General features: G+C 63.5%; 77 protein-coding genes and 1 riboswitch. Of the genes, 45 read left to right on the plus strand and 32 right to left on the minus strand.

Annotated features, from left to right (window positions below; all coding sequences use genetic code 11):
* Positions 1-523: 523 nt before the first annotated feature.
* Both PSV33_RS00585 and PSV33_RS00590 read right to left on the minus strand, forming a co-directional pair.
* On the minus strand, positions 524-1,198 hold the full coding sequence (locus PSV33_RS00585) for a response regulator transcription factor (protein ID WP_188706535.1): 675 nt from the start codon (positions 1,196-1,198) through the stop codon (positions 524-526).
* A 310-nt stretch (positions 1,199-1,508) separates the two neighbouring features.
* Complete coding sequence (locus PSV33_RS00590) at positions 1,509-1,997, minus strand: MarR family winged helix-turn-helix transcriptional regulator (RefSeq protein ID WP_300557516.1); 489 nt, start codon at positions 1,995-1,997, stop codon at positions 1,509-1,511.
* Between the two features lie 164 nt (positions 1,998-2,161).
* Here PSV33_RS00590 and recA point away from each other — a divergent pair, with 164 nt between their 5' ends.
* Together recA and recX are read left to right on the plus strand one after the other, a co-directional pair.
* Positions 2,162-3,277, plus strand: a complete 1,116-nt coding sequence (recA, locus tag PSV33_RS00595) for a recombinase RecA (protein WP_300511973.1) — start codon at positions 2,162-2,164, stop codon at positions 3,275-3,277.
* Positions 3,278-3,384: 107 nt separating this feature from the next.
* Positions 3,385-3,861, plus strand: a complete 477-nt coding sequence (recX, locus tag PSV33_RS00600; RefSeq protein WP_300557518.1) for a recombination regulator RecX — start codon at positions 3,385-3,387, stop codon at positions 3,859-3,861.
* A 60-nt stretch (positions 3,862-3,921) separates the two neighbouring features.
* Here recX and PSV33_RS00605 read toward each other — a convergent pair whose 3' ends face one another.
* From PSV33_RS00605 to argC, 3 genes are all read right to left on the minus strand, one after another.
* The gene (locus PSV33_RS00605; protein WP_300557648.1) at positions 3,922-4,932 is read right to left on the minus strand and encodes a c-type cytochrome; all 1,011 of its coding nucleotides are present in this window, start codon (positions 4,930-4,932) and stop codon (positions 3,922-3,924) included.
* A gap of 56 nt (positions 4,933-4,988) precedes the next feature.
* Entirely contained in the window at positions 4,989-5,765 is a 777-nt protein-coding gene (locus PSV33_RS00610; protein ID WP_300557520.1) for a c-type cytochrome, read from the minus strand.
* Between the two features lie 250 nt (positions 5,766-6,015).
* Positions 6,016-6,939: an N-acetyl-gamma-glutamyl-phosphate reductase gene (gene argC / locus PSV33_RS00615; RefSeq protein ID WP_300557522.1), complete on the minus strand. Its 924-nt coding sequence runs from the start codon at positions 6,937-6,939 to the stop codon at positions 6,016-6,018.
* 195 nt (positions 6,940-7,134) lie between these two features.
* On the opposite strand from argC, the gene sucC reads away from it, so the two are divergent.
* From sucC to PSV33_RS00675, 12 genes are all read left to right on the plus strand, one after another.
* Complete coding sequence (gene sucC, locus PSV33_RS00620) at positions 7,135-8,295, plus strand: ADP-forming succinate--CoA ligase subunit beta (protein WP_300557524.1); 1,161 nt, start codon at positions 7,135-7,137, stop codon at positions 8,293-8,295.
* A 15-nt stretch (positions 8,296-8,310) separates the two neighbouring features.
* A complete protein-coding gene (sucD, locus tag PSV33_RS00625; RefSeq protein ID WP_300557526.1) occupies positions 8,311-9,204 on the plus strand; it encodes a succinate--CoA ligase subunit alpha in 894 nt (297 codons plus the stop codon).
* Positions 9,205-9,347: 143 nt separating this feature from the next.
* Positions 9,348-10,040: a TerC family protein gene (locus PSV33_RS00630; RefSeq protein ID WP_300557650.1), complete on the plus strand. Its 693-nt coding sequence runs from the start codon at positions 9,348-9,350 to the stop codon at positions 10,038-10,040.
* A 248-nt stretch (positions 10,041-10,288) separates the two neighbouring features.
* The gene (locus tag PSV33_RS00635; RefSeq protein WP_300557528.1) at positions 10,289-12,991 is read left to right on the plus strand and encodes a CHASE2 domain-containing serine/threonine-protein kinase; all 2,703 of its coding nucleotides are present in this window, start codon (positions 10,289-10,291) and stop codon (positions 12,989-12,991) included.
* 10 nt (positions 12,992-13,001) lie between these two features.
* Positions 13,002-13,787: a Stp1/IreP family PP2C-type Ser/Thr phosphatase gene (locus PSV33_RS00640; RefSeq protein ID WP_300511979.1), complete on the plus strand. Its 786-nt coding sequence runs from the start codon at positions 13,002-13,004 to the stop codon at positions 13,785-13,787.
* A 40-nt stretch (positions 13,788-13,827) separates the two neighbouring features.
* Positions 13,828-14,487, plus strand: coding sequence for an FHA domain-containing protein (locus tag PSV33_RS00645; RefSeq protein ID WP_300557530.1), 660 nt, complete (start codon positions 13,828-13,830; stop codon positions 14,485-14,487).
* A 63-nt stretch (positions 14,488-14,550) separates the two neighbouring features.
* A complete protein-coding gene (locus tag PSV33_RS00650) occupies positions 14,551-16,800 on the plus strand; it encodes a CHASE2 domain-containing protein (RefSeq protein ID WP_300557532.1) in 2,250 nt (749 codons plus the stop codon).
* A gap of 34 nt (positions 16,801-16,834) precedes the next feature.
* Positions 16,835-17,626 carry a 3',5'-cyclic-nucleotide phosphodiesterase gene (locus PSV33_RS00655; RefSeq protein WP_300557534.1) on the plus strand — a complete coding sequence of 264 codons (792 nt, stop codon included), beginning with the start codon at positions 16,835-16,837 and terminating at the stop codon, positions 17,624-17,626.
* Positions 17,623-20,028, plus strand: coding sequence for an ATPase, T2SS/T4P/T4SS family (locus PSV33_RS00660; protein ID WP_300557536.1), 2,406 nt, complete (start codon positions 17,623-17,625; stop codon positions 20,026-20,028). The genes PSV33_RS00655 and PSV33_RS00660 overlap by 4 nt, the downstream gene beginning before the upstream one ends.
* A 146-nt stretch (positions 20,029-20,174) precedes the next feature.
* Positions 20,175-20,666 carry a pilin gene (locus PSV33_RS00665; RefSeq protein WP_300557538.1) on the plus strand — a complete coding sequence of 164 codons (492 nt, stop codon included), beginning with the start codon at positions 20,175-20,177 and terminating at the stop codon, positions 20,664-20,666.
* Between the two features lie 90 nt (positions 20,667-20,756).
* Entirely contained in the window at positions 20,757-22,472 is a 1,716-nt protein-coding gene (locus tag PSV33_RS00670; protein WP_300557540.1) for a Wzy polymerase domain-containing protein, read from the plus strand.
* Positions 22,469-24,016 carry a Wzy polymerase domain-containing protein gene (locus PSV33_RS00675; protein WP_300557542.1) on the plus strand — a complete coding sequence of 516 codons (1,548 nt, stop codon included), beginning with the start codon at positions 22,469-22,471 and terminating at the stop codon, positions 24,014-24,016. The genes PSV33_RS00670 and PSV33_RS00675 overlap by 4 nt, the downstream gene beginning before the upstream one ends.
* A 12-nt stretch (positions 24,017-24,028) precedes the next feature.
* On the opposite strand, the gene moaC is transcribed toward PSV33_RS00675, so the two are convergent.
* A complete protein-coding gene (gene moaC, locus PSV33_RS00680; RefSeq protein WP_300557543.1) occupies positions 24,029-24,517 on the minus strand; it encodes a cyclic pyranopterin monophosphate synthase MoaC in 489 nt (162 codons plus the stop codon).
* A gap of 41 nt (positions 24,518-24,558) precedes the next feature.
* Between moaC and tfpZ the strand changes: the two genes are divergently transcribed.
* On the plus strand, positions 24,559-25,338 hold the full coding sequence (gene tfpZ, locus PSV33_RS00685) for a TfpX/TfpZ family type IV pilin accessory protein (protein WP_300557545.1): 780 nt from the start codon (positions 24,559-24,561) through the stop codon (positions 25,336-25,338).
* 52 nt (positions 25,339-25,390) lie between these two features.
* A complete protein-coding gene (locus PSV33_RS00690; RefSeq protein WP_300557547.1) occupies positions 25,391-26,929 on the plus strand; it encodes a M48 family metalloprotease in 1,539 nt (512 codons plus the stop codon).
* Here PSV33_RS00690 and PSV33_RS00695 read toward each other — a convergent pair.
* From PSV33_RS00695 to PSV33_RS00710, 4 genes are all read right to left on the minus strand, one after another.
* Positions 26,888-27,238 carry a phage holin family protein gene (locus PSV33_RS00695; RefSeq protein WP_300557549.1) on the minus strand — a complete coding sequence of 117 codons (351 nt, stop codon included), beginning with the start codon at positions 27,236-27,238 and terminating at the stop codon, positions 26,888-26,890. The two genes, PSV33_RS00690 and PSV33_RS00695, sit on opposite strands and share 42 nt — an antisense overlap.
* Before the next feature lie 78 nt (positions 27,239-27,316).
* Positions 27,317-27,766, minus strand: a complete 450-nt coding sequence (locus tag PSV33_RS00700; RefSeq protein WP_300557551.1) for a hypothetical protein — start codon at positions 27,764-27,766, stop codon at positions 27,317-27,319.
* An 82-nt stretch (positions 27,767-27,848) separates the two neighbouring features.
* The gene (locus tag PSV33_RS00705; RefSeq protein ID WP_300557553.1) at positions 27,849-28,577 is read right to left on the minus strand and encodes a TerC family protein; all 729 of its coding nucleotides are present in this window, start codon (positions 28,575-28,577) and stop codon (positions 27,849-27,851) included.
* A gap of 136 nt (positions 28,578-28,713) precedes the next feature.
* The gene (locus PSV33_RS00710) at positions 28,714-29,022 is read right to left on the minus strand and encodes a hypothetical protein (RefSeq protein WP_300557555.1); all 309 of its coding nucleotides are present in this window, start codon (positions 29,020-29,022) and stop codon (positions 28,714-28,716) included.
* 36 nt (positions 29,023-29,058) lie between these two features.
* Between PSV33_RS00710 and PSV33_RS00715 the strand changes: the two genes are divergently transcribed.
* Entirely contained in the window at positions 29,059-29,490 is a 432-nt protein-coding gene (locus PSV33_RS00715) for a DUF3717 domain-containing protein (RefSeq protein ID WP_300557557.1), read from the plus strand.
* A gap of 83 nt (positions 29,491-29,573) precedes the next feature.
* A complete protein-coding gene (locus PSV33_RS00720) occupies positions 29,574-29,882 on the plus strand; it encodes a DUF2007 domain-containing protein (protein WP_300557559.1) in 309 nt (102 codons plus the stop codon).
* Positions 29,883-29,992: 110 nt separating this feature from the next.
* On the opposite strand, the gene purB is transcribed toward PSV33_RS00720, so the two are convergent.
* Positions 29,993-31,381 carry an adenylosuccinate lyase gene (purB, locus tag PSV33_RS00725; RefSeq protein WP_300557561.1) on the minus strand — a complete coding sequence of 463 codons (1,389 nt, stop codon included), beginning with the start codon at positions 31,379-31,381 and terminating at the stop codon, positions 29,993-29,995.
* A 174-nt stretch (positions 31,382-31,555) separates the two neighbouring features.
* Here purB and PSV33_RS00730 point away from each other — a divergent pair, with 174 nt between their 5' ends.
* Entirely contained in the window at positions 31,556-32,182 is a 627-nt protein-coding gene (locus PSV33_RS00730; RefSeq protein WP_300557563.1) for a glutathione S-transferase C-terminal domain-containing protein, read from the plus strand.
* Positions 32,183-32,377: 195 nt separating this feature from the next.
* On the opposite strand, the gene PSV33_RS00735 is transcribed toward PSV33_RS00730, so the two are convergent.
* The 9 genes from PSV33_RS00735 to PSV33_RS00775 form a co-directional block, all read right to left on the minus strand.
* Complete coding sequence (locus tag PSV33_RS00735) at positions 32,378-32,818, minus strand: nuclear transport factor 2 family protein (protein WP_300557565.1); 441 nt, start codon at positions 32,816-32,818, stop codon at positions 32,378-32,380.
* Between the two features lie 7 nt (positions 32,819-32,825).
* Positions 32,826-33,596 carry an SDR family NAD(P)-dependent oxidoreductase gene (locus PSV33_RS00740; protein ID WP_300557567.1) on the minus strand — a complete coding sequence of 257 codons (771 nt, stop codon included), beginning with the start codon at positions 33,594-33,596 and terminating at the stop codon, positions 32,826-32,828.
* Positions 33,597-33,683: 87 nt separating this feature from the next.
* Positions 33,684-34,244, minus strand: coding sequence for a DUF3833 domain-containing protein (locus PSV33_RS00745; RefSeq protein WP_300557569.1), 561 nt, complete (start codon positions 34,242-34,244; stop codon positions 33,684-33,686).
* Positions 34,241-35,536 (minus strand): MFS transporter, encoded by a 1,296-nt coding sequence (locus tag PSV33_RS00750; protein WP_300557571.1) that lies wholly within the window; start codon positions 35,534-35,536, stop codon positions 34,241-34,243. The genes PSV33_RS00745 and PSV33_RS00750 overlap by 4 nt, the downstream gene beginning before the upstream one ends.
* The gene (locus PSV33_RS00755) at positions 35,533-36,099 is read right to left on the minus strand and encodes a chalcone isomerase family protein (protein ID WP_300557573.1); all 567 of its coding nucleotides are present in this window, start codon (positions 36,097-36,099) and stop codon (positions 35,533-35,535) included. The genes PSV33_RS00750 and PSV33_RS00755 overlap by 4 nt, the downstream gene beginning before the upstream one ends.
* Positions 36,100-36,104: 5 nt before the next feature.
* Positions 36,105-37,355, minus strand: coding sequence for a cyclopropane-fatty-acyl-phospholipid synthase family protein (locus PSV33_RS00760; protein WP_300557575.1), 1,251 nt, complete (start codon positions 37,353-37,355; stop codon positions 36,105-36,107).
* Positions 37,352-38,185, minus strand: a complete 834-nt coding sequence (locus PSV33_RS00765) for a DUF1365 domain-containing protein (protein WP_300557577.1) — start codon at positions 38,183-38,185, stop codon at positions 37,352-37,354. Before PSV33_RS00765 ends, PSV33_RS00760 begins: the two co-directional genes overlap by 4 nt.
* Positions 38,182-39,507 (minus strand): FAD-dependent oxidoreductase, encoded by a 1,326-nt coding sequence (locus PSV33_RS00770; protein WP_300557578.1) that lies wholly within the window; start codon positions 39,505-39,507, stop codon positions 38,182-38,184. The genes PSV33_RS00765 and PSV33_RS00770 overlap by 4 nt, the downstream gene beginning before the upstream one ends.
* 348 nt (positions 39,508-39,855) lie before the next feature.
* Entirely contained in the window at positions 39,856-40,452 is a 597-nt protein-coding gene (locus tag PSV33_RS00775) for a glutathione peroxidase (RefSeq protein WP_300557580.1), read from the minus strand.
* A 124-nt stretch (positions 40,453-40,576) separates the two neighbouring features.
* Here PSV33_RS00775 and PSV33_RS00780 point away from each other — a divergent pair, with 124 nt between their 5' ends.
* From PSV33_RS00780 to rfaE2, 4 genes are all read left to right on the plus strand, one after another.
* The gene (locus PSV33_RS00780; protein WP_300557582.1) at positions 40,577-41,593 is read left to right on the plus strand and encodes a MerR family transcriptional regulator; all 1,017 of its coding nucleotides are present in this window, start codon (positions 40,577-40,579) and stop codon (positions 41,591-41,593) included.
* Between the two features lie 203 nt (positions 41,594-41,796).
* On the plus strand, positions 41,797-42,666 hold the full coding sequence (locus PSV33_RS00785; protein ID WP_300557584.1) for a ferritin-like domain-containing protein: 870 nt from the start codon (positions 41,797-41,799) through the stop codon (positions 42,664-42,666).
* Positions 42,666-43,016: a Rid family hydrolase gene (locus PSV33_RS00790; protein WP_300557586.1), complete on the plus strand. Its 351-nt coding sequence runs from the start codon at positions 42,666-42,668 to the stop codon at positions 43,014-43,016. The genes PSV33_RS00785 and PSV33_RS00790 overlap by 1 nt, the downstream gene beginning before the upstream one ends.
* A gap of 9 nt (positions 43,017-43,025) precedes the next feature.
* Positions 43,026-43,532, plus strand: a complete 507-nt coding sequence (gene rfaE2, locus PSV33_RS00795) for a D-glycero-beta-D-manno-heptose 1-phosphate adenylyltransferase (protein WP_300557588.1) — start codon at positions 43,026-43,028, stop codon at positions 43,530-43,532.
* 126 nt (positions 43,533-43,658) lie between these two features.
* Here the strand turns inward: rfaE2 and PSV33_RS00800 are convergent, their stop codons facing one another.
* The 5 genes from PSV33_RS00800 to glnE all read right to left on the minus strand — a co-directional run bounded on the left by PSV33_RS00800 (position 43,659) and on the right by glnE (position 53,328).
* Positions 43,659-46,805 carry an efflux RND transporter permease subunit gene (locus PSV33_RS00800; RefSeq protein WP_300557590.1) on the minus strand — a complete coding sequence of 1,049 codons (3,147 nt, stop codon included), beginning with the start codon at positions 46,803-46,805 and terminating at the stop codon, positions 43,659-43,661.
* A 23-nt stretch (positions 46,806-46,828) separates the two neighbouring features.
* Entirely contained in the window at positions 46,829-48,013 is a 1,185-nt protein-coding gene (locus tag PSV33_RS00805; protein ID WP_300557592.1) for an efflux RND transporter periplasmic adaptor subunit, read from the minus strand.
* Positions 48,014-48,075: 62 nt separating this feature from the next.
* Positions 48,076-49,572: an efflux transporter outer membrane subunit gene (locus PSV33_RS00810; RefSeq protein WP_300557594.1), complete on the minus strand. Its 1,497-nt coding sequence runs from the start codon at positions 49,570-49,572 to the stop codon at positions 48,076-48,078.
* Positions 49,569-50,282, minus strand: coding sequence for a CerR family C-terminal domain-containing protein (locus PSV33_RS00815; protein ID WP_300557596.1), 714 nt, complete (start codon positions 50,280-50,282; stop codon positions 49,569-49,571). The genes PSV33_RS00810 and PSV33_RS00815 overlap by 4 nt, the downstream gene beginning before the upstream one ends.
* 136 nt (positions 50,283-50,418) lie before the next feature.
* Positions 50,419-53,328: a bifunctional [glutamate--ammonia ligase]-adenylyl-L-tyrosine phosphorylase/[glutamate--ammonia-ligase] adenylyltransferase gene (gene glnE, locus PSV33_RS00820; RefSeq protein ID WP_300557598.1), complete on the minus strand. Its 2,910-nt coding sequence runs from the start codon at positions 53,326-53,328 to the stop codon at positions 50,419-50,421.
* A 57-nt stretch (positions 53,329-53,385) separates the two neighbouring features.
* Between glnE and PSV33_RS00825 the strand changes: the two genes are divergently transcribed.
* From PSV33_RS00825 to PSV33_RS00840, 4 genes are all read left to right on the plus strand, one after another.
* Positions 53,386-57,576: a YhdP family protein gene (locus PSV33_RS00825; protein ID WP_366945575.1), complete on the plus strand. Its 4,191-nt coding sequence runs from the start codon at positions 53,386-53,388 to the stop codon at positions 57,574-57,576.
* A 2-nt stretch (positions 57,577-57,578) separates the two neighbouring features.
* Positions 57,579-58,385, plus strand: a complete 807-nt coding sequence (locus tag PSV33_RS00830; RefSeq protein WP_300557600.1) for a carbon-nitrogen hydrolase family protein — start codon at positions 57,579-57,581, stop codon at positions 58,383-58,385.
* Between the two features lie 80 nt (positions 58,386-58,465).
* A complete protein-coding gene (locus PSV33_RS00835) occupies positions 58,466-60,460 on the plus strand; it encodes an ATP-binding protein (protein WP_300557654.1) in 1,995 nt (664 codons plus the stop codon).
* A gap of 26 nt (positions 60,461-60,486) precedes the next feature.
* On the plus strand, positions 60,487-61,113 hold the full coding sequence (locus tag PSV33_RS00840) for a response regulator (RefSeq protein WP_300557602.1): 627 nt from the start codon (positions 60,487-60,489) through the stop codon (positions 61,111-61,113).
* Here the strand turns inward: PSV33_RS00840 and PSV33_RS00845 are convergent.
* Entirely contained in the window at positions 61,108-61,257 is a 150-nt protein-coding gene (locus PSV33_RS00845; protein ID WP_300512021.1) for a hypothetical protein, read from the minus strand. The two genes, PSV33_RS00840 and PSV33_RS00845, sit on opposite strands and share 6 nt — an antisense overlap.
* Here PSV33_RS00845 and PSV33_RS00850 point away from each other — a divergent pair.
* Both PSV33_RS00850 and PSV33_RS00855 read left to right on the plus strand, forming a co-directional pair.
* Complete coding sequence (locus PSV33_RS00850) at positions 61,205-62,410, plus strand: MltA domain-containing protein (protein WP_300557604.1); 1,206 nt, start codon at positions 61,205-61,207, stop codon at positions 62,408-62,410. The two genes, PSV33_RS00845 and PSV33_RS00850, sit on opposite strands and share 53 nt — an antisense overlap.
* Entirely contained in the window at positions 62,407-62,769 is a 363-nt protein-coding gene (locus PSV33_RS00855) for a hypothetical protein (RefSeq protein WP_300557606.1), read from the plus strand. The genes PSV33_RS00850 and PSV33_RS00855 overlap by 4 nt, the downstream gene beginning before the upstream one ends.
* Here PSV33_RS00855 and PSV33_RS00860 read toward each other — a convergent pair.
* Positions 62,766-63,398 carry a hypothetical protein gene (locus tag PSV33_RS00860; RefSeq protein WP_300557608.1) on the minus strand — a complete coding sequence of 211 codons (633 nt, stop codon included), beginning with the start codon at positions 63,396-63,398 and terminating at the stop codon, positions 62,766-62,768. The genes PSV33_RS00855 and PSV33_RS00860 overlap by 4 nt on opposite strands.
* Before the next feature lie 62 nt (positions 63,399-63,460).
* Positions 63,461-63,946, minus strand: a complete 486-nt coding sequence (locus PSV33_RS00865; protein ID WP_300557610.1) for an Lrp/AsnC family transcriptional regulator — start codon at positions 63,944-63,946, stop codon at positions 63,461-63,463.
* Positions 63,947-64,124: 178 nt separating this feature from the next.
* Between PSV33_RS00865 and PSV33_RS00870 the strand changes: the two genes are divergently transcribed.
* The 5 genes from PSV33_RS00870 to PSV33_RS00890 all read left to right on the plus strand — a co-directional run bounded on the left by PSV33_RS00870 (position 64,125) and on the right by PSV33_RS00890 (position 73,681).
* On the plus strand, positions 64,125-67,706 hold the full coding sequence (locus PSV33_RS00870; RefSeq protein ID WP_300557612.1) for an indolepyruvate ferredoxin oxidoreductase family protein: 3,582 nt from the start codon (positions 64,125-64,127) through the stop codon (positions 67,704-67,706).
* A gap of 197 nt (positions 67,707-67,903) precedes the next feature.
* Positions 67,904-68,239, plus strand: coding sequence for a preprotein translocase subunit YajC (gene yajC, locus PSV33_RS00875; RefSeq protein ID WP_096666202.1), 336 nt, complete (start codon positions 67,904-67,906; stop codon positions 68,237-68,239).
* 66 nt (positions 68,240-68,305) lie between these two features.
* Positions 68,306-70,201, plus strand: a complete 1,896-nt coding sequence (gene secD / locus PSV33_RS00880) for a protein translocase subunit SecD (RefSeq protein WP_300557614.1) — start codon at positions 68,306-68,308, stop codon at positions 70,199-70,201.
* 27 nt (positions 70,202-70,228) lie between these two features.
* Entirely contained in the window at positions 70,229-71,182 is a 954-nt protein-coding gene (secF, locus tag PSV33_RS00885; protein WP_300557616.1) for a protein translocase subunit SecF, read from the plus strand.
* Positions 71,183-71,209: 27 nt separating this feature from the next.
* Positions 71,210-73,681: a DUF1631 family protein gene (locus tag PSV33_RS00890; protein WP_300557618.1), complete on the plus strand. Its 2,472-nt coding sequence runs from the start codon at positions 71,210-71,212 to the stop codon at positions 73,679-73,681.
* Positions 73,682-73,849: 168 nt separating this feature from the next.
* On the opposite strand, the gene PSV33_RS00895 is transcribed toward PSV33_RS00890, so the two are convergent.
* From PSV33_RS00895 to PSV33_RS00905, 3 genes are all read right to left on the minus strand, one after another.
* The gene (locus tag PSV33_RS00895) at positions 73,850-74,374 is read right to left on the minus strand and encodes a DUF494 domain-containing protein (protein ID WP_300557620.1); all 525 of its coding nucleotides are present in this window, start codon (positions 74,372-74,374) and stop codon (positions 73,850-73,852) included.
* A gap of 79 nt (positions 74,375-74,453) precedes the next feature.
* Positions 74,454-75,575, minus strand: a complete 1,122-nt coding sequence (gene dprA / locus PSV33_RS00900; protein WP_300557622.1) for a DNA-processing protein DprA — start codon at positions 75,573-75,575, stop codon at positions 74,454-74,456.
* 70 nt (positions 75,576-75,645) lie between these two features.
* Positions 75,646-76,863 (minus strand): LysM peptidoglycan-binding domain-containing protein, encoded by a 1,218-nt coding sequence (locus PSV33_RS00905; RefSeq protein WP_300557624.1) that lies wholly within the window; start codon positions 76,861-76,863, stop codon positions 75,646-75,648.
* 188 nt (positions 76,864-77,051) lie between these two features.
* On the opposite strand from PSV33_RS00905, the gene def reads away from it, so the two are divergent.
* From def to PSV33_RS00945, 8 genes are all read left to right on the plus strand, one after another.
* Positions 77,052-77,573: a peptide deformylase gene (gene def, locus PSV33_RS00910; protein ID WP_300557626.1), complete on the plus strand. Its 522-nt coding sequence runs from the start codon at positions 77,052-77,054 to the stop codon at positions 77,571-77,573.
* A 36-nt stretch (positions 77,574-77,609) separates the two neighbouring features.
* Positions 77,610-78,593, plus strand: coding sequence for a methionyl-tRNA formyltransferase (gene fmt / locus PSV33_RS00915; RefSeq protein WP_300557628.1), 984 nt, complete (start codon positions 77,610-77,612; stop codon positions 78,591-78,593).
* A 38-nt stretch (positions 78,594-78,631) separates the two neighbouring features.
* Positions 78,632-79,339, plus strand: coding sequence for an AzlC family ABC transporter permease (locus PSV33_RS00920; RefSeq protein WP_300557656.1), 708 nt, complete (start codon positions 78,632-78,634; stop codon positions 79,337-79,339).
* The gene (locus tag PSV33_RS00925; RefSeq protein ID WP_300557630.1) at positions 79,336-79,665 is read left to right on the plus strand and encodes an AzlD domain-containing protein; all 330 of its coding nucleotides are present in this window, start codon (positions 79,336-79,338) and stop codon (positions 79,663-79,665) included. Before PSV33_RS00920 ends, PSV33_RS00925 begins: the two co-directional genes overlap by 4 nt.
* 156 nt (positions 79,666-79,821) lie before the next feature.
* Positions 79,822-81,015: a phosphoglycerate kinase gene (locus tag PSV33_RS00930; RefSeq protein WP_300557632.1), complete on the plus strand. Its 1,194-nt coding sequence runs from the start codon at positions 79,822-79,824 to the stop codon at positions 81,013-81,015.
* Positions 81,016-81,131: 116 nt separating this feature from the next.
* Positions 81,132-82,013 (plus strand): dihydrodipicolinate synthase family protein, encoded by an 882-nt coding sequence (locus PSV33_RS00935; RefSeq protein WP_300557634.1) that lies wholly within the window; start codon positions 81,132-81,134, stop codon positions 82,011-82,013.
* A 76-nt stretch (positions 82,014-82,089) separates the two neighbouring features.
* Positions 82,090-83,523, plus strand: coding sequence for a pyruvate kinase (pyk, locus tag PSV33_RS00940; RefSeq protein WP_300557636.1), 1,434 nt, complete (start codon positions 82,090-82,092; stop codon positions 83,521-83,523).
* A gap of 88 nt (positions 83,524-83,611) precedes the next feature.
* The gene (locus tag PSV33_RS00945; protein ID WP_300557638.1) at positions 83,612-84,490 is read left to right on the plus strand and encodes an alpha/beta hydrolase; all 879 of its coding nucleotides are present in this window, start codon (positions 83,612-83,614) and stop codon (positions 84,488-84,490) included.
* On the opposite strand, the gene PSV33_RS00950 is transcribed toward PSV33_RS00945, so the two are convergent.
* Positions 84,423-85,154 (minus strand): phosphatase PAP2 family protein, encoded by a 732-nt coding sequence (locus PSV33_RS00950; RefSeq protein WP_300557640.1) that lies wholly within the window; start codon positions 85,152-85,154, stop codon positions 84,423-84,425. The two genes, PSV33_RS00945 and PSV33_RS00950, sit on opposite strands and share 68 nt — an antisense overlap.
* A gap of 257 nt (positions 85,155-85,411) precedes the next feature.
* Between PSV33_RS00950 and fba the strand changes: the two genes are divergently transcribed.
* From fba to PSV33_RS00965, 3 genes are all read left to right on the plus strand, one after another.
* Positions 85,412-86,476: a class II fructose-bisphosphate aldolase gene (gene fba, locus PSV33_RS00955; protein ID WP_300557642.1), complete on the plus strand. Its 1,065-nt coding sequence runs from the start codon at positions 85,412-85,414 to the stop codon at positions 86,474-86,476.
* A gap of 84 nt (positions 86,477-86,560) precedes the next feature.
* A complete protein-coding gene (locus PSV33_RS00960; RefSeq protein WP_300557644.1) occupies positions 86,561-87,469 on the plus strand; it encodes a phosphoribosylaminoimidazolesuccinocarboxamide synthase in 909 nt (302 codons plus the stop codon).
* Between the two features lie 24 nt (positions 87,470-87,493).
* Positions 87,494-87,594: riboswitch (S-adenosyl-L-homocysteine riboswitch) on the plus strand.
* A 16-nt stretch (positions 87,595-87,610) separates the two neighbouring features.
* The coding region (locus PSV33_RS00965; protein WP_300557646.1) for a dihydropteroate synthase at positions 87,611-88,100 on the plus strand (490 nt) is incomplete at its 3' end.

The raw sequence follows: 88,100 nt of genomic DNA on the forward strand, positions 1-88,100 counted from the left end.
AGGTCAGCGCCAGGCTGATCGGCCACAGCAGCAGCAGCGGCGTGAGCATCCAGTCCAGGATCTCCCCGAACAGGCTGCGTCGTTCCCGCTGGAAGAGTTTCAAGGGCATGGAGCTGTGTGCCCCCACGCTCCCCACTGCGAGTGGTTCGCTGCCCCCCGGGAGGGCGCGGCGCCTGCGGGCCGGCAAAGCCGGGCCCGCGGCCCCTGCTGGTAGAGGCGGGGACCAGCGACGAAGGTGCACGCAGAGAGCGAGCGTGGGGGCCCTGTTTTTCCGCCGGGCCGTCCCAAGGAAAAAGGCGCCCCCCCGGGGGGCAGGGAGCTGCACGCAGAGAGCGAGCGTGGGGGCCCTGTTTTTCCGCCGGGCCGTCCCAAGGAAAAAGGCGCCCCCTCGGGGGGCAGAGAGCTACACGCAGAGAGCGAGCGTGGGGGCCCTGTTTTTCCGCCGGGCCGTCCCAAGGAAAAAGGCGCCCCCTCGGGGGGCAGAGAGCTACACGCAGTGAGCGAGCGTGGGGGCCTCATCTCTCTAACCGGGAATCTTCTCGAGGCAGTAGCCGAGGCCGCGCACCGTGGCAATGCGCACCGGGCCCTTTTCGATCTTCTTGCGCAGCCGGTGGATGTAGACCTCGATCGCGTTGTTGCTGACTTCCTCGCCCCATTCGCACAGGCGCTCGACCAGCTGGTCCTTGCTGACCAAGCGGCCGGCGCGCTGCAGCAGTACCTCGAGCAGGCCGAGCTCGCGCGCCGACAACTCGACCATCTGGCCGTCGATGGTCGCCACGCGTCCGGCCTGGTCGTACACCAGCGGGCCGTGCTTGATGGTGCTGCTGGCGCCGCCCATGCCGCGCCGGATCAGCGCGCGCACCCGCGCTTCGAGTTCCTGCAGCGAGAAGGGCTTGGCCATGTAGTCGTCGGCGCCGTAGTCCAGGCCCTTGACACGTTCCTCGACGCTGTCGGCGGCGGTGAGGATCAGCACCGGCATGGCCGAGCCGCGTGCTCGCAGGCGCTTGAGCACTTCGAGCCCGTGCATGCGCGGCAGGCCCAGGTCCAGGATCAGGAGGTCGAATTCGGTGTTGGTCAGCAGCGCGGCATCGGCTTCGGTGCCGCTGGCCACATGGTCGGCCGCCGCGCCGGAAGCCCGCAAGGTGCGCAGCAAACCGTCAGCCAGGACCTGGTCATCTTCGGCAATCAAAATACGCATGTTTGTCTCCTGAAGGGGTCCCTGGCGCGGTCCGGCGGAACGTACAGGGCGAAACGGCTCTGGGGCTGTTTTCCAAATTCTAGGCGTTTATCCCCTGTGGTTTGCTGACTGAATGGCCTCCCGCGCTTTTCACTGCGCGCCATGCGCTATGTCAATGCCTTTCTTCTGTCTTTCCAAGGCAGCGGGAGAAGTTAAGGGCAGAGGTCTTGCCAAGCAGGGGCCGCGGGTCCGGCTTTGCCGGCCCGCAGGCGCAGCGGCCCCCTCGGGGGGCACGGAGTTACTCGCAGCGAACGACCGTGGGGGCCATTTCCTAGCCCGCATACGCCTCTAACCCAAGTGCAACAACCGTGGCAACATCGGTGCCTACCGCCTGCCTGAACTCGGCTTCAGCCTGGCTGACCGCCGTGCGGAAGGCCTGCAACCAGTGAAGGCCTGACGCGGTGAACATCACTACCCGGGCGCGCCTGTCGTGCGGGTCGGGTTCGCGCGTGACCAGGCCCCAGGCCTCGCACTGGTCCACCAGGTCGCCCATGGCCTGCTTGCTCATTCCGGCGCTGTGCGCCAGATCGGTCAGGCGCGAACCACCGACCGCCAGATGCCGCGTGATGTGGATGTGCGCCGCGCCGACCTGGGCGCGCGCAGCCAGATTCGACAGCGCCAGCGGCACGTCCACATTGCGCGCCATCAGCACCAGCACCCGCTCGTCAAAACGCCGCAGGGCGTGACCCAGCAGCCGGCCCAGGTGGGTGAGGCGCCAGTTTTCTTCGTCGGCGGGGGGGGCAAAAGGGGTGGAATCCATGTGGCCATCCTATCTGCAATTGATCAGGCAAACTGACTAAAAACAGGGTTTACTTATTTATATGGCGGCCATAAAGTACTGGTCATGCACCCAGTACTGTGATTAAAAGCAGAACTGGAAACCCCGCAAAATTTTCAAGCCCAACCGACCTCAAGGAGTTTTCCATGGACCTGCCGAACAAGACCAATCCCGCCCTGAACACCGAAAAGGCCAAGGCCCTGCAAGCTGCTCTGGCCCAGATCGAAAAACAGTTCGGCAAGGGCACCATCATGAAGCTGGGCGCCGGCGAGGTGATCGAGGACATTCAGGTGGTCTCCACCGGCTCGCTGGGCCTGGACATCGCCTTGGGCGTTGGCGGCCTGCCGCGCGGTCGGGTGGTGGAGATCTACGGCCCGGAATCGTCCGGCAAAACCACGCTGACCCTGCAGGTGATTGCCGAAATGCAAAAGCTCGGCGGCACCTGCGCTTTCGTGGATGCCGAACACGCGCTGGACATCCAGTACGCGCAGAAACTCGGCGTGAACCTGCAGGACCTCCTGATCAGCCAGCCTGACACCGGCGAGCAGGCCCTGGAAATTGTCGATTCGCTGACCCGCTCGGGTGCGGTGGACCTGATCGTCGTCGACTCGGTCGCGGCGCTCACGCCAAAGGCCGAACTCGAAGGCGAAATGGGCGACTCCCTGCCCGGCCTGCAGGCCCGGTTGATGAGCCAGGCGCTGCGCAAGCTGACCGCCCACATCAAGAAGGCCAACTGCATGGTCATCTTCATCAACCAGATCCGCATGAAGATCGGCGTGATGTTCGGCAGCCCCGAAACCACCACCGGCGGCAATGCGCTGAAGTTTTACGCCTCGGTACGCCTGGACATCCGCCGCATCGGCTCGATCAAGAAGGGTGAAGAAGTCGTTGGCAACGAAACCCGCGTCAAGGTGGTCAAGAACAAGGTGGCGTCACCGTTCAAGATGGCGGAGTTCGACATCCTCTACGGCGAAGGCATCAGCCGTCTGGGCGAGGTGCTGGACCTCGGCGTGGCCGGCCACATCGTCGAGAAAGCCGGCGCCTGGTACGCCTTCAACGGCGAGAAAATCGGCCAGGGCCGTGACAACTCGCGGGAATTCCTGAAAGAAAACCCGGAGCTGGCGATGGAAATCGAAAACAAGGTGCGCGAGTCTCTGGGTATTCCCTTGATCCAGGAGGCGGTCGGCAACAAGCCGGAAAAGGCGGAGAAGGCCGAAAAAGCAGACAAGGCCGATAAAGCACCGAAAGTCGCTGCCGTCTGAGAAGACGGGGCTGGTGTGCCGGATTTAATGCCAAATCAGGCCCCAGCCCTTGCCTGTAAAGCGCAAGCAGCTATCAAAACAGTAGTGATTGAGGGCGAAATGTGGGCATGACTCCGGACAAAACTCCTGCGGTTCCGGGCTTCGGCCTGTCCCTCAAGGGCCGGGCCTTGCGTTGTCTCGCACAGCGCGAGCATTCGCGCACCGAGCTGGAGCGCAAGCTGGCTGCCCATGCCGAGTCGCCCGAGCAGCTGGCCCGGGTGCTGGACGACCTGCAGGCCAAGGACTTCATCAGCGAGGCGCGGGTGGTGGAATCGGTCATCAACCGGCGGGCCGCGCGTTTTGGCGCCGCCCGCATACGTCATGAGTTGCAGGGCAAGGGTCTGGCGCCCGAGGCGGTGGCCGAAGCCGTGAGCAGCCTGAAAGCCAGCGAAGTCGAACGCGCCCGCGAGGTCTGGCGCAGGAAGTTCGGCGAGCCGGCGGCCGACGCCGCGGCGCGTGGCAAGCAGATGCGTTTTCTGGCGGCACGCGGCTTTGGCGCGGAGGCGATACGCCGTGTGGTGCGTGCTGAGGCCGACGAGCTGTAAGGGGCACGGGGCGGTGCGCCGCGCCGGTTATCGCGACGCCTGACCCGAGCACTTGCCGCCTCAGCGGCCAGTACCCAGCAATTTACCGTTGACGGTTTGTCCGTAGAGTGAGAACTCACTGTCGTGAAACTTTTTGCGCGTGTCACTGACATTGCCGTTAAAGCGCGGGTCTTGCGGGCGCTCATGGCTGTTCATGAAGGTGGCCACGTCCCAGGCCTCCTGGTCGCTCAGCGTGCCGCCCTGGCCTAGCGGCATATTGGCTTTAATGAAAGCGGTGGCATTGTCGACCTGGTGCATCCCGGCGCCCCAGTTGAACGACTGCGGACCCCACAGCGGTGGAAACACCTGCATCTCGCCAGAGCGCTGGCCTTGGCCATCAGCGCCGTGACACAGCGCGCACTTGGATTCATACACCGCTTGCCCACGCGAAAAATCCGGCACTTGGGGGGGCTTGACCAGTTTTTTGTAGCCGCTTCCCGGCAGCTTGGCACCCACCGGTGCCCCCGTAGCCATCCAGTAGGAATAAGCCTCCAGCGCCACCAGCACGTCGCTGCCCTCAGGCGGCGCCTTGCCGTTCATGCTGTAGATGAAGCAGCCGCGCAACCGCTCGGCAAAGCTGTCCACGTGCCTGGTCTTGGCCCGATAGGCCGGGTAGAGCGGATAAGCCCCCCACATGGGCGCCGAGCCAGCCAGTCGCCCTGCATCAAGGTGGCAATTGACGCAGTTCAGTGAATTGCCGACGAATGCCTTGGCGTTGAGGCCGGTCCGCAAAAAGATCTGCTCTCCGGCACGAATCACTGCGCCCATTTCGGTGTCTGGAATTTTGCGGGCATCGGGTGGTGCAAAGCGCGGTGGTGCAGCAACGACTGTGTCTGCTGCAGCGGACGGTGCGCTGGCCCCAGGAGCGGCAGCAACGGCCGGCTGAGTGGCTGCTGTGCTGGGCGGAGGGGCCGCCCTCGCCGCCAGTTTGGGCAAGTTTCGACCGGCGACGTTAACGCCTATCGCAATGACCACCAACGTGCCCAGCATGGATGCGACAAAGACGAACAGGCCAAGCATCGCAACCGACATGGGCGCCTTGGGCACTGGAATTGACCGGGTGGATGGTGCGGAGGTTTCCGGTTCCATCATTTGGCTCCTTTAGGAAGGGGCGGCTGCGTTGCGGCTGCCGCCGCAGGCTTGGCATGGAGTTGCGTGTAATACGCAGACAGTGCCTGCACGTCCTCCTTGCTGAGCTTGCTTGCGATGTCGCGCATCACCCCCAGTGGCCCGGGCGGACGGGTGCCGTCTTTCCAGGCCTGGATCTGCGCCTGAAGGTAGTCCGCCGGCAGGAGGGCAATCGGTGGAAACTGGTTGCCCACGCCTTCACCTGCGATGCCGTGGCACTGCGCACAGGCCGGCAGCTGATCGGCCCAGCGCCCGCGCTGGGCAAGCCAGCCCCCAGCGTCGCTCGTGGCTGGCGATGGCCCGGCGATCGGCTGCACACGCGCCGGCAAGCCGCTGAAATAGGCTGCCGTGCTGGCGCGCTCCTCGGTTGACAGCGCTTTTGCAATTGGCTCCATCACGGCATTTTTCCGGCGGCCATCGGCAAAGGCGTCGAGTTGTGCCATCAGGTACCCGTAACCGGTGCCGGCCAAGGGCGGGAAGGCGGCCATGCCCTCGCCCTGTGCGCCATGGCAACTGACGCAAGCAGTCACCGACGGTGGCTTGCCCACACGCGCAAGCTGCTCACCCGCCTTGGCGAGACCACGCGTCGCCGCTACAGGCACCGGACTTTTTGCGGTGGTGGTGGGTTGGATGGCGTTGGCGGCCGGGCAGCCGAGCGCCAGCAGCAGTGCCACAGGCACCCAGTGCCGCCCAAGCGCGGTGCGCAACATAGGCCGGAAAAACAAGAGGGGAGTCATGGCCTTGTGGGGAGAGACAATTCAAAGGATCTTGCCCGCTGTCGGTTCAGTTGATGGCGTCAAGCATAGGCTTGGCCTGGCGGCGTCCTTGTCGGACAAGCGCTCGTCTGCAAAGGAGGGTTGACACTGCCGGATTGCCCACCGTGGACGCAAACGATCAACTATTCAGGCTATCAAGACCCCCCGTGCCAATGGATAAGCGCGGGCAGCTGCTCAAGCATCCATGGTGGCCACCAGCGGGGCCACGACCTCAAAGCCCCAGCATCAACTCAAGGTTTTGCACCGCGGCACCCGACGCGCCCTTGCCGAGGTTGTCCAGCCTGGCGATCAGCACCGCGTGGCGGAACTCCTCGTTGCCGAACACCCGCAACTCCATCTTGTTGGTATCGTTCAGCGCGAGCGCGTCTATCGAGGTGCTGTCACCCACCGGCTCGACCGTGACCCATTGGCTGCCCGCGTAGTGGCGCGCCAGCGCGTCCTGGAGTTGCGCCGCCGTCGGCTGGCCCGGCAGCAGGTCCAGGTGCAGCGGCAGCTGCACCAGCATGCCCTGCTTGAAGTTGCCGACCGAAGGCGTGAACACTGGGCGGCGTGTCAAGCCGGTGTATTTCATGATTTCCGGCAGGTGTTTGTGTTTGAGGTTCAGGCCGTAGATCTGGTACGGCGGCGCCTTGCTGGCTTCGTAGTCTTCAATCATGGTGCGGCCACCGCCCGAATAGCCGCTGACTGCGGGCAGTGCCAATGGGTAGTCCCGGGGCAGCAGACCGGCATCGACCAGCGGGCGGATCAGGGCGATGGCGCCGGTCGAATAACAGCCGGGGTTGGCCACGCGATCGGCATTGGCGACGGCTTCGCGCTGGCCGGCGGCGAGTTCCGGAAAACCAAAGACCCAGCCCGGCGCAGTGCGGTGCGCCGTCGAGGCGTCGATGATCTTCGGGCCTTTTTTTCCGCTGCTGCGCGCCAGGTCATCGATCATGGCCACCGATTCACGTGCGGCGTCATCGTGCAGGCACAACACCACCAGGTCGACCGTGCCCATCAGCGCGCGCTTGGCGGCAGCGTCCTTGCGCAGCTCGGGCGCAATGCTGACCAGCTCGATGGCAGGCATGGCTTGCAGGCGTTCCCGGATCTGCAAGCCCGTGGTTCCTGCTTCGCCGTCGATAAATACCTTGGCCATGTGGCTTGTTCCTGTGGAAAGTGCTGATAGGGCGTGTAAGCGGCGCACAAGAATTGTGCATCGCAACATGATACAGTTCTGCGCTGCTGCGTGCAGTGACCGATGGCGTTACATTTTGGTGAATTCTGCGGAAATGTGGCAGATTGACATCACTTCGGTGAACGCCCCTTTTTACCGACTCCTGGAAGTAATTTCATGAAAATTCACGAGTACCAAGGCAAGGAAATCTTGCGCAACTTTGGTGTCCCCACTCCACGCGGTATTCCTGCGTTCACGGTGCAAGAGGCAGTCGAAGCCGCCCAAAAACTGGGCGGACCCGTCTGGGTGGTGAAAGCCCAGATCCACGCCGGCGGACGCGGCAAGGGCGGCGGCGTCAAGCTGGCGCGCAGCATCGAAGACGTGAAAAAGCTCGCCGGCGAGATTCTCGGCATGCAGCTGATCACGCACCAGACTGGCCCGGAAGGTCAGAAGGTCCGCCGCCTGTACATCGAAGACGGCGCCGACATCCAGAAGGAATACTACGTCTCCATCGTGACCGACCGTGCCACCCAGAAGGTGGCCTTCATCGCGTCGAGCGAAGGCGGCATGGACATCGAGGAAGTGGCGCATTCCACCCCGGAAAAGATCATCACCGAATTCATCGACCCGCTCACCGGGCTGAGCGACGCGCAGGCCACGAAGATCGCCAATGGCATCGGGCTGCCGGCAGAGTCCACCGCGCAGGCCGTGGACGTGTTCCAGAAGCTCTTCAAGTGCTACATGGACACCGACGCATCGCTGGTGGAAATCAATCCCCTGAACCGCGACAGCAAAAACAAGCTCATTGCCCTGGACGCCAAGTTCAACTTTGACCCGAACGCACTGTTTCGCCACCCCGAAATCGTGGCCCTGCGCGATCTGGACGAAGAAGACCCGGCCGAAGTCGAGGCGTCCAAGTTCGACCTCGCCTACATCTCCCTGGACGGCAACATCGGCTGCCTGGTCAACGGCGCCGGTCTGGCCATGGCGACCATGGACACCATCAAGCTGTTCGGCGGCGAGCCGGCCAACTTCCTGGACGTCGGCGGCGGCGCCACGGCCGAAAAAGTCACCGAAGCCTTCAAGATCATGCTGAAGAACCCCGATGTCAAAGGCATCCTGGTCAACATCTTCGGCGGCATCATGAAGTGCGACACGATTGCCGACGGTGTGATCACCGCCTGCAAGGTCGTGAACCTCTCGGTTCCGCTGGTGGTGCGCATGAAGGGCACCAACGAAGACCTGGGCAAGAAAATGCTGGCGGACTCCGGTCTGCCCATCATTGCCGCAGACACCATGGCTGAAGCTGCGACCAAAATCGTGGCCGCCGTCAAGTAAGCCAGGAGAACCAACATGTCGATCTACATCAACAAAAACACCAAAGTCATCACGCAGGGCATCACCGGCAAGACCGGTCAGTTTCACACGCGCATGTGCCGGGACTATGCCAATGGCAAAGAGTGCTTTGTCGCTGGCGTGAACCCGAAGAAAGCCGGCGAAGACTTTGAAGGCATCCCGATTTTTGCCAATGTGACCGAGGCCGCCAAGGCCACCGGCGCCACGGTGTCGGTGATTTATGTGCCGCCAGCCGGCGCTGCGGCAGCGATCTGGGAAGCGGTTGAAGCCAACCTGGATCTCGCGATCTGCATCACCGAAGGCATCCCGGTGCGCGACATGCTGGAAGTGCGCAACCGCATGAAGGCCAAGGAAGCGGCCGGCGGCAAGAAAACCCTGCTGCTGGGCCCCAACTGCCCCGGCCTGATCACGCCCGACGAAATCAAGATCGGCATCATGCCCGGCCACATTCACCGCAAGGGCCGCATTGGGGTGGTCAGCCGCTCCGGCACGCTGACGTATGAAGCCGTGGCGCAGCTGACCGAAATCGGCCTGGGCCAGTCCAGCGCCGTCGGCATTGGCGGCGACCCGATCAATGGCCTGAAACACATCGACGTGATGCGCGCCTTCAACGACGACCCGGACACCGATGCCGTCATCATGATCGGCGAAATCGGCGGGCCGGACGAGGCTGAAGCGGCCATCTGGTGCAAGGCCAACATGAAAAAACCCATCGTCGGCTTCATCGCCGGCGTGACCGCGCCTGCCGGCAAGCGCATGGGCCATGCCGGGGCCCTGATCTCGGGCGGCGCCGACACGGCGGATGCCAAACTGGCGATCATGGAAGAGTGCGGCTTCACTGTGACGCGTAACCCTTCAGAAATGGCCAAATTGCTCAAGGCTTTACTGTAAGACCCTGACGCCGGCCAATGTCGTAAGCATTATTACGAACGGGGCCAAGGCCCCCATTCGGGCTAAACTCTAAACAACAAAAAAGCGCTCTCATCGGCGCTTTTTTTAATACATAACAACAGGAGCTAGTCATGATTTTCGGAATGGACCTGACGTCCCCCATTTTCTGGAGTGCTTTCGGCTCCATCCTGCTGGCGAACATTGTCCTGTCCGGCGACAACGCCGTGGTGATTGCCATGGCAGCCAGAACGCTGCAGCCCGCGCAGCGGAACAAGGCCATTTTCTGGGGCAGCGCTGCCGCCATCGTGATGCGGATCATCCTGACCATCGTCGCGATCCAGCTCCTCACACTGCCGTACCTGAAGATCATTGGCGCAATCCTGCTGGTATATATCGGCGTGGACCTGCTCAACGGAGACGATGAGGGCGAGGGCGAGGGCAAGGAAATCAGTGGCATGGCCTCGGCCATTCGCACCATTCTGATCGCCGATCTGGTGATGAGTCTCGACAACGTGCTGGCCGTTGCAGCGGCGGCCAAAGGAAATTTGCCCTTGCTCGTCATGGGTCTGTTGGTGAGCATTCCATTGATCATTTTTGGTGCCACCTTGCTGACCAAGGTCATGGAGCGTTTTCCCATCATCATCACGATTGGTGCTGCCCTGCTGGGTTTTCTGGCAGGCGAAATGCTGCTGACGGACCCCGCCGTCGTCACCCGCTTCGGGGCTATCGGCGAGCAGATCGTGACCATCGGCGGAATTGTCGGAGCCGCGCTGGTGGTGGCTTTGGGTACGTATATGCAAAAGCGACGTGCACGGGACTCTGGAGCGCAGGCCTGAACCGTCCCCTTGCCCGTCTCCATCCCCTAGGTGCCAGCACCGCAGCTGCGTTCCAGCGGCACCAATTTGCAACACAAGCCTTTGGCGGTGTGCAAAAGTCCCTTGTCCGGGTTCTTGGCGTCTGTTAATGTCCGAAGGTGGCGAATTTGTAACCGGCTTGTAACGCTGGCCGGGTGACAGGTGCGCAGAAAAGAGGCCGGCGCGGCTGGCGCTCGGTCTGGCGAACCAGGACAAAAGGCGGGACGGACGTGGCCACATCATCAAACAAGCGCAGGCAATTCTGGCAAGCCGACTGGTTTGTGGGTGTGCTTGTGGTACTTGCCGTACTTGCTCTGCACAGTGCGACCGACTTTTTTGCCACGCTCGAGCGCCGGTATTACGACTTTGCCAGTACCAGCACGTCGCGCCAGCCCTCCGACCGCATTGCCATCATCGCGATCGACGACCAGAGCATCGCCAACATTGGCCGCTGGCCGTGGCCGCGCGATGTGCATGCCCAGTTGATTGACCAGCTGGCTGCGGCGAAAGTCAAAACCATTGCGCATACCGCCTTCTTTTTTGAGCCACAGACCGACCGCGGGCTGGTGTTCATCCGCAAGATGAAGGAAGCGCTGGGATCGGCTGCCCTTCCAGTCGATCCCGCTGCTCCCCAGGACAGCCTCAACGCGCAGCTGGGCAAGGTGATTGCCGAAGCGGAGGTTGCATTGGACACGGACGCCAAGCTGGCCGCGAGCATGGCCAAAGCCGGCAATGTGCTGGTGCCCTCGGTTTTTGTGCTGGGTGAGCCACAGGGCAAGCCCGACCCTCTGCCCGCCTATGCCCTCAAAAGTGCGGTGGCGGAGCCGGGCGGGTTCTCGCTGCCTGCCCTTCGGGGCCAGCAGCCCATAGAGATCATCGGCAGCAGTGCGGCGGGCATCGCGCATTTGAACCAGCTGCCTGACGTGGACGGCGCGGTCCGGCAGGAGCCGCTGCTGATCAACTATGACGGCCAGGCGATTCCGTCCATGGGATTGCTCGCCGCAGTCAAGAGCCTGAACCTCGCCGCGACCGATATCAAGCTTAATGCCGGGGAATCAGTACAGATCGGCAAGTTGCGCATAGGCACCGATGAGGCGGCCCTGATGTTGCCTCAGTTCTACAAGGGCCGCGACGGCCGGCCGGCTTTCGCCGTGGACTCTTTCTATGACGTGTTGTCCGGCAAGATTCCAGCGGGAAAATACACCGACAAGATTGTGATTATTGGTGCCACTGCCGCCGGCGTCGGCACCCAATTTCCTACACCGGCCGGGCCCGGACTGTCCCCGGCGGAGACTATTGCCCACATCACTTCCAGCATCCTCAGTGAACACTTTCTTGTCCAGCCAGCCTGGGGTGTCTGGGCCACGCTGGGTGTCCTGCTGGTTGTGGCCGCTTACCTGATTGCTGGTCTACCGCGGCTGTCTGCGGGCAAGGCCGCCGTCATTACGCTGCTGCTGTTTGTCATGCTGCTGGTGATCGAGTTCGGTCTGCTGTCGGCAGCCGCGACCTGGCTCAAGCTGGTATTTCCGGCCGCGCTGCTGGTGATCGGCCACCTGGCGTTGACCACCAAGCGTTTCCTGATGACCGAGGCCGGCAAGCTCAAGTCCGACGAAGAGTCAGCCGAAACCAACCGCATGATGGGCCTGGCCCTGCAGGGGCAGGGGCAACTCGACATGGCTTTCGACCGGTTTCGCCGCGTTCCTTTCACCGACGCGCTGATGGACAACATGAACAATCTGGCGCTTGATTTTGAGCGCAAGCGGCAATTCAACAAGGCCCAGGCGGTGTACGAATACATGGCCAGCTACAACAAGAATCACAAGGACCTGCAGTCCAGACTCAATCGCGCGAAGAACCTCTCGGAAACCGTCATTCTGGGTGGTGGTGGAGCGCACCCCGGCGGAACCATGCTTCTCGACGGCGGTGGTGTCGAAAAGCCCATGCTGGGCCGCTACCAGGTTGAAAAAGAACTGGGCAAAGGGGCCATGGGAGTGGTGTATCTGGGCAAGGACCCCAAGATCGGGCGTGTGGTGGCGATCAAGACCATGGCCCTGAGCCAGGAGTTTGAGGGTGACGAGTTGACGGATGCCCGAGAGCGCTTTTTCCGCGAGGCCGAAACAGCAGGCCGCCTGCAACATCAGAACATCGTGACCATTTTTGATGCCGGCGAAGAGCATGACCTGGCCTACATCGCGATGGAATTCCTCAAAGGCAAGGACTTGCTGGATGTCACCAAGGACGGGCAGTTGCTGCCAGTTTCCAAAGTGCTTTCAATTGTGGCGCGGGTTGCAGAGGCGTTGGCTTATGCGCACAAACAGAACGTGGTGCACCGCGACATCAAGCCGGCCAACATCATGTACGACCCCGACAGCGATACCGTCAAGGTGACCGACTTTGGCATTGCGCGCATCACCGACTCGAGCAAAACCAAGACCGGTCTGGTACTCGGTACCCCGAGTTTCATGTCGCCCGAGCAGATCGCGGGCAAGAAGGTTGATGGCCGTTCAGACCTCTATTCCCTGGGGGTGATGCTGTTCCAGATGCTGGCGGGCGTCTTGCCTTTCCGCGGAGACTCCATGGCCGAGTTGATGTACAAGATCGCCAATGAACCGGCACCGGACATTCGCGTGATCCGCCAGGAGTTGTCGGCACGCCTGGCGGATATTGTGGCGCTGTCGCTGAGCAAAAAGCCTGAAATGCGGTATCAGGACGGCGACCAGTTTGCTGCCGATCTGCGTGCCGCCATTGTCGAGCTGTCGACCGTACCCACAGGCCTTCCGGTTCCCGCCGGTGCCATCACCCCAAGTCCCGAGGGCGGTGAAAAGACAGCGGTGTTCGCGGCGGGCGACAATCCTGCTTTTGCCCGCACCATTGCGGCCCCCTCCTTGCCGGATCCTTCGGCCGGCGTTGATGCTACAGATTTGAAGCCATAACAAAAACACGATGATTTACGAGATTTGCACCCAGACAGACCCCGGTTTAACCCGGGACAACAACGAAGACTCCGTCACGTTTGATGCCCCGACCCGCCTTTGCATACTGGCTGACGGCATGGGTGGTTACAACGCCGGGGAAATCGCCAGCGGCATGGCGACGGCCTTTATCAGATCGGAATTGGGGCGTTGGCTGGCGCAGGCTGGTAAGCATGCCAACGGCAAGGAGGTGCGCCGGGCGATGGAGATCTGTGTAGAAAACGCCAATCATTCGATTTTTAACGCGGCCAACTCCAATCCGCAATACTCTGGCATGGGCACCACGCTGGTGGTCGGTGTGTTCCAGAACACCCGTCTGATGCTCGGCCATATAGGAGATTCGCGCTGTTACCGCTTGCGAGGTGGCCAGTTGGAACAGATCACCAAGGACCATTCCCTGCTGCAGGAGCAGATTGACGCGGGGCTGATTACGCCGGAGCAGGCGCTGACTTCGGTGAACAAGAATCTGGTGACGCGGGCTTTGGGTGTGGAAGACGCGGTGTTGCTGGAAGTCAACGAACATCGCGTGGAGCTGGGTGATATTTACCTCATGTGCTCTGATGGCCTGTCCGACATGATCAGTGATGAGGCGATTGCGGCTATTCTATCGGGATCGAAGTCGCTGGAGCAGGGGGCTAGGCAGCTTGTTGCTGCAGCCAACGACAGCGGCGGCCGGGATAATATTTCGGTATTGCTGGCACAAGCCAAAGAAGCTTCGGTCAAACGTGGCCTGTTGTCCAGAATGCTGGGGAAATAGTCCGCTTGAGTGACATACTAAAAATAGACAGGAGTCGGCCATGCCGAAAATGATCGTCTCTATTGACGGCGTTGTGATCAAAGAGGTTCAGTTGACCAAGGACCGTACGTCCCTCGGGCGCCGTCCTTACAACGATATCGTCATTGACAACCTCGCCGTCAGTGGGGAGCATGCCGTTTTGCAGATGTCCGGCAACGAGGTTTTTGTTGAAGACCTGAACAGCACCAATGGCACGTATCTCAACGGCAAGGCTGTCAAGAAGCAGCAGCTCAACAACGGTGACACCGTCGAAATCGGCAAATACAAGATCAAGTACGTCAACGAAGCCGCGAGTCCGGGTTTCGAGAAAACGATGATCATCAAGGCCGGCTCGGCCGGGCTGGTCGCACCTGCAGGGGCGGCCGCTGCCCCTGCGGCGGCGCCCGTCGACGGGGTGGGCGCCACTGCGGCGATCAAGGTCATGTCCGGGGCAGCCGCGGGCCGGGAAGTTGCCCTGGTCAAGGTGGTCACCACGATCGGCAAGCCCGGGGTGGCAGTTGCGGCCATTACCAAGCGACCGCAGGGCTTTGTCGTGGCCCATGTGGAGGGAGACAACAAACCAACGCTGAACGGAACGTACATTGGGGTTGAGCCTGTTCCTCTGAAAAACGGCGATGTACTCGAGTTGGCGGGCACGCAAATGCAATTCGTCCAGCGCTGACCAGGCCGTCTCCCCGCTTTCGGCAGGAAAACCAGTTCAGATCCCGGCTCTTCACGAAGCCTTATGCGACTTTTTTCCCGGCATTGGCCTCGCATTGCCGTTACGCTGATTCCGCTTGTTTTTGCATTGCTCCATGCCAGCGGTGCGCTGCGCCTCGATGTTCTGCAGCGGCTCGACGACATCCTTTATGACGCCCGGCTTCGGGCCACCATGCCCCGGACGCTGGACGAACGCATTGTCATCGTGGACATCGATGAAAAGAGCCTGGCGGAAGCCGGTCGCTGGCCGTGGGGGCGCAACAAGCTGGCCGCACTCGTAGACGAGTTGCTGGGCCGGCAGCAGGCTGCGCTGCTGGGATTCGACGTGGTTTTTGCGGAGGCCGACGACAGTTCCGGCCTGAAAAGGCTGCAGCAACTGGCCCGGGACGAATTGAAGGACCAGCCCGCCTTTGCCGACAAGCTTGGTCAGATCCAGGCCAGCCTTGATTACGATGCTCTGTTCGCAAAATCGTTGGCGAACAAACCAGTCGTGCTGGGGTATTACTTCACCAGCGACCGGGATGGTCGTATCAACGGTGTTTTGCCCGCTCCCGTCATGGGACGGGAGGCGCTCAAGGGGCGACCCATCCGGTTTACCAGCTGGAACGGTTTCGGCGCCAACATCGATACCATCGCCAAGGCGGCGCCGCTGGCAGGATTTTTCAACTCCATCACGGATGGAGACGGGGTCGTTCGATCGATTCCCCTGCTGGCTGAATACAAAGGCGAGTACTACGAGTCGCTGTCCCTGGCGATGTTTCGCATGCTGGTGGGTCAACCCGGTGTCGAGCCGGGATTTCCGCAGGAAAAATTCCTGACTCGCAATTACCAGGGACTGGAAAGCATTTTGCTCAAGCAGGGCAGTAAAACGCTGGCCATTCCGGTGGATGACCGGGTGGCCACGCTGGTGCCGTTTCGCGGGCCCGGTGGCGCCAGTGGCGGGTCCTACCGGTATGTCTCCGCGTCCGATGTGCTGGCCGGAAAAATGCCACCAGGACAGCTGAAAGACAAGATAGTCCTGCTCGGCACCACGGCGCCTGGCTTGTTGGACCTGAGGGTCACGCCAGTCGGGGAAACCTACCCCGGCGTCGAAACCCATGCCAATGTGATTTCGGGGTTTCTCGATGGTAAGGTGTTTGTCAAACCGGACTATGCCGTTGGTTTCGAGGTGGTGATGCTTGTCCTGTCGGGGCTGACGCTGGCATTGACCTTGCCGCTGCTGTCGGCGCCGCGGGCGGTGGCGACCAGTGCCGCGGTGACGGCTGCCCTGATTGGGGTGAATTTCTGGCTTTATTCGGCCTATGGCCTGGTGTTGCCTCTGGCTACTGCGCTTGTCATGGCACTCACGGCGTTCGCCCTGAACATGAGTTATGGCTATTTTGTGGAAAGTCGCTCCAAGCGGGAACTGGCCAACCTGTTTGGCACCTATGTTCCCCCCGAGCTGGTCGATGAAATGGTCAAGGACCCCGACAGCTACAGCATGAAAGCATCAGCCAAGGAGCTTACGGTGATGTTCTGCGACATGCGCGGTTTCACCCGAATGTCCGAAACCATGGAGCCGACACAGTTGCAAGCCCTTCTCAACGGCGTCTTCAGCCGGCTCACGGCCTTGATCCGCACCAACCGCGGCACCATCGACAAGTACATGGGTGACTGCGTGATGGCATTCTGGGGTGCGCCCGTCGAAACACCTGAGCACGCCGCTCTCGGGGTCAGGACCTCGCTGGAGATGGTGCAGGCCGTGCGCCAGCTCAACGAGGAGCATCGCAGCCTGGGTTTGCCGGAAATTGGCATAGGCATCGGGCTGAACACCGGCAGCATGTGTGTGGGCGACATGGGCTCGGATATCCGTCGCAGTTATACGGTCATTGGCGACGCGGTCAACTTGGGGTCCCGCCTGGAGGGGCTTTGCAAAATCTATGGCGTCGATACAGTGGTCAGTGCGTCCACCCGCGAACTGGCCCCTGGTTTCGCCTGGCAGGAACTCGACAAGGTCCGGGTCAAGGGCAAGGACCAGGCGGTGGCCATTTTCTGCCCGGTGGCGCTTCCCGGCCAGCTCGACAAGCAGTTGGGCAGCGAACTCCGGGAGTGGACGTTGGCGCTCAGGGCCTACCGGGATCAGGCCTGGGACGACTGCGATGTGCATCTGCTCAACTTACAGCGCATGAATGGGCAAAAGTACCTTTACCGCCTGTATGCAGAGCGTGTAGCCTCCATGAGGCTGTTGCCGTTTGATCCCGATTGGGATGGGGCAACCAACTTCGAAACCAAATGACAGAGCCTGCCGGAACCTCAAGGTAGAAAAGACCATGAAAGTACGCGTACTGGGCTGCTCGGGAGCCATTGCCAAAGGCTGCCGCACCACGTCGTTCCTGCTGGATCACGACGTTCTGGTCGACGCCGGGACGGGCGTTGGCGATCTCACGCTGGACGAGATGCGCGGCATTGACCACGTACTGCTGACACATTCCCACCTGGATCACGTAGCGGCCCTGCCGCTGATGGTGGACGCGATTGCGGCCAAACGCACAACCCCGATACAGATTCATGCACTGCAGGGCACGATTGACGCGCTGAAAGCCCATATTTTCAACAACACCATCTGGCCTGATTTCTCGCGAATTCCCACACCGGAAGCACCCTTTGTCAGCTTTCACCCTCTGGCCGTGGGCCAGACCCTGCTGCTGGCGGGAAAATATGTTGAAGTGCTGCCAGCTGTTCATACCGTGCCAGCAGTCGGTTATGCGGTGGCCACTGGCTCCGGGTGCTGGGTGTTCACCGGCGACACCGAGCGCAATCCCGCTTTGTGGGCCCGCGTCAACCAGCTTAACGTCGCGATGCTGGTGATCGAGACGGCTTTCAGCAACCGCGAACGCGACCTCGCACGGCGCAGTCTGCATCTGTCGCCCCATGCGCTGGCCAGCGAGCTGGACTGCATCGAAAAAGGCAGGAACTATCCGATTTACATTACCCATACCAAGCCGGCAGAGACCGACTTGATCATGGCCGAGATCCAGCGCTTTGACCAGACGGCGCCGTTTGGACCCAACGTTACCCACGACATACGCTGGTTGCGCGCAGGTCAGGAGTTCGAGTTATGAATGCAGTTGTACAGCGGGACCACGAGGGCGAGTTTTTTGACTCGCAGATGCTTCCACCGCAGGAGCGGGGCGTTACTTTTGAAGCACTTTATTTTCGCCAGCTCCAACTGGTCACCAACCGCATTCATGAAACCGAGAACATTGATCAGATCATGCTGGAGGCCAGCCAGGATATCTGCAAGCTCTTCAATGCCGATCGCCTGACGCTTTACGCCGTCAGTGAAGACCGCTCGTCCATCATTTCCAAGGTCAAGACGGGGCTTAACACCAGCCGCGATCTGAAGCTGCCCATCAGCGCGCAAAGCATAGCTGGCTACGTGGCGATGGCTAAGACCATGGTGAATATCGCCGATGTGTATGACGACGAGGCGCTCAAGAAAATTCACCCCAGCCTCAGCTTTCTTCAGGAAGTGGACAAACGTTCCGGCTACCGCACCAAGCAAATGCTGGTTGCGCCGGTCATGGATGGCAGCACGCTTTATGGCGTCCTGCAGGTGATCAACAATCGCAGCGACCAGCCTTTTGGAAAGCTGGAAGAGGACGGCGCGCAGCAGCTGTGCCAGACGCTGGGCATTGCGCTTCGCCAGCGCATGCAGAGGGCCGAAGATGGTCAAAGGCGCAGGGCGACCAAGTACGACGGCCTGGTCGCTGAAGGAGTTTTGAGCCAGGACGAGTTGCTCCACTGCATCCAGAAGGCGCGCGACGAGATTCAGTCGGTCGAACATCTGCTGATGGCTGATTACCGCATTCGTCCCGCTCAGATTGGCGCTTCGCTGAGCAAGTTCTTTGGGGTTCCCTACGAAGCCTATAACGCCGGCCGCATACGTTCGGAAATGCTGCACGGCCTGCTCAAGCGGCACTTTGTCGAGCAGCAGGGATGGATGCCGTTGGAGGAGACGCCGGACGGACTGGTCATCATGTGTGTTGATCCGGAGGCGGTGCGGGGGGCCCGGGTGGTCCCGCAAGTGTTTCCGAAAATTGGCAAGTTCGCCTATTGCGTGACCACCCAGACCGAGTTTGATGAAACTCTGAGCCAGCTTTTCGGTGCAGGTAACGAGGGTGGCTCGATTGACCAGCTTCTGGCCGACATGGACTCGCCGCTCGAAAACGATGCCAACGACGATTCGGCGCTGGAGTCTGCCGCTGCAGACAATGAGCTGGTCAAGTTTGTCAACAAGGTCATCATTGACGCCTACAAGCAGAAGGCTTCCGACATCCACATCGAGCCCATGCCGGGAAAGGCCAAGACCGGCATCCGTTTTCGCATCGACGGGAGCTTGCTGCCCTACATCGAGGTGCCGGCCCAGTTTCGCCAGGCCATGGTCACGCGGCTCAAGATCATGTGTGATCTGGATATTTCCGAAAAGCGCAAGCCGCAGGACGGGAAAATCAAGTTCAAGAAATATGGACCGCTCGACATCGAGCTGCGCGTGGCCACCATCCCGTCTGCGGGCGGGGTCGAAGATGTCGTCATGCGGATTCTGGCAGCCGGCGAGCCCATTCCGCTTGAAAAGCTGGGGCTGACGGATCACAACAGGGAGCGGCTTGAGAAAACGGTCTCCAAACCCTACGGCCTTTTTTATGTGTGTGGCCCGACTGGTTCCGGCAAAACGACCACGCTGCATTCCATCCTGAAATTCCTGAATACGCCAGACACCAAGATCTGGACGGCCGAAGACCCCGTCGAGATCACGCAGAAGGGCTTGCGCCAGGTCCAGATCAACAAGAAGGCAGGCATCGACTTTGCCCTGGTGATGCGTGCTTTCCTGCGGGCCGATCCGGACATCATCATGGTCGGCGAGTCGCGCGACAAGGAAACAGTCTCGATGGGTGTGGAGGCCTCACTGACGGGTCACATGGTGTTTTCGACGCTGCATACCAATTCGGCACCAGAATCCATCACACGGCTGCTGGACATGGGCATGGATCCTTTCAATTTTGCTGATGCCCTGCTCGGCATCCTGGCGCAGCGGCTTGCCAAAAAACTATGCGATTGCAAGCAGGCCTATCAGCCGGGCGCGCAGGAAATCAAGGACTTCATCAAAGAGTATTCCGAAGAACTTCGAAATACGGATGCCTGGAAGATGGATCCGGGCGGCGAGGCACAGGCCTTACTTGACGATTGGATGGAGCGCTATGGCAAGGAAGGCCAGCTCACGATGTATCGAGCGGTAGGGTGTGATAAATGTAACCAGACCGGATACAAGGGCCGCATTGGCTTGCATGAATTGATGATCGCCGATGATGCGGCTAAAAAACTGATTCAGGAACGCGCTCGCGTGGCAGAGCTGTTTTCAGCGGCCGTCAACAGCGGCATGCGCACACTCAAGATGGATGGGATGGAAAAAGTATTGATGGGATTGACCGACCTGAAACAGGTTCGGTCTGTCTGCATCAAGTGACAAATTTGTTGGAAGAACCCTGATGACTGACGAAAAGAGTAACTTCTGTTGTTGGAAGATGGGGCAAAGCGGCTGGTTTAGGCTCGTTTCGACTTGGCACGGTATCTGCTGAATGGTTCCGCTAGTTTCTCAACCAAGGAGTTTTTATGAAGCGTTCCATGCAAAAGGGTTTTACCCTGATCGAGTTGATGATCGTTGTCGCGATTATTGGTATTTTGGCTGCGGTGGCTTTGCCTGCATATCAGGACTATACGGTCCGTGCAAAGATGTCCGAGGTTATTTTGGCTGCATCGGCCTGCCGAACCAGTGTGACGGAGACGCGCCAGACAAACAATGCGGCGTCCATGCCAACCGCTGGTAACTGGGGCTGTGAATCTTCAACATCCACGAGCAAATATGTTAGTTCGGTTCAGACTGATAATTTTGGCGCGATTAACGTCCTAGTTAACACTGCCAATCTCTCGCAAGTTACGGGTTCTGTTTACCTAATTCCAACGCTGTCCGGCGGTACTACTGGTAACATTACTGGCTGGGAATGCGGACCAAGCGTTGTAGGGATTGGGAAGTACCTTCCTGGTTCATGCCGCAGTGCTATCGCAACTGCTTACACCGTTGCAGGTTCTTGGGATGCAAATTAATATTCCTTTCGTCAGCGTCGTCTAATGACTTGATGTTCGCTGACGTTCTGTGAATGTAAAAAATACGCCCTGAGGGGCGTATTTTTTTCTATGCAAAAAATCGCATTGCTTTTTCTTTTCCTAAGCTGGTTTGAGCCGCTGCATTTTCCCCCTTGGGTTAGTTGGCATAACGAGATATGGTCCATCTTCGCCGTTTTGTTGCTGGCTTGGGGCGGGTTGTTTAGGCTTGTCAAAAGGAACGATCTGGACGCGCTGCTTTTGCCAACCTCCATACTTCCTTTTATTGCCCTTGGGGCAATCGCTGCGATACAGGTTGCTTTTGATGTGATCACTTTTGCGGGGGATGCCTTGGTGATCGGGTTTTACATGGTCCTGTGTGTCATCTGCATGGGCATGGGTTTTGCGTCCAGCAGAAGTACGGCTACTATGCGGACGACGGGCTCTGGAATACCCATCAGTGGTCAGGATGAATCCGCGCTGACGCTGTTGGCGTTTACATTGTTGGTTGGTGCATTCGGCTCGGCGGCGCTGGCTTTTTTCCAGGTGTTCGAGTTGTGGGAAGGCGCCGGTTGGATATCCCGTATGCCGGAGTTGCGTCGACCCGGTGGAAATTTGGGGCAACCCAACCATTTGGCGACCTTGCTCATCATGGGCGTAGCGAGTTTGTTGTTTCTGCATGAATTGAGCAAACTAAGAGCCCTGCCTTCCGCCCTGATTCTGCTGACTTTATGTGTTGCCCTGGCTGCAACCGAGTCTCGTACCGGCGTCTTAAGCTTCCTGCTGTTGTCGCTCTGGTGGTTTGTCAAGCGCAAACCAGCTGGGTTCAGCTTGTCCCCTTGGCTAGTGATGCTTACCAGCCTTGGATTTATCGCACTCTTTTTGACTTGGCCGTCGATTTATGAGTTCATTCTGCAAATGTCGGGCGGTGGCGCAGAAGTCAATACCCGTTTGGGTGGGCGTTGGGTGGTATGGCCACAGTTGCTGGAAGCAGTGAAGCTGCGTCCATGGAGCGGGTGGGGCCTTGGGCAGGTTGCTGCCGCCCACAATGCGGTGGTCCATGCATATACGACGAGTGAACCCTTCTCCTACAGCCATAACATTTTGCTGGATTCGGCGTTGGGTGTCGGAGTACCGCTCACCGCGCTATTGACTTTGGCAATCGGCGTCTGGTTGTGGCGCCGCGCGCGGGCCATTGCGGGGCTGTTGCCTTGGTACTGTCTGGCGTTGACCCTCCCGGTTGCAATCCATTCGATGTTCGAATTCCCTTTTGCATACGCTTACTTTCTGGTGCCCGTCATGTTTGCAATTGGTGCCTTGGAAGGTTTGGTCGAGGCCAAACCTTTGATCCGAATCGGCGTTCGCACTGCGGCATTGCTTTTGCTGGGATTAAGTATTTTTGCAGCGTGGTCAGTTGCTGAATATATTGCGGTGGAAGAGGACTTCCGCGTTGCGAGATTTGAGGACTTGAGTATCGGCAAAACGCCAGCCGATTATGAGCGACCCAGCATAGTTCTTTTGACGCAGTTGAGCGCGTTGCTGGATGGGTCTCGCATTACACCCAGGCCAGAAATGACAGCCGATGAACTGGCGCTCGCTAGAAGCGTTGCGCTTCACTATCCGTGGACCGCAACGCAGAATAGGTACGCACTTTCGCTGGCGTTGAATGGCAGTCCCGAGGAGGCGGTCAGGCAACTCCGTGTCATGAAAGCTATGCATGGTGAAAAGCGATACGGGGCGATCAAAGCATATTGGAACGATCTGGCTCGGGACAAGTACCCTCAACTGCGTGAGCTGACACTACCATGACGCGATGGAGTGCGTTGCAGGGGACTGCTTTCGCGCTGATCGCTGGGTTGGTTTTGATCGTACCTTGGCTGAATCCATTTGCGCCCGGTCCTTCACCTGCTACTGTGCCCTGGGCGGTCGCGTTTGCTGCCACTGCGTGTTTGATTCTGTTGATGTTGTTGCGTGCCATCTTGCGCAAAGCAACCGGCAATGGCCCTTTTGCGCAGCGGTGGATCTACCCCGCCGCATGGGCTTGGGTACTCGCCGGTGCTTTTAACAGCACTATCGCCCTGCTGCAATATTTCGGTGCGGCGGCGGCACTTTCCCCTTGGGTCAATCAGGCCCCGCTGAGCGAGGCCTTCGCCAATTTGCGACAACGAAATCAGTTTGCCAGTTTGACCAATATCGCGCTGGTAGCGCTGGTATGGCTGGTGGTGAAGAACGGTTCTGCGGGTCGCCGACAGTGGGTGTTGTGGGTGGTGGCTGGTCTGCTGGCAGCGGGAAACGCCGCGTCTTCATCGCGGACAGGGCTGTTGCAACTGGTTTTGCTTTGCGTGCTGTGCTTGCTCTGGCCCGGCTGGCACCAACCTCCGGTGCGCCGCGTGTTGTTGACGGCGGTGCTGGCCTATGGGGCGGCCGCGCTGGCGCTGCCCTGGTTGGCCGGGTTGGATCTGCTGGGCCATGGCATGGTTGCTCGTCTGCGTGCGGGGGACGCCGTGTGTGCTGGGCGCCTCACGCTCTGGTCCAACGTATGGCATCTGATCGCACAAAAGCCATGGTTTGGATGGGGCTGGGGCGAACTGGATTATGCGCATTACATGACGCTTTATCCCGGAGCACGCTTTTGCGACATTTTGGACAATGCCCACAACCTGCCGCTGCACCTTGCGGTCGAGTTGGGCATTCCGTTGGCCTTGGCGGTTTGCGTCGGTGCGGGTTGGGTCGTCTGGCATACCAAGCCTTGGCGCGAAACGGACCCGACCCGGCAAATGGCTTGGGGTGTGCTGGCCGTGATCATGTTGCACAGCATGCTGGAATATCCGCTGTGGTATGGCCCCTTCCAGATGGCATTCGGGCTATGTGTGTGGATACTGTGGCCGGCGCCGCGAGAGCCGGCAGCGGGATCACGTCCTTACGCGCGCGCGGCAGCGGCAATTCGGCTTGTCGTAGCGACAGCGTTGTTGGCTGGGGTGGCTTATGCCGCATGGGATTACCACCGTGTCAGCCAGCTGTACCTGGCACCACAGGCACGCGACGCGGCTTACCGTGACGACACGCTGGACAAGGTTCGCGGATCCTGGCTCTTTTGGAACCAGGTGCAATTTGCGGAGCTGACGACCACCACCCTCAAGCACGACAACGCGCAATGGACTTTCGACACCGCTAGTGCCTTGCTGCATTACTCGCCAGAACCGCGGGTGATTGAAAAGGTGATTGAAAGCGCTGTCATGCTGGGGCGTGACGATGAAGCCTTGTTGCACCTGGTTCGTTACCGAGCAGCTTTTCCTGGGGACTACGCAAAATGGCGCCCTGCCAACGGCCCGAATGGCTGGCCTGCAAACTGACCCCGGGCGCAGCTAGGGCGTTGCGACAAAACTTCCCGACTTGCCTCCGTGTTTTTCCAGCAGCTTGATGTCCGTCATCGTCATTCCGCGATCCGCGGCTTTGCACATGTCATAAATTGTCAGCAAGGATATTTGCACCGCAGTCAGGGCCTCCATCTCCACGCCTGTCGGTCCGACCGTTTCCACCGTCGCCTGGCAAACAATGCTGGCGTTGCCTGTGTCGGGGCTGAAATCCATCGCCACGCGGGTCAGCGCCAGTGGATGGCACAGAGGAATCAGTTCGCTGGTTTTTTTTGCCGCCATGATGCCGGCAATCCGGGCGATGCCGAGCACATCGCCCTTTTTCGCCGTGCCTTCCAGGATGATGGCCAATGTGGCAGGATTCATGGTGATGCGGCCTTGCGCGACAGCCACCCGATGGGTGGCCGGCTTGGCGGCGACATCAACCATGTGCGCCTGTCCTGTTGCGTCGAAATGTGTCAGCGGTGAAGTCGTGGTCATACTGTTACGAAACCTTTACAAGCAACCCTCATCATAAGAGCATGCCCGCAGTGTCTCCTTCCCTGAAAAGCCGCTTGTCGGCAGCCGGCATTCACCTCACGCTGAGCCTGACGGTGGCGGCCCTGGCTGCCTGGCTGGTGTTTGCCCTGTGGTATCCCTATCCCTACCGGGAAATCTCAGGTGGGCGCCACCTGTTTCTGATCGTGATGGCGGTCGATGTCATCATGGGGCCGCTGCTGACCCTGGCGGTGTTTAACCGCAGCAAGCCGGCGGCCGAGTTGGGTCGAGATCTAACGGTGATTGGTATGTTGCAGGTGGCAGCGCTGGCCTATGGTTTGTGGACGGTGTCTGTTGCACGTCCGGTCCATCTGGTGTTTGAGATCGACCGGTTTCGGGTGGTGCATGCCATTGATATTCCCGATGAAGAAATGAACCTGGCGCCGCCGGAATTTCGGCGATTGCCCTGGACCGGCCCGACTTTGCTGTCGGTGCGTAACTTCAGGAGTCAGCAAGAGGGCTCGGACGCTACCCTGGCTGCCGTGCAGGGCTTTCCCTTGGGCTCCAGACCCTTCCTGTGGCAACGTTATGACGAGGCCAAGCCGCAGATTCTCAAAGTCGCCAGACCGCTGGAGGATTTGAAAAATCGTTTCCCTGACCAGGTGGGCACCATCAATGCCGCCTTGTGGTCCGGACCGGATCGCGGCACGGCCAGCGAGTCCGTGGCTTACGTTCCCCTGGCAGGACGCGACAAATTCTGGACCGTCCTGCTCGACCTTCGAACTAGCGAGGTGATTGCTTTTGTTCCCATTGACTCTTTCTGATTCGCTCCTGCAAAGGAAGATTCTTGTCCTGAGTCCTCTTGCCCTGGCGGCCATGATTTTCATTGCACCCGGCAGCCTGGCGCAGGCCCAGTCACCAGCCCGGCCCAGCGGCGCCCTGCCGGCGCTGGGCGACACCTCGGAGTTGTCCGCCAGTGCCGAACGGCGGCTCGGCGACCGCATTGCCGCCAGCATTTACCGCGACCCCGACTACCTGGACGACCCGGTGCTGGGCGACTACCTGCAGGGCATCTGGCAGCCCCTGATGAGGGCGGCGCGGGCCCGGGGCGAGCTGGGTCCGGAGCTGGACGAGCGGTTTGCCTGGGACGTCATGCAGATCCGCGACCGCAGCATCAACGCCTTCGCCTTGCCGGGGGGTTATCTGGGTGTGCATCTGGGGCTGATAGGCGCCGTGGCCACCCGAGACGAACTGGCCTCGGTTCTGGCGCACGAGTTGAGTCACGTGACGCAGCGGCATATTTCGCGCCTGATGAGCAAGCAGAGCCAGCAGATGCCCTGGCTGATTGCGGCCATGATCCTCGGCGCCCTGGCCGCCAACAAAAGCCCGGACGCCGCCAATGCGGCCATTGCAGGCGGGCAGGCCCTGGCCGTGCAGAACCAGCTCAATTTTTCGCGGGACATGGAGCGCGAGGCCGACCGGATTGGCTTTGGCGTGATGGCCGATGCCGGTTTCGAAAAGCAGGGCTTCGCCAGCATGTTCGACAAGCTGCAGCAGGCCTCGCGGCTCAATGACAATGGCGCGTTTCCCTACCTGCGCAGCCACCCGCTGACGACCGAGCGTATTGCCGAGATCAAGGGCCGGCTGCAGCTCGAGGGCGGGACGAGTCCAGCGCCCACGGGCGCCGGCGAAGAGTCGGGCGGTGCGCGCCTGCTGCACGCCGTGATGGCTGCCCGGGCACGTGTTCTGGGTGACCCGGGGGTGGATGGATTGCGACCCATGGTGGCCGATGCGCAGCGGGTGTCGCTTGGCGGTGCGGCGAATGTGGCTTTGACACCGCGCGATGCCGGAGCCCTGTATGGCGGCGCCCTGGCGGCGAGCCGGCTGCGCGATCATGCCCTGGCGCGCAGCCTGGCAGGCAAGCTCAAGTCGGCGGTGCCCGCAAAGACGCCTCTGGCCGATCCGGTCGAGTGGCTGGCACTGGAGGTCGAGCTGGCTGCCGGCAACACCGCGGCTTTGCCGAAACTGGGCGATACGCGCAGCCGGGCTGCCCTCTTGCTGCAGGCCCGGGCGGATCTCGCTGCAGGTCGGGCGCAGGATGTGTCAGGCGCCCTGCAAACCTGGGTCACCAACCATCCGAAAGATGCCATCGCCTGGCAACTGCTGGCGACAGCCTGGGGCCAGCAGGGGCAGACACTGCGCGCGATTCGGGCCGATGCCGAGAGCCGGGTGGCGCAGCTGGACTACCCTGGGGCCCGTGACCGCTTCAAGGCCGCGCAGGACCTGATCCGCAGCGGCCGCGACGGCGGTGCGGCGGCCAGCAACTATGTTGATGCGTCCATCATCGACACGCGGGCGCGCGAGATCGACCAGTTACTTAGGGAGCAGGCGCTCCAGGAGAAACTCGATCGCTAGCTGCAACACGGAGTAGATCAGCGAACCGATCAGGGCGGCGACAAATCCGGTGACATGCAGGCCGCTGAGCAGGCTGGCGGCCGCCCAGAACATCAGGGCGTTGATGACAAACAGGAACAGCCCCAGCGTCACCAGCGTCACCGGCAGGGTCAGCAATACCAGTATCGGGCGCACCACCGTGTTGAGCGCCCCCAGCACGGCGGCAGCAAGCAGCGCCGCGGGGAAGCTGGTTACGGTCACGCCGGAATACAGATAGGCCACCGCCAGCAAGGCGGCTGCGCTACACAGCCATTTGACGATAAGTTTCATGGAACCGAGAATACCACCGCAGGCCAGCCCGACCGCCGACCCAACGAGTTGCCGGAGCGCTACAAGGCGGACGCCGGGTCAGTCCGCAGCCAGCATCATGCCAGCACCGGCAACAACGGCGGCATAACCCCAGACTCCCTGCGGTTCCTGAGGTTGCTGGCTTGTGACGGGCGGCAGGTCCTGGCCGAATTTGGGTCGGCGCGCATCCAGCACACGTGCCGTGCCGTGCTGGGCCAGCAGAGATTCCGTCAGTTTGCACAGCGGTCCGCGTGCTATCTGGGTAATCACCTCGTCGCCAGGGGCCTTTAGCAGTGGGAGGACTTTTGCAAAAACCTGTTCGGCCCACTTGCCGCGCCAGCTGTCGCGGGCGCTGTTCGTGACCCATTTACTCACGCGATGGGTGATGCGTGGCGCGCAGCCCACCACAATCCATCGGGTCGGCGTACGCGCCGGAGCGGACTGCAGCATGGGCGTCAGCATCTTCAGCGCATAAGCGGCTTCATCGATATACACAATCATGGTGTCCATAAAGTTCTCCTTGGTTTTACGTGCTATGGGGACTTTCGGGCTGCGATGCACAGTCCGCAGGGCCTGTGCGGTGCTCTGGTGTTCATTCGGTGGCGAGTTTGTTGTCCCGTTCGGACTTGGACCTGCGGGTGACCCACCAGCCGGCACCGAGTACGCCCGTGACGGCCAGGGTGTAGGTGCCCCACTGGGCAGCGGTGTGCAGGATTTCGCTCGCTGGCGGGGACTCTGGACCCCCATAGACCATGTCCAGCAAGGGCTCACTGACGATCATCTTGGCTGCGGTGAAGGCCAGCACGGCTGCACCGATATTGATGATGACCGGGAAGCGCTCCACCAGCTTGAGCACCATGGTGCTGCCGAACACCACGATCGGGATGCTGATCAGCAGGCCGATGACGACCAGGTCAAATGCGCCATGAGCGGCACCCGCCACGCCCAGCACGTTGTCCACGCCCATCAGCGCATCAGCGACCACAATGGTTTTCATCGCACTCCAGAAGGTGCTGGCCACCGGGCCGTCATGCTCCTTGTCGCCCTGGTCAGCCAGCAGCTTGTACGCAATCCACAGCAGGCCCAGGCCGCCAACGAGCATCAGACCCGGAATCTTGAGCAGCCAGACCACCCCGACCGTCATCGCCGAGCGTACGACGATGGCGCCTACCGTGCCCCAGACGATGGCTTTTTTCTGCAGATGTGAAGGCAGGTTGCGTGCGGCCAGCGCAATCACGATGGCGTTGTCGCCGGCCAGTACGAGATCGATCAGGATGATGGCCAGCAGGGCTGACCACCAGGGTGTCGAGAAAAGTTCCATGTTCCGCTCACTTCGCTATCCGGGTTTTGACGTTGGAAATCCGCATGCGGATTTCCTGCTTCGTTGAAGCTGGACAGGTCAATGAGTGATGCAGCGGGTTGTTGCCGCGGACGCCTCGATCAAACCCGTACAGGTTTCAATCGAAGGTCTGGCTCGACATGCAGTGTCGCTGCATGTCCAGCAAGCCGGAAGCGTGAGCTTCGTAATGACGACTTGCTGAAGCGATTTTGCTGTTGGGGTGTTTTATCTTGTAATGCAGCAAAACGAGGGAGTTACTCCCCTTCGTGAGCATATTGGACAACAAAACTGCCCGCTTTGCAAATCCGCCGGGTCGCGGCCTGCGCAATATCGCGAAAACCCGCGTTGCTGCGTTGGCTGGCCGCGTGGCCGATAATGCCTCAGCCAGCCCGAAGTTGCGGCGGCCATCGTCGTCGCTGAGGCCCATTTTCTGGCGTCCACGTTCACCCCATTTCCGACCCGCATGCCTGGCATCCACATCACCGACATTGAAGCGGCCATCAACTACTGGCGCGAGAAAAAGCCCTCGCCCGACGGCATCACGCTCGCGCCCGAGCTGCGCGCCCTGGCCGAGGTCTACGCCTTGCTGGTTTTCCACCACGAGGAAGAGGCCGACGAGACCGGTTTTCCGCCCCGGGCCATGGCGGCCTGGCGCGCCTGGTACGACACGACCGCCGACACGCCCTGTATTGCCATCTGCTCGACCAGTCAGGGCGACGAGTTGTGCAAGGGTTGCGGGCGCACCTTTGAGGAGGTGCAGCGCTGGCCCGAAATGAGCCCGGCGGCCAAACGCGGAACCTGGCGGCGTATTACTCAGGAAGACACGGCCTGGCGGTTTGGCCGTTATGCCGACCGTGCGCTGGAAAAGAGGGATGCACCGCCAGCGCTGCCCTGAAGCGCTGAAAGCAGGGTCTTTTTGGCTTCCAGCCCTTATACAGCGGGCGCGGGCAGCTATGGATTCAGGAGTAAACTGGGCTGATGCTCCGACTTGCCCGTGCGCCCAACATTGCCATTGCGGCGCTCTGGGCCGATGTGTTGCAGCAGGCGGGCTTTTCGGCCACGGTGCAGCGTTATTTTCTCGGCAGCGTGGCGGGAGAATTGCCGCCCGACCAGTGCCAGCCCGAAGTCTGGCTGACCCACGACCACGAAAAGCCGCGCGCCGAGGCCTTGCTGCACAGCCTGCAGAACCTGCCGCAACGCCGGTGGCTCTGCGCCTGCGGCGAAACGGTGGAGGGCGGTTTTGAGCAGTGCTGGTCCTGTGGCGCCGACATGCCGGCGCCTGCCTGAAACGGGTCACTGCATCTTCAAGTTGGGGCCGCGGAACCGGCTCCGCCGGGCCGCAGGCGCAGCGGCCCCCTCGGGGGGCAGCGCATTACACGAAGTGAAAAGCGTGGGGGCTAAATCCTTTTGGCCAGTTCAGCCGCCTTGCCCACATAACTGGCAGGCGTCATGGCCAGCAGGCGGTCTTTTTCCGCGTCCGGAATCTCCAGTGAGCGGATCAGCCCGTGCAGCGCTTCGGCGGTGACGGTTTTGCCGCGCGTGACTTCCTTGAGTTTTTCGTAGGCGCCCTGCACGCCGTAACGGCGCATCACCGTCTGGATCGGCTCGGCCAGCACTTCCCACGAGGCATCGAGGTCGTCAGCCAGCGCCTCATGGTTGAGTTCGAGCTTGCCCAGTCCGGTGTTCATGGAGCTGTAGGCCAGCACGGCGTAACCAAAGGCCACGCCCATGTTGCGCAGCACGGTGCTGTCGGTCAGGTCGCGTTGCCAGCGGCTGATGGGCAGCTTTTCGCTCAGGTGGCGCAGCAGCGCGTTGGCCAGGCCGAGGTTGCCTTCGGCATTTTCGAAATCGATCGGGTTGACCTTGTGCGGCATGGTGCTGGAGCCGATCTCGCCGGCCTTGAGGCGCTGCTTGAAGTAACCCACGCTGACATAACCCCAGATATCACGCGCAAAGTCGATCAGGATGGTGTTGGTGCGCGCCACCGCGTCGAACAGCTCGGCCATGTAGTCGTGCGGCTCGATCTGGATGCTGTAGGGCTGGAAGGTCAGGCCCAGTCCCAGTGGCTCGGGCGACTCGATCACGTGACGGCTCAGCGCCTCCCAGTCGAAGTCGGGCCAAGCCGACAGGTGGGCGTTGTAGTTGCCGACGGCGCCGTTCATCTTGGCCATCAGCTTGACGGCGGCGATGCGCTCGCGTGCGACGTCCAGGCGGGCCACCACGTTGGCAATCTCCTTGCCGACGGTGGTCGGGCTGGCGGTCTGCCCGTGGGTGCGGCTCAGCATGGGCTCGTCGGCGTAGCGGTGTGCCATCTCGCGCAGCTGCGTGATGACCTTGTCCAGCGCCGGCAGCAAGACCTGCTCGCGGCTGCTTTTGAGCTGCAGCGCATGGCTGGTGTTGTTGATGTCTTCGCTGGTGCAGGCGAAATGCACAAACTCGGCGGCAGCCTCCAGCTCGGGCCGGGCTTCGAACCTGGACTTGATCCAGTACTCGACCGCCTTCACGTCGTGGTTGGTGGTTTTTTCGATCTCCTTGATCGCGACCGCGTCGCTTTCGGAGAAGTGCTTGACCAGTCCGAGCAGGTAGGTGCGTGCACCCGGGGTCAAGGGCTTGAATTCGGCAAAACCCGCATCCGACAAGGCGATGAACCAGGCGACTTCCACCTGGACGCGGCGGTGCATGTAACCGAGCTCCGACATCAGCGGCCGCAGGGGGGCGAGTCTGGCGGCGTAACGGCCGTCCAGGGGTGACAGGGCGGTGATGGAAAAGCTGGTGGACGGGTTCATGGGCGACATTGTAGGCGGGTGGCCTGGCGCCCCGGCAGACAGCTTGCCCGCTTTTTGCAGCGTGGCAGGCCTGGCCGACGCATACTCGATAGAATCCAACAGGATGGCCTGCTAAGCTGTTTGGCCGAGGCATTTCGACCCCATCGCCCCAGGGCCCACGACAAAAGATTGACTATGAAACTCATTGGATCCTACGGCAGCCCTTATGTGCGCAAAGTGCGCATTGTGATGGCCGAAAAAAAGCTCGACTACCAGTTCGTCATTGAAGACGTGTGGGCCGCGGGCACGACCATGTCCGAATCCAATCCGCTGGGCAAGGTGCCCTGCCTGGTCATGGAAGGCGCCAACGGATCGGAAGAAGCCGTTTTCGACTCGCGCGTGATCGTCGAGTACCTGGACACCCTTTCGCCCGTCGGCAAGCTGATTCCGGTGCAGGGCCGTGAACGCGCCGAGGTGAAAACCTGGGAGGCCCTGGCCGATGGCCTGCTCGACGCGGCCATCCTTGCGCGGCTGGAGGCCACCTGGGCCGGCCGCGACGACAAGCAGCGCTGCAAGGCCTGGATAGACCGCCAGATGGACAAGATCGACACGACCGTGCGGGCCATGAGCACCGGCCTGGGCGACAAGCCGTTTTGCAGCGGCATCCACCTGAGCCTGTCCGACATCGCGGTCGGCTGCGCCCTGGGTTACCTGGACTTCCGTTTTCCGCAGATCGACTGGCGCACGCCCTACCCCAACCTGACCCGGCTGTATGACAAGCTGGCGCAGCGGCCGAGTTTTATCGACACCCTGCCTTCCTGAGTCGTTTCAGGCAAAAAAGGCCTGTAGCCCTTTTCTCATGCGGGCCAGCAGCTATAAAAACAGGAGCAACCTCGGGGACTCTCCAGCTCCGCAGAAGCCGCGGATCTGGCTTTGCCAGTCCGCAGGCGCAGCGGCCCTTTTCCAGGTGCAAGGGGCAGGGAGCCGCCGCAGGCTCGAAGTGAACGACCGTGGGGGCTACGTCCCAGCCCGTTTTTTCAGCCAGCGCATCAGGCTGCCCAACAGCGGCAGCTTTTCATACAGCTCCTCTGCGGCGTCCCAGTAGTCGCGGTGGCGCGTCACCAGGCCGGCCTCGTTGAAGCTGATGTGCGAGGCGCCGCGTATGGTCTGCAGCTGCTGCGGCCCACGTCGCCTGAAATAAAACTCGAAGTTCCAGGTCAGGAAACACTGAAGTCCGTCGACCACCTGCGCCGTCACCACAAAACGCGGCCGCTCCAGTGCCACGTACATGTGGTTGAAGATGCGCTGCACCTGTGCCAGGCCCTGCACTTCGTTGAACGGGTCCTTGAACCAGGTATCGACCGCATAGAACTCGCCCATGCGCGCCACGCTGGCTGGACTCAGGGTTTCAAAAAAATGCACCAGCGGCTCAACCGGGTCATTCGGGATTGGGTTCATGGGGCGCTCACAGGCCTGTGAATTTTTGGATTGCCGGAAAATACAGCGCGTACGGCAAGATGCGCAGCGTCTTCATCCAGAGCGTAAACCGTTTCGGAAAGTGGATCTCGAACTGGCCCCGTGCCCAGCCGGCCAGGATCTCGGCCGCCGCCTGCGCCGGGCTGATCAGCGCCGGCATGCTGAACTGGTTGCCGGCGGTCAGTGGTGTTTCGACAAAGCCGGGGTTGACGAGACTCACCCCCACGCCGCTGGCCTGCAAGTCCAGGTACAGGGTTTCGGCTAGGTTGATCAGCGCCGCCTTGGTCGGCCCGTAGGCCAGGCTTTGCGGCAGGCCGCGGTAGCCGGCCACGCTGCCAACCAGGCTGAGGTGGCCGCTGCCACGTTGCAGCATCGTCGGCAACACCGCGTCGATCACATACAGGGCTCCCACGTAGTTGACCTGCTGGTGCCTGAGCATCTCTGCCAGGTCAAAAGCGGTGGCGCGCTGTTCCTTGTAGTAACCCGCGCAGTACATCATCAGGTCCAGCGGCCCCTGGGCCAGCACCGATTGCGCCGCGGTGTGCACCGCAGCCGCGTCCGACGCGTCGAGTACCAGGGCCTGTGCGCCGGGGTGGGTGGCCACAAAGGCCTCCAGCGCCGCGCCATTGCGCGCGGACACCACGACCTTCGCGCCGGCCTCATGCAGGGCATGCGCCGTGGCCTGGCCAATGCCGCTGGAGGCGCCGACCAGCCACACGGTTTTGCCGTGCCAGTCACGAAGGGGAAGGTTGTACGACATGGTGCTGATTTGTTATAAAAATGATAGCTGGTGGCCCAGGTGGTTCAAGGGCTGCAGGCCAATTTGACTTGAAGAATGGAGGCGTGCTCAGCGTTTCGTGAACGACAGCGTGACCTCACCGAGCCGGATGCCGAACTTGCTCATCACCGCCTTGTTGAGCAACACCTTGTCGTTCATCAGGTACATCCAGTCGTCGAACTGCACCTCAATCACGCGCCCGTCGACCGGCAGCTTGAGCGTGTAGCCCCAGCGGAAGGCATTGCCTTTTTCCTCGCCGGCGGCTTCGCCGAGCACATCGGCGGCGGTACCGGTGTAGCGGCCGTCCGGTGTGCGTTTGAGGGTCCAGACCCGACGGTCCGTGCTGCCGTCCGAGTAGGTGAAGGCTTCATCGAGCACGCCGGTCTCCGCGCCTGGCGGGCCCTGCCAGCTGCAGGTCATGACCACGGTGAAACGTTTGACGACCTTGCCCGAGCGGTCGGTGAACACGCCGTACGCATCGACCGTGCCATTGAAATACTGGCGCATGTCGAGCACCGGTTTTTCGGCGGCGTAATCGCTGATCTGCGGGCCGGCGCAGCCCGCCAGCCCGACCAGCAGCGTCAGGGACAGGGCCAGCGCGGCGGCAGTTTTGTGAGGAAATGGTTTCATGGGGTGGCCTTTTCAGGTTCTGACGGGTGTTGGATGACGAAAAAATAGAGGCAGGCGGCGGCGGCCAGCTTGAGCAGACAGGGCAGCACGCAATACGCCACCAGCAGCGCATTCAGCGCCTGCGCGTCGCGTGCGCCCGGCGCGTAGCCGAACAGGCTGAGCAGCGGCAGGGCCAGGCCGGCGGCGAGCGCCAGGTTGAGCTTGATGGCGAAATTCCACCAGCCGAAGTAAGCGCCTTCGGCCCGGCCCGACTGGCCGTTGGCCTGGATCACGCCGGCCAGCAACGCGCCGGGCAGCGCCAGGTCGGTGCCCAGCGCAATGCCGGACAGCGCGCAGACGATCACGAAGGCCACGGTATCCCCCGCGGCTATCTGCGTCGCCCAGCCAAAGGTGGCAATCGCCAGAACCATGCCCAGCAGCCAGGTCGGCGCCAGCCCGAACCGTTTGACCAGCGCCAGCCACAGCGGAATGGACAGGGCCGCGCTCACGAAATAGCTGCCCAGAAACAGCGGCTCCTGGCTGGGTGGCGCCTGCAGCCGGTCCTGGATGAAAAACAGCACCAGCGTTGCAGGCACCGCGCTGGCCGTGCCGTTGAGCAGGAAGACCGCGAGCAGGCGGCGAAAGCCCGGCTGGCGAAACGGCAGCCAGATCGAGGTCGCCGCGTGGAAGCCGGCGGGTGCGTGCTGCGGCACCGGTCGGTCGGCGCGCGTCCAGGCCAGCCAGCCGACTGTCAAGGCCACAAAAAACAGCGCGGTGCTCGCCGGCAGGCCGAACACGACCGGCGTGATCGACGCGAGCACCACGCCGACCAGACCCAGCCCCTCGCGCCAGGCCACGATGCGGCTGCGCTGGCGTTCGTCGCCGCCCAGCATGGCGCCCCAGGACTGGTGCGACACGCTGAGCGCGCTGTAGCCGGCATAGGTCAGCATCAGCATCAGGCTGGCCCAGACCACCAGCGCCGACGGCGCACTTACCAGCGGGAAAAACAGCAGCGCAAAACCCAGCGCCAGCACCAGCGCAGCGATGGCGCCCAGGCCCAGCACCGCCCTGGCCGAGCGTGCAAACAGGCGGTCGCTGAGGCGGCCCAGCAACGGGTCGATCAGGGCATCAAACAGGCGTGCGCCCAGCAGCACCGCGCCCAGGGTGGCCAGCGGCACACCAAATTCACGGGCGTAGTGGTTGGGCAGGATCACGTACAGCGGCAGGGCCACAAAAGCCAGTGGCAGCCCCAGCAGGCCGTAGGCCAGGCCGTTGCGGGTGCCAAAGGCGCCCGGGGCGACGGCAGGCTTCACACGCCTGCTCCGGTTACCAGTGCGTTGCGCAGGCCGGGCTCGGAAGTGCCGGGCGACAGCCAGATGCCGAAGAAGCGTTTGGCAAACTCGGCGTCACGTATTTCGCCCAGCGGCTTGCCATTCATCCAGAAGGCCGCACCCACCCCGGGCCGGTGCACACCCATGATGCGATCGCCCTTTCTGACATCGGGCAGCACCCGGCGCAGCGCGGCCAGCCACTGGTCTGCCAGGTCGTCGCTGACCGGCGCGGTGCGGCGCATTTCCGTGATCGAGCGTTCGGCGATCGCCTGCCCTTCAAACGCGCGCAGGTAGCTCAGCTCCAGCGCCAGCGCCTGGTTGGCGAAGTTGTCCACCCGAAAGCCCGGCGCCGCCCACAGGCGCGCGTCGTAAACCTGAAAACCGAAAACACGCAGGCGCCCGCCGCCCAGCAGCCTGCCCTGCGGCAGGGCGCCCTCCAGTTCCGGCGGCCTGGGGCTGCCTGCCGTGGCTTCAGTGCCGGTCTGCGCGGCGGCCGGCACGGCAGCGCCGGCGCCCATGACCAGCGCCAGCGCCAGCAGCAGCACGCCCGTCAGATCTTGCGCAGCGTGTACTGCACCACGTCGGTGTTGGCCTGCGCGAAGGCGGCCTCGCAGTAGGCCAGGTAGAACTCCCATATGCGGATGAACCTTTTGTCAAACCCGAGCTGGAGCACCCGTGACTCTTGCGCCATGAACTGTTCGCGCCACAGCCTGAGCGTGTGCGCGTAGTCCTGGCCAAACGAAAACTCGTCGATAACCTCCAGCCCGGCGGCCCGCGCCTGGGCGCGGAACTCCTTCGGGCAGGGCAGGCAACCGCCCGGAAAGATGTACTGCTGGATGAAGTCGGTCGACGAGACGTAACGCTCAAACAGTTCGTCGGCAATCACGATGCTCTGCACGCAGGCCAGGCCGCCGGGCTTCAGCAGGCGCGCCACCGCCTGAAAGTAGGTGGGCCAGTATTCACGCCCGACGGCTTCGACCATTTCAATCGAGCAGATCGCATCAAACGGCGCATCACCGCTGGTTTTGCCTATGTCGCGGTAGTCCTGCAACCTCAAATCTGCCTTGTCGGCCGCGCCTGCCCGGGCCATGCGCTGCTGCGCCCAGGCGAGTTGTTCGGTGCTCAGCGTCACGCCGACGACGGAGGCGTCAAATTCGGTGGTGGCCATTTCGGCCAGAGCGCCCCAGCCGCAACCGATTTCCAGCACCCGGTCGCCGGCTTTCACGCCAGCCATGCGCAGCGCGCGCCTGACCTTGGCATGCTGCGCATCCTTCATCGAGGTCTGTGGCGTCTCGAAGATGGCCGATGAGTAATTCATCGTGCTGTCCAGCCACAGCTCGTAGAAGGCATTGCCCAGGTCGTAATGTGCGTGGATGTTTTTCTGGCTGTTGGCCTTGGTGTTGCGGTTGAGCAGGTGCTTGACGCGGTAGGCCAGGCGCCCCAGCCAGGTGCCGTAGATCACGTCCTCGACTTCCTTGCGGTTGACGATCAACACGCGCAACAGCTCGGTCAGGTGCGGGGTGGTCCAGTCGCCGGCGATGAAACTTTCGGCGAAACCGATGTCGCCCGAACGCAGCGCGGCGCTGCAGACTTTCCAGTTCACCAGCCGCAGGCTGGCCGTGGGGGCCTCGCCCGAGCCGAAACGCTGCATGCTGCCGTCGGGCAACTGCAGGGTCAGGGTGCCGTGTTTGAGGCGTGACAGCAGGCGAAAAGCCGTGCGTGCTGCGGCCGGAGCACCGCTGGGCAGCGCGAACGGGGGACTGGCGGCGCGGGAAGCAGGAGTGTTGGTGGCAGTGTTCATCGGGTCACAAAAATTTCAGGGGGCTGGGGTTTGCTGACAAATGGCACACGTTTGCGCCAGAGCTTGAGGGCCTGCCAGTGAATGCGTGCCACCACTCCCACCGTCATGGCCGGATAGCCCCACAGGGCCTTGCGCAGCGTGGCCGCGGTGAGGACCTGCAGCGTACCGGCAACGCTGGTTTGCAGCAGCGGCCCCTGCCCGTCGTCGTAGTCGATGCGTGCCACCGTTTTTTCGATGCCTTCGGTTTTGGCACGCATGAAACGGAAGCGATAGAAGCCGTCGAGCGTGCAAAACGGCGACACGTGAAACACCTTGACGGCCTGCAGTTCCTGGCCATAACGCGGTCGGTCGAGCAGGTAACAGTGGCGCTCGCCAAAGGTGTTGTTGACTTCGACAACGATGGCGCGCAATTCGCCGTCGGCACTGTGGCAGTACCAGAAGCTGACCGGCTTGAAGGTGTGGCCGAGCACCCGCGGGTAGGTGTGCAGCCAGACCTCGCCGGCGGCGTCTGTGATGCCCTCGCGCGCCAGCAGCGCATCGACCCAGGCCAGGCAGTCGTCGCTGCCCTCGCCGTGATCGCGGTCAAAAAAGCTCAGTGCCGCGCCGCGGTTGCGTGCCAGCGCGCCGTTGCCGTTCTGGCGCAGGCTGCGCAGCGGCAGCATCAGGAAATAGGTCGGGTAGTTGAAGGCGTTGACAGCGGGCTTGAGGCGGGTGTGCCGCACCTCGCCAAAACCGATCAGAGGTAATGAGGCCCCGACTTCCGCGGCCCCGGCTTGGGCAGACGCAGCCCCGACGCTCCGCACGCCGTCCATGCCTGGCTGCGCGTTCATGGCGCCGCTCCGGCCAGATCCTGCAAGAGCTGTCGGGCCACGCCCAGTCCCGACTTCAAACCGTCTTCATGAAAACCATAACCGGTCCAGGCACCGCAGAAATAGCTGTGCTGGCGGCCCTGTAGCCCGGGCAGCTCTTTCTGCGCACGGATGGCTGCCGCGTCAAAAACCGGATGGGCATAGTCGAATTCGCCCATGATGTGCTCGGCAGCAATAGGCGCCGCCGGGTTCAGCGACACCACCACCGGCTGGGTAAATGGCAGCGGTTGCAGCATGTTCAGCAGGTAGTGCAGGCAGACCCGGGAGGACTCGCGCTGCGGGTCCTGCGCACGTTCGTAGTTCCAGGCGGCCCAGGCCAGCCGGCGCGCCGGCAGCACCGAGGTGTCGGTGTGCAGCACGGCGCGGTTGGGCTGGTAGCCGATCGCGCCCAGCACCGTGCTTTCTGCGCCACTCGGGTTGTGCAACAGGGCCAGCGACTGGTCGGAGTGGGTGGCCAGTACGACCTTGTCGAACCGTTCGTCAGCGCCGTCGGTGATCACGCGCACACCGCCTTGGGCGGAAAAGGCATCGCGGACGATGCTGCGCACCGGTGTGTTCAGGCGCTTGTCGGCGATGCTGGCGACAATTTTTTCAACGTAATGCCGGGCGCCACCGGTCACCGTCCACCACTGCGGCCGGTCGGCCACCTGGATCAGGCCGTGGTTGTGGCAGAAGCGGATCATGGTGGCCACCGGGAATTGCAGCATCTGGTCGGTCGGGCAGGACCAGATGCAACCCAGCATCGGCAGGAAATACCAGTCGCGGAACTCGGCTGAAAAGTTGCCCTCGCGCAGGAAGTCACCGAGCGGCTGCATCATGGCCGCTTCTGCGCCGCTTTCGGCCAGCGCCGTGGCCGTGCGGTTGAAACGCATGATGTCGCGGAGCATGCGCCAGAACCTCCAGTTCAGCAGGTTGCCGCGCTGGGCGAACACCGTGTTCAGGCTGGAGCCGCTCCACTCCAGGGCGCCGCGCTTGCCGCTGCCCGGGAGCTTGACCGAAAACGACATGTCGGACCGGGCGGTGACCACGCCGAGCTCTGCAAACAGCTCGATCAGGTGGGGATAGGTGCGTTCATTGAAGACCAGAAAGCCGGTATCGACACCGTGGGTGACAAGGCCTTGCGGCGTTGGCAGGGTGATGTCAACCGTATGGGTGTGGCCACCAAAGTAGCTGCCGGCTTCGAACAGGGTGAGGTCGGCCCGGCCCTGCAGGGCGTGGGCGGCCGCCAGACCGGCAATGCCGGAGCCGACGATGGCGACCTTGGGGCGGGCTGGAGAATTCATCTCACAGCCCGGAAGATAAAAATGCTGCGAAGCGCCCCGAAGCGAACAAGGGAGGGAGGGAGGAGGAGGAGAACCGCCCCGGGATTGCATCCGTGCCGCGAGCGGCCGGAAGTCTTCGCAACAAAAAACAGTGCCTGTCGGCGTCAGGCTGGCGTGTCCATGCCGATACGGTTATGAGTCCGCGACCCCGCCTCCAGTTCCCCGATGGGGGGAGCGGGCTGATGTAAAAATTCGTTAACGTCGCGGAGGTCATCAAAAAGTCGGGTGTGAATGGCGTTCGTGGAAAAGCAGGTGTTGTCCGTTAAGTTTCAAAAAAGACTACGTGGTTAAATTATTACCGATTGGTATTTATTTGCCTAACAATTTCTCTTCTATGTCCTTGAGGAAGGCAGGGTCTTTGGGGTCGGTGGCGGTGTTGAAGCTGGTCACACGCTGCCCATCGCGCGCCACCACGTACTTGTGAAAGTTCCAGCGCGGTCGCTGACCGGTCTTCTCGGTCAGCTGCCGGAACAGCGGATTGGCCGCCGGGCCGGACACACTGGATTTGACGAACATCGGAAACTTCACGCCAAAGGTGTTCTCGCAGAAGTCGGCGATTTCCTTGTTGCTGCCGCTTTCCTGGGAGAAATCGTTGGACGGGAAGCCCAGCACCACCAGGCCCTTGTCCCGGTAGCGTGCATACAGCGCTTCAAGGCCCTCGTACTGGCGGGTGAAACCGCAGAAGCTGGCGGTGTTGACCACCACCAGCACCTTGCCGCTGTACTGGCACAGGGACTGGGGCTTTTCGTCCTGCAGACGCAAAAAGCTGTGTTGCAGCAGGGGGGCGCATGCCGGCGCCGTGGGGGCCGAAGCCGCGCCGGGTGTGGCCGCCCGGGCCGGCGCGAGGGCCGTCATGCCCGCCAGCAGCGCCAGCAAGAGCCAGGGTTTAAGGGACGGATGTTTCATGATCTTGCTCGCTGTTCAATAATGGGAGGTCTTGTTGCGCAGGGTGTGCGCCACAGGATCAAAGTACCGGGAACCTGCCCTTGTCCGATAAAAATACGCATTGTGGGCGCGATCAGATTCAAGCATGCTGCCCACCTGTCCCTCCCTGCCCGGTCCGGTAGTTCCCGGCCCGGCCGGCGCCCCTGCCCGCGGTTTGACGATTGCCGCGGTGGAGCGTGACACGGGCCTGTCCAAGGACACCCTGCGGGTCTGGGAGCGACGCTACCTCTTTCCCCTGCCCGACCGCGACAGCCACGGTGAACGCCTGTATTCACGCGAGCAGCTCGAGCAGCTGCGCCTGATCAAGCGGCTGCTGGACGCCGGGCACCGGCCCGGGAAGGTGGTGGGTTTGCCGCATGCGGAGTTGCAGGCCTTGGGCCGCCAGGCCGGCGATAGCAAGCAGCGTTCGCATGGCCGGCGCGGCAAGATCACCGTGACAGCGGAAGACGACAGCCCAGCGGCAGCGGTCCTGGCGCCGCAGGTCCAGGCCTGTTTGGAGCTGGTCAGGCGCCACGACGCGCCGGGCCTGCGCAGCACCCTGGCCAGCGCCGCGCGGGAGCTGGGCCTGGCATCGTTCGTCAGCACGCTGGTGGTACCCCTCAACACGCTGATCGGCGACGCCTGGATGAATGGGCAGCTGGAAATTTTCGAGGAGCATTTCTATACCGAGTCGGTCACAGCCGTGCTGCGCCAGGGCATCGGCGGTCTGGGCGATGGCGTTGCCGCGTCACCCCGGGTCCTGCTGACCACGTTTCCGCAGGAGTCGCACGGGCTGGGCCTGCTGATGGCAGAAACCTTTCTGGCGCAGCAGGGCTGCAACTGCCTGTCGCTGGGCGTGCAAACGCCGGTGCCCGACATTGCCCGGGCGGCGCTGGCGCACGGGGCCAGCATCGTGGTGCTCAGCTTCAGCGCCAGCCTCAACCCCAAGGATGTGACGCAGGGGCTGGCTGACCTGCGCGGCCTGTTGCCGCCGGCGGTGGAGATCTGGACCGGGGGTACCTGTCCCGTGCTGCAGCGCCGCAGCGTGCCGGGCGTGTATGTGCTCGACAGCTTTGCCGCCATCGAACCGGAACTCCTGCGCTGGCGTCAGGCGCGGCCCTGATCCGGCGGGTGGCATTCTGGCGGTGTTGGCCGCTACCCAAGGTCGGCGCAAGGGTGTAGAAGGGTTGAAGAGGCGTGCAAAACGCGCCATCGCCCTGAACCCCGCATGACGAAGGGCTGAAATCCGGCTTGAAAAAGCCTGTCACATTCAGCCCCTAAAATCGGAGTGAATCTAGTGCTGCGCTTGCCGCGTAAGGAGTGTCTATGCTTTATCCCGAACTTTTCAAACAGCTCGAATCCGTCCGCTGGGACATGGACAAGGACATTCCCTGGGCAAGTTTCGATGCCTCCAGGCTGACCGACGAGCAGGCGCAGACCATCAAGATGAATGCCATCACCGAGTGGGCGGCGCTGCCGGCCACCGAGATGTTTCTGCGCGACAACAAGGATGACAGCGACTTTTCCGCTTTCATGTCGATCTGGTTTTTCGAAGAGCAGAAACACTCGCTGGTGCTGATGGAATACCTGCGGCGCTTTCGCCCCGAGCTGGCGCCCACTGAAAAAGAGCTGCATGAGGTGCGTTTTGAATTCGAACCCGCCCCCGCGCTGGAGACCCTGATGCTGCATTTCTGCGGCGAGATCCGGCTCAACCACTGGTACCGGCGCGCCAGCGAGTGGCACACCGAGCCGGTGATCAAGCAGATCTACACCCAGCTCAGCCAGGACGAGGCGCGCCACGGCGGGGCTTACCTGCGCTACATGAAACGCGCCATCAACAACTTCGGCAACGATGCCAAGGCCGCCTTCACCAAGGTCGGCGTGTTGATGGCCAGTGCCCGGCGCACGGCGCAGGCGCTTCACCCGACCAACCTGCACGTGAACAAGGCCCTGTTTCCGCGGGACACCATCCAGTCGCGTCTACCCAACCCGGAGTGGCTGGAGCACTGGCTCGACAAGCAGATCGATTTCGACGCCGTCTGGGAAGGCAAGGTGGTCGAACGCATCCTGCACAACATGAGCCTGCTGATGAACCAGAGCTTCAAGTCCGTGCAGGAGCTCAACCGTTACCGCAAGGAACTGAGCAAGGAAATCGCGGCATCGGTCGCCCCAGCACCGGTGGCCACTGGCGCCTGATGTCCGACATCCGTTGGCCCAGCGCGTCGGGGGGCCGCAGCCGCGTCGTCGCCCGGGGCGCCCAGGTGTTTGCGGTGGCCAATGCCAGTGATGCCGGGCTGGATTTTTCCGGACAACTGGCGCAGACGCTGGTCATGCTTGATGCCCACCTCGGTCACGTCGGCGCGTCCCGCGCCAGCTTGCTCAGCGTGCAGGTCTTCCTGAGCGACCTGGAGCACAAAAAACAGCTCGATGTTGCCTGGCGCGAATGGATCGGCGAGGACAGCGCCACCTGGCCGCAGCGTGCCGTGGTGGGTGCGCAGCTCGATGGCGGCCTGCTGGTCGAGATGGTGGCGCTGGCCTTCCGTTAAAGTGGCGTGATGCAAGGCGCATCACCCCCACCTCCTTCCCCCATCTTCACCCACAAAATCGTTTCCCGCGGCGAAGCTGCCCGGCGCGTGGCGGCATTGCCGCAGCCTGTGGTGTTCACCAATGGCGTGTTCGATGTGCTGCACCGTGGCCACGCCACTTACCTGGCCCATGCGCGGGCGCTGGGAGGCAGCCTGGTGGTGGCGCTCAACACCGACGACTCGGCCCGGCGCCTGGGCAAGGGCCCGGACCGCCCGCTCAACAACGAAGAAGACCGCGCGGTGCTGATGGCTGCGCTCGAATCGGTGAGCCTGGTCACCTGGTTTGACGAGGACACGCCGCTGGCGCTGATCACCGAACTGCGGCCCGACATCCTGGTCAAGGGCGGCGACTACGACATGGACAGGCTCGCCGAGACGGCCGTGGTCAAGGCCTATGGCGGCCGCGCGCTGGCGATTCCGTTTGTCGACGGCTACTCGACCACGGCGCTGGTACAGAAAATTCGCCACGCGTCCTAGGGCCGGTTGGTCCTGCCCGTGGCAGCGCCATCTGCTACCAAATCAGGAGCTGCCTGCGCAGCAGATACAAGGGCCTGGGGCCTGAATGACTCCCCCCCAGTCGGTGCTTCTGCAGTCTGCGGCGACTTACGGCGCCGGTTGTGCTTCCCCGGTGCCGGGCACGCTGTCGGGCCGGCGTCCACGCAAGCGGTCCACCAGGCGCTTAAAGCCTTGACCAAGATCATCCACATAGGTGAACACCGCCGGGATCACCAGCAGGCTCAAAAAGGTCGAGGTGATCAGACCGCCAATCACCGCGACGGCCATCGGTGAGCGAAAGCTGCTGTCTGCCGAACCCCAGCCCACCGCAATCGGCAGCATGCCGGCGCCCATCGCAATCGTGGTCATCACAATCGGCCGGGCGCGTTTGTGGCAGGCGTCGAGCAGGGCCTCCAGCCTCGACATCGGTGGCTGGGCCGGCTGGCTGTCGGTGGCGGCACGGCCGCGCCGCGCTTCAATTGCGTATTCGACCAGCAGGATGGAGTTTTTGGTGGCCACCCCCATCAGCATGATCAGACCGATCAGCGACGGCATGGAAAAACTCTTCTGCGCAATCAGCAGCCCGACAAACGCGCCGCCCAGCGACAAGGGCAAGGCGGCCAGAATCGTCACCGGGTGCAGGAAGTTCTTGAACAGCAGTACCAGCACGATGTAGATGCACAACACGCCGGTCAGCATGGCCAGACCAAAGCTGGCAAACAGCTCGCCCATCACCTCGGCATCACCGATGACCACCTGCTTCACGCCGGCCGGCAGGTTGACGATGGCCGGCAGCTTCTGCACCGCTGCCGTCACGTCACCCAGTGCCTGGCCCGACAGCTCGACTTCAAACTGCACGTTGCGCGACCGGTTGAAGCGGTCAATCACGGCCGGGCCGCCAGCCATCGTGACGCTGGCCACCTGGCCCAGCATGACCGGGCCACCGGGTTTGTTGCTCGGCACCATCAGCCGCTCCAGCGCGGCCAGGTCGGTCCTGGCGTTGTCGGCCAGGCGCACGACGATCGGGATCTGGCGCTGCGACAGGTTGAGCTTGGGCAGCGAGGCGTTGTAGTCGCCCACCGTGGCAATCCGCAGGGTCTCGCCAATCGCGGCGCTGGTGACACCCAGGTCGGCCATGCGTGCAAAGTCGGGCCTTACCGTCACCTCGGGCCGCACCAGCGAGGCGCTGGAGGCCACCGAGCCCAGGCCGGGAATGGTGCGCAGGTCTTTTTCAAGCGCGGCGGCTGCGCTCGCCAGCGCGACCGGGTCTTCGCCAGTCAGCGCCAGGATGTATTTTTCGCCCGAGCCGCCCAGGCCGACCTTGCTGCGCACGCCGGGCAGCTTCTCCAGCACCTTGCGGATGTCGTTTTCAATGCCCTGCTTTCGCGGTCGCTCGCCGCGATCGGTCAGCAGGATGGTCAGCGTGGCTTTGCGGGTTTCCGCTGCGCCACCGGGGGCAAACGGGTCGGTGCCGGCGGCGCCGCCGCCTATCGTGGTGTACACGCTTTTCACATCGGGCAGCCGGGCAATCAGCCCACGCGCCATTTCGGCGGCCGCCCGGGTCTCGGCCAGCCGGGTGCCGGGCGGCAACTCCAGATAGACCTGGGTCTGGGAGTTGTCGTCCGGGGGAATAAACCCGGTCGGCAACAGCGGGATCAGCAGCAGCGAGCCGACAAAAAACGCGCCCGCCGCCAGCCCGGTGACAAAGCGGTGCTGGATGCACCAGCGGCTGGTGCGCATGTACCAGCGCATCACCGCGCCGTCTTTTTCAACATGGTTGACGATGGGTTTGAGAATGTAGGCCGCCATCATGGGCGTCAGCATGCGCGCCACCACCAGCGAGGCAAACACCGCCAGCGCCGCCGTCCAGCCGAACTGCTTGAAGAACTTGCCCGCAATGCCGCTCATGAAGGCGGTGGGCAGAAACACCGCGATCAGCGTGAAGGTGGTGGCAATCACCGCTAGGCCAATTTCGTCGGCGGCTTCCATCGCTGCCTGGTAGGGCGTCTTGCCCATGCGCAGGTGGCGCACGATGTTTTCAACCTCGACAATCGCATCGTCCACCAGAATGCCGATGACCAGGCTCAGCGCCAGCAGCGTCACCACATTGATCGAGAAGCCCAGGTAGTTCATGCCGATAAACGCCGGAATCACCGACAGGGGCAAAGCCACCGCCGAGACAAAGGTGGCGCGCCAGTCGCGCAGAAACAGCCACACCACCAGCACCGCCAGAATGCCGCCCTCGATCAGCAGCGTCAGTGAGGCGCCGTATTCGTCTTCCACCGGGGTCACGAAGTCAAAGGCCTCGCTGAGCTCGATGTCGGGGCGGTTCAGCTGAAGCTCCTGCAGCGCGGCGCGCACGCCATGCCCGGCCTCCACCTCGCTGGCGCCCTTGCTGCGCGCGACTTCAAAACCGACCACCGGCACCCCGTTGAGCAAGGCCGCCGAGCGCTGCTCGGCCACCGTGTCCTGCACGTCCGCCACCTGGTTCAGGCGCACCTTGCGGCCGTCGCCGACCGCCAGCTCGATCAAGCCCAGCTCGGCAGCCGACTGCACGGTGGCCAGGGTGCGCACCGGCTGCTCGCCGGTGCCCAGGTCGGTGCGGCCACCGGCGGTGTCAAGCTGCACCTGGTTGAGCTGACGCGAAACCGTGGCGGCGCTGCCCCCGAGCGCGGCCATCTTGGCCGGGTCCAGCGCAATCCTTACCTCGCGGCTGACGCCGCCGACGCGGGTGATGGCGCCCACACCCGGCACCGCCAGCAGGCGGCGCGTCAGGGTGTCATCCACAAACCACGACATGGCTTCATCGTCCAGCACCTTGCTGCGTATGGTGTAGGCCAGGACCGGCGAGGACGCGAGGTTGATCTTGCTGACGATCGGGTCGCGTACATCGGCGGGCAGGTCGGCGCGCACCTGCTGCACCGCCGAGCGCACCTCGTCGAGGGCTTCCTGGGTGGATTTTTCGAGCCGGAATTCGGCGGTGATGGTGGCCGCACCGTCCTGCACCTTGGTGTAGATGTTTTTCAGGCCCTGCAGCGAGGCGATGGCGTTTTCAATCTTGCGCGCCACATCGGTTTCCAGCTGCGCCGGCGAAGCACCGGGCAGGCTGGCACTGACCACGATGTTGGGCACATCCAGGTCAGGGAAATTCTGCACCTTCATCGACTGGTAGCTCAGCACGCCAGCAAAACACAGCATGACAAAAAACATGATGGCAGGAATCGGGTTGCGGATGCACCAGGCGGAAACGTTCATGCTTTTCTCCGGCAATCTGCTATTTATTTGGTAGCTGCTGGCGCAGTACCGGTCTGGGCTGAGGCCTTGTTTGGCTCCGGGGCAGTGGCAGTGGCAGGAACCGCAGCCAGCTGGACCGTGTCGCCATCGGCCAGAAACGCAGCGCCCACCGCGACATAACGCTCCTCGGGTTTGGCGCCCTGCACAATTTCCACCGCATCGCCGAGGCGGCGGCCGGTTTGCAGCTTCACCTGCACCACCTTGTTGTCGGGCTCAATCCGCATCGCGTAGCTGAAGCCGTCGCGCAGCACCAGCGCCTGCTGCGGCAGCGTCAGCGCATTGACAGAGCCCAGCGCAAATTCGCCCTGGGCGTACATCCCGGCTTTGACCCCCGGGTTGCGCGGCAGATCGACATAGACCAGCGCATTGCGTGTCAGCGGGTCCACCGTGGGTGCCACCATGCGAACCGTGCCCCTGACTTTCTCGCCGCTGGCGGCAGTCACCAGCGCGGTGGCGCCTGGCTTGATGCGGGTGACTTCGTTGCTGGTGACCTCTGCGCGCCACTCCAGCCGGCCGCCGCGTATCAGGCGAAACAGCTCGGTGCCGCTGCCGACCACGGCGCCCACGGTGGCGCTGCGGGCAGAAATCACGCCGCTGTCGGGCGCGACCACCCGTGTGTTGTTGCCGCGCAGTTGCTGGGCGTCGAGCACCGCCTGGGCGGCGGCCACACGCGCTTTGGCGGTCTGCTCGGCCGTGGTGTACTGGTTGATCTGCTGCGTGCTCAGCGCGCCGGAGTCTTGCAGCGTGCGCGCGCGCGCGGCGTTGCTGGCGGCATCGAGGGCCGTGGCTTGCGCCTCGACCAGGCTGGCGCGGGCTTGCGCCACATCGGCCTGCACGCTGTCGCCCGAAAACCGGGCCAGCAGCTGCCCGGCCTGGACCGTGTCGCCGACATTGACCAGCACCTGCGTCAGGCGCAGGCCGCTGGACTCCGAGCCAATCACCGCCTCCTGCCAGGCGACGATGTTGCCGTTGGCATTGAGCGTGATTGGCAGACTGGTGGGGGTGGGTTGCGCCACCGACACGGTGAGCGCCGGTTTGACGCTGCTTTTGCCCGTGTTTTTGGCGGTGGCGGCCGGCTCACCCGAGGGCCACAGGAAGTAGGCGGCGACGGCCAGGGCGGCCACGGCGGCGGTGATCAGCAGGGCCGGCTTGAGTCTGGGATGGTTCATGGTGATGGATCAGTCAAACGGGGAAAACAGCACAGGAAAAGGGCGGGGTGCGGGGCTGCGGCTTAGGGCGCAGCGGCCGCGGTGGGTGTTGGGGCGGGCGCGCTGGGAACGCTGGTCCTTGCGGGGCCGTCAAGCGCGGGTGTCCAGCCGCCGCCCATGGCACGGTACAGCGCCACCCAGGCCGCGAGGCGCTCGCGCTGAAGTGTGATCAGCGCGGTTTCTGCCGAGAGCTGGACGCGCCGGGCGTCTTCCAGCTCCACCAGACTGGCCAGGCCGTTGCGATAGCGTGCCTCGGTGCCGGTGAAGGAGGAGCGGTAGCCGGCCCTTGCCGTTTGCGCGTCGCCCTCGCGTGCGGCGGTGCTCTGCAGCGTGACCAGGGCTTCCTCGACCTCGCGCACGGCTTGCCGCACCCGCGCGCGGTACAGCGCGGCCGCTTCCTCGTAACGCGCCTGCGCCGCATCGACATCGGCCGCGCGGCGGCCCCCGTCAAACAGCGGCAAGGTCAGGGCCAGCGGCCCGATCGACCAGGTGTCGAGGGTGGTGGTGACGCCGCCGGCGCGAAAACGCGCGCTGCCGACGGAGCCGCTCAGGCTCAGGCGCGGGTAACGCTCGGCCTGGGCGCTGCCCACGTCGGCGCTGGCGGCCGCGACATCGCGCTCGGCGCTGAACACATCGGGGCGCTGCGCGAGGGCAGTGGCGGGCACATTTGCTACCAAAAACATAGCTGGCTGCGCTGGCAGATCGGGGGCTTTAGCCTCTTTTTGCCTTATATCGGGCTCGGCCAGGCCAGTCAGCGCCACCAGTGCCTTCAGGTCGAGCTCGCATTGGGCGCGCTGCTGCGTGGCCCGGCCGCTGGCTTCGGCCGCACTGGCGCGTGCCAGTGCGTCGGTGGCCGGCGCGGTGAACCCGGCGCCAGTGCTCAGCCCTGACAGGCGCGCCGTTTCGCCGCGCGAGGTGGCGTCCGATTGTGTGACGGCAACCAGCTGGCGGCAGGTGCGCAGGCTGTAGTACTGGTTGGCGACCTCGGCTGCCACGGACACCCGGGCATCGTGCCATTGCGCCCGGGCGCCGGCCAGGCGTTCGCCGGCGGCGTCACGGCCGGCCCGCCGGCCCCCGAACACGTCGATTTCCCAGCTCGCCTGCAGGCCGGCCTGCGTGGTGGTGGTGACCGGCGCCGGGCCAGGCCCGGTGGGCTGCTGTGAGCGGCCCCGGCTGGCACTGGCCGACGCATCGAGCGAGGGCAGCAGGGCCGCGCCGGCGGTCACACGAGCGGCGCGGGCCTGTTCGATGCGGGAGCGCGCCGTGGCCACGGTCGGGCTCACCGCCTGGGCGGCGGCGATCAGTTCGACCAGCAGGGGGTCGCCCTGCTGCTGCCACCACTGGCTCAGATCGGTCAGGGCGCCGTTGTGCGGCAGGCCGGCGCTGCCGGCTTGCGCAGGCAAGGGGGCAAACCATTGCGAGGGGCTGTCGGCAGAAACGGCTGCCGGGGGGCTTTGCAGTGCGCAGGCACCCAGCAGCAGGGGCGCCAGCGTCAAGGCGATTCGCAGGACAGGATTCATGGCTTGTTCTTCTTGAGGGGGGGCAGGGTAGCGCGCCGCGTGCGCTCGACCGACACCATGGCTTCCGCGAAGTCCACCATGCGGTCGGCAAACAGGTCGATGGCTTTGGGCGAGGCAATCAGTTGCGGCCGCACCGCCTGCATCACGTCGTGACTGACATACATCTGCATCGCCAGCCCGGTGATGGAAAAAGCCAGCCGCTGCAGGTCGTCGTCGGCTTTGGGGACACCCAGATGACGACACAACACCTCGACCAGCGCCGCATGCGCCGGCTTGATATGGCTGTCCATCTGCTCGGCCCACAGGCCAGTCGGCTCCAGCATTTCACGAAAGTGCAGGCGGGTGAACTGGCGCGCCAGTTCGCCCTGTTTGAGCGGCTGCAGAAACCCCGAAACAAAGCCGCCGAGCGCCTCGCGCAGGCTCAGGTGGGCCGGTTGATAGCGTGAAATATCGTCACACGGCTTGCCCAGTGGCTCGGTGAACACGGCCTTGTACAGCCCCGCCTTGTCGCCGAAGTAGTAGCTGATGGCTGCAAGGTTCACTCCCGCGGCCTGCGCAATTTCGCGCGTCGATGTCTTGGCAAAGCCTCTTTCGGCGAACAGCCTGAGCGCGGCCAGCAGCAGGTGGGCGCGGGCCTCGGCACCGTCGGCGCGCTGTTTGCGGGCTTCGTGGCCAGTAGCCGGGGGCCGGACAGGCAGGGAGGGTTTCATGCGGATGATTGGACCACATAAATCAAACGATTGATTTAATTAAAACAACTGTTTCAATTTGATGCACGACCGGACACTCCCGGAGCCCTGCCCCGGGAGTGCCTGTCCGCGGGAAATCCGCTGTCTGCAGAGACGCTCAGGCGCTGGCGCGGGGCGCGCCGGCTTCGAACACCGTGCGCCACACCGCCAGGATGGCATCGCGTTCGGCCTGCAACGCCGACGGCGCGACCTGGGTCGGCTCTTCATTGAGCCGCGCCTGATGCTGCACCCGGCGCAACGCGCGGTAGGCGCGGGCCGCCGCCTGGCCCTGGCCGGCCGGAAGCAGGCCGGCGGCCTCGGCGCGCTGCAGCAGCGCGATGTTGCCCACATTGTCGGCAAGCTCGGGGTGGCTGCGCGACTGCGACAAGACCAGGAACTGCACGACAAACTCGGCGTCCACCATGCCGCCGTGGCTGTGCTTCACGTCGAATTTTTCCCCGGTTTTTTCACCTTTGATCGGATGGGCGGCGCGCACTTTCCCGCGCATGGCCACGATCTCGCTGCTGAGTGCCGGAATGTCGCGCGCGGCGCTGATCACGGCCAGCCGGACGGCGTCAAAACGCCGGCGCAGGGAGTCGCTGCCCTGGACAAAACGGGCGCGCGTGATGGCCTGGTGTTCCCAGGTCCAGGCGGTGTTGCTGCCGCGCTGCTGCTGGTAATTGGCATAGGCCTCGAAACGCGTGACCAGCAGCCCCGAGTTGCCGTTCGGCCGCAAGGCGGTGTCGATCTCGAACAGGTCGCCCTCGCCGGTCTTGATGGTCAGCCAGTTGATCAGCTTGCGCACAAACGCGGCATACACCTCGGAGGCCCGCTCGTCTTCGTCGTCGTAGACGAACACGATGTCCAGGTCGCTGCCGTAGCCCAGCTCCTTGCCGCCCAGCTTGCCGTAGGCAATGATGGCGAACTGCGGTGTCTCGCGGTGGCGGTTTTTCAGTCGCTGCCAGCACCAGTCGGTGGTGACCTTGAGTACGGCTTCGGCCAGGGCGCTGAGGTCGTCGGCGACCTGCTCGACCGTGAGTTGACCTTCGACGTCGCGCGCCAGCGTGCGGAACAGCTCGGCATGGTGCGCACGGCGCAACAGGTTCAGGCAGCTCTCCTCGTCGTCCTCACCGGTGCGGCGCAAGGCGGCCAGCCGCTGCTGCAGTTCCTGCATGAAGGCGGCGGCGTCAAAGCGTTCATGCAGCATGGCGTCGCTGGCCAGTTCGTCGATCACACCCGGGTGCTGCAGCAGGTAACGCGCCGGCCATCTGGCCGCGCCCAGCAGGCGCAGCAGGCGCTCATGCACAGCGGGACGCTCCACCAGCAGCGCCAGATAACTCTCCCGGCGCAGCAGCGGTTCAATCCAGTCGACGAGGCGCACCGCTGCTTCCTCGCCAACCTTGTCTTCGAGCAGCCACTGGGCGGTGCGCTGCACCAGCCGCATCAGGCGCGTCTTGGCGTCGTCGCGCAGCCCCAGCACGCGCGGGTGCTCGCGCCACAGCTCCAGCCGGGCGCGGAATTTGGCGGGCCAGTTTTCCGGGAGTTTTTCCAGCAGCTCGTCGAGGTTTTGCGGCGCGGCCGGGTTCGACTTGCCGCAGCCCTTGCAGTCGCTTTTCTGGCCCAGCAGCGTGTCGAACTCCTGGGCAACCAGCTCCCGGTGGGTGTCCAGATCGCTCAGAAACGGGCAGCAACTGCTGTAGCCCAGGGTCTGGGCAATCCAGGCCAGGTCGTCATCGCGCGTTGGCAACACATGGGTCTGCTGGTCGTCGAGGTACTGGATGCGGTGCTCGACCCGGCGCAGGAAATCATAGGCCCGCATCAGCGCCTCGGCCGTGGCCTGCGCCATCAGCCCGGCGCTGGCCACACGCTGCAACGCGTCGACGGTCGGGCGGGTGCGCAGCTCGGGGAACTGCCCGCCGCGCACGACCTGCAGCAGTTGCACGGTAAATTCAATCTCGCGGATGCCGCCGCGCGACATCTTCACGTCGTTGGCGCGCTCGGGGTGGCCCGCGGCCCGTTTGGCGGCGTGCTCGCGGATCTGCCGGTGCAGGATGCGCAGCGCGTCGAACACGTTGTAGTCGAGGTAGCGCCGGAAGACGAAGGGCAGCACAGGCCCGCGCATGGCCTGGGCCGAGCCATTCTGGATACATTCCAGCGGCGCCACCACCCGGCTCTTGAGCCAGGCAAAACGCTCCCATTCGCGCCCCTGGACCTGGAAGTATTCCTCGAGCGCGCCCAGCGAGACGGCAGCCGGGCCCGAGTTGCCATTGGGCCGCAGGGCCAGGTCCACGCGAAACACAAAACCGTGTTCGGTGGCCTCGCCAATCAGGTTGTAGATGGCCTTGACCTGCTGCGCAAAATATTCATGGTTGGAAATGACGCCCCGCCCATCGGCCCGGCCGGCGGTCTCGCCATCGTGGTCATAGACGTAGATCAGGTCGATGTCGCTGGAGACATTGAGCTCCCTGGCGCCGAGCTTGCCCATGCCGATCACCCACAGCTGGGCGCGCTGCCCGACCGGGGCGCCCGGCATGTCGAGTGCCTGGGGTACGCCATGCAGCGCGTCCAGCGGTTTGCGTGACTCGCAGATGGCGATGTCCAGCGCCAGCTCGGCGAGCTCCGTCATGGCGCGTGTCACCACTGCCAGAGGAAAGCCCGTAGCGCTCAAGGTAGGCGCGGGGTCCCCATCAGCCGGGGCTGCGGAACCGGCCTCGCCGGGCCACAGGCGCAGCGCCTCCTCGGGGGGCGGCGCAGTACGCGAAGCGACAAGAGAGTGTGCTTGATGATCACAATCAAGAACCACCAGGCGTTCCATGACCAGCTGGCGCAACACCCGCAGGGCCGCGCCGGTGTCGAGTCCGCGCGCCTGCAGGGCGTCGAAGGTGATCTGCATGCCGGCCCGTTCGGGTGCGCCGGGGGGCAACAAGGCGAGCTCGTCGGCGTACCGCCGGCGTATGCGCTGCACAAAGCGCGAGTAGTCCGATGCCGCCAGGGGCGGGGCTGAAAGGTCGTTCGACGCCATGGACATCAGAGGACTTCCCTGGGTTGCATTGAACGGACGGAAGCACTGAAGGTCATAATTCTCATGTCCATGGATCAAACGACACCCTCCCAGCCGGCGCTTGCCTCTCGACGTCTCAAAATTGCCGCGCTGGTTGCCCGCCTGGCCTTGGGCCTGGTGCTGGCTTTCTGGGTGCTTTTCGGCGCGGCCTGGGCCGTGCTTCACGGCTGGATTGTGCCGCGAATCGGTGAATTCCGCCCGCGCCTGGAAAGCGCAGCCAGCCAGGCCCTGGGCGTACCGGTGCGCATCGGCCAGATCACGGCCCGGCCGGGCGGGCTGATTCCGTCCTTCGAGCTTCGCGACGTGGCGCTGCTGGACGTCCAGGGGCGCGAAGCCCTGCGCCTTCCGCGCGTGCTGGCGGCCGTCTCGCCCTCCTCGCTGTGGGGGCTGGGTTTTGAGCAGCTTTACATCGACCAGCCCGAACTGGATATCCGGCGCACGACCGACGGCAAGATCTATGTGGCCGGCCTGGATGTGTCGCGCGACCCGAACGACAACAGCAGCGCCATCGCCGACTGGGTTTTTTCGCAAACCGAATTTGTCATCCGCGGCGGCACGGTGCGCTGGACCGACGACTTGCGGCAGGCCCCGTTGCTGGCCTTGACCCAGGTGGACTGGACATTGCGCAACCCCGGCCGGCGCCATTTGATGCGCCTGGACGCGACCCCTCCGCCCGAATGGGGCGAGCGTTTCAGCCTGCGCGGCGTGTTTCGCGAGCCGCTGTGGTCGGGCGGGGCCGGGCAGTGGCGCCGCTGGGCCGGGCAGATCTACGCCGAGTTCGGGCGGGTCGATGTGTCCGAGGTCAAGCGTTACGCCAACCTGGCCAGCCTGGGCATTGACCTGCGGGCTGGCAGCGGCGCCCTGCGCGCCTGGGCGGATGTCAGCGACGGGCAGATCACCGGCGGCACGGCCGACGTGGCCCTGCAGGAGGTGGATGCACAGTTGGGCAAGACCCTGCAGCCGCTGGCGCTGCAGTCGGTGACTGGCCGCTTTGGCGGCCGGCAGTTTGCCAACGGCTTCGAATTTGCCACCGAGGGGCTTCAGTTTCGCACCCGCGATGGTCTGCAGTGGCCGGGTGGCAATGTGTCGCTGGTCTACACCGGTGCCGAAGGCAGAACAGCGGCGCGCGGCGAGTTCCGGGCAGACAAACTGGACCTGGCTGCACTGGCGCTGATCGCCAGCCGGCTGCCGCTGGGTGATGCAGCGCATGCCATGCTGACCTCGCTCACGCCCAGCGGCCTGGTGGACGTCGTTGAAGCGCGCTGGCAAGGGGCGCTTGACGCGCCTCTTGCGTACGCCGCCAAGGGGCGGGTGACGCAGCTCGAAGTGGCAGCCCAGGCGGCGGCCCAGGGGTCCGGTAACCGGCCCGGTGTGCGGGGTGCGGCGGTGGATTTTGACCTGACTCAGCAGGGCGGCCAGGCCAAGGTCAGGATCACCCGCGGCGAGCTGTCTTTGCCCGGCATTTTTGAAGACCCGCGCCTGCCATTTGACCAGCTCTCGACCGATGCGCAATGGAAGCTGACCGGCCCGAAAATCGAATTGCAGCTGCGCAACCTGGTGTTTGCCAACGCCGACGCCCAGGGCACTGCGCAGGCCAGCTGGCACACCGCAGACGCACCGGCGACGGTCGCCGGTGGCGCAGCCCGTGACGGCCGCTTTCCCGGTGTGCTGGATTTGCAGGGCAGCCTCAGCCGTGGCGACGGCGGCCGGGTGCACCGCTACCTGCCTCTGATCCTGCCCGACACCGTGCGCCACTACGTGCGTGATGCGGTGACCCAGGGCGTGCTCAGCGACGTGAAGTTCAGGCTCAAGGGCAATTTGAACGACATGCCGTTTGCCGACCCGAAGCTCGGCGAGTTCCGGGTTTCCGCCAAAGTGGCCAAGGCCACCCTGGCTTATGTGCCCCGGTCGATACAGCCGCGCGACGCCAGCGCCTGGCCCGCCCTGAGCGAGCTCGATGGCGAACTGGTGTTCGACCGTGCCTCCATGCAGGTCAATGGCGCGACGGGGCGGATCGCCGGCTTTCCCGGACTGCAGGTGGTCAAGGCCAACGCCAGGATACCGGACCTCATGCACGCGGCCACGGTGCAGGTTGACGGCGAGATCAAAGGGCCACTGGCCGAGGCCGTGGCCGTCGTCAATACTTCGCCGCTGGGCGACATCACGGGCCAGGCGCTGGCCAAAACCGTGGCGACCGGGACGGCCGGCTACAAGCTTGAACTGAGCCTGCCTCTGGCCGACCTCGGCAAGTCCCGCGTCAAAGGCAGTGTCAGCCTGGCCGGCAACGATGTGCAGTTCACGCCGGACACGCCGCCACTGACGCGTGCGAAGGCGCTGGTGAGTTTTACTGAAAGCGGCTTTGCCATCAGTGGCGGGCAGGCGCGCCTGCTGGGTGGCGATGTCCGGCTGGAGGGCGGCACACGCACGGCGCAGGCTGCGGCGGCGCGGCCCGTGGAATTTCCGGAGGCGACCGTGCTGATCCGGGCCCAGGGCACACTCAGTGCCGAGGGGCTGCGACAGGCCCGGGGGCTCGAGCTGGTGTCCCGCCTGGGCAACCGCGCCAACGGCAGTGCTGCCTACACGGCCAGCCTCGGGTTCCGGCGCGGGGCCACCGAGATCAGTGTGTCCAGCAACCTGCAGGGCATGGCCTTGAGCCTGCCGGCACCCCTGAACAAGAGCGCCGAGACCGCGCTGCCCCTGCGTTTTGACAACACGGTTGTGCGCGTCCCGGCCGGTGCAGGGCAGGCACTGCAGGACCAGCTGTCACTGACGGTGGGGCGGCTGGCGTCGGTGCAGTACCTGCGCGACATCAGCGGGCCGCAGCCGCGTGTGCTGCGCGGCAGCATTGCCGTCGGCCTGGAGTCCGGTGAAAGTGCGCCCTTGCCCGATACCGGGGTGGCCGCCAACATCAATCTCGCCAGTGTGGACATCGATGCCTGGGAGAAAGTGCTGGCCGCCAGCACGGTGCCGGTTGCCGCGGCACCGGCCGAGCGGCTGACCCCGGCCAGCGCCGTGCTGGGCTACCTGCCGACCACCATGGCGATACGCGCCAGGGAGCTGGTGTTCGACGGGCGAAAACTCAACAACGTCGTGCTTGGCGGATCGCGTGACGGCCTGACCTGGCGTGCCAACGTCGACGCGGCCGAACTCAACGGCTACGTCGAGTTTCGCCAGCCCGGAGGTGCGGGCGCCGGCCGGCTGTACGCCCGCCTGTCGCGCCTGAGCCTGGGTCAGAGCACGGCCAGCGAGGTCGAGGCCATCCTCAACGAGCAGCCGGCCAACGTCCCGGCGCTCGACATCGTGGTGGAGGACCTGGAGCTGCGCGGCAAGAAGCTGGGACGGGTTGAAATTGAAGCCATCAACCGCGGTGCCGGGACGGTGGCCCGCGAGGGGGGTACGCGGGAGTGGCGGCTTAACAAGCTCAATGTCATCGTGCCGGAGGCCACACTGACGGCCACCGGCAACTGGGTGGCCGTCAACGCGCAGCAGGCGGTGGCAGCGGGCGGGCCGCGCGGGGCGGTCGAGCGGCGCCGTACCGTGATGAACTTCAGGCTCGACATCGCCGATTCGGGCGAACTGCTCAAGCGCTTTGGCATGAGCGATGTGATCCGCCGCGGCAAGGGCAAGCTCGAAGGTCAGATCGCCTGGGTGGGTTCGCCGCTGAGCCTGGACTACCCGAGCCTGAGCGGGCAGTTCAATGTGAATGTGGCGTCGGGCCAGTTTCTCAAGGCCGAACCGGGCATTGCCAAGCTGCTCGGGGTGCTCAGCCTGCAGGCCCTGCCGCGACGCCTGACGCTGGATTTCCGCGACGTGTTTTCGGACGGTTTTTCCTTTGACTTCGTGCGCGGCGATGTTTCCATCAACCAGGGCCTGGCGTTTACCAACAACCTGCAGATGAAAGGCGTCAATGCTGCGGTGCTGATGGAAGGCAAGGCCGACATTGCCAGGGAAACCCAGGACCTGACGGTGGTGGTGGTGCCGGAGATCAATGCTGGCACCGCCTCCCTGATTGCCACCGTCATCAATCCGGCGATTGGCCTGGGCTCCTTCCTGGCCCAGTATTTCCTGCGGCGCCCGCTGACCGAGGCGGCGACCCAGGAGTTCCACATTGACGGCACCTGGACCAACCCGAAAATCACCAAGGTCGATCGCAAGGCCGCGGCGGCCGCCGCCGCCGAGGCCAAGCCTGGCGAGGACACCGCTACAAGGAAGTAAACATGCATGTCGCCGCCCTTCAAATGGTTTCGGGGATCAGCGTCCCTGCCAACCTGGCCACGGCCAGGCAGTTGCTCGAGCGTGCGGCCGCGCAGGGCGCCGAACTGGCCGTGCTGCCCGAGTATTTTTGCGTGATGGGTCTGAAGGACACCGACAAGCTGGCTGTGCAGGAGACTGCCGGCGAGGGCCCGATCCAGGAGTTTCTGGCCCGCAGTGCACGCGAGCTCGGGCTCTGGATTGTGGGCGGCACCGTGCCGCTTGGCGCCAGCGACCGCCAGCATGTGCGCAACAGCTCCCTGGTGTTTGCGCCGACGGGCCATTGCGTCGCGCGTTACGACAAGATTCACCTGTTCCGGTTTGACAACGGGCAGGAGAAGTACGACGAGTCACGTGTCATTGAAAGCGGTGCCGTGCCGGTGACCTTCGAGCTCCCCTCGGTCGATGGCCACGCTTACCGGGTCGGCCTGAGTGTCTGTTACGACCTGCGTTTTCCCGAGTTGTACCGGGCCATGAGAGCGGACCTGTTGCTGGTGCCCAGTGCGTTCACGCGGACCACCGGCCAGGCACATTGGGAAGTCCTGCTGCGGGCGCGTGCGATTGAAAACCTGGCGTATGTGGTGGCTGCAGCCCAGGGGGGCGAACACGACAACGGACGCCGCACCTGGGGCCAGAGCCTGATCGTCGATCCCTGGGGTGGCGTGCTGGGCGAGCAGGCCCAGGGCCCCGCTGTGGTCATGGCCGAGGTGCGCGCAGACAGGTTGCGGGCTGTGCGCCTGCAGTTGCCCGCCCTGGATCACGGGGTCCTGTGAGCAAGAGCGAGGAAGCGGCCAGCCGCGCCGAACCCTCTTCGGGCCGGCGGCGCTGGAGCCGGCGCTGGGGCTTGTGGGCGATGCTGGTGGCCTTGCTGCTTGGCCTGTTGTCCACCCTGGTCTGGCTCGCCGGGCGTTACGAGTCCAGCCAGGTGCAAAGCCGGCTTGAGCAGGACGCGGTGCAGACGACCACCGACATTCGCGCGGCACTGACGCGCAACGTCCAGGGCATCCAGGCCTTGCAGGCCAGCAGCCCGGATCCGGCCACCTGGCGTGTGCCGGCTGTCACCCTGCTGCACGAGCACCGGGAGATTTTGCGGCTGGAGTGGCGCGATGTGGCACTGGCGGCGGTCTCTTACGTGGAAACACCTTACCGGCCCCCGGTGTTCGAGCGGCTCGGACGTGCCAGCGCGCAGACGGATGTGGCTTTTGCCTGCGCCGCGGCGCGCCGTTTCAGCGGCCCGGCCTATTCGGGCAGTTACTTCCTGCCACAGGCCGACGGGCTGGGGCTGGAGGTGCTGGACATGTGCCTGCCGGTGCTGGCCGGCGGCCAGCTGGCGGGCTATTTGCTGGCGACCTATTCGTTACAGGAGATATTGTCCGAGCTGGGAGGGCGGCAACTGGCAGGAGGCCACGGCCTGGCATTCACCGAGGCCGACGGCACGCGCCTGGCCATGCACGGCAACCCGGCCCGGGGAAACCGCGTTTACGTCGCGCAGCAGCTGCTCGATCTGCCGGGCAACACCATGGTGCTGCGGCTGGAGCGTCAGCTCGGCACGCCGGCCTTGTTTCCCAACCTGCTGACCGCGCTGGTGGCGGCCATGTCGCTGGCGCTGGTCGCCGTGCTGGCGCTGCTCGGGCGCGACATGCGCCGGCGCCTGAAGGTCGAGCATGACCTGGCCGACGCGCTGGCCTTTCGCAAGGCCATGGAGGATTCGCTGGTCACGGGCATGCGGGCCAGAGACCTGCAGGGCCGCGTGACTTACGTGAACCCGGCGTTCTGCCAGATGGTGGGGCTGGAGGCCGGCGAGTTGCTCAGGCACGGCACACCGCCGCCTTACTGGCCACCGGAGCAGGTCGAGGAGTACGAGCAGCGGCAAGCGCGGCGACTGGCCGTGGGTGCGACGCTGCCGCGGGAAGGCTTCGAGTCCGTCTTCATGCGCCGGGATGGCTCGCGGTTCCCGGTGCTGATCATCGAGGCGCCGCTGATCAACGCCGTGGGCAAGCAGACCGGCTGGATGAGCGCCATCCTCGACGTCAGCGAACAGCGGCGCATCGAAGAGTTGTCGCGGGCCAGCCAGGACCGGCTGCAGGCCACGGCCCGGTTGGCCACGGTCGGCGAGATGGCGTCGCTGATGAGTCATGAATTGAACCAGCCGCTGGCGGCCATTTCCAGCTATGCGACCGGATCGCTGAACCTGCTGCAAAGCGCGGTGGCCGGCGCGCCGCAGCCGCCCGACAACCAGGACCTGCAACTGGCGATGCGCCGCATCGCCGAGCAGGCCGAGCGTGCCGGCAAGGTCATCAAGAGCGTGCATGACTTTGTACGCCGCCGGGACCAGGTGCGCGAGCCCGTGGCGCCGCGTGCCTTGCTGGATGCGGTGATGCCGCTGGTCAGCCTGCAGGCCCGCAAGCTGGGGGTCCGGGTGCAGATCGAGGTCGACGAAAGCTGCGAGCCTGTGCTGTGCGACCGGACCATGGTCGAGCAGGTGCTGCTCAACCTCGCGCGCAACGGCATGCAGGCCATGCAGTCGCCGGACAAAAGCCGGCGCGCCGGCAAGCTGTTGATCCTGCGCGTGCGGCCGGCGGCCTCCAATGCGCACAGCCGCTGGGTGGAGTTTGCCGTGATCGACCACGGCGAAGGTATTTCGGAGGAGGTGGCGCGCCGGCTGTTCACGCCTTTCTTCACGACCAAGCTTGAAGGCATGGGCCTCGGCCTGAGCCTGTGCCGCACGGTGATCGAGCAGCACGGCGGGTTTCTGGGGTTTGAGCCCGGCCAGCCTCAGGGTACGATTTTCACCTTTACATTGCCGGCAGCGGTCACTGCCGTCGCGCTCGCCGAAGTGTCCGCCTGAAAACCCGCCTGCGGGAAGGAATTGCCATGGAACCCATCCAGAATGCCACGGTCTACATCGTTGATGACGATGCCAGCGTGCGCGAGGCGCTGGCCTGGCTGCTGCGTTCGCGGCGCCTGACCAGCGAGACCTTTGCCAGTGCCGAGGCATTCGACGAGCGGATCTCGGGAGCGTTTGCCACCACTTCGCCCTCATGCGCCCTGCTTGACGTGCGCATGGGCGGCATGAGCGGGCTGGCGATGTTCGAAAAACTGATCGGTTATGGATTGCTGCCGACCCTCCCGGTGATTTTCCTGACCGGTCACGCCGACGTGCCGACCGCGGTCGACGCCGTCAAGCGTGGCGCGTTCGACTTCTGCGAGAAGCCCTTTTCCGACAATGTGCTGGTGGACCGCATCGAGCAGGCGCTGATGCAGTCGGCGGCGGCACTGGCGCAACTCAATGAACACACCAGCCTGCGCGCCCGGCTTGACGGGCTGACCGAGCGGGAGCGCGACGTGATGGCGCTGGTGGTGGAGGGCCTGCCGAACAAGCTGGTGGCCGACCAGCTCGACATCAGCGTGCGCACGGTAGAAGTGCACCGGGCCCGGGTTTTTGACAAAATGCGGGTAAAGTCGGCGGTGGAGCTGGCGAACCTGCTCCGTAATTTATAGCGGATCGCCGGGTTTTTCCGGTGGCGCATCACGCTCGGCATCGCTTTTGAGTTCGCCCTTGCTGCGCCCGGAGAACATCGTCCACCAGACAATGAAGACCAGAATGAGCAAGGCCCCCAGGGCTTCGAGTAAAAGTAAGGCCATGACTGTTTTTTCCCGGATAACACCAACACTTGTCATTATGGCTGCCGTGCTCGGCCTGGTGTCCTGTGCGACGGCGCCCGTGCCTGCGCCGCGGCCTTCGGCGCCAGCGGCGGCCAGTGTGCCTGCGCGCCCCGGGGCAGGCGCAGAGGGTGCCGTCATGGTGCGCGGCAAGAGCCGCTGGGTGCCGGTGGCCTGGAGCGAGCTGCCCGGCTTTGAAAATGACGCCCTGTTTGAGGCCTGGAACGCCTGGCTCAAGAGCTGCGAGCGACCCGGCCCGGTGTTTGCGCCGCTGTGTGGCGAGGTGCGTCGCCTGAGCATTGCGACGGGGGAGGAGCAGCGCGCCTGGATGGTGGGCCGGCTGCAGCCCTACCGGGTCGAAACCCTGCAAGGCTCGGCCGAAGGACTGCTCACCAGCTATTACGAACCCGTGCTCAGGGCCAGCCGGCAGCCCGGCGCCGCTTACCCGGTGCCGCTGTACCAGCCGCCGGCCGGGCTGGGCAGCCGCAAGCCCTGGTACACCCGGCAGGAAATCGAGACGCTGCCCGAGGCGCAGGCCGCGTTGAGAGGACGGGAGATCGCCTGGCTCGCCGATCCGATTGATGCCATGTCGCTGCACATCCAGGGCTCGGGCCGGCTGGCCATCACCGACGCCGCCGGCGCGCAGCGCACGGTGCGCGTGGCGTTTGCCGGTTCCAATGACCAGCCCTTTCGCAGCATCACCCAGTGGCTGATGGAGCAGGGCCAGGGCAGGATGAACGCGCCCTGGACCGAGTCCACCAAGGCCTGGGCGGCGCAGAATCCGCAACGCGTCTCGCAACTGCTGTGGAGCAATCCACGGTACATCTTTTTCCGCGAGGAGCCCCTGAGTGACATGGACGCGGCCTACGGCCCGCGCGGCGCGCAGGGCGTGCCGTTGACGCCGGGGCGTTCGATCGCGGTGGACCGGGAAAGCATTCCCTACGGCACCCCGGTCTGGCTCGCCTCGCGCGGTGCGGCGGCAGACCTGCAAAAACTCGTGATCGCGCAGGACACGGGCAGCGCCATTGTGGGTGCCGTGCGGGCTGACTATTTCGCCGGCACCGGCCCACAGGCCGGTGAACTGGCCAGCCGCGTGAACCAGCCTCTGCGCCTGTGGGTGTTGTGGCCCAAATGAGCCAGCCGTGCAACTTTCTCCCCCGCTGCGGCCTGCTGCTCGCTGCGCTTGCCTTGCTCTCGGCCTGTGCCGCCACCGGGCCAGCGGCGACCCGCTACCGCTGCGAACATGGCATTGATTTCAGCGTGAGGTTTGTCGATGACAGCGCGCTGATCGAGAGTTCGCGCACCTCTGGTGTGCCCTCCGACGTGCCCTCTGGCGTCCTTTTTCGCGACGCCGGCGGGCAAGGCGCCCTGCAGACCGTGTACAGCAACACGCGCATGCGCGCCGAGTTTGGCCTGGGTTCGGGCGGGCGTGAGGCGGTGCTGCGCTACCCGCTGCTGCCGCTGGTGGCGCGCTGCGTGCGGGATGAACCCTAACGCACCGACATCCGCAGCTGCACCGTCAGCGTCGAGCGGGTTGCCGACTGCGTGTTGCTGAACAGGCCGGAACTGCTGGCGCTGCCGGTGTCATCCGACTGGGCCACGGTCACCCATTCGTTGAGAGGGACAAGCAGCGTTGTCACCACGCGCGAATCAGAATCAGTCGGCCCGGAAGTCGCGCTGCGTGAGTTTGACACGGCCGCCAGTTCCAGCTCGGCGCTGTCGCCGCCGCGCCAGAGCGGCCTGACAACAAAGCCGCTGCCGGCAGTCACCAGCACCGTGCCGCTGCCATAACGCACGATTCCGTTTTGCAAAAAACTGTGCAGCAGCCGCACGGGGACGCTGTTGCCCAGCAGGATGTTGGCGCTGCGGCCGTTCAGTACCAGCACCCGCTGGGCTAAGTCACCCGACCCCGTTTGCTGGCCGCTTTGCGCTTCGAGGTGAACCTGGCCTCCAGATTGGCCTGGCTGCATGCGCACCGTGCCGGCGGCACCCAGCGCGCTCCCGGACGCGCTGCTGCCGCGTACCTGGCGTACCTCGATCTGCAGATTGCGCATCGGCAAGGCTGCCTGATTTGCTATCAAATCAGTAGCTGTTTGCGCCCGTGCAATAAGGGCTGGAGCCATAAAAAGCACTGAAATCAGGGCCCAAAAGGGTCGGGAGCGGCCGGCAGGGATGGCGCGGGGTGTCATGGCATCTTGTCAGACAAGTGGCCCAGCGGCAGCACGCTGCTGGACTTGATCTCACCCAGGGAAAAGCTGGTGTGCATGTCTTTCACATTGGGCAGGTTCAGCAGGCTTTTCAGGGCGAAACGCGAAAAACTGTCGAGGTCCCTGGCCACCACCTGTAACTCGAAGGTTCCGGTGCCGCTGATGTAGTGGCAGGCGATGATCTCGGGCAATTGGCGGATCGCCTCTTCCATCGCGCTGGTCGCATCGCCGGTGTTGCGGTCTGCATCCAGACGCACAAAGGCCAACACGCCCAGCCCGATCTTGTGGCGGTCTATCTCCGCGCGGTAACCCTTGATGAAACCACCTTCCTCCAGTGCCCTGACGCGTCGCCAGCAGGGCGCGGCGCTCAGGCCGACGCGGGTGCTGAGTTCGGCATTGCTCAAACGGCCGTCGGTCTGCAATTCATGCAGGATCGCGAGGTCAAACTTGTCGAGTGTTTCCATGGTTGGCAATTTTAAGCAAGAATCTTTCTCCAAATGGCTTAAACAAGGCCCAAAAAGCAAAGACTTATCTGACCATCGCGCCTACACTTTGCTTCTACAGAGAGGCATCACCCTATCCGGGTGTGAGCCTTTTCGCTCCGCCCAAAAGGCGGTGTCAGCCCCCACGACTGGAGACAAGATGAACGCACCCCTGCCCGAACACATCCGCAAGGCACTGGAAACGGTGACCTTGGACGACAAATATTCCCTTGATTTCGGTCAGGCCTTCATGAGTGGCGTCCAGGCCCTCGTCAAGCTGCCCATGCTGCAGCGCCAGCGCGATGCCTTGCAGGGCAAAAACACTGCCGGTTTCATCAGCGGTTACCGCGGCTCGCCGCTCGGTGGTTACGACCAGGCCTTGTGGAAGGCCTCCAGCTACCTGAAGGCGCAGAACATCGTTTTCCAGCCGGGCGTCAATGAAGAGCTCGCTGCCACCGCGTTATGGGGCACGCAGCAACTGGGCTTTTCGCCACCGGGCACCAACAAGTACGACGGCGTGTTCGGCATCTGGTACGGCAAGGGGCCGGGTGTGGACCGCTGCTCGGATGTCTTCAAGCACGCCAACATGGCCGGCACCACGCCCTGGGGCGGCGTGATTGCCGTGGCTGGGGATGACCATGTGGCCAAGAGCTCGACGGCGGCGCACCAGAGCGACCATATCTTCAAGGCCTGTGGCCTGCCGGTGTTTTTCCCGACCAACGTGCAGGAAATCCTCGACCTGGGCGTGCATGCGTTTGCCATGAGCCGCTTTTCCGGCGTCTGGGCCGGCATGAAGACCATCCAGGAAATTGTCGAGTCCAGCGCCACGGCGATGATCGACCCGGAGCGGGTCCAGATCAAGCTGCCGACCGACTTCCAGATGCCGCCGGGCGGCGTGCACATACGCTGGCCGGATGCCGCGCTGGACCAGGAGGCGCGCCTCTTCGACTACAAATGGTATGCCGCGCTCGCCTATATCCGCGCCAACCGGCTGAACCACAACGTGATCGAAGGGCCCAACGACCGCTTTGGCATCATCGCCAGCGGCAAGGCCTACAACGACACGCGCCAGGCCCTGATCGATCTGGGCCTGGACGACGCCACCTGCCGCCAGCTCGGCATCCGCCTGCACAAGGTCGGTGTGGTGTGGCCGCTGGAGGCTCAGGGCACGCGTGAGTTCGCCACCGGTCTGCGCGAGATCCTGGTGGTCGAGGAAAAGCGCCAGGTCATCGAGTACCAGCTCAAGGAAGAGCTCTACAACTGGCGCGCCGACGTGCGCCCCAACATTTACGGCAAGTTCAACGAAATCGACGGGGACTTCAGCGGCGGTGAATGGTCCATGCCGAACCCGACGGCCAACACCCTCCTGCGGGCCAACGCCGACCTGTCGCCCTCGCTGATCGCCAGGGCGATTGCGCAACGCGTGCGCAAGCTGGGCCTGGACGGCGACATGACGGCGCGCATTGATGCGCAATTGGCCATCCTGGAAGCCAAGGAGCGCTCGCTGCAAGTGCTGGAAATCAAGGCCGACCGCCAGCCCTGGTTCTGCTCCGGTTGCCCGCACAACACCAGCACCAAGGTGCCCGAGGGCTCGCGCGCCATGGCCGGCATCGGCTGCCACTTCATGGCACTGTGGATGGACCGCAGCACCTCAGGCTTCACCCAGATGGGGGGCGAAGGCGTGCCCTGGGTCGGCCAGCAGCCGTTCACCACCGACCAGCACATCTTTGCCAACCTCGGCGACGGCACCTACTTCCACAGCGGCTCGCTGGCGGTGCGCCAGTCGATTGCCTCCGGGGTGAACATCACCTACAAGATCCTCTACAACGACGCGGTCGCCATGACCGGCGGCCAGCAGATCGGTGAACGGCCGGAAGGCCTCTCGGTGGTGCAGATTGCCCAGTCCATGCGTGCCGAAGGCGCGGCAAAAATTGTCGTTGTCACCGACGAACCGGAAAAATACGACGGTGTTGCGCTGGCTGAGGGCGTGACGGTGCACCACCGCGACGAGCTCGACGCGATCCAGCGACAGTTCCGCGAGATCAAGGGCACGACCGTCATCATTTACGACCAGACCTGCGCAACCGAAAAGCGCCGGCGCCGCAAGCGTGGCACGATGGTCGATCCGGCCGTTCGCGTGGTCATCAATGAGCTGGTCTGCGAAGGCTGCGGCGACTGCAGCGTGCAGTCCAACTGCCTGAGCGTCGAGCCGCTGGAGACCGAGTTCGGCCGCAAGCGCCAGATCAACCAGTCCACCTGCAACAAGGACATGTCCTGCCTCAAGGGCTTCTGCCCGAGTTTTGTCACCGTCGAAGGCGGCCAACTCAAGAAGAAGGCCAAGGGCAAGGCGGCTTCCCCGTTCGAGATGGGCGCCCTGCCGGAGCCGCAGATTCCGGCGACCCAAGGCGTCAACGGCGCGGTCTGGGGCATCGTGGTGGCCGGCGTGGGCGGCACCGGGGTCATCACCATCGGCCAGTTGCTGGGCATGGCCGGTCACATCGAAGGCAAGGGCATCGTCACGCAGGACGCCGGCGGCCTGGCCCAAAAAGGCGGCGCGACCTGGAGTCATGTGCTGATAGGCGCGAGCCAGGACGATATCCGCACCACACGCGTCGGCATGGCCGGCGCCGACCTGATCATCGGCTGCGACCCGATCGTGACGGCCGGCAAGGAAACGGTGCTGCGCATGCGCGAGGGCCGTACCCATGTGGCACTCAATTCCCACAGTACGCCGACGGCGGCGTTTGTGCACAACACGAACTGGCAGAACCCGGCCGAGGCCTGCGCCGCGGAGATCACCAGAGCCGTGGGTGTGGCCGGTGTCGGTGCCTTCAATGCCGACGCAGCGTCCATCAAGCTGATGGGCGACAGCATCTACACCAACCCGATGATGCTTGGCTATGCCTGGCAAAAAGGCTGGATCCCGCTGGAATACGCGTCGCTGATGCGTGCCATCGAACTCAATGCCGTCGCGGTGGACAACAACAAGACGGCTTTCGAGTGGGGCCGACGTGCGGCCCACGACCTGCCGTCGGTGGAAAAGCTGTTTGCCTCTGCGCAGGTGATCAGCATGCCGGCTCCGCGCCAGGGTTTGCCAGAGTTTGTGGCGCGCCGCGTGGCCTTCCTGACGGATTACCAGAACGCGGCGTATGCCAAACGCTACGAAAACCTGGTGAACCGCGTCCAGCAGGCCGAATCGGCGCTCGGAAAAACGCTGCTCACGCAAACCGTTGCGAAGTACCTTTTCAAGCTGATGGCTTACAAGGACGAGTACGAAGTCGCGCGCCTGCACACCGACCGCAGTTTCCTTGACAAGGTTGGCGCGATGTTTGAGGGCGACTTCAAACTCAACTATCACCTCGCGCCGCCCATGATTGCGAAGACAAACGACAGGGGTGAACTGCAGAAACAGAAATTCGGCCCCTGGATGCTGACCGGCTTCAAGCTGCTGGCCAGGCTCAAAGGCCTGCGCGGCACGGCGCTGGACCCGTTCGGACGCACAGAAGAGCGCCGGATGGAGCGTGAACTGGTTGTCCGGTACGAGGCCGGCATCGAGGAAGTGCTGCGCACGCTGGATGCGGCCAACCATGCCGCAGCCCTTGACATCGCCCGTATTCCTGAGCTCATCAAGGGTTATGGCCACGTCAAGGCACGCCATGTCGAGGCTGCCCAGCAGCAATGGAGCGCGGCGACGGCGGCCTTTCGCCAGTCGACCGCCAGCGAGCATCAGCGGGCTGCCTGAGGACCCGGCGGGCGGGGCCGGGGGTCCCGTCCGGCCTGAAAAAGCCCGGCCGGTTGCATTTGCCGGCCGGCAACGGCCTGCAAAGCGCGAAAACCGGTAGGGGTACAAGCCCTGACGTCCATCCGGCCGCATACAATCGGCCTTCCGCGCCCCTGCTGCGACCAGTGGGAGCCTTACTTATTGTTGTGGAGTCTGCCGTGTTTATTTCTTCCGCGTTTGCCCAAACCGCCCCAGCCGCAGCTGCCGAAGGTGGCATGCTGTCTTCGCTCACCAGCATGCTGCCGCTGGTGCTGATGTTTGTGGTGCTGTATTTTGTGATGATCCGCCCCCAGATGAAAAAGCAGAAAGAGCATCGCGCGATGATTGACGCCCTGGCCAAAGGCGACGAAGTGGTCACCGCCGGTGGCCTGCTCGGCACGGTCACCAAGCTGGGCGAGGCCTACTTGAGCCTGGAGCTTGCCACGGGCGTGGAGGTCCAGCTGCAGCGCAGCGCGATCGTCCAGGTCCTGCCCAAAGGCAGCATCAAGTCCTAGTTTCCCCCGGCCGGCCGGCATGGGCCGGCTGCTTCAGCCCCTCAGTTTCCCAGGAACAGCACGCTCATGAATCGTTATCCGGTCTGGAAGTACGCGGTCATCGTCGTCGCCCTGTTGATTGCCGCCCTTTACACGCTGCCCAATTTTTTTGGCGAGGCGCCTGCGGTACAGGTTTCTGCCGCCCGGTCCAGCGTCAAGATTGACGGGACAACAGTCGCTCGCGTTGAGAAGGCGCTCAAGGATGTGAATATCGTTGCGGAGACGGTGACCTTTGACGTCACGTCGGTCAAGGCACGTTTCGGCGATACGGACACTCAGCTCAAAGCCAAGGACGCGATTGAAAAAGCGCTGCTGCCCGACCCGGCCACACCGTCCTACATCGTGGCCCTCAATCTGCTGTCACGCTCGCCCGCCTGGCTGACTTCCCTGAACGCGCGGCCCATGTACCTGGGCCTGGACTTGCGCGGCGGTGTGCATTTCATGCTGCAGGTGGACATGCAGGCGGCACTGACGAAAAAAGCCGAGTCGCTGGCCGGAGACATCCGTCTGGTGCTGCGGGAAAAGAACATCCGCCACGGTGGCATCAACCGCAACGGCCAGGTGATTGAGGTCCGGTTCCGCGACACGGCGACGCTGGAATCCGCCAAACGCCTGATCCAGGACCAGTTTGTGGACCTGCAGCTGGCAGACGCCCCCGACGGGACCGAGTACAGGCTCAATGCCAGCATCAAGCCCGAGGCGGCCCGTCTGGTACAGGAGCAGGCACTCAAGCAGAACATGGTGACACTGCACAACCGTATCAACGAACTCGGTGTTGCCGAGCCTGTGATCCAGCAGCAGGGGCTCGATCGCATCGTGGTGCAGTTGCCCGGTGTACAGGACACGGCCAAAGCCAAGGATATTCTGGGGCGCACAGCCACGCTGGAAATGCGGCTGGTCGATGAAAGCGCCGAAGGCCGTGCGGCCGAGAGCGGCGCCAGTGCCGTTCCTTTTGGATCCGAGCGCTTCCTCGAGCGCGACGGCCGGCCCGTGATTGTGAAGAAACAGGTGATCCTGACCGGCGAAAGCCTGACCGACGCCCAGCCGGGCTTTGACTCGCAGAGCCAGCAGCCCAAGGTGGACCTGACCGTTGATGCCAAGGGCGGGCGCATCATGCGCGACGTGAGCCGCGAAAACGTCAAGAAACGCATGGCGATTGTTCTGTTTGAAAAGGGCAAGGGCGAGGTACTGACGGCGCCGGTCATCCAGAGCGAGCTCGGCAACCGTTTCCAGATTTCCGGCTCCATGAGCGTGACCGAAGCCAATGACCTGGCGCTGCTTCTGCGCGCCGGCTCGCTTGCTGCCCCCATGGAAATCATTGAGGAGCGCACCATTGGCCCGAGCCTGGGTGCGGAAAACATTGCCAAGGGCTTTCACAGCGTGGCTTGGGGCTTTCTCGTGATCGTCGCTTTCATGGCCGTTTATTACATGCTGTTCGGGCTGTTCTCCGGGCTGGCCCTGGCGGTGAACCTGCTCTTGCTGGTGGCGGTGCTGTCCATGCTGCAGGCGACCCTGACCCTGCCAGGCATGGCTGCCATGGCGCTGGCGCTGGGCATGGCGATTGACTCGAATGTCCTGATCAACGAACGGGTGCGCGAGGAGCTGCGCAATGGCGTGGCGCCGCAGGCCGCCATCCATAGCGGCTATGAGCGCGCCTGGGCGACCATCCTGGACTCGAACATCACCACGCTGATTGCCGGTCTGGCCTTGCTGGCCTTCGGTTCCGGACCGGTGCGCGGATTTGCCGTGGTGCACGTCATTGGCATCTTGACCAGCATGTTTTCAGCCGTGTTTTTCTCACGCGGTCTGGTCAACCTCTGGTACGGACGGCAGAAAAAACTCAAATCGGTGTCCATTGGTACCGTCTGGCGACCCGCCAGCAACGCGGCGGTGCCTGCCAAGCCTACGGCCTCGGCCAACTAGACCAGAGAACAACGGACAGACAACGCCATGGAATTCTTCAAAATCCACAAAGACATTCCGTTCATGCGGCATGCCTTGATCTTCAATGTGATTTCATTCACGACCTTTGTCCTGGCCGTGGTTTTCCTGTTTTCACGTGGCCTGCACCTGTCGGTGGAATTCACGGGCGGCACGGTGATGGAGGTCAGCTATTCGCAGCCCGCCGACGTTGAAAAGGTCAGGGGCACGGTGGCGGGGCTGGGCTTTACCGATGTGCAGGTGCAGAATTTCGGCACGGCGCGCGAGGTGATGATCCGCTTGCCCGCACAAAAAGGCGTGACCACCGCCCAGCAGAGCGAGAAGGTGATGACGGCGCTGAAGGCCGATGACCCCCAGATCACCCTGCGGCGGACCGAGTTTGTCGGCCCCCAGGTCGGCGAGGAGCTGGCCCAGGATGGCCTGAAGGCGCTGGCCATGGTGGTGGTGGGCATCATGATTTACCTGGCGTTTCGCTTCGAATGGAAGTACGCGGTGGCGGCCATCATTGCCAACCTGCATGACGTCGTGATCATTCTCGGCTTCTTCGCATTTTTTCAGTGGGAGTTTTCGCTCTCCGTGCTGGCTGCCGTGCTTGCCGTGCTAGGCTACTCGGTCAATGAATCGGTGGTGATTTTCGATCGGATTCGTGAAAATTTCCGCCGTTACCGCAAGATGAACACCGTGCAGATCATCGACAACGCGATCACCTCCACCATCAGCCGCACCATCATCACGCATGGCTCGACGCAGATCATGGTGTTGTCGATGCTGCTCTTCGGCGGACCGACGTTGTTTTATTTTGCGCTGGCCCTCACGATCGGCATCCTGTTTGGCATCTATTCTTCGGTGTTTGTGGCCGCGGCGATTGCCATGTGGCTGGGCATCAAGCGCGAAGACCTTGTCAAGTCCTCGGGGAAAAAGGAAGAGGATCCCAACGATCCGAATGCCGGCGCAACGGTTTAGGCAAAGCGCACCAACACATACACGGACGTGGCCGCAAACACCAAAAGAGACCTTCTTCTTGCCCGGCAGGCGCGCGAACGGTTTGTGATCCACGCCGCGCGCATCCTGCCCGAGCTGGCCGGCGCCATCAGGCAAAAGCTCTCTGCCCTGACCGAGCAAAGCGGCAGTGCCCGCGACATGCAGGACCGCCGTGACGCCTGGCTGTCCTTTCAGAGCTCGGAAGCGAGTTGGGTCAACGCCACCATCACTGCATGGAAAAATGCGCTTCTCCCGACAGCCGCGCCGCTTGGCGTGGCGGTCGATACCGGCAAATTCGAGCTGATGGGCAACGAGGTGATGGAGAACAGGATTCTTGCCTCCCGCCTTGCCTTGCGCCTGCTGGACAGCGCCAGCTGGGAACTCAACGACCTGCGCCTGCGCGTCCAGAGCCTTGAGGGGGTTTCCGAACTCGCCAAGGAAGACATTCTCCGCCCCGAAGTCCTCTCGCAGAAGATGGTGGAGCAATGGACCCTGGCGCCGCTGTCGCGCGAGGTCTGGCTGATGGTGCAGGACCTGATCCAGCAGCAGCTGACCGCGCATCTGCTGGAGGCCTACCGCGCCGCCAACGAATTCCTGATCAAGGAAAACGTGATGGTGGACATTGATCTTCGCGCACTCGTCAAGCGCACACCTTCTGCAAGCAACCCGCCACCGGTTCGCGCCAAGACCAAGCCGTCAGGCAACCGCAACGCGGAACCGGCGGGACAGCAGGCGTTCGGGACGGGCTCGTCCGGAGGAGCCGGCGGTGGCGGCGGGGGGGCGAGTGGTGGGCGTTCGGGATCAGCATCAGGATCAGGATCAGGATCAGGATCGGGTTCGGGGTCAGGGTCAGGGTCGGGGTCGGGGTCGGGGTCAGGGCATGGCGGCGGCGGTAACGCTTCCGGCGGGACGGGGAACTCTGCTGCAGCCAGGGAAGCGATCCACGACGAGACGCGCATGCAGACCGGGACATCGCCCCTGGCGCGGGCGCGCATGCGGGCGCAGGGAGTGATGGGGCACCTCAAGCGCCTGTTATCCGATCACGCCGTTGATTTTGATCACACCCACGCCAATCAGCCCTCGCCCCAGCTGGCGCAGGCCCTGTCCAGGGTGCAAACGCGAGCCGCGACGGGTAATGCCTATGAAGGCACCCTCGTCGATGCTCCCGGTCAGGTTTACGGTGCCGTTGATGTGGAGCAGGCGGCAGGCGCTTTGCGCCAGCGCACCAGCGACCTCAAGCAGGCGGCGAGCACGTCCAGTGAAAAAGCCACGATCGAAATCGTGGCGCTCATGTTCCAGAGCATTCTGGCGGAAGACCGCATTCCGCCAGCCGTGCGGGTGTGGTTCGCCAGGCTGCAGATGCCGGTGCTGCGCGTTGCGATTTCAGAACCCGAGTTTTTTGGGTCCCTGCAGCATCCGGCCCGCCGGCTGATCGACCGCATGGGCTCCTGTGTGCTTGGCTTTGATGCGACGATCTCGGGCGGTGCGCTGGAAATAGAAATCAAGCGCATCGTGCAGGTGATCGAGCAATATCCTGAAACTGGCAGGCGGGTGTTCCAGCTGGTGTACGACGAGTTCCAGAAATTCCTGTCGAAGTTCCTGTCCGGACAGGGCAGCACTGCGCGCGTGGTGAGTGTTGCCCAGCAGATGGAACAGAAGGAAACCATGGCCATCCAGTACACCATCGAGATGCGCAGCATGCTCAACGACATGCCGGTGCGCGAAGAGATTCGTGAGTTCCTTTTCAAGATCTGGGCCGAGGTGTTGGCCATCGCGGCCATGAAAAACGGGCCGCAGCACAAGGAAACGATCACGCTCAAGCAGGCTGCAGCCGACCTGGTCTGGGCAGCCAGCGCCAAACCCAACCGCAATGACCGCGCGCGCGTCATCGCCGATCTGCCCACGCTGCTGCGCCTGCTCCGATCCGGTATGTCCATGCTCGGCATGAGCCTCCCGGTGCAGGATCAGCATCTGAAAATCATCAGTGATACGCTGGCAGACGCCTTCATGTCCAAGACCGATGCCATTTCCATGGAGCGCATCGAAGAGATGTCCAAGCGGCTGGCGAATCTGGAGGACTACCTGTCGGACGAGGATGTTGGTGACCTGCCGCTGGACACTGAAAACCTGGTCATGATGATTGGCATTGATGCCTCGGAGATCGAAGTGATTGCCGATGGCGGCAGCCAGCCCAGCGACGCCATGCGTTCCTGGGCGCAGGAGTTGCAACTCGGGGCATGGTTCACGCTGGATCACAATGGCCAGGTCAGTCATGTGCAGTTTGCCTGGCGCAGTGACCGCAAGCAGTTGAACCTGTTTGCATCGACGGACGGCCGCAATTTCCTGATTCAGGCGCGCCGTCTGGCGGCCTATTTGCAGGCCGGCTTGCTCGTGCCGACCGAAGACGAAGCACTCACGGTGCGCGCCACCCGTGACGCGCTGGCCAAACTCGATGCCAATCCGGAGCGCCTGCTGGGTTGAATATGGCCCCCACGGTCGCTCACTGCGTGTAGCTCCATGCCCCCCGAGGGGGCCGCTGCGCGAAGCCAGATCCGCGGCCCCCGGCGGGTGAGGAAGGGGCCCGTCAAGCGGTTTGGCGAATCAATTTTCTTCCGAACCCACGCAGCGAGCGAACGTGGGGGGCGGTAATCAATGCGCCACCCGGAAGTCTGCGTCGTCGCAGAGTTCGTCCAGGACCAATGCATCGGGTTCTTCGCCAAAGCTCCAGTAAACCATCAGCACAATGATCTTGAGATCATCCAGCGCAAGCGGGTCTCCCGGGGCGGCCATCGCCCGGTCGATCACGATCTCGCGCATGTGTGACGGCAGCACGCCCGAGGATTCCAGGAAACTGACGAAACCCAGGGCCTGGGCGCCGAGGTGGTCTTGCTCTGCCACCGAATAGACACGCAGGCTGCCGGCCGACTGGGCCTGGAAGCCGGGTGGTGTGCTGGATGCCGCCGGGGCAGGAGGGACGCTGGCCGGCGAGGCGGCAGGCATGCCCACCTGGGTGTTCTGCGCAGCGATGTTCAGGCCGTTGAGCCAGACCAGTGCGGCCTGGATCTCGTCTGCCTCAAAACCGACCGCCGTGAGTTTGCGGCTCAGCTGGTGCAGCTCGGGGCAGGCGTCGCCTTGCCAGTAATTCTCGTAAACGTACACCAGTACTTCAAACATGCATCCAATATAACGCAGTTGGGAACGGCGCGGCCCTCGTACGTGGCCGAAGGCCCTTGGCCCAACGTAGCCGCAGGCGTCAACCCCGCGCCATGCGCTGAAACAGCCCGCCTTGCAGCCTGGAAACCTCTCCTGCCATCTCCAGCGCCAGCAGACGGGCCTGCAACTCGGCTGTTGCCAGCCCGGTGCGTGCCTGCAGGGCGTCGAGGCTGACAGGCTCGAAGCCCATCGCTGCGAACAAGGGTTTATCGGCGGGTTGATCATCTGCCTCTGCGCTTGCGGTCAAAGCAGCGGAAAACCCGGGCAGGTTCAACTCTTCCAGCACGTCCTGGGCGGACTCCACCAGCTTGGCGCCCTGTTTGATGAGGGCGTGGCAGCCGCGTGACTGCGGGGAGTGGATGGAACCGGGGATGGCGAATACGTCCTTGCCCTGTTCGGCGGCCAGGCGTGCGGTGATCAGTGAACCCGACTTGAGCGCCGCTTCGACCACCAGCGTGCCTTGTGACAGGCCGGAGATCAGGCGATTTCGCTTTGGGAAATTCGCAGTGAGCGGCGGTGTCCCCAGCGGGAACTCGCTGATGATCAAACCCTGCTGCGCAATGCGGTGGGCGAGCGCCAGGTGCTGCTTCGGATACACCCGGTCCAGCCCGGTGCCAACCACGGCCAGCGTGGTGCCGCCGCCGAGCAGGGCGCCATCGTGGGCGGCGCCGTCGACCCCGAGCGCGAGCCCGGACACCACACAGAGGCCGGCCTCGCCGAACACCCGGGCAAATTGCCGGGCATTGCTTTCCCCCTGCGGCGTTGGGTTCCGGCTGCCCACGATAGCGAGGCAAGTCGCTATTTTATTTGTAGCGTCGGGCGCCCATGGGTCAGGGGCTCCCAGCATATATAGCATGGAAGGGGGGTCTTCGATGTCGAGCAGTGGTGACGGGTAACCCGCGTCGCCCAGCGTCATAACGCGCCGGTTGTCTGCGCCCTGCAGCCAGTCAAGCGTGGTCTGAAGCTGGCCGGCCAGGGTCACGGGCTCGGACAGCAGCGCGTCGGTCAGGCGGTCGGAACCGAGCTGCCGCAAGGTGCTGGCGTCTTGTTCAAAAATGGCCTGGGCCGACCCGAAAGCGGCCAGCAACTGGCGGGCTCCCGCGTTGCCGATACCCGGGGTCAGTGACAGGCGCAACCAGGCACCGAGTTCAGCGACATCCATAGCGGGCCGCATTCAGGTGGAGGCGGCAAGGGAAGTCATGCAGACGGTCTGCATACGCCGGCGCTGACGCTCAGTTCGGATTTTCGAAGCGGTCGCCCACTTTCACGCCTTCGGTGACTTCCAGCACCAGGGCGTAAGACAGCTTTTCGAAAGTGCGGAAGACAATCAGCAAGCCGTTGCGTTCGTTGGGCAGCCTGATCTGTGTTCTGGCGGAGTCGGTGCGGTCAGTGATGCGTTCTCCGCTTCGCAAAATCGCCATCACATGGCCCCGCTCCAGACCGTCCCGGATGCCGCGGTTGATGACCACGACCTGGTTGCCCGCCGCATACCGCACCGCGCTGCCGTAGATCGAGACGATCTGGCCTTCCACGGGGGTCTGCGGCGCGCGCGGTACATAACTGAGCAGTTCGCGCGGCGGTTCCGGCACCAGCCGGTCGCCAACGCGCATTTCCTCCTTGGCGACGAGGATGTCGATGGTGGCCGGAACGACCTCATCGACGAGCTTGCCGTCTTTGCCCTTCACGCTGGCGGTGGACTCTCCGCGTACCAGCTCGGCCTTGCCGAGAAATTGCGCCTCGTAGCCCAGGATCTCGCCGGTGGCGGGGTCCTTCAGCGCTGTCGCATTGCGGAAGACCCGGTAATCCAGCGGCTCGCCTTTGGCGGTACTCAGCGGCTTGCCGGTGTCCTTGCTGCTGTAGAGGCCGCGGGCATAGGCGCGGTCGCCACGGCTGAGCAAGACCCGGCCTTCCTGGGCGGCCACGATGCGCGGCGCGGTCAAAAACGCGGCTTCGTCGACAATCAGGGCTTCCGACAGGAAGGGTTCAATGGCCTGAGGCGACAGCGTCGGGATGGCCGCATCGGCCAGCGATTCGTAACGCGTGCGCGGCGATACCCGCACGGTGCCGGGCTGGCCGTCACCGTCGCCCGCGCGCCGGGCCCGCAAGGTGGCGCGACCGCCGGTCTTGTCCAGATAGAGCTGCTGGCCGGGGTAAATCCGGTGCGGATTGCGAATGTCGTCCAGATTCATGCCCCACAACTCGGGCCAGCGCCAGGGGGTTTTCAGGAACATGCCCGAGATGGCCCACAAGGTGTCACCGCGTTTGACGGTGTATTCGTCGGGTGCGTTGGGGACCAGGTCACTGAGCGGCACGCCGGTTTGGGCCACCTGGTTGGCCGTGGCCTTCTGGCCGGCGGTGATCGGGAAATTCTGGGCATGCAGGCCCGCCGTGGATGCCAGCAGGGCAGCCGCTATTGAAATCTGACTGAACCGACCAAAAATATATTGCATCTTGAGGCCCTTGGGGCTGGCGCGGCCTTGGTCATCAAGGCCGGACGCCGTGTTTGTATCTTGATAAATCACTAGCGATTTTGTACTTAAGCCCTTGATTAGGCAACGAATATGCCATTTCGCGACAGCGCGGATGCTCAAAAATGGCGAAAATTAGCGAAAATAGCGACATCTGATTGCCTGCCACCATGACCCAATTGACCATTCTTCGTTACCCTGACCCGCGTTTGCACACCGTTGCCAAGCCCGTGGCGGCGGTGGACGCACGCACCCGCACATTGGTGGGCGACATGCTGGAAACCATGTATGCCGCCGAGGGCATCGGCCTGGCCGCCAGCCAGGTCAATGTGCACGAAAGAGTCGTCGTGATCGACGTCAGTGAGGGTCGGGACCAACCCCTGGTGCTGATCAACCCCGAAATTACCTGGTCCAGCCCCGAAACCCAGGTCAACGACGAAGGTTGCCTGTCCGTGCCTGGTGTTTACGACGGCGTGGAACGTGCCAGCGCCATCAAGGTGCGGGCGCTGGACCTGGACGGCAAGCCGCAGACCCACAGCGCCGAAGGCCTGCTGGCGGTGTGCGTGCAGCACGAGATGGACCACCTGATGGGCAAGGTGTTTGTCGAGTACCTTTCGCCGCTCAAGCGCAACCGTATCAAGACCAAGATGATCAAGCAGAAGAAAGACGAAGAACGCGAATTGGTGCGCTGACCATGGCGCGCCCTGCGCATGGGCGAAAATGGGTCGATGCGCGTCATATTTGCCGGTACCCCCGAATTCGCCCGTGTGGCCCTCGTGCAGCTGCATGCTGCTGGTTTTGAAATCCCCCTTGTCCTGACCCAGCCTGACCGGCCGGCCGGCCGCGGCATGAAGCTGCAGGCCTCCAGCGTCAAGCAGTTTGCGCTCGAAAAACAGATCCCGGTGGCGCAGCCGCGCAGCCTGCGGCTTGATGGCAAATACGCCGAAGACGCCGCGGCCGCGCGCGATGCGCTGGAAGCGGCCCATGCCGATGCCATGGTGGTCGCCGCCTATGGCCTGATCCTGCCGCAGTGGGTGCTGGACATGCCGAGGCTGGGTTGCCTGAATATCCACGCCTCCCTGCTGCCGCGCTGGCGCGGCGCCGCACCGATTCACCGCGCCATCGAGGCCGGCGACAGTGAGACCGGCATCACCATCATGCAAATGGACGCCGGGCTGGACACCGGCGACATGTTGCTGGTTGAAAAACTCCCGATCGCCCCCGGGGACACCACCGGCACCCTGCACGACAAACTGGCCGCCTTGGGAGGCCGGCTTGTGGTGGAGTCACTGGAACTCGCGGCCTGCGGCGGGCTCCGGCCCGTGCCGCAACCCGGGGAGGGCATCAGCTACGCACACAAAATCGAAAAACACGAGGCCGCCATTGACTGGCACCAAAGCGCCACGGTGATAGAGCGGCGGATCCGCGCCTTCAATCCCTTTCCGGGCGCGGCGAGCGCGCTGGGCAGCGACACGGTCAAGTTCTGGCAGGCCGTGGTGTTGCCCGGTGTCCGGCGACCCGAAGCGGCGGTTGCCGGCCAGGTTCTCGCCGTCAGCCCGGAAGGCGTCGACGTGGCCGCTGGCGACGGCGTGTTGCGCGCCACCCGGCTGCAAAAGCCCGGTGGCAAGCCGCTGGATGCCGCCGAGTTCGTCCGTGGTTTTGCGCTGCAGCCCGGCGTGGTGTTTCAGGCCCCGGCGGAGAAGACCGCTTGACGGCGCCGCTGTTCCGGCATCCCGAGTTTCGCCAGGGCATGCGCGACATGGCGTCCGCTGCCGCCGGCACGGCTGCCTGGGGCCTGATGACAGGCGTGGCCATGGTCAAGTCGGGGATGAGCCTGTTTGAGGCGGTGTTGATGGGGGTGATCGTGTTTGCCGGCAGCTCCCAACTTGCAGCCGTGCCGCTGATTCTTGCCGGCGCGCCCATGTGGGTGATTCTGGCCACCGCGGCCTGCGTCAATCTGCGTTTTGTCGTGTTCAGCGCCCACCTGCGGCCTTACCTCATGCACCAGCCGCTCTGGCGGCGCCTGGCCAGCGGCTATTTCACGGCCGATCTCAGTTACGTGATGTTCACCAACCGCCACCCGCATCCGGCGCTGCCCGAGGATCGGGAAGCTCTGCGGGCCCAGGAGGCCTATCTGGCAGGGAACTGTGCCTTGACCTGGATCAGCTGGGTGGTGCCCAGCCTGCTGGGCATTGCCCTGGCCAATGCGATTCCTCTGTCCTGGGGGCTGGGTTTCGCCGGCATCCTGGCCTTGCTGGGCGTCATGTCTTCATTGGCAAGCAGCCGCTTGCGTGTGGTGTCCGCCGGTGTGGCCGGCGCAGCGGCAGTGGCGGCCTTCGCCCTGCCGCTCAAGCTCAATATCCTGGTCGCGATAGCGGCGGCGGTGGCGGTTTGCCTGATGCTGGAAAAACCTGCTGCGCCCCCGGCGTCGCTGCCGACAACAAAGGGGGCGGCATGACCGACGCCTGGACAGTGCTCACCATCGTGGGACTGGCGCTGGTCACGGTGATCACGCGCTCGTTTTTTTTCATGTCCAGCAAGCCCTGGACCCTGCCGCCCTGGGTGCAGCGGGGGCTTCACTATGCGCCCATCGCGGCCTTGTCGGCTGTCATCATTCCAGAGATCGTGATGACGCAGGGCCAGCTGATTCACACCTGGCGGGACGCCCGCCTGTTCGCCGCGCTGGCCGGCGTGGCCTGGTTTGTCTGGCGCCGGGGCGTCCTGGGCACCATCATCGCCGGCATGGCGGTTTACCTGCCTCTGCATATTGGCCTGAATTGGTAGCCCCCACGCTTGTCGCTTCGCGTACGGCGCGGCAAAGCCGGTTCCGCGGCCCTGGCTTGAAGGAGGCGAGGCCATGAGCGTCCGCTGCTCCCCGAGGGGGTGCACCTACAATTTGAGGCTTGGGCGCGTTGACCCAACCCTTCACTGCGAGTTTTCATGAACTTCATCCGCTTCTCCGATCTGTGCGCCCAGGGACTTGTCAAGGGTCGGCGTGTTTTCATTCGAGCCGACCTCAACGTGCCGCAGGACGACAGCGGCCACATCACTGAAGACACCCGCATCCGCGCCTCGATTCCCTGTATCCAGATGGCCCTTGACGCCGGCGCGGCGGTGATGGTGACCTCCCACCTGGGCCGGCCGACCGAAGGGCAATTCAAGCCCGAAGACTCCCTTGCACCGGTGGCCGCGCGCCTGGCCGAACTGATGCAGCGTGAGGTGCCGCTGAAGTCCGGCTGGGTTGATGGCGTGGAGGTGGCGCCCGGCCAGCTCGTGTTGCTGGAGAACTGCCGCGTCAACAAGGGCGAGAAAAAGAACGACGAGGCGCTGGCCCGCAAGATGGCCGCGCTTTGCGACATTTTTGTGCATGACGCTTTCGGCACCGCGCATCGTGCCGAGGCCTCGACCTACGGCATCGCGCAGTTTGCCAAAGTGGCCTGCGCCGGCCCGCTGCTGGCGGCAGAAATGGATGCGATCTCCAAGGCCCTGGCCAATCCGAAACGCCCGCTGGTGGCCATCGTGGCCGGCAGCAAGGTGTCGACCAAGCTGACCATTCTCCAGGCGCTGGCCGGCAAGGTGGACCAGCTGATTGTGGGCGGCGGCATTGCCAACACCTTCATGCTGGCCGTCGGCCTGCCGATCGGCAAAAGCCTGGCGGAACGCGAACTGCTCGACGAAGCCCGCGCGGTGATGGCGGCCATGAAGGCGCGCGGCGCCGAGGTACCTGTGCCGACCGATGTGGTGACTGCCAAGACCTTCAGCGCCGATGCGCCCGCCACCGTCAAGGCTGCCACCGATGTGGCAGACGACGACCTGATCCTGGACATCGGTCCGCAAACCGCGAAAAAGCTGGCCGATCAGCTGATGGCCGCCGGCACCATTGTCTGGAACGGCCCGGTGGGCGTGTTCGAATTTGCCGCCTTCGAGGGCGGCACGAAAGCAATTGCGCGGGCGATTGCCGCCAGCCCCGCCTTCAGCATTGCCGGTGGCGGCGACACGCTGGCCGCCATTGCCAAATACGGGATTGAAAAAGACGTGGGTTACATCTCCACCGGCGGCGGCGCCTTTCTCGAAGTGCTGGAAGGCAAGACCCTGCCAGCTTTCGAGATCCTGCAGAAGCGGGCGACGAGCTGAATCGGCGTGCTGTTTTGCTATTAAAAGTATAGCTACTTCCGCAATCAGGGAAAGTGCTGGAGGCCATTTTTTCTTGAAATTCTCCCAATCCACGGCTACTTGACCGGAGTTTGCAGATGACGGATTTTCACGGTGTTTTCCCTTATCTGGTGTCGCCCATTGACGCCGACGGAGAGGTCAACGCGCAGGTCCTGACGCGCCTTTGTCAGGACCTGATAGCGGCCGGCGTGCATGGATTGACGCCCCTGGGGTCGACCGGCGAATTTGCCTACCTCAACCCGGCGCAGCGGCGCCGTGTGGTGGAGGTGGTGGTGCAGGCGGCTGGCCGCCAGGTGCCAGTGGTGGCCGGTGTGGCGGCCACCACCATCGTCGACGCCGTCGGCCAGGCCAGGGAGTACGAACGCATGGGCTGCGACGGTATCCTGGCAGTACTGGAAGCGTATTTTCCGGTGGACGACGAAGGTGTTTACCAGTACTTCAAGGCGATTGCCGATGCCGTGTCGCTGCCGGTGGTGATCTACACCAATCCGAACTTCCAGCGCTCCGATCTCAAGCTGCCGGTCATCGAGCGGCTCAGCCACATTCCCAATATTCGCTATATCAAGGATGCTTCCTTCAACACCGGGCGCCTGCTGTCGATCATGAATGTCGTCGGGGGCCGGATGGAGGTTTTTGCGGCGTCCTCGCATGTGCCTGCGACCGTGATGCTGCTCGGAGGCGCGGGCTGGATGGCCGGGCCGGCCTGCCTGGTTCCCCGGCAGAGCATCGCGCTGTATGAGCTGTGCAAGGCCGGCCGCTGGGATGAGGCCATGGCCTTGCAGCGCAGGCTGTGGAGCATCAACCAGGTGTTTGCCACGTTCAACCTGGCGGCCTGCATCAAGGCCGGCCTGGTGCTCCAGGGGTATGAGGTCGGCCATCCCCTGGCGCCGCAGGCACCGCTATCGCCGGAGGGCGTGGAAACGGTGCGCCGGGTCCTGCGCGAACTGGGCGCGCTGTAGCCAGTGCAGTGCGCCGGTGTACCCGGCCTGTAACCGGTTCCGTGTGAGAATCGTCCTCAACTTACAGGAGACATCCATGCCACGCCGCGCCACCAAAATTGTTGCCACCCTGGGCCCCGCCTCGAGCGATCCGGCGCTGCTTGAAAAAATGATACGTGCGGGCGTCAACGTGGTGCGTCTCAATTTCAGCCATGGCACGGCGCAGGACCACATCGACCGGGCCGGGCTGGTGCGCGAGGCCGCCCAGCGGGCCGGCCGCGAGGTGGCGATCATGGCCGACCTGCAGGGGCCGAAAATCCGCGTCGGCAAATTTGCCGAGGGCAAGGTCCTGCTGGTGCCCGGCGCCAAGTTCGTTCTCGATGCCTCGCGCACCGAGCCGGGCGACCTCAAGGGTGTGGGTCTGGACTACAAGGAGTTGCCGCGTGACGTGAAAGCCGGCGACCTGCTGCTGCTCAACGACGGCCTGATTGTGCTGACCATCGACGCGGTGCGCGGCGAGGAAGTCCACACCACCGTCAAGCTGGGCGGCGAACTCTCCAACAACAAGGGCATCAACAAAAAGGGCGGCGGCCTGACCGCGCCCGCGCTGACCGCCAAGGACATGGAAGACATCCGGACCGCCATGAGTTTCCAGGCGGACTATGTGGCGGTTAGTTTTCCAAAAAACGCCACCGACATGGAAATGGCGCGCCAGCTGTGCAATGTGGCCGCCGCGCCCTACAAACACAAGCCCGGCCTGATTGCCAAGATCGAACGCGCCGAAGCCATTCCCAACCTCGAAGACATCCTGCGGGTCAGCGACGGCATCATGGTCGCGCGCGGTGACCTCGCGGTGGAAGTCGGCAACGCCGCCGTGCCGGCGCTGCAAAAACGCATGATCAAGATGGCCCGCGCCATGGACAAGGTGGTCATCACCGCCACGCAGATGATGGAAAGCATGATCCTCAACCCGGTGCCGACACGCGCCGAGGTCAGCGACGTGGCCAATGCCGTGCTCGACGGGACCGACGCCGTGATGCTGAGCGCGGAAACGGCCGCAGGCAATTACCCGCTGGAGACCATCGAGGAAGTGGCCAACATTTGCCTGGAAGCGGAAAAAGCCGAATACACGGCGCTGGACGCCGACTTCAGCGGCAAGACCTTCACGCGCATCGACCAGTCGATCGCCATGGGTGCGCTGTTCACAGCCCACCACCTGGGCGCCAAAGCCATCGTGGCCTTGACCGACAGCGGTTCCACGCCGCTGTGGATGAGCCGCCACGACATCCGTGTGCCGATCTATGCGCTGACACCGAGACTGGCGACGCAGCGCAAGATGGCGTTGTACCGCAATGTGCGCCCGCTGCTGATGGACACCAGCGCCGACCGGGACACGGCGCTGGAACAGGCCGAAGGACACCTGCTGCGCCGCGACATCGTGCAAAGCGGTGACGTGTACGCCATCACCTGTGGTGAACCGATGGGTGCGCCTGGTGGCACCAACATGCTCAAGATCTGCCGCGTGGCCTGAGCGGGCGGCCCCATGAGACCGGCGCGGGCGGGTCCCAGGCCGGTGCCCGCTGAATCCAAGGCAGCCGGGCGTGCGTATCACCGGTTCGATGAACACCACAGACTTTCCCGTGCCAAGACGCTCGCTGTTGGCCATGCTGCCTGCACTGCTCACTGCCTGCTCGGCCGTGGACCTGCTCAACGCCACCGTTTCCACCGACACGTATCGGCTCACCCAGGGCCTGCCTTACGGCGACCACCCGCGCCAGCGGCTGGATGTCTATCAGCCTGTGGACGTCATCGGCCCGGCACCGATGGTGGTGTTTTTTTATGGTGGCAGCTGGTCATCGGGTGAGCGGGGCGACTACCGCTTTGTGGGCGAGGCGCTGGCTGCAAGCGGCATCGTCGCGGTGATCGCGGACTACCGCCTGAGCCCCGCATTTTCCTATCCTGCATTTGTGCAGGACAGTGCGCGCGCCGTGGGCTGGGCGGTCGCCCATGGGGACGCACATGGCGCTGATCCTGCCCGGATCTTTGTGATGGGACACAGCGCCGGTGCCTACAACGCCGCCATGGTGGCGCTGGATCCGCGCTGGCTGGCGGCCGAGGGCCTGAAACCGTCGCGTCTGGCGGGGTGGATAGGTTTGGCTGGCCCCTACGATTTCCTGCCGATTGGTGACCGCCAGACCCAGGTGGCCTTTGACTGGCCGCGTACGCCGGGCGACAGCCAGCCGCTGTTCCATGCGTCGCCGGCTTCGCCTCCGGCCTTGCTGCTGGCGCCTGCCGACGACCGTGTGGTCAATTCCCGGCGCAGTACCGTCGCGCTGGCCCGGCGACTCCAGAGCAGTGGCGTGTATGTGGAGTCTGCACTGTTGGACGGCGTCAGCCACGTCACCCTGGTGGCCTCCATGGCCTCGGTACTCAGAGCCCGGGCGCCTGTGCTTGAACGGGTCTCGGCTTTTGTGAAGTCAGTCGGGCCAGCCAGGTGAAGCCGAGGTCCAGCGTGGCGGCGCTGGCCCAGCAGAACCAGGCGGTCCAGAGGGTGTGACTCATGTAGTGGGCGCCACGCACCTGTTGCGCCAGACCCAGCAGCAATCCCACCAGCATGGACCCCAGCAACCAGCGCCGAGCGGTGGCTGGCAGGGCATGCCGGAATGCAAAAAAACCCCCGACAAAGGCAAAACCCGCGGAGGCATGACCGGCCGGAAAACAGCCACCGTCACCGCCGTCCCGCACGCCCCAGGCCCAGTGCGAGACATGGCTGGCCACGCCGCCGAATTCCCGCAGGCTCCAGGGGCAACTGGTGTGGCTGTGCAGCTTGATGTCAGAGACCACCAGCAGCGCCAACAGCGTGGTCAGGGCCAGCTGGACACGGCGTAGTGCAGGCAGGTGCCGCAAGGGGCCGACAGGCCGGGCGATACCGATCAGCAGCGCCCCTTCAAACAACCAGGGCAGTGGACGCATGTTGTCGTGGAGTACCCCGCGCCAGAACCAGTGGTTTTCGAGCGCAAAGCCGCTGGCCGACCCGAACCAGCGTGCCAGCGTCAGGTCCAGTCCCGAAGCGTCCCAGGCCAGCAAGAGGAGAAGGCTGGCAACAGACCAGAAAAAAAGACGCGACGGGCTGGAGACGGCTGGACGGCTGGGAGAGATCATGGTGGCGAGTTGGGCACAAGAAGCGCTGACGGTAGCCCGGTCCGCCTTAAGTCAGCCTTAATGCCGGCGCCTGCAAAGAGGCGCGACGCTCCCGAGCGGGCTTGTCCTACGCCTTTGCCCCCTCGAGGATGACGCTGGAAGCCTGCCCAGAGCCCGCCTGTGGGCGCCACAGGCGAATGTGACGGGTAAAATGAAAGAAGTTACCGGTCAGTTACCGAATCCACCGAATCCGTTCAACCTTCCTGGGGATATTTTTTATGGCACTCGTTTCCATGCGCGAGCTGCTGGACCATGCAGCCCTCAATGGCTATGGCATTCCAGCTTTCAACGTCAACAACCTCGAGCAGGTCCAGGCTGTCATGGAAGCGGCCAAGGAAACCGGCGCTCCCGTGATCCTGCAGGCCAGCGCTGGTGCGCGCAAATACGCTGGCGAGGCTTTCATCAAGCACCTCATCCAGGCGGCCATCGAAATGTATCCGCAGATCCCGCTCGTCATGCACCAGGACCACGGCCAGAACCCGGACGTCTGCCAGGGTGCGATCGACCTCGGGTTTTCATCCGTGATGATGGACGGCTCGCTGGAGGCCGACGGCAAGACGATTGCCAGCTACGAATACAACGTCGAGGTCACCAAAAAGGTGGCGCAACTCGCGCACAAGGTGGGCGTGACGGTCGAAGGCGAGCTTGGCTGCCTCGGCTCTCTGGAAACCATGAAGGGCGACAAGGAAGACGGCCACGGCACCGACGCGACCATGACCCGCGAGCAGTTGCTGACCGACCCGGAGCAGGCGGCCGATTTTGTCAAGCAGACGCAGATCGACGCGCTGGCAATCGCCATCGGCACCAGCCACGGCGCCTACAAGTTCACGCGCAAGCCCACCGGCGACATCCTGGCGATCGATCGCATCAAGGACATCCACAAACGCATCCCCAGCACCCATCTGGTGATGCATGGCTCGTCCAGCGTGCCGCAGGACCTGCTGGCCGTCATTCGCCAGTACGGTGGCAACATGAAGGAAACCTACGGTGTGCCCGTGGAAGAAATCCAGGAAGCCATCAAACACGGCGTGCGCAAAATCAACATCGACACCGACATCCGTCTGGCGATGACGGCAGCGGTGCGCAAGTTCCTGGCTGAGAACCCTGAAAAATTCGACGCTCGCGAATGGCTCAAACCCGCGCGCGAGGCCGCCAAGGCCATCTGCAAGCAGCGTTACATCGAGTTCGGCTGCGAAGGCCAGGGCGCGAAGATCAAGGGTGACACGCTGCAGCTTGTGGCTGCCCGCTACGCCAGGGGCGAGCTGGCCCAGGTGGTGCGTTAACCCGGAAATCCTCGCCGTGTCGAACTGGCGATAATTCAAAGCTCGCTGCTACCAGCGGGCTTTTTTACTTTTGGCAAGCATCCCATGACCTTCGCTCTCCACACTTCGGCCCTGACCTCCCTGCCCCTGCTCGCTCGCGGCAAGGTGCGCGACAACTACGCTGTCGGCAAAGACCGGCTGCTGATGGTCGCCAGCGACCGGCTCAGCGCCTTCGACGTCATCATGGGCGAGCCGATTCCGGGCAAAGGCGTGCTTCTCACCCAGATGGCCCTGTTCTGGTTTGGCAAGCTCGGCCATATCTGTCCGAACCACCTGACCGGGGACACGCCCGAAAGCGTGGTCACCCCGGCCGAGTTGCCGCAAGTTGCGGGCCGCTCCATGCTGGTCAAGCGGCTGAAGCCGATTCCGGTCGAGGCCGTGGTACGCGGCTACCTGGCCGGCAGCGGCTGGAAGGAATACCAGGACAGCCAGTCGGTGTGCGGTGTGCCGCTGCCGCCTGGCCTGAGAAACGCCAGCAAGCTGCCAGAACCGATTTTCACGCCTGCGGCCAAGGCGGCGGTGGGCGAGCATGACGAAAACATCAGCTACGAGCAGGTGGTCAAGGCTGTCGGCCCCGAACTGGCCGCACAGATCCGCGACCTCAGCCTGCGCATCTACAAGGAGGCGGCGGCCTTTGCCCTGACCAAGGGCATCATCATTGCCGATACCAAGTTCGAGTTCGGTCTTGACGAAAACGGCACGCTGACCCTGATGGACGAAGTGCTGACGCCCGACTCCTCGCGCTACTGGCCGATTGAAGGTTACGAGCAGGCCTTTGCCACAGGCGCCAATCCGCCCAGCTACGACAAGCAGTTCGTGCGCGACTGGCTGGAGCAGGCCCTGGTCAACGGCAAGCCCTGGGACAAGACACCGCCCGCACCGCGCGTGCCGCAGGATGTGGTCGAAAAAACTGCGGCCAAGTACCAGGAAGCACTGACCCGCCTGACGGCCTGACCGGCGCTTGGTTTAAAATAGCCGCAACCCAAGGAGCGTTGCAGCGAGACCCGTTTGATGCCGGTTTCGTCAGGCTTGGGTGACAGCAGCCGCATCGGCTGCCTTTGCAACGGCGCTCACTTCCTCATCCAGGGTAAGTGAATGTCCGAAATCCTAGTTCCCCCCATGAAACTGTCCGGCCTGGAGCCGGTCGCCATAGGCGCGGGCAGCCTGTTCGTCAACATTGGTGAACGAACCAATGTCACGGGCTCCAAGGCCTTTGCGCGCATGATCCTCAACGGCGATTTCGAAGCCGCGCTCGTCGTGGCACGCCAGCAGGTCGAAAACGGCGCACAGATCATTGACATCAACATGGACGAAGCCATGCTGGACAGCCAGGCCGCCATGGTGCGTTTCCTGAACCTGATCGCCAGCGAGCCCGACATCGCGCGTGTGCCCATCATGATCGACAGCTCCAAGTGGAGCGTGATTGAAGCCGGCCTTCGCTGCATCCAGGGCAAGGGCATCGTCAACTCGATCTCGATGAAGGAGGGACTGGAGCCTTTCAAGCACCAGGCCAAACTGCTCAAGCGTTATGGCGCCGCCGCCGTGGTCATGGCTTTCGACGAACAGGGTCAGGCCGACACCTATG

The organism is Polaromonas sp. (genome assembly GCF_029945895.1).
Classification (GTDB): domain Bacteria; phylum Pseudomonadota; class Gammaproteobacteria; order Burkholderiales; family Burkholderiaceae_C; genus Polaromonas.

Excerpts from the sequence above, each read along its gene's own strand:
- PSV33_RS00585 (WP_188706535.1), bottom strand. The coding sequence starts at position 1,198 with ATGCGTATTTTGATTGCCGAAGATGACCAGGTCCTGGCTGACGGTTTG.
- PSV33_RS00590 (WP_300557516.1), bottom strand. The coding sequence starts at position 1,997 with ATGGATTCCACCCCTTTTGCCCCCCCCGCCGACGAAGAAAACTGGCGC.
- recA (WP_300511973.1), top strand. The coding sequence starts at position 2,162 with ATGGACCTGCCGAACAAGACCAATCCCGCCCTGAACACCGAAAAGGCC.
- recX (WP_300557518.1), top strand. The coding sequence starts at position 3,385 with ATGACTCCGGACAAAACTCCTGCGGTTCCGGGCTTCGGCCTGTCCCTC.
- PSV33_RS00605 (WP_300557648.1), bottom strand. The coding sequence starts at position 4,932 with ATGTCGGTTGCGATGCTTGGCCTGTTCGTCTTTGTCGCATCCATGCTG.
- PSV33_RS00610 (WP_300557520.1), bottom strand. The coding sequence starts at position 5,765 with ATGACTCCCCTCTTGTTTTTCCGGCCTATGTTGCGCACCGCGCTTGGG.
- argC (WP_300557522.1), bottom strand. The coding sequence starts at position 6,939 with ATGGCCAAGGTATTTATCGACGGCGAAGCAGGAACCACGGGCTTGCAG.
- sucC (WP_300557524.1), top strand. The coding sequence starts at position 7,135 with ATGAAAATTCACGAGTACCAAGGCAAGGAAATCTTGCGCAACTTTGGT.
- sucD (WP_300557526.1), top strand. The coding sequence starts at position 8,311 with ATGTCGATCTACATCAACAAAAACACCAAAGTCATCACGCAGGGCATC.
- PSV33_RS00630 (WP_300557650.1), top strand. The coding sequence starts at position 9,348 with ATGGACCTGACGTCCCCCATTTTCTGGAGTGCTTTCGGCTCCATCCTG.
- PSV33_RS00640 (WP_300511979.1), top strand. The coding sequence starts at position 13,002 with ATGATTTACGAGATTTGCACCCAGACAGACCCCGGTTTAACCCGGGAC.
- PSV33_RS00645 (WP_300557530.1), top strand. The coding sequence starts at position 13,828 with ATGCCGAAAATGATCGTCTCTATTGACGGCGTTGTGATCAAAGAGGTT.
- PSV33_RS00650 (WP_300557532.1), top strand. The coding sequence starts at position 14,551 with ATGCGACTTTTTTCCCGGCATTGGCCTCGCATTGCCGTTACGCTGATT.
- PSV33_RS00655 (WP_300557534.1), top strand. The coding sequence starts at position 16,835 with ATGAAAGTACGCGTACTGGGCTGCTCGGGAGCCATTGCCAAAGGCTGC.
- PSV33_RS00660 (WP_300557536.1), top strand. The coding sequence starts at position 17,623 with ATGAATGCAGTTGTACAGCGGGACCACGAGGGCGAGTTTTTTGACTCG.
- PSV33_RS00665 (WP_300557538.1), top strand. The coding sequence starts at position 20,175 with ATGAAGCGTTCCATGCAAAAGGGTTTTACCCTGATCGAGTTGATGATC.
- PSV33_RS00670 (WP_300557540.1), top strand. The coding sequence starts at position 20,757 with ATGCAAAAAATCGCATTGCTTTTTCTTTTCCTAAGCTGGTTTGAGCCG.
- PSV33_RS00675 (WP_300557542.1), top strand. The coding sequence starts at position 22,469 with ATGACGCGATGGAGTGCGTTGCAGGGGACTGCTTTCGCGCTGATCGCT.
- moaC (WP_300557543.1), bottom strand. The coding sequence starts at position 24,517 with ATGACCACGACTTCACCGCTGACACATTTCGACGCAACAGGACAGGCG.
- tfpZ (WP_300557545.1), top strand. The coding sequence starts at position 24,559 with ATGCCCGCAGTGTCTCCTTCCCTGAAAAGCCGCTTGTCGGCAGCCGGC.
- PSV33_RS00690 (WP_300557547.1), top strand. The coding sequence starts at position 25,391 with ATGATTTTCATTGCACCCGGCAGCCTGGCGCAGGCCCAGTCACCAGCC.
- PSV33_RS00695 (WP_300557549.1), bottom strand. The coding sequence starts at position 27,238 with ATGAAACTTATCGTCAAATGGCTGTGTAGCGCAGCCGCCTTGCTGGCG.
- PSV33_RS00700 (WP_300557551.1), bottom strand. The coding sequence starts at position 27,766 with ATGGACACCATGATTGTGTATATCGATGAAGCCGCTTATGCGCTGAAG.
- PSV33_RS00705 (WP_300557553.1), bottom strand. The coding sequence starts at position 28,577 with ATGGAACTTTTCTCGACACCCTGGTGGTCAGCCCTGCTGGCCATCATC.
- PSV33_RS00710 (WP_300557555.1), bottom strand. The coding sequence starts at position 29,022 with ATGGGCCTCAGCGACGACGATGGCCGCCGCAACTTCGGGCTGGCTGAG.
- PSV33_RS00715 (WP_300557557.1), top strand. The coding sequence starts at position 29,059 with ATGCCTGGCATCCACATCACCGACATTGAAGCGGCCATCAACTACTGG.
- PSV33_RS00720 (WP_300557559.1), top strand. The coding sequence starts at position 29,574 with ATGCTCCGACTTGCCCGTGCGCCCAACATTGCCATTGCGGCGCTCTGG.
- purB (WP_300557561.1), bottom strand. The coding sequence starts at position 31,381 with ATGAACCCGTCCACCAGCTTTTCCATCACCGCCCTGTCACCCCTGGAC.
- PSV33_RS00730 (WP_300557563.1), top strand. The coding sequence starts at position 31,556 with ATGAAACTCATTGGATCCTACGGCAGCCCTTATGTGCGCAAAGTGCGC.
- PSV33_RS00735 (WP_300557565.1), bottom strand. The coding sequence starts at position 32,818 with ATGAACCCAATCCCGAATGACCCGGTTGAGCCGCTGGTGCATTTTTTT.
- PSV33_RS00740 (WP_300557567.1), bottom strand. The coding sequence starts at position 33,596 with ATGTCGTACAACCTTCCCCTTCGTGACTGGCACGGCAAAACCGTGTGG.
- PSV33_RS00745 (WP_300557569.1), bottom strand. The coding sequence starts at position 34,244 with ATGAAACCATTTCCTCACAAAACTGCCGCCGCGCTGGCCCTGTCCCTG.
- PSV33_RS00760 (WP_300557575.1), bottom strand. The coding sequence starts at position 37,355 with ATGAACACTGCCACCAACACTCCTGCTTCCCGCGCCGCCAGTCCCCCG.
- PSV33_RS00765 (WP_300557577.1), bottom strand. The coding sequence starts at position 38,185 with ATGAACGCGCAGCCAGGCATGGACGGCGTGCGGAGCGTCGGGGCTGCG.
- PSV33_RS00770 (WP_300557578.1), bottom strand. The coding sequence starts at position 39,507 with ATGAATTCTCCAGCCCGCCCCAAGGTCGCCATCGTCGGCTCCGGCATT.
- PSV33_RS00775 (WP_300557580.1), bottom strand. The coding sequence starts at position 40,452 with ATGAAACATCCGTCCCTTAAACCCTGGCTCTTGCTGGCGCTGCTGGCG.
- PSV33_RS00780 (WP_300557582.1), top strand. The coding sequence starts at position 40,577 with ATGCTGCCCACCTGTCCCTCCCTGCCCGGTCCGGTAGTTCCCGGCCCG.
- PSV33_RS00785 (WP_300557584.1), top strand. The coding sequence starts at position 41,797 with ATGCTTTATCCCGAACTTTTCAAACAGCTCGAATCCGTCCGCTGGGAC.
- PSV33_RS00790 (WP_300557586.1), top strand. The coding sequence starts at position 42,666 with ATGTCCGACATCCGTTGGCCCAGCGCGTCGGGGGGCCGCAGCCGCGTC.
- rfaE2 (WP_300557588.1), top strand. The coding sequence starts at position 43,026 with ATGCAAGGCGCATCACCCCCACCTCCTTCCCCCATCTTCACCCACAAA.
- PSV33_RS00800 (WP_300557590.1), bottom strand. The coding sequence starts at position 46,805 with ATGAACGTTTCCGCCTGGTGCATCCGCAACCCGATTCCTGCCATCATG.
- PSV33_RS00805 (WP_300557592.1), bottom strand. The coding sequence starts at position 48,013 with ATGAACCATCCCAGACTCAAGCCGGCCCTGCTGATCACCGCCGCCGTG.
- PSV33_RS00810 (WP_300557594.1), bottom strand. The coding sequence starts at position 49,572 with ATGAATCCTGTCCTGCGAATCGCCTTGACGCTGGCGCCCCTGCTGCTG.
- PSV33_RS00815 (WP_300557596.1), bottom strand. The coding sequence starts at position 50,282 with ATGAAACCCTCCCTGCCTGTCCGGCCCCCGGCTACTGGCCACGAAGCC.
- glnE (WP_300557598.1), bottom strand. The coding sequence starts at position 53,328 with ATGTCCATGGCGTCGAACGACCTTTCAGCCCCGCCCCTGGCGGCATCG.
- PSV33_RS00825 (WP_366945575.1), top strand. The coding sequence starts at position 53,386 with ATGTCCATGGATCAAACGACACCCTCCCAGCCGGCGCTTGCCTCTCGA.
- PSV33_RS00830 (WP_300557600.1), top strand. The coding sequence starts at position 57,579 with ATGCATGTCGCCGCCCTTCAAATGGTTTCGGGGATCAGCGTCCCTGCC.
- PSV33_RS00835 (WP_300557654.1), top strand. The coding sequence starts at position 58,466 with ATGCTGGTGGCCTTGCTGCTTGGCCTGTTGTCCACCCTGGTCTGGCTC.
- PSV33_RS00840 (WP_300557602.1), top strand. The coding sequence starts at position 60,487 with ATGGAACCCATCCAGAATGCCACGGTCTACATCGTTGATGACGATGCC.
- PSV33_RS00850 (WP_300557604.1), top strand. The coding sequence starts at position 61,205 with ATGAAGACCAGAATGAGCAAGGCCCCCAGGGCTTCGAGTAAAAGTAAG.
- PSV33_RS00845 (WP_300512021.1), bottom strand. The coding sequence starts at position 61,257 with ATGGCCTTACTTTTACTCGAAGCCCTGGGGGCCTTGCTCATTCTGGTC.
- PSV33_RS00855 (WP_300557606.1), top strand. The coding sequence starts at position 62,407 with ATGAGCCAGCCGTGCAACTTTCTCCCCCGCTGCGGCCTGCTGCTCGCT.
- PSV33_RS00860 (WP_300557608.1), bottom strand. The coding sequence starts at position 63,398 with ATGGCTCCAGCCCTTATTGCACGGGCGCAAACAGCTACTGATTTGATA.
- PSV33_RS00865 (WP_300557610.1), bottom strand. The coding sequence starts at position 63,946 with ATGGAAACACTCGACAAGTTTGACCTCGCGATCCTGCATGAATTGCAG.
- PSV33_RS00870 (WP_300557612.1), top strand. The coding sequence starts at position 64,125 with ATGAACGCACCCCTGCCCGAACACATCCGCAAGGCACTGGAAACGGTG.
- secD (WP_300557614.1), top strand. The coding sequence starts at position 68,306 with ATGAATCGTTATCCGGTCTGGAAGTACGCGGTCATCGTCGTCGCCCTG.
- secF (WP_300557616.1), top strand. The coding sequence starts at position 70,229 with ATGGAATTCTTCAAAATCCACAAAGACATTCCGTTCATGCGGCATGCC.
- PSV33_RS00895 (WP_300557620.1), bottom strand. The coding sequence starts at position 74,374 with ATGTTTGAAGTACTGGTGTACGTTTACGAGAATTACTGGCAAGGCGAC.
- dprA (WP_300557622.1), bottom strand. The coding sequence starts at position 75,575 with ATGGATGTCGCTGAACTCGGTGCCTGGTTGCGCCTGTCACTGACCCCG.
- PSV33_RS00905 (WP_300557624.1), bottom strand. The coding sequence starts at position 76,863 with ATGCAATATATTTTTGGTCGGTTCAGTCAGATTTCAATAGCGGCTGCC.
- def (WP_300557626.1), top strand. The coding sequence starts at position 77,052 with ATGACCCAATTGACCATTCTTCGTTACCCTGACCCGCGTTTGCACACC.
- fmt (WP_300557628.1), top strand. The coding sequence starts at position 77,610 with ATGCGCGTCATATTTGCCGGTACCCCCGAATTCGCCCGTGTGGCCCTC.
- PSV33_RS00920 (WP_300557656.1), top strand. The coding sequence starts at position 78,632 with ATGCGCGACATGGCGTCCGCTGCCGCCGGCACGGCTGCCTGGGGCCTG.
- PSV33_RS00925 (WP_300557630.1), top strand. The coding sequence starts at position 79,336 with ATGACCGACGCCTGGACAGTGCTCACCATCGTGGGACTGGCGCTGGTC.
- PSV33_RS00930 (WP_300557632.1), top strand. The coding sequence starts at position 79,822 with ATGAACTTCATCCGCTTCTCCGATCTGTGCGCCCAGGGACTTGTCAAG.
- PSV33_RS00935 (WP_300557634.1), top strand. The coding sequence starts at position 81,132 with ATGACGGATTTTCACGGTGTTTTCCCTTATCTGGTGTCGCCCATTGAC.
- pyk (WP_300557636.1), top strand. The coding sequence starts at position 82,090 with ATGCCACGCCGCGCCACCAAAATTGTTGCCACCCTGGGCCCCGCCTCG.
- PSV33_RS00945 (WP_300557638.1), top strand. The coding sequence starts at position 83,612 with ATGAACACCACAGACTTTCCCGTGCCAAGACGCTCGCTGTTGGCCATG.
- PSV33_RS00950 (WP_300557640.1), bottom strand. The coding sequence starts at position 85,154 with ATGATCTCTCCCAGCCGTCCAGCCGTCTCCAGCCCGTCGCGTCTTTTT.
- fba (WP_300557642.1), top strand. The coding sequence starts at position 85,412 with ATGGCACTCGTTTCCATGCGCGAGCTGCTGGACCATGCAGCCCTCAAT.
- PSV33_RS00960 (WP_300557644.1), top strand. The coding sequence starts at position 86,561 with ATGACCTTCGCTCTCCACACTTCGGCCCTGACCTCCCTGCCCCTGCTC.